109 protein-coding genes (1 of these 109 running past the window's edge) are annotated in these 112589 nt (G+C 72.6%); 41 read left to right on the top strand and 68 right to left on the bottom strand.

Annotation, left to right across the window (positions count from 1 at the left end):
• Positions 1 to 1098 precede the first annotated feature (1098 nt).
• Positions 1099 to 4278: an isoleucine--tRNA ligase gene (gene ileS / locus EFL26_RS07355; protein ID WP_123222222.1), complete on the top strand. Its 3180-nt coding sequence runs from the start codon at positions 1099 to 1101 to the stop codon at positions 4276 to 4278.
• Between the two features lie 58 nt (positions 4279 to 4336).
• Here ileS and EFL26_RS07350 read toward each other — a convergent pair whose 3' ends face one another.
• The 20 genes from EFL26_RS07350 to mraZ all read right to left on the bottom strand — a co-directional run bounded on the left by EFL26_RS07350 (position 4337) and on the right by mraZ (position 23493).
• Entirely contained in the window at positions 4337 to 5086 is a 750-nt protein-coding gene (locus tag EFL26_RS07350; protein ID WP_123222445.1) for a DivIVA domain-containing protein, read from the bottom strand.
• Positions 5087 to 5233: 147 nt separating this feature from the next.
• The gene (locus EFL26_RS07345; RefSeq protein ID WP_123222221.1) at positions 5234 to 5524 is read right to left on the bottom strand and encodes a YggT family protein; all 291 of its coding nucleotides are present in this window, start codon (positions 5522 to 5524) and stop codon (positions 5234 to 5236) included.
• A gap of 6 nt (positions 5525 to 5530) precedes the next feature.
• Positions 5531 to 6034 carry a cell division protein SepF gene (locus EFL26_RS07340; RefSeq protein WP_123222220.1) on the bottom strand — a complete coding sequence of 168 codons (504 nt, stop codon included), beginning with the start codon at positions 6032 to 6034 and terminating at the stop codon, positions 5531 to 5533.
• 61 nt (positions 6035 to 6095) lie between these two features.
• The gene (locus tag EFL26_RS07335; protein WP_123222219.1) at positions 6096 to 6806 is read right to left on the bottom strand and encodes a YggS family pyridoxal phosphate-dependent enzyme; all 711 of its coding nucleotides are present in this window, start codon (positions 6804 to 6806) and stop codon (positions 6096 to 6098) included.
• Positions 6799 to 7542, bottom strand: coding sequence for a purine nucleoside phosphorylase YfiH/LACC1 family protein (locus EFL26_RS07330; RefSeq protein WP_246000068.1), 744 nt, complete (start codon positions 7540 to 7542; stop codon positions 6799 to 6801). The genes EFL26_RS07335 and EFL26_RS07330 overlap by 8 nt, the downstream gene beginning before the upstream one ends.
• 13 nt (positions 7543 to 7555) lie before the next feature.
• Entirely contained in the window at positions 7556 to 8731 is a 1176-nt protein-coding gene (gene ftsZ, locus EFL26_RS07325) for a cell division protein FtsZ (RefSeq protein WP_123222218.1), read from the bottom strand.
• A 210-nt stretch (positions 8732 to 8941) separates the two neighbouring features.
• Positions 8942 to 9679, bottom strand: a complete 738-nt coding sequence (locus tag EFL26_RS07320; RefSeq protein WP_123222217.1) for a cell division protein FtsQ/DivIB — start codon at positions 9677 to 9679, stop codon at positions 8942 to 8944.
• The gene (murC, locus tag EFL26_RS07315; protein ID WP_123222216.1) at positions 9666 to 11198 is read right to left on the bottom strand and encodes a UDP-N-acetylmuramate--L-alanine ligase; all 1533 of its coding nucleotides are present in this window, start codon (positions 11196 to 11198) and stop codon (positions 9666 to 9668) included. The genes EFL26_RS07320 and murC overlap by 14 nt, the downstream gene beginning before the upstream one ends.
• Complete coding sequence (murG, locus tag EFL26_RS07310) at positions 11195 to 12292, bottom strand: undecaprenyldiphospho-muramoylpentapeptide beta-N-acetylglucosaminyltransferase (protein WP_123222215.1); 1098 nt, start codon at positions 12290 to 12292, stop codon at positions 11195 to 11197. Before murG ends, murC begins: the two co-directional genes overlap by 4 nt.
• A 13-nt stretch (positions 12293 to 12305) precedes the next feature.
• Positions 12306 to 13610 (bottom strand): putative lipid II flippase FtsW, encoded by a 1305-nt coding sequence (gene ftsW / locus EFL26_RS07305; RefSeq protein ID WP_246000067.1) that lies wholly within the window; start codon positions 13608 to 13610, stop codon positions 12306 to 12308.
• Between the two features lie 66 nt (positions 13611 to 13676).
• A complete protein-coding gene (locus EFL26_RS24880; RefSeq protein ID WP_281273698.1) occupies positions 13677 to 13811 on the bottom strand; it encodes a hypothetical protein in 135 nt (44 codons plus the stop codon).
• Positions 13808 to 15265, bottom strand: coding sequence for a UDP-N-acetylmuramoyl-L-alanine--D-glutamate ligase (gene murD / locus EFL26_RS07300; RefSeq protein ID WP_123222214.1), 1458 nt, complete (start codon positions 15263 to 15265; stop codon positions 13808 to 13810). Before murD ends, EFL26_RS24880 begins: the two co-directional genes overlap by 4 nt.
• A gap of 13 nt (positions 15266 to 15278) precedes the next feature.
• Positions 15279 to 16355 carry a phospho-N-acetylmuramoyl-pentapeptide-transferase gene (gene mraY / locus EFL26_RS07295; protein ID WP_123222213.1) on the bottom strand — a complete coding sequence of 359 codons (1077 nt, stop codon included), beginning with the start codon at positions 16353 to 16355 and terminating at the stop codon, positions 15279 to 15281.
• On the bottom strand, positions 16352 to 17764 hold the full coding sequence (locus EFL26_RS07290) for a UDP-N-acetylmuramoyl-tripeptide--D-alanyl-D-alanine ligase (RefSeq protein WP_123222212.1): 1413 nt from the start codon (positions 17762 to 17764) through the stop codon (positions 16352 to 16354). Before EFL26_RS07290 ends, mraY begins: the two co-directional genes overlap by 4 nt.
• Positions 17761 to 19287, bottom strand: a complete 1527-nt coding sequence (locus EFL26_RS07285; protein WP_123222211.1) for a UDP-N-acetylmuramoyl-L-alanyl-D-glutamate--2,6-diaminopimelate ligase — start codon at positions 19285 to 19287, stop codon at positions 17761 to 17763. Before EFL26_RS07285 ends, EFL26_RS07290 begins: the two co-directional genes overlap by 4 nt.
• Before the next feature lie 17 nt (positions 19288 to 19304).
• Positions 19305 to 21098 carry a peptidoglycan D,D-transpeptidase FtsI family protein gene (locus EFL26_RS07280; RefSeq protein ID WP_246000066.1) on the bottom strand — a complete coding sequence of 598 codons (1794 nt, stop codon included), beginning with the start codon at positions 21096 to 21098 and terminating at the stop codon, positions 19305 to 19307.
• Complete coding sequence (gene ftsL, locus EFL26_RS07275; protein WP_123222210.1) at positions 21095 to 21718, bottom strand: cell division protein FtsL; 624 nt, start codon at positions 21716 to 21718, stop codon at positions 21095 to 21097. Before ftsL ends, EFL26_RS07280 begins: the two co-directional genes overlap by 4 nt.
• The gene (gene rsmH, locus EFL26_RS07270; protein ID WP_123222209.1) at positions 21715 to 22674 is read right to left on the bottom strand and encodes a 16S rRNA (cytosine(1402)-N(4))-methyltransferase RsmH; all 960 of its coding nucleotides are present in this window, start codon (positions 22672 to 22674) and stop codon (positions 21715 to 21717) included. The genes ftsL and rsmH overlap by 4 nt, the downstream gene beginning before the upstream one ends.
• Positions 22675 to 22685: 11 nt before the next feature.
• Positions 22686 to 22853 (bottom strand): hypothetical protein, encoded by a 168-nt coding sequence (locus EFL26_RS24125; protein ID WP_183408075.1) that lies wholly within the window; start codon positions 22851 to 22853, stop codon positions 22686 to 22688.
• Positions 22854 to 23064: 211 nt separating this feature from the next.
• Entirely contained in the window at positions 23065 to 23493 is a 429-nt protein-coding gene (gene mraZ, locus EFL26_RS07265) for a division/cell wall cluster transcriptional repressor MraZ (protein ID WP_123222208.1), read from the bottom strand.
• A 184-nt stretch (positions 23494 to 23677) separates the two neighbouring features.
• Between mraZ and EFL26_RS07260 the strand changes: the two genes are divergently transcribed.
• The 3 genes from EFL26_RS07260 to EFL26_RS07250 are packed head-to-tail and all read left to right on the top strand — an operon-like array spanning position 23678 to position 28366.
• Complete coding sequence (locus EFL26_RS07260; RefSeq protein WP_123222207.1) at positions 23678 to 24727, top strand: AAA family ATPase; 1050 nt, start codon at positions 23678 to 23680, stop codon at positions 24725 to 24727.
• A gap of 4 nt (positions 24728 to 24731) precedes the next feature.
• Positions 24732 to 26033 carry a DUF58 domain-containing protein gene (locus tag EFL26_RS07255; RefSeq protein WP_246000065.1) on the top strand — a complete coding sequence of 434 codons (1302 nt, stop codon included), beginning with the start codon at positions 24732 to 24734 and terminating at the stop codon, positions 26031 to 26033.
• Positions 26030 to 28366 (top strand): transglutaminase TgpA family protein, encoded by a 2337-nt coding sequence (locus EFL26_RS07250; protein WP_123222206.1) that lies wholly within the window; start codon positions 26030 to 26032, stop codon positions 28364 to 28366. Before EFL26_RS07255 ends, EFL26_RS07250 begins: the two co-directional genes overlap by 4 nt.
• 138 nt (positions 28367 to 28504) lie before the next feature.
• On the opposite strand, the gene EFL26_RS07245 is transcribed toward EFL26_RS07250, so the two are convergent.
• From EFL26_RS07245 to EFL26_RS07225, 5 genes are all read right to left on the bottom strand, one after another.
• Positions 28505 to 28987, bottom strand: a complete 483-nt coding sequence (locus tag EFL26_RS07245) for a DUF3040 domain-containing protein (protein WP_123222205.1) — start codon at positions 28985 to 28987, stop codon at positions 28505 to 28507.
• A gap of 147 nt (positions 28988 to 29134) precedes the next feature.
• Positions 29135 to 30346 carry a DNA polymerase IV gene (gene dinB, locus EFL26_RS07240; protein ID WP_123222204.1) on the bottom strand — a complete coding sequence of 404 codons (1212 nt, stop codon included), beginning with the start codon at positions 30344 to 30346 and terminating at the stop codon, positions 29135 to 29137.
• Between the two features lie 48 nt (positions 30347 to 30394).
• Positions 30395 to 31120 carry a methyltransferase domain-containing protein gene (locus tag EFL26_RS07235; protein WP_123222203.1) on the bottom strand — a complete coding sequence of 242 codons (726 nt, stop codon included), beginning with the start codon at positions 31118 to 31120 and terminating at the stop codon, positions 30395 to 30397.
• 38 nt (positions 31121 to 31158) lie between these two features.
• Positions 31159 to 31566, bottom strand: a complete 408-nt coding sequence (locus EFL26_RS07230; RefSeq protein WP_123222202.1) for an SAV_6107 family HEPN domain-containing protein — start codon at positions 31564 to 31566, stop codon at positions 31159 to 31161.
• Positions 31567 to 31577: 11 nt separating this feature from the next.
• The gene (locus EFL26_RS07225) at positions 31578 to 31913 is read right to left on the bottom strand and encodes a DUF6504 family protein (protein WP_123222440.1); all 336 of its coding nucleotides are present in this window, start codon (positions 31911 to 31913) and stop codon (positions 31578 to 31580) included.
• Positions 31914 to 32128: 215 nt separating this feature from the next.
• Between EFL26_RS07225 and EFL26_RS07220 the strand changes: the two genes are divergently transcribed.
• Positions 32129 to 32614 (top strand): YbaK/EbsC family protein, encoded by a 486-nt coding sequence (locus EFL26_RS07220; RefSeq protein WP_123222201.1) that lies wholly within the window; start codon positions 32129 to 32131, stop codon positions 32612 to 32614.
• On the top strand, positions 32614 to 32991 hold the full coding sequence (locus EFL26_RS07215) for an ArsC/Spx/MgsR family protein (RefSeq protein WP_246000064.1): 378 nt from the start codon (positions 32614 to 32616) through the stop codon (positions 32989 to 32991). Before EFL26_RS07220 ends, EFL26_RS07215 begins: the two co-directional genes overlap by 1 nt.
• Here EFL26_RS07215 and EFL26_RS07210 read toward each other — a convergent pair.
• A complete protein-coding gene (locus EFL26_RS07210) occupies positions 32988 to 33626 on the bottom strand; it encodes a pyridoxamine 5'-phosphate oxidase family protein (RefSeq protein ID WP_123222200.1) in 639 nt (212 codons plus the stop codon). The genes EFL26_RS07215 and EFL26_RS07210 overlap by 4 nt on opposite strands.
• A 53-nt stretch (positions 33627 to 33679) precedes the next feature.
• On the opposite strand from EFL26_RS07210, the gene EFL26_RS07205 reads away from it, so the two are divergent.
• The gene (locus EFL26_RS07205) at positions 33680 to 34261 is read left to right on the top strand and encodes a DUF4126 domain-containing protein (RefSeq protein WP_123222199.1); all 582 of its coding nucleotides are present in this window, start codon (positions 33680 to 33682) and stop codon (positions 34259 to 34261) included.
• A gap of 34 nt (positions 34262 to 34295) precedes the next feature.
• Positions 34296 to 35600, top strand: a complete 1305-nt coding sequence (locus tag EFL26_RS07200; RefSeq protein WP_123222198.1) for a phytoene desaturase family protein — start codon at positions 34296 to 34298, stop codon at positions 35598 to 35600.
• A 153-nt stretch (positions 35601 to 35753) separates the two neighbouring features.
• Here the strand turns inward: EFL26_RS07200 and metF are convergent, their stop codons facing one another.
• Positions 35754 to 36644 carry a methylenetetrahydrofolate reductase [NAD(P)H] gene (gene metF, locus EFL26_RS07195; RefSeq protein WP_123222197.1) on the bottom strand — a complete coding sequence of 297 codons (891 nt, stop codon included), beginning with the start codon at positions 36642 to 36644 and terminating at the stop codon, positions 35754 to 35756.
• Between the two features lie 32 nt (positions 36645 to 36676).
• On the opposite strand from metF, the gene EFL26_RS07190 reads away from it, so the two are divergent.
• The gene (locus EFL26_RS07190) at positions 36677 to 37777 is read left to right on the top strand and encodes a polyprenyl synthetase family protein (RefSeq protein WP_123222196.1); all 1101 of its coding nucleotides are present in this window, start codon (positions 36677 to 36679) and stop codon (positions 37775 to 37777) included.
• 7 nt (positions 37778 to 37784) lie between these two features.
• Positions 37785 to 38090, top strand: a complete 306-nt coding sequence (locus EFL26_RS07185) for a hypothetical protein (RefSeq protein WP_183408074.1) — start codon at positions 37785 to 37787, stop codon at positions 38088 to 38090.
• Positions 38091 to 38094: 4 nt separating this feature from the next.
• Here the strand turns inward: EFL26_RS07185 and EFL26_RS07180 are convergent, their stop codons facing one another.
• Both EFL26_RS07180 and EFL26_RS07175 read right to left on the bottom strand, forming a co-directional pair.
• A complete protein-coding gene (locus EFL26_RS07180) occupies positions 38095 to 38514 on the bottom strand; it encodes a barstar family protein (protein WP_183408073.1) in 420 nt (139 codons plus the stop codon).
• 87 nt (positions 38515 to 38601) lie between these two features.
• Positions 38602 to 38991 carry an Rv2175c family DNA-binding protein gene (locus EFL26_RS07175; RefSeq protein ID WP_123222194.1) on the bottom strand — a complete coding sequence of 130 codons (390 nt, stop codon included), beginning with the start codon at positions 38989 to 38991 and terminating at the stop codon, positions 38602 to 38604.
• A gap of 108 nt (positions 38992 to 39099) precedes the next feature.
• Between EFL26_RS07175 and pknB the strand changes: the two genes are divergently transcribed.
• Positions 39100 to 41166 (top strand): Stk1 family PASTA domain-containing Ser/Thr kinase, encoded by a 2067-nt coding sequence (pknB, locus tag EFL26_RS07170; protein WP_246000063.1) that lies wholly within the window; start codon positions 39100 to 39102, stop codon positions 41164 to 41166.
• Positions 41167 to 41206: 40 nt separating this feature from the next.
• Positions 41207 to 41998 (top strand): transglycosylase SLT domain-containing protein, encoded by a 792-nt coding sequence (locus EFL26_RS07165; protein ID WP_123222192.1) that lies wholly within the window; start codon positions 41207 to 41209, stop codon positions 41996 to 41998.
• On the opposite strand, the gene EFL26_RS07160 is transcribed toward EFL26_RS07165, so the two are convergent.
• Positions 41995 to 43476, bottom strand: coding sequence for an MFS transporter (locus EFL26_RS07160; RefSeq protein ID WP_246000062.1), 1482 nt, complete (start codon positions 43474 to 43476; stop codon positions 41995 to 41997). The genes EFL26_RS07165 and EFL26_RS07160 overlap by 4 nt on opposite strands.
• A 125-nt stretch (positions 43477 to 43601) precedes the next feature.
• Between EFL26_RS07160 and EFL26_RS07155 the strand changes: the two genes are divergently transcribed.
• The 4 genes from EFL26_RS07155 (at position 43602) to EFL26_RS07140 (ending at position 46519) form a co-directional block, all read left to right on the top strand.
• Positions 43602 to 44192, top strand: a complete 591-nt coding sequence (locus EFL26_RS07155) for a TetR/AcrR family transcriptional regulator (protein WP_123222191.1) — start codon at positions 43602 to 43604, stop codon at positions 44190 to 44192.
• A gap of 83 nt (positions 44193 to 44275) precedes the next feature.
• Complete coding sequence (locus EFL26_RS07150) at positions 44276 to 45145, top strand: deoxyribonuclease IV (RefSeq protein ID WP_123222190.1); 870 nt, start codon at positions 44276 to 44278, stop codon at positions 45143 to 45145.
• Complete coding sequence (locus tag EFL26_RS07145) at positions 45142 to 46050, top strand: DMT family transporter (protein WP_246000061.1); 909 nt, start codon at positions 45142 to 45144, stop codon at positions 46048 to 46050. The genes EFL26_RS07150 and EFL26_RS07145 overlap by 4 nt, the downstream gene beginning before the upstream one ends.
• A 145-nt stretch (positions 46051 to 46195) precedes the next feature.
• Positions 46196 to 46519 (top strand): DUF4190 domain-containing protein, encoded by a 324-nt coding sequence (locus tag EFL26_RS07140; RefSeq protein ID WP_123222189.1) that lies wholly within the window; start codon positions 46196 to 46198, stop codon positions 46517 to 46519.
• Here the strand turns inward: EFL26_RS07140 and EFL26_RS07135 are convergent, their stop codons facing one another.
• Both EFL26_RS07135 and EFL26_RS07130 read right to left on the bottom strand, forming a co-directional pair.
• A complete protein-coding gene (locus tag EFL26_RS07135) occupies positions 46520 to 47587 on the bottom strand; it encodes an S-adenosylmethionine:tRNA ribosyltransferase-isomerase (protein ID WP_246000060.1) in 1068 nt (355 codons plus the stop codon).
• Positions 47580 to 48278 (bottom strand): SDR family NAD(P)-dependent oxidoreductase, encoded by a 699-nt coding sequence (locus EFL26_RS07130; RefSeq protein ID WP_123222188.1) that lies wholly within the window; start codon positions 48276 to 48278, stop codon positions 47580 to 47582. The genes EFL26_RS07135 and EFL26_RS07130 overlap by 8 nt, the downstream gene beginning before the upstream one ends.
• Before the next feature lie 89 nt (positions 48279 to 48367).
• Between EFL26_RS07130 and soxR the strand changes: the two genes are divergently transcribed.
• From soxR to EFL26_RS07110, 4 genes are all read left to right on the top strand, one after another.
• Complete coding sequence (soxR, locus tag EFL26_RS07125; protein WP_123222187.1) at positions 48368 to 48841, top strand: redox-sensitive transcriptional activator SoxR; 474 nt, start codon at positions 48368 to 48370, stop codon at positions 48839 to 48841.
• Positions 48842 to 48896: 55 nt separating this feature from the next.
• Complete coding sequence (locus tag EFL26_RS07120; protein WP_123222186.1) at positions 48897 to 49295, top strand: DUF4190 domain-containing protein; 399 nt, start codon at positions 48897 to 48899, stop codon at positions 49293 to 49295.
• A gap of 59 nt (positions 49296 to 49354) precedes the next feature.
• Positions 49355 to 50401: a 3-deoxy-7-phosphoheptulonate synthase gene (gene aroF / locus EFL26_RS07115; RefSeq protein WP_123222185.1), complete on the top strand. Its 1047-nt coding sequence runs from the start codon at positions 49355 to 49357 to the stop codon at positions 50399 to 50401.
• Between the two features lie 174 nt (positions 50402 to 50575).
• Positions 50576 to 53074 carry a hypothetical protein gene (locus tag EFL26_RS07110; RefSeq protein ID WP_123222184.1) on the top strand — a complete coding sequence of 833 codons (2499 nt, stop codon included), beginning with the start codon at positions 50576 to 50578 and terminating at the stop codon, positions 53072 to 53074.
• A 15-nt stretch (positions 53075 to 53089) separates the two neighbouring features.
• On the opposite strand, the gene EFL26_RS07105 is transcribed toward EFL26_RS07110, so the two are convergent.
• The 4 genes from EFL26_RS07105 to EFL26_RS07090 are packed head-to-tail and all read right to left on the bottom strand — an operon-like array spanning position 53090 to position 56752.
• Positions 53090 to 54088: a threonine aldolase family protein gene (locus tag EFL26_RS07105; RefSeq protein WP_123222183.1), complete on the bottom strand. Its 999-nt coding sequence runs from the start codon at positions 54086 to 54088 to the stop codon at positions 53090 to 53092.
• Positions 54089 to 54104: 16 nt separating this feature from the next.
• A complete protein-coding gene (locus tag EFL26_RS07100; protein WP_148046655.1) occupies positions 54105 to 54704 on the bottom strand; it encodes a cupredoxin domain-containing protein in 600 nt (199 codons plus the stop codon).
• Positions 54705 to 54749: 45 nt separating this feature from the next.
• Positions 54750 to 56117, bottom strand: a complete 1368-nt coding sequence (locus tag EFL26_RS07095; RefSeq protein ID WP_123222181.1) for a class II 3-deoxy-7-phosphoheptulonate synthase — start codon at positions 56115 to 56117, stop codon at positions 54750 to 54752.
• 35 nt (positions 56118 to 56152) lie between these two features.
• Positions 56153 to 56752 carry a nucleotidyltransferase family protein gene (locus EFL26_RS07090; protein WP_123222180.1) on the bottom strand — a complete coding sequence of 200 codons (600 nt, stop codon included), beginning with the start codon at positions 56750 to 56752 and terminating at the stop codon, positions 56153 to 56155.
• Between the two features lie 95 nt (positions 56753 to 56847).
• Between EFL26_RS07090 and EFL26_RS07085 the strand changes: the two genes are divergently transcribed.
• Entirely contained in the window at positions 56848 to 57630 is a 783-nt protein-coding gene (locus tag EFL26_RS07085; RefSeq protein ID WP_123222179.1) for an endonuclease/exonuclease/phosphatase family protein, read from the top strand.
• Here EFL26_RS07085 and EFL26_RS07080 read toward each other — a convergent pair whose 3' ends face one another.
• Complete coding sequence (locus tag EFL26_RS07080; RefSeq protein WP_123222178.1) at positions 57631 to 58659, bottom strand: 6-phosphofructokinase; 1029 nt, start codon at positions 58657 to 58659, stop codon at positions 57631 to 57633.
• A gap of 69 nt (positions 58660 to 58728) precedes the next feature.
• On the opposite strand from EFL26_RS07080, the gene EFL26_RS07075 reads away from it, so the two are divergent.
• The 3 genes from EFL26_RS07075 (at position 58729) to glpK (ending at position 61822) form a co-directional block, all read left to right on the top strand.
• On the top strand, positions 58729 to 59571 hold the full coding sequence (locus EFL26_RS07075; protein WP_123222177.1) for a DUF1028 domain-containing protein: 843 nt from the start codon (positions 58729 to 58731) through the stop codon (positions 59569 to 59571).
• Positions 59572 to 59644: 73 nt separating this feature from the next.
• Entirely contained in the window at positions 59645 to 60292 is a 648-nt protein-coding gene (locus EFL26_RS07070; RefSeq protein ID WP_123222176.1) for a hypothetical protein, read from the top strand.
• 36 nt (positions 60293 to 60328) lie between these two features.
• A complete protein-coding gene (glpK, locus tag EFL26_RS07065; RefSeq protein ID WP_123222175.1) occupies positions 60329 to 61822 on the top strand; it encodes a glycerol kinase GlpK in 1494 nt (497 codons plus the stop codon).
• A gap of 75 nt (positions 61823 to 61897) precedes the next feature.
• On the opposite strand, the gene EFL26_RS07060 is transcribed toward glpK, so the two are convergent.
• Both EFL26_RS07060 and EFL26_RS07055 read right to left on the bottom strand, forming a co-directional pair.
• Positions 61898 to 62788: a hypothetical protein gene (locus EFL26_RS07060; RefSeq protein WP_123222174.1), complete on the bottom strand. Its 891-nt coding sequence runs from the start codon at positions 62786 to 62788 to the stop codon at positions 61898 to 61900.
• A gap of 13 nt (positions 62789 to 62801) precedes the next feature.
• Positions 62802 to 63275: a CinA family protein gene (locus EFL26_RS07055; RefSeq protein WP_246000059.1), complete on the bottom strand. Its 474-nt coding sequence runs from the start codon at positions 63273 to 63275 to the stop codon at positions 62802 to 62804.
• A 25-nt stretch (positions 63276 to 63300) separates the two neighbouring features.
• Between EFL26_RS07055 and EFL26_RS07050 the strand changes: the two genes are divergently transcribed.
• Positions 63301 to 65106 carry a glycoside hydrolase family 15 protein gene (locus EFL26_RS07050; RefSeq protein ID WP_123222172.1) on the top strand — a complete coding sequence of 602 codons (1806 nt, stop codon included), beginning with the start codon at positions 63301 to 63303 and terminating at the stop codon, positions 65104 to 65106.
• Positions 65107 to 65282: 176 nt separating this feature from the next.
• Positions 65283 to 65999 (top strand): hypothetical protein, encoded by a 717-nt coding sequence (locus tag EFL26_RS07045; RefSeq protein ID WP_123222171.1) that lies wholly within the window; start codon positions 65283 to 65285, stop codon positions 65997 to 65999.
• Here the strand turns inward: EFL26_RS07045 and pgsA are convergent.
• The 5 genes from pgsA to EFL26_RS07020 all read right to left on the bottom strand — a co-directional run bounded on the left by pgsA (position 65989) and on the right by EFL26_RS07020 (position 70999).
• Positions 65989 to 66642, bottom strand: a complete 654-nt coding sequence (pgsA, locus tag EFL26_RS07040) for a CDP-diacylglycerol--glycerol-3-phosphate 3-phosphatidyltransferase (RefSeq protein WP_123222435.1) — start codon at positions 66640 to 66642, stop codon at positions 65989 to 65991. The two genes, EFL26_RS07045 and pgsA, sit on opposite strands and share 11 nt — an antisense overlap.
• Before the next feature lie 13 nt (positions 66643 to 66655).
• A complete protein-coding gene (rimO, locus tag EFL26_RS07035) occupies positions 66656 to 68134 on the bottom strand; it encodes a 30S ribosomal protein S12 methylthiotransferase RimO (RefSeq protein ID WP_123222170.1) in 1479 nt (492 codons plus the stop codon).
• A 67-nt stretch (positions 68135 to 68201) separates the two neighbouring features.
• Complete coding sequence (locus EFL26_RS07030) at positions 68202 to 69248, bottom strand: ABC transporter substrate-binding protein (protein WP_123222169.1); 1047 nt, start codon at positions 69246 to 69248, stop codon at positions 68202 to 68204.
• A gap of 46 nt (positions 69249 to 69294) precedes the next feature.
• Positions 69295 to 70191, bottom strand: coding sequence for an ABC transporter permease (locus EFL26_RS07025; RefSeq protein WP_221176863.1), 897 nt, complete (start codon positions 70189 to 70191; stop codon positions 69295 to 69297).
• A complete protein-coding gene (locus tag EFL26_RS07020) occupies positions 70181 to 70999 on the bottom strand; it encodes an ABC transporter ATP-binding protein (RefSeq protein WP_123222168.1) in 819 nt (272 codons plus the stop codon). Before EFL26_RS07020 ends, EFL26_RS07025 begins: the two co-directional genes overlap by 11 nt.
• Before the next feature lie 133 nt (positions 71000 to 71132).
• Here EFL26_RS07020 and EFL26_RS07015 point away from each other — a divergent pair, with 133 nt between their 5' ends.
• The 4 genes from EFL26_RS07015 to EFL26_RS07000 all read left to right on the top strand — a co-directional run bounded on the left by EFL26_RS07015 (position 71133) and on the right by EFL26_RS07000 (position 77098).
• Positions 71133 to 72773, top strand: a complete 1641-nt coding sequence (locus EFL26_RS07015; RefSeq protein WP_123222167.1) for a sensor histidine kinase — start codon at positions 71133 to 71135, stop codon at positions 72771 to 72773.
• Positions 72770 to 73438, top strand: coding sequence for a response regulator (locus tag EFL26_RS07010; protein ID WP_221176862.1), 669 nt, complete (start codon positions 72770 to 72772; stop codon positions 73436 to 73438). Before EFL26_RS07015 ends, EFL26_RS07010 begins: the two co-directional genes overlap by 4 nt.
• Before the next feature lie 88 nt (positions 73439 to 73526).
• Positions 73527 to 76061 carry a hybrid sensor histidine kinase/response regulator gene (locus tag EFL26_RS07005; RefSeq protein WP_123222166.1) on the top strand — a complete coding sequence of 845 codons (2535 nt, stop codon included), beginning with the start codon at positions 73527 to 73529 and terminating at the stop codon, positions 76059 to 76061.
• Entirely contained in the window at positions 76043 to 77098 is a 1056-nt protein-coding gene (locus EFL26_RS07000) for a DNA polymerase IV (protein ID WP_183408072.1), read from the top strand. Before EFL26_RS07005 ends, EFL26_RS07000 begins: the two co-directional genes overlap by 19 nt.
• A 16-nt stretch (positions 77099 to 77114) precedes the next feature.
• Here EFL26_RS07000 and EFL26_RS06995 read toward each other — a convergent pair whose 3' ends face one another.
• The 4 genes from EFL26_RS06995 to EFL26_RS06980 all read right to left on the bottom strand — a co-directional run bounded on the left by EFL26_RS06995 (position 77115) and on the right by EFL26_RS06980 (position 82809).
• A complete protein-coding gene (locus tag EFL26_RS06995) occupies positions 77115 to 78818 on the bottom strand; it encodes a helix-turn-helix domain-containing protein (RefSeq protein ID WP_123222165.1) in 1704 nt (567 codons plus the stop codon).
• On the bottom strand, positions 78815 to 81337 hold the full coding sequence (locus tag EFL26_RS06990) for an FtsK/SpoIIIE family DNA translocase (protein WP_183408071.1): 2523 nt from the start codon (positions 81335 to 81337) through the stop codon (positions 78815 to 78817). The genes EFL26_RS06995 and EFL26_RS06990 overlap by 4 nt, the downstream gene beginning before the upstream one ends.
• Positions 81338 to 81544: 207 nt before the next feature.
• A complete protein-coding gene (locus EFL26_RS06985) occupies positions 81545 to 82414 on the bottom strand; it encodes a M56 family metallopeptidase (protein WP_123222161.1) in 870 nt (289 codons plus the stop codon).
• On the bottom strand, positions 82411 to 82809 hold the full coding sequence (locus EFL26_RS06980) for a BlaI/MecI/CopY family transcriptional regulator (protein ID WP_123222160.1): 399 nt from the start codon (positions 82807 to 82809) through the stop codon (positions 82411 to 82413). Before EFL26_RS06980 ends, EFL26_RS06985 begins: the two co-directional genes overlap by 4 nt.
• A gap of 84 nt (positions 82810 to 82893) precedes the next feature.
• Between EFL26_RS06980 and EFL26_RS24120 the strand changes: the two genes are divergently transcribed.
• Positions 82894 to 83052, top strand: a complete 159-nt coding sequence (locus EFL26_RS24120) for a hypothetical protein (protein ID WP_183408070.1) — start codon at positions 82894 to 82896, stop codon at positions 83050 to 83052.
• Between the two features lie 12 nt (positions 83053 to 83064).
• On the opposite strand, the gene EFL26_RS06975 is transcribed toward EFL26_RS24120, so the two are convergent.
• A complete protein-coding gene (locus EFL26_RS06975) occupies positions 83065 to 83532 on the bottom strand; it encodes a PPOX class F420-dependent oxidoreductase (RefSeq protein ID WP_123222159.1) in 468 nt (155 codons plus the stop codon).
• Between the two features lie 132 nt (positions 83533 to 83664).
• Here EFL26_RS06975 and EFL26_RS06970 point away from each other — a divergent pair, with 132 nt between their 5' ends.
• Both EFL26_RS06970 and EFL26_RS06965 read left to right on the top strand, forming a co-directional pair.
• Entirely contained in the window at positions 83665 to 83883 is a 219-nt protein-coding gene (locus EFL26_RS06970; RefSeq protein ID WP_123222158.1) for a hypothetical protein, read from the top strand.
• 189 nt (positions 83884 to 84072) lie between these two features.
• A complete protein-coding gene (locus EFL26_RS06965) occupies positions 84073 to 85011 on the top strand; it encodes an alkaline phosphatase family protein (RefSeq protein ID WP_246000058.1) in 939 nt (312 codons plus the stop codon).
• 4 nt (positions 85012 to 85015) lie between these two features.
• On the opposite strand, the gene EFL26_RS06960 is transcribed toward EFL26_RS06965, so the two are convergent.
• Positions 85016 to 85525, bottom strand: coding sequence for a mycothiol transferase (locus EFL26_RS06960; protein WP_123222157.1), 510 nt, complete (start codon positions 85523 to 85525; stop codon positions 85016 to 85018).
• Between the two features lie 114 nt (positions 85526 to 85639).
• Between EFL26_RS06960 and EFL26_RS06955 the strand changes: the two genes are divergently transcribed.
• From EFL26_RS06955 to cydD, 3 genes are read left to right on the top strand one after another with little or no spacing between them, the layout of a single operon-like run.
• A complete protein-coding gene (locus EFL26_RS06955) occupies positions 85640 to 87088 on the top strand; it encodes a cytochrome ubiquinol oxidase subunit I (protein ID WP_123222156.1) in 1449 nt (482 codons plus the stop codon).
• A gap of 16 nt (positions 87089 to 87104) precedes the next feature.
• Complete coding sequence (gene cydB / locus EFL26_RS06950) at positions 87105 to 88136, top strand: cytochrome d ubiquinol oxidase subunit II (protein ID WP_123222155.1); 1032 nt, start codon at positions 87105 to 87107, stop codon at positions 88134 to 88136.
• A gap of 25 nt (positions 88137 to 88161) precedes the next feature.
• Positions 88162 to 91599, top strand: a complete 3438-nt coding sequence (gene cydD / locus EFL26_RS06945; protein ID WP_123222154.1) for a thiol reductant ABC exporter subunit CydD — start codon at positions 88162 to 88164, stop codon at positions 91597 to 91599.
• Here the strand turns inward: cydD and EFL26_RS06940 are convergent.
• The 4 genes from EFL26_RS06940 to dapA all read right to left on the bottom strand — a co-directional run bounded on the left by EFL26_RS06940 (position 91549) and on the right by dapA (position 96733).
• Positions 91549 to 93342 (bottom strand): sensor histidine kinase, encoded by a 1794-nt coding sequence (locus EFL26_RS06940; protein WP_123222153.1) that lies wholly within the window; start codon positions 93340 to 93342, stop codon positions 91549 to 91551. The two genes, cydD and EFL26_RS06940, sit on opposite strands and share 51 nt — an antisense overlap.
• A gap of 142 nt (positions 93343 to 93484) precedes the next feature.
• The gene (locus EFL26_RS06935; RefSeq protein WP_123222152.1) at positions 93485 to 94147 is read right to left on the bottom strand and encodes a hypothetical protein; all 663 of its coding nucleotides are present in this window, start codon (positions 94145 to 94147) and stop codon (positions 93485 to 93487) included.
• A 1-nt stretch (position 94148) separates the two neighbouring features.
• A complete protein-coding gene (locus EFL26_RS06930; RefSeq protein ID WP_123222151.1) occupies positions 94149 to 95840 on the bottom strand; it encodes a ribonuclease J in 1692 nt (563 codons plus the stop codon).
• Positions 95837 to 96733, bottom strand: a complete 897-nt coding sequence (dapA, locus tag EFL26_RS06925) for a 4-hydroxy-tetrahydrodipicolinate synthase (protein WP_123222150.1) — start codon at positions 96731 to 96733, stop codon at positions 95837 to 95839. Before dapA ends, EFL26_RS06930 begins: the two co-directional genes overlap by 4 nt.
• Before the next feature lie 67 nt (positions 96734 to 96800).
• Here dapA and EFL26_RS06920 point away from each other — a divergent pair, with 67 nt between their 5' ends.
• The gene (locus EFL26_RS06920; protein ID WP_148046654.1) at positions 96801 to 97508 is read left to right on the top strand and encodes a hypothetical protein; all 708 of its coding nucleotides are present in this window, start codon (positions 96801 to 96803) and stop codon (positions 97506 to 97508) included.
• Here EFL26_RS06920 and EFL26_RS06915 read toward each other — a convergent pair.
• Positions 97478 to 97978 (bottom strand): dihydrofolate reductase, encoded by a 501-nt coding sequence (locus tag EFL26_RS06915; RefSeq protein ID WP_123222148.1) that lies wholly within the window; start codon positions 97976 to 97978, stop codon positions 97478 to 97480. The genes EFL26_RS06920 and EFL26_RS06915 overlap by 31 nt on opposite strands.
• Entirely contained in the window at positions 97975 to 98784 is an 810-nt protein-coding gene (locus EFL26_RS06910; protein ID WP_123222147.1) for a thymidylate synthase, read from the bottom strand. The genes EFL26_RS06915 and EFL26_RS06910 overlap by 4 nt, the downstream gene beginning before the upstream one ends.
• A gap of 50 nt (positions 98785 to 98834) precedes the next feature.
• On the opposite strand from EFL26_RS06910, the gene EFL26_RS06905 reads away from it, so the two are divergent.
• On the top strand, positions 98835 to 99638 hold the full coding sequence (locus EFL26_RS06905; RefSeq protein ID WP_123222146.1) for a hypothetical protein: 804 nt from the start codon (positions 98835 to 98837) through the stop codon (positions 99636 to 99638).
• Between the two features lie 3 nt (positions 99639 to 99641).
• Here the strand turns inward: EFL26_RS06905 and EFL26_RS06900 are convergent, their stop codons facing one another.
• The 6 genes from EFL26_RS06900 to paaA are packed head-to-tail and all read right to left on the bottom strand — an operon-like array spanning position 99642 to position 103611.
• Positions 99642 to 100001 carry a hypothetical protein gene (locus EFL26_RS06900; RefSeq protein WP_123222145.1) on the bottom strand — a complete coding sequence of 120 codons (360 nt, stop codon included), beginning with the start codon at positions 99999 to 100001 and terminating at the stop codon, positions 99642 to 99644.
• A 49-nt stretch (positions 100002 to 100050) separates the two neighbouring features.
• Positions 100051 to 101094, bottom strand: coding sequence for a 2Fe-2S iron-sulfur cluster-binding protein (locus EFL26_RS06895; protein WP_123222144.1), 1044 nt, complete (start codon positions 101092 to 101094; stop codon positions 100051 to 100053).
• Positions 101095 to 101110: 16 nt separating this feature from the next.
• Positions 101111 to 101638, bottom strand: a complete 528-nt coding sequence (gene paaD / locus EFL26_RS24495; protein WP_246000057.1) for a 1,2-phenylacetyl-CoA epoxidase subunit PaaD — start codon at positions 101636 to 101638, stop codon at positions 101111 to 101113.
• Positions 101635 to 102405 carry a 1,2-phenylacetyl-CoA epoxidase subunit PaaC gene (gene paaC, locus EFL26_RS24490; protein ID WP_221176861.1) on the bottom strand — a complete coding sequence of 257 codons (771 nt, stop codon included), beginning with the start codon at positions 102403 to 102405 and terminating at the stop codon, positions 101635 to 101637. The genes paaD and paaC overlap by 4 nt, the downstream gene beginning before the upstream one ends.
• Complete coding sequence (paaB, locus tag EFL26_RS06885) at positions 102389 to 102685, bottom strand: 1,2-phenylacetyl-CoA epoxidase subunit PaaB (RefSeq protein ID WP_123222143.1); 297 nt, start codon at positions 102683 to 102685, stop codon at positions 102389 to 102391. The genes paaC and paaB overlap by 17 nt, the downstream gene beginning before the upstream one ends.
• Positions 102685 to 103611, bottom strand: coding sequence for a 1,2-phenylacetyl-CoA epoxidase subunit PaaA (gene paaA, locus EFL26_RS06880; protein ID WP_123222142.1), 927 nt, complete (start codon positions 103609 to 103611; stop codon positions 102685 to 102687). Before paaA ends, paaB begins: the two co-directional genes overlap by 1 nt.
• Before the next feature lie 109 nt (positions 103612 to 103720).
• Between paaA and EFL26_RS06875 the strand changes: the two genes are divergently transcribed.
• A complete protein-coding gene (locus EFL26_RS06875; protein ID WP_246000056.1) occupies positions 103721 to 104347 on the top strand; it encodes a nucleoside/nucleotide kinase family protein in 627 nt (208 codons plus the stop codon).
• Complete coding sequence (locus EFL26_RS06870) at positions 104344 to 104895, top strand: GNAT family N-acetyltransferase (protein ID WP_123222140.1); 552 nt, start codon at positions 104344 to 104346, stop codon at positions 104893 to 104895. Before EFL26_RS06875 ends, EFL26_RS06870 begins: the two co-directional genes overlap by 4 nt.
• Positions 104896 to 104961: 66 nt before the next feature.
• Here the strand turns inward: EFL26_RS06870 and EFL26_RS06865 are convergent, their stop codons facing one another.
• Both EFL26_RS06865 and dapB read right to left on the bottom strand, forming a co-directional pair.
• Entirely contained in the window at positions 104962 to 106575 is a 1614-nt protein-coding gene (locus tag EFL26_RS06865) for a M4 family metallopeptidase (RefSeq protein ID WP_123222139.1), read from the bottom strand.
• A 155-nt stretch (positions 106576 to 106730) separates the two neighbouring features.
• Complete coding sequence (dapB, locus tag EFL26_RS06860) at positions 106731 to 107483, bottom strand: 4-hydroxy-tetrahydrodipicolinate reductase (RefSeq protein WP_123222429.1); 753 nt, start codon at positions 107481 to 107483, stop codon at positions 106731 to 106733.
• 93 nt (positions 107484 to 107576) lie between these two features.
• On the opposite strand from dapB, the gene EFL26_RS06855 reads away from it, so the two are divergent.
• Entirely contained in the window at positions 107577 to 107804 is a 228-nt protein-coding gene (locus EFL26_RS06855; RefSeq protein WP_148046653.1) for a hypothetical protein, read from the top strand.
• A 99-nt stretch (positions 107805 to 107903) separates the two neighbouring features.
• On the opposite strand, the gene EFL26_RS06850 is transcribed toward EFL26_RS06855, so the two are convergent.
• From EFL26_RS06850 to EFL26_RS06835, 4 genes are all read right to left on the bottom strand, one after another.
• Positions 107904 to 109112, bottom strand: a complete 1209-nt coding sequence (locus EFL26_RS06850) for a M16 family metallopeptidase (RefSeq protein ID WP_246000055.1) — start codon at positions 109110 to 109112, stop codon at positions 107904 to 107906.
• 86 nt (positions 109113 to 109198) lie between these two features.
• Positions 109199 to 111451: a polyribonucleotide nucleotidyltransferase gene (locus tag EFL26_RS06845; RefSeq protein ID WP_123222136.1), complete on the bottom strand. Its 2253-nt coding sequence runs from the start codon at positions 111449 to 111451 to the stop codon at positions 109199 to 109201.
• Positions 111452 to 111672: 221 nt separating this feature from the next.
• Positions 111673 to 111948: a 30S ribosomal protein S15 gene (rpsO, locus tag EFL26_RS06840; protein ID WP_123222428.1), complete on the bottom strand. Its 276-nt coding sequence runs from the start codon at positions 111946 to 111948 to the stop codon at positions 111673 to 111675.
• A 128-nt stretch (positions 111949 to 112076) separates the two neighbouring features.
• Positions 112077 to 112589 carry the 3' end of an HAAS signaling domain-containing protein gene (locus tag EFL26_RS06835; protein WP_123222135.1) on the bottom strand. It continues 615 nt past the right edge of the window, so the window shows 513 of its 1128 coding nt (coding positions 616–1128); the start codon falls outside the window, past its right edge; the stop codon is at positions 112077 to 112079.

The raw sequence follows: 112589 nt of genomic DNA, 5'->3' as shown, positions 1-112589 counted from the left end.
TGGATGCGGCCTTCGTGGCCGGTGCCGTCTTCTTGGCGGGTGCCGTCTTCTTGGCGGGTGCCGTCTTCTTCGCGGGCGCCGCCTTGGCGGGTGCCGCCTTCTTCGCCGGTGCCGTCTTCTTGGCGGGTGCCGCCTTCTTGGCCGGTGCCGCCTTCTTCGCCGGAGCCGCCTTCTTGGCCGGTGCCGCCTTCTTCGCGGGCGCCTTCTTGGCCGGAGCCGCCTTTNTTCTTGGCGGGTGCCGTCTTCTTGGCGGGTGCCGTCTTCTTCGCGGGCGCCGCCTTGGCGGGTGCCGCCTTCTTCGCCGGTGCCGTCTTCTTGGCGGGTGCCGCCTTCTTGGCCGGTGCCGCCTTCTTCGCCGGAGCCGCCTTCTTGGCCGGTGCCGCCTTCTTCGCGGGCGCCTTCTTGGCCGGAGCCGCCTTTTTGGCCGGAGCCGCCTTCTTGGCCGGAGCCGCCTTCTTGGCCGCAGCGGCCTTCTTCGCGGGCGCCGCCTTCTTGAGCGCGACGGTCGTGCCGGACGACCGCGGCTTCGCCGCCGAGGAGGAGCGACCCACCACCTTGCGCGCCGCGGCGCCTGCTCTGCTCACCAGAGATCGCTTGCCGGTCGTTGCCATGATGTGGTGCGCCCCCGATCGGGCTGAGAGTTCGTGATGCCCGGCGGGCCGGGCTCATCACCGTGGGCGCGAGGATATGTGCAAGTCCCTGCCCCTTCAAGGCGCCGTTCCGGGGCGTTCGCCAATTCATTCCCGCCGGGAATGCCCCGAGATCGGTCCGTCCCCGGTCGGCGGCACGTGTGCACTCTGGCACACTTGTGCTGCTGCACGACATCGATGGGACCAGTAGCCCGTCGTACGGCCAGGAGCGACCCGGGGGCGGTGCGAGCCCGGGGGCACGACGACGACGCGAACATCAGCCCTGAGTCGCCGGAAGAAACACGGTCGCACGCCAGCGTCCGCGGACTAGACCCGGCAGCGGCGACCGATGAAGAGGGCCGGCCCGGCAGCGCCGTCCGGCCAAGGAGGGTGGTACCGCGGGAGCCGCACGGCTCTCGTCCCTTCGTGTGGTGACGAACTCCTCGCTGTCGGACACGAAGGATCCCTGGTGACCCAGTACAACCCCGTCCCTCCCCAGGTCGACCTGCCTGCGCTCGAGCGTGACGTGCTCGCGCTCTGGGAGCGCCAGACGACCTTCGCGCGCTCGGTGGAGCTGACCCGCGACGGCGAGCCGTGGACGTTCTACGAGGGTCCGCCCACCGCCAACGGCATGCCGGGCACGCACCACGTCGAGGCCCGCGTCTTCAAGGACGTCTTCCCCCGGTTCCAGACCATGCGCGGCCGGTACGTCGCCCGCAAGGGCGGGTGGGACTGCCACGGCCTCCCCGTCGAGCTGGCGGTCGAGAAGGAGCTCGGGTTCTCCGGCAAGGCCGACATCGAGGCCTTCGGGGTCGCGGAGTTCAACGAGCGCTGCCGCGAGTCGGTGCTGCGGCACGTCGACGCCTTCGAGCAGATGACCGAGCGGATGGGCTACTGGGTCGACACCGACGACCCCTACCGCACCATGGACCCGTCCTACGTCGAGTCGGTGTGGTGGGCGCTGCAGCAGATCCACCGCAAGGGCCTGCTCGTCGAGGACTACCGCGTGGCGCCGTACTGCCCGCGCTGCGGCACCGGGCTCTCCGACCACGAGCTCGCGCAAGGCTACGAGACCGTGACCGACCCGTCGGTCTACGTCCGCTTCCCCCTCACCAGCGGTCCGTACGCCGGCGCCACGCTGCTGATCTGGACCACGACTCCCTGGACCCTGGTCTCCAACGCCCTCGTCGCGGTGCACCCGGACTTCACCTACGTGACCGTGACCGACGGCAGCGAGACGCTGGTGGTCGCCGAGAGCCTGGTCGACAGCGTGCTGGGCGAGGGCTGGACGGTCGAGGACCGGTTCCAGGGGGCCGACATGGTCGGCTGGACCTACCAGCGACCCTTCGACCTCGTCGACTGGCCTGACCACAGCGAGGCAACGCAACCACGCACCACACCCAGCCATCGAGCCCAGCCACACTCAGTCGTCACCGAGGAGTACGTCACGGCGGAGGACGGCACGGGTCTGGTGCACCAGGCGCCGGCCTTCGGCGAGGACGACTTCCTCTCCTGCCGGCGCAACGGCGTCGCGATGGTGAACCCGATCGACGGCACCGGGCACTTCGAGGCCGAAGTACCCCTGGTCGGCGGGCAGTTCTTCCGTCACGCCAACACCGACCTGGTGGCCGACCTGCAGGCCCGCGGGCTGCTCTTCCGGCACCAGGCCTACGAGCACAGCTACCCGCACTGCTGGCGTTGCCACACCGCCCTGCTCTACTACGCGCAGCCGTCGTGGTACGTCCGCACCACCGCGGTCAAGGACGCGCTGCTGCGGGAGAACGAGCAGACCAACTGGTTCCCCGAGACGATCAAGTGGGGCCGCTACGGCGACTGGCTGAACAACAACATCGACTGGGCGCTGTCCCGCAGCCGGTACTGGGGCACACCCCTGCCGATCTGGCGCTGCCCCGAGGGCCACCAGACCTGCGTCGGCTCTCTTGCCGAGCTGAGCGACCTGACCGGCACCGACCAGTCGGGCCTCGACCCGCACCGGCCCTTCGTGGACGCGGTCACCTTCGCCTGCCCCGAGGAGGGCTGCGGCGCGACGTCGACGCGGGTGCCCGAGGTGATCGACGCCTGGTTCGACTCCGGCTCGATGCCGTTCGCCCAGTGGGGCTACCCGCACGTCGAGGGCTCGAAGGAGCGGTTCGAGACGGCGTACCCGGCCGACTTCATCTGCGAGGCGATCGACCAGACCCGCGGCTGGTTCTACACGCTGATGGCGATCGGCACGCTGGTCTTCGACCGGTCGTCGTACGCCAACGTGCTCTGCCTGGGCCACATCCTGGCCGAGGACGGCCGCAAGATGAGCAAGCACCTCGGCAACATCCTCGAGCCGATCCCGCTGATGGACGAGCACGGTGCCGACGCGGTGCGCTGGTTCATGGCCTGCTCCGGCTCGCCCTGGGTCGCGCGGCGCGTCGGGCACGCGAGCATCCAGGAGACCGTCCGGAAGGTCCTGCTGACCTATTGGAACTCCGTGGCCTTCCAGGTGCTCTACGCCCGCGCCGCGGGCTGGGCGCCGGGCCGGGCCGACGCGCCGCCGGTCACCGAGCGACCGGTGCTCGACCGGTGGCTGCACGCCGAGACCGCACGGCTGGTGGTCGAGGTGACCGAGGCCTACGAGCGCTTCGACACCCAGCGGATCGGCACCCTGCTGGGCCAGTTCGTCGACGACCTCTCGAACTGGTACGTACGCCGGTCGCGCCGGCGGTTCTGGGACGGCGACCCCGCCGCCCTGCAGACCCTCCACGACGCGCTGGTCGCACTGACCCAGCTGATGGCGCCGATGGTGCCGTTCATCACCGAGAGGGTCTGGCAGGACCTGGTCGTGCCGGTCACCGACGGCGCTCCGGAGTCGGTGCACCTCTCGGCGTGGCCGGTGGCCGACGAGAGCGCCGTGGACACCGATCTCTCGGCGTCCGTCGCGATCGCCCGCAGGCTGGTCGAGCTCGGCCGGGCCGCGCGCGCCGAGGCGAAGGTGAAGATCCGGCAGCCGCTGCGGCGCGCGCTGGTCGGCACCGCGGCGTACGGACGGCTCAGTGACGAGCTGCGGGCCGAGGTGGCTGACGAGCTGAACCTCGGCGAGCTCGAGCCGCTCAGTGCCGCCGGCGCCGACCTGGTCGACCACACCGCGAAGGGCAACTTCCGCGCGCTCGGCAAGAGGTTCGCGCAGGAGACGCCGAAGGTGGCCGCCGCGATCGCCGCCGCCGACGCGACCGCGCTCTCCGCGGCACTGGCCGAGACCGGCACCGCGACGGTGACCGTCGACGGGAACGAGGTCGAGGTGCTCGCGGACGAGGTGATCGTCTCCGAACGGCCGCGCGAGGGCTGGGCGGTGGTCAACGAGCAGGGCGAGACGGTGGCCCTCGACCTCGAGGTGACCCCGGAGCTGCGCCGGGCCGGTCTCGCCCGCGAGGTGATCCGGCTGATCCAGGAGACCCGGAAGAACAGCGGCTTCGACGTGTCCGACCGGATCGCCCTGACCTGGGCCGCCGAGGGTGAGCTGGCGGAGGCCGTCGCGGAGCACCGCGAGCTGATCGCGCGCGAGGTGCTGGCGACCACGATGGCAGAAGCCGAGTCCGTCGACACCTTGACGGTGCGCGATGACGAACTCGGCTTCAGCTTCACGCTGTTCCGTGGGTGACGCCGTCCGGGAGTGAGGTCCGAGAGCCCCCGGGGCGGCGTGGCCTGACGGCCCGGTCTCAGTTGTCCCCGGGCTCCTCGCCCAGGATCGAGCGCAGCCGCTTGGGCGCGTGCTCGGCCTGGGCCGGCAGCGTCGCGACGCTCGAGGCGTTGCCGTCGAGAGCCTCCAGCTGCTGGGTGAAGTAGCTCTTCAGCCGGCTGCGGTACTCCCGCTCGAAGGCACGCAGGCCTTCGATCTCGGTGTTGAGCTGGTCCTTCTCCTTCTCGAGGTTGCCGAAGATCTCCTTGCGGCGGGCCTCGGTCTCGGAGTCGAGCATGGCGGCACGCGTGCGTGCGTCGGACTCGAGCCGGTCGCTCTTGGCCTTGACCTCGGCCTCGAGCCGCTCCGCCTTCGCGCGGGCGGCGCCGACGATGCGGTCGGCCTCGTCCTTGGCCTCGGAGACCAGCTCGTCGGCGTTGCGCGTGGCGATCTCGAGCAGCTTCGCCGCCGCGCTGGACGCGTCGGCGACGGTGGTCACCTTGATCTCCTGCGCCGGCGCGGCGGCCGGGACGGGAGCCGGGGTCGGGGCGGGGGCCGGCTCGGGGGCCTTCTCCACCACCTGGGGCGCCGGGGCCGGTGGGGCCTCGCCGCCACCGCCGCGCTGGGCCGCCGCGAGCTTCTGCCGGAGGTCGTCGTTCTCCTTGTTGAGGCGCTCCAGCTCGGCTTCCACCTCGTCGAGGAACTGGTCGACCTCACCCATGTCGTAGCCCTCACGGAGCCGGACCGGAGTAAAGCGCTTGTTGCTCACGTCCTCAGGCGTCAGCGGCATGACCTCACCCATTCTTCGTTAGTCGGACTTCAACGTGGTCGGATTGAACAATAGCCCGTGCGCCTCCGGGCGGCATGCGCGCCTCTGAGTCGGCCGCGAGTCGGCCCCCGAGTCGAGCCCCGAGTCGGCCCGTGGATCTGCCCGTGGTCAGAGGAACAGGGCCCGGTTGATCGCCAGCAGCAGGTAGCAGATCAGCAGCACCGCCAGGAAGCTGAGGTCCAGCGACACGCTGCCGATCCGGACCGGCCGGAAGACCCGGCGGAACGCCTTGATCGGCGGGTCGGTGACCGAGTAGACGGCCTCGAGCAGGACCAGCACCGGACCGCGCGGCGTCCACGAGCGGGCGAACACCTGGATCCAGTCGACCACGAAGCGCACCAGCATCAGGAAGATGAAGGTCCAGATGACCAGCTCGATGATCTGGCCGACAGCGTTCACGTGCGCTCAGCTCTGGTTGAAGAATCCACCCTCGGCGATGCGCTGCTTGTCCTCCGCAGCCACGTCGACGTTGGGCGGCGAGAGCAGGAAGACCTTGTTGGTGACGCGCTCGATCGAGCCGTGCACCGAGAAGACCAGGCCGGCAGCGAAGTCGACGAGCCGCTTGGCGTCACCGTCGGCCATCTCGGAGAGATTCATGATCACCGGGATGCCGTCGCGGAAGTTCTCACCGATCACCCTCGCCTCGTTGTAGGTGCGCGGGTGCAGCGTGGTGATCCGGGACAGCGGGGCGGACGCGCGCGGCACGACGCCGGTCATCGCGTGCTCGGCCGGCGCGGCCGGGCCGCGGCGGCGCTCGGAGATGCTGGACACGGGGCGGGCGGCGGGCTCGGCACCGCGGGGCTCGTGGCGGGCCGGCTCGTCGTAGCCGTGGTCGAGCTCGGCGTACTCGCCCTCGGCGTCCTCGAGCAGCCCGAGGTAGACGCCCATCTTCCGCATCGCGCCGGCCATGTGTCCTCTTCCTCTGCGCTCGTGCCGCGACGAACCTGCGGCCTTGATCGTGTTTCGGACATTACTTGATCGGTGGCCGCGGACCGAGGACCGCGGAGCCGACACGCACGTGTGTCGCACCGCACCGGATCGCCTCCTCGAGGTCGCCGCTCATCCCTGCGGAGACCACGGTCGCGTCGGGGTGTTCGAGCCGGAGCCGGGCGGCCACCTCGGCGAGCCGCTCGAAGGCCGGCAGTGGTGGCTCGCCGAGCGGCGCCACCGCCATCACGCCGCGCAGGCGCAGGGCGCTCGCGCCGGCGACGGCCTCGGCGACCGCAGCGACGTCCCCGGCCGCCGCTCCCCCGCGAGCGGACGCCGTCGGCGGGTCCAGGCTGACCTGGACGAGGCAGTCGACGGTGCGGCCGTGCTCACGGGCGCCGCGGTCGAGGGCGTTCACGAGCTTGACCCGGTCGACGGACTCGACCACGTCGGCGTACGCCGCGATCGCGGCTGCCTTGTTGCTCTGGATCGACCCGATGAAGTGCCAGGAGAGCCCGAGGTCGGCGCACGCCGCCGCCTTGGCGGAGGCCTCCTGGTGGCGGTTCTCGCCGACGTCGGTCACGCCGAGACCGGCGAGCAGGCGGACGTCGGACTCGGGGAAGAACTTCGTGACCACCACGAGGCCGACCTCCTGCGGATCACGTCCGGCGACCCGGCAGGCGTCGGCGATCCGGCCGTGGACGGTGTCGAGGTTCGCCGCCAGCAGGGCTCGGCGCGCGTCGTCGTCAGCCATCGGAGCGCCTGACGACCAGACCGGCGAACCGGCCGGCACGGGTGCCGTCGCGGCGGTAGGAGTACAGGTCCGCGGACTCGCGCGTGCAGGTGCCCACGTCGACCGCCTCGACGCCCAGGGCGGCGAGCTGCGCGCGCACCCCGGCGCCGATGTCGAGCGAGGGGGTGCCCCACGACGTCGTGGCGACCGCCTCGGGCACGATCGCGCCGACCTCGACCTGGAGCGCTGCCGGGACCTCGTAGCAGGCACCGCACACCCGGGGGCCCAGCCAGGCCGCCACGGCGCCGGCCCCGAGCGCGCGCATCCGCTCGACCGCCGCCGGGACCACGCCCGCCGCCAGGCCCGGACGCCCCGCGTGCACGGCGCCGACCATGCCCGTGTCGGGGTCGGCCAGCAGTACCGGGACGCAGTCCGCCACGCGGACCACGAGCAGGTGGTCCGGCAGGGTGGTCACCAGGGCGTCGGCCTCGGGGCGATCGGCGCCTGCGGAACCGGCGCCGTCCACGACGACCACCGTGCGGCCGTGGACCTGCCGCATGTCGTCGACCACCGCACCCGGCGCGAAGTCGGTCGCCACCAGGTGCAGGTTCGCGGCGCGCACCGCCGGGTCGCCCTCACCCTCCAGGGCGAGGTCGAGCTCGTCGGAGGGCGCGGCACCGGCCCCGCCGTGCCGGTCGGTGAAGGCCAGGTCGACGGGGCCGCGTGCTGAGCTCAGCGAGGTGCGCCAGTGGTACACGGGTGGTGCGGACCTACTTCAGGAAGTCGGGGACGTCCAGGTCGTCGTCGAAGCTGGTCGCCTTGCGCTGCGGTGCCGGCGTCGCAGCCCCGACGGTGACGGGCTCCTTGCGCGCACCCTGGTCGGGGTGCTGGCGCTGCTCGGCGAGCGCCTTGGCGGCAGCCCGGGTCTCCTCCTGGGTCTGGGCCGGCTTCGGCGGCGCGGGGCGGCGCAGGCTGGGCGCCTCCTCGCGGCGCTTCGGGCGACCGCCCTCGAACCCGGCGGCGATCACCGTGACCCGGACCTCGTCGCCGAGCGCGTCGTCGATGGTCGCGCCGAAGATGATGTTGGCGTCGTCGTGGACCGCGTCGGAGACCATGGCCGCGGCCTCGTTGATCTCGAAGAGGCCCAGGTCGGAGCCACCGGCGATCGAGAGCAGCACGCCCTGGGCGCCGTCGATCGACTCCTCGAGCAGCGGGCTGGAGACGGCGAGCTCGGCGGCCTCGACGGCGCGGTTCTCGCCGCGCGCCGACCCGATGCCCATCAGCGCCGAGCCGGCGTTGGACATCACGGACTTCACGTCCGCGAAGTCGAGGTTGATCAGGCCCGGCGTCGTGATCAGGTCGGTGATGCCCGAGACGCCCTGGAGCAGCACCTGGTCGGCCTGCCTGAACGCGTCGAGCATGCTCACGTTGCGGTCGGAGATCGAGAGCAGCTTGTCGTTGGGGATCACGATCAGCGTGTCGACCTCCTCGCGGAGGTTGGCGATGCCGTCCTCCGCGGACTGCGCACGGCGCCGTCCCTCGAACGCGAACGGGCGGGTCACGACGCCGATGGTCAGCGCCCCCAGGGACCGCGCGATCTTGGCGACGACCGGTGCGCCGCCGGTTCCGGTGCCGCCGCCCTCGCCGGCGGTGACGAAGACCATGTCGGCGCCCTTGAGCACCTCCTCGATCTCGTCGGCGTGGTCCTCGGCCGCCTCCATGCCCACGTCGGGGTTGGCGCCGGCGCCGAGACCGCGCGTCTTCTCGCGGCCGATGTCGAGCTTGACATCGGCGTCACTCATCAGCAGTGCCTGCGCATCGGTGTTGATCGCAATGAACTCGACGCCCCTCAGCCCGACCTCGATCATCCGGTTGACGGCGTTGACTCCACCTCCACCGATACCCACGACCTTGATCACGGCCAGGTAGTTCTGTGGTGCTGCCACGGCGGGTGCCTCTCGCTCTGTTGTCGCCCTGCCCGACTGCACGGGCGACTCCGGGTCATCTGGGGAAGCACCTCCGGTCGGTAACTCTAACCCTCCAGTAGAAGGTTAATGTTATGTCAACCTGAGGTCGTGGAACCAAGGTAGGCAGGCGACCCGCAGGATCCGCGGCAACACGCCCGCCGCGTCGCGGAATCGTGGAAAAGTCGTGCGTCAGCGGGTGGTCGGACGACCCGGCACGCTGACGTCGATCTCCTGCGCGGGCTGCTTGAGCAGGACCGCCAGCACCGCCGCCTTGTCGTCGGACTGCTCGGCGCTCCCCCACATCACGGTGCGGCCCCCGGAGAGGTGCAGCCGGATCCGGTCGACGGTCTCGACCTCCACGCGGTCGACCAGGGCGCGGATGTCGGGCCGCAGGGCACTGACGACGTGGGCCGCCTCGGCGAGAGCCTCCGACTTCACGTCGGGGGCCGTCTGCAGGAGCGGGAGCTCCGCGGGCTGGCGTGGGTAGCTGCCGAAGAGCACGCCGTCCTCGTCGACCGCCTGCAGCCCGTTGCCCCGGTCGACGACCGCCACCGGGGTGCGCTCGGTGATCGAGATCGCGACGGTGTGCGGCCAGGACCGCGAGACCGACACCGACTTCACCGCGGGGAGCGTCTCGACGCGGGCGCGGATCGCGCCCAGGTCGACACGGGCGAGCTGGCGACCCAGCGGCGTCTTCGCCACGGCCCGGACACGGACGGAGCTCACCGTGCGGTTGCCCTGCACCGAGACGTCGCGGACGGTCACCACCGACGAGAAGAACACCAGCCAGGTGCCCCCGCCGACGATCAGCAGCACCAGGGCGGCGTACAGGAAGGGGCGGATGCGGCGCAGCCGTCGACCCCAGCGCCGGCGCGCGAGCTCACGGTCCACGACCGTGACGGTCTCCTCCTGGTCAGTCGCGGTCATCGTCGGCCCCCGGCGGGTTCGGTGCGGCGGACTCGGTCGTCCGCTGGGTCGGTACGTCGGGCGGTGCATCGGTCGGTGCGTGCGTGCGGTCGCCCTCGCGCCGCTCCGCCCGCGCCGCCAGCTGCGTGAGCACCTCCGGGCCGAGCAGGGTCACGTCACCGGCACCCAGCGTCAGCACGACGTCGCCCGGGCGGGCCCGCGCGACGAGGTGCCCGGCGGTCGCGGACCACGACGGCTCGAACACCACGTGCTCGGCCGGCAGCGGCACGGCCTCGGCCACCAGGGCGCCGGTGATGCCGGGCTCGGGGTCCTCGCGGGCGACGTACACGTCCATCACGACGACGTCGTCGGCAGCCCCGAGGGCCCGGCCCATCTCGGCGCCGAAGATGCGGGTGCGCGAGACCATGTGGGGCTGGAACGCGACGACCACGCGGCCGGCCCCGGCGAGCGACCGGGCCGCGACCAGGTCGCCGGCGATCTCCTTCGGGTGGTGGGCGTAGCTGTCGAAGACGCGGATGCCGCCGGCCTCGCCCTTGAGCTCCATCCGCCGCCGGGTGCCGCTGTAGGCACCGAGCCCGCGCGCCAGGTCGGCGAACGAGTAGCCGAGGCGCAGCCCGCTGGCGAGGGCGGCGAGCGCGTCCAGCACATAGTGCCGCCCGGGGATCCGCAGCCGTACGTCGCCGAGCCGGCGACCGCGGTCGACCACCGTGAAGGTGGACGTCGACCCGACCAGCTCGACGTTCTCGGCCCGCACGTCCGCCGCCGCCGACTCCCCGACCCCGACCACCGTCAGCCCGCGACCGCGGGCGACCTCGGCGAGCTCGGCGCCCCCGGGGTCGTCGACGCAGGCCACCAGGAAGCCGGCCGGGTCGATCCGGTCGAGGAACTCGACGAACGCCGCGTGGTAGGCCTCGGTCGTGCCGTAGTTGTCGAGGTGGTCGGCCTCCACGTTGGTGACCAGCGCGACGTGGGGTGAGTAGACCAGGAAGGCGCCGTCGCTCTCGTCGGCCTCGGCGACGAACAGGTCGCCGGTGCCGTCGTGGGCGTTGGAGCCCGACTCGTTCAGCTCCCCGCCGATCGCGAACGACGGGTCGGCGCCGCAGTGCTGCAGCGCGACCGTCAGCATCGAGGTCGTCGTGGTCTTGCCGTGAGTGCCGGCGACCGCGATCACCCGCCGGCCCTGCATGACCGACTCGAGGGCGGCGGAGCGCGGGAGCAGCCGCAGGCCGAGCCGTCGGGCCTCCACGACCTCGGGGTTGTCCTCACGCACGGCGGTCGACACCACCACGGTGTCGGCGCCCTGCACCTGCTCGGCACGGTGGCCCACGAAGCAGCGTGCCCCCAGGGCCCGCAGCGCCTCGAGGGTGGCCGAGGACTTCGCGTCGCTGCCCGACACCTCGACACCGCGAGCCAGCATGATGCGGGCGATGCCGGACAGACCGGCACCGCCGATGCCGACGAAGTGCACCCGACCGAGGCGGTCGGCGGGTAGGAGCACGTCGGGGACGGGGACCCTCATCGTCGACCACCTCCGGCCGCCGCTGCCGACTCGACGAGGTCGGCGAGGCGCTCGTCACCGTCGAGGCGCATGATCCCCGCGGCGGCACGCGACATCGCCGCGAGCCGGGTCTCGTCGCGCAGCAGCGCCGGCAGCTGCGCGCGCGCCCACTCGGGGGTGAAGGCGGCATCGGAGACCAGCAGCGCTCCCCCGGCCTCGACGACCGGCCGCGCGTTGAGGGCCTGCTCGCCGTTGCCGATCGGCAGCGGCACGAAGACCGCCGGGAGGCCGACGCCGGCGACCTCGGTCACGGTGTTGGAACCGGCCCGGCACACGATCGCGTCGGCGGCGGCGTAGGCGAGGTCCATCCGGTCGACGTACGGCTCCACGACGTACGGCGGCGAGCCCGGGACATGGTCCACCGCGACCTCGCCCTTCGGCCCCGCGACGTGCAGCACCTGCACCCCGGCGGCCGCGAGCTCGGGGGCGCAGGCGGAGACCGTGGCGTTGAGCCGGAGCGCGCCCTGCGAGCCGCCGGTCACCAGGAGCGTCGGGAGGTCGGGGTCGAGGCCGAAGGCGGCCCGGCCCTCTGCCCGCACGGCAGGGCGGTCGAGGGTCGCGATCATCCGGCGGATGGGCAGCCCGGTGAAGACCGCGTGGGGAAGGCGCGTGCCCGGGAAGCTCGTCGCGACGTGCCGGGTGAGCCGGGCCCCGAGCTTGTTCGCGACTCCGGCCAGCGCGTTGCCCTCGTGCACCACCAGCGGCAGCCGGCGCCGCCGCGCCGCCAGGTACGCCGGCACGGAGACGTAGCCGCCGAAGCCGACCACCACGTCGGGGCGCACCCGGTCGAGCACCGCGACGGCCTCGCGCACGGAGGTGCGCAACCGCCAGGGCGTGCGGAACAGGTCGGCGTCCACGGAGCGCGACAGCGGCACCGGCGAGACCAGCTCGAGGGGATAGCCGGCCGCCGGGATCAGCGTCGTCTCCAGGCCGCGGGCCGTGCCGAGGCAGGTGATCTCGAGGTCGGGATGACGACGGCGCAGCGCGTCCGCCGTGGCGAGCAGGGGCGAGGTGTGGCCGGCGGTGCCGCCTCCTGCGAGGAGCACGCGCCTCATGACGCCGCCGCCGTCATGACCGCGGTCGCGGCCGGGCCCCGGCGTTCACCGCGGACCGGGCCGCGGGACGGCCGGGCTCGCCGCGGCGCGCCTGCCGGCGCTGGCGCAGGGCGGCCGCGGCCGACGGCTCGAGCCGGGCGAAGCCGATCACCAGGCCGAGCGCGACCAGCTCGGGCACCAGGGACGACCCGCCGTAGGAGACCAGCGGCAACGGGATGCCGATGACGGGCAGCAGCGCCAGCACCATGCCGATGTTGATGATCACGTGCGCCATCAGCCAGATCACGATGCCCGCGGTGGCGTAGCGGATGAAGAGGTCCTCGCTCTGCATGGCGACCCGGATGCCGGCGTACGCGATGGTCAGGAAGAGGGCGAGCACCAGCAGGGTGCCGACGAGGCCGAGCTCCTCGCCGAGCACGGCGAAGATGAAGTCGGTGTGGGCCTCGGGCAGGTTGCCCCACTTCTGCTGGCTGGCGCCGATGCCCTTGCCGAGGATGCCGCCGCTGGCCATGCCGAGGATGCCGTGGCCGGCCTGCCACCCGGAGTTCTGGAAGTCCTTGAACGGGTTCACGAACGAGGTGATCCGGTTGAGCCGCTCGGGACTGCTGGCGGCCAGGTAGAGCGCGGCGACGGAGACCACGCTGACCGCGGCGACGAAGATCCGCGCGGGCACCCCGACCACCCAGAACAGGCCGAGGGTGATCGCGAAGAGCACCAGGGCGGTGCCCAGGTCACCGCCGGCCAGGACCAGCACCGTGAGCAGCCCGGTGACGGGGACGACCGGGATGAAGAGGTGGCGCCAGGACCCCAGCAGGGCGTCCTTGCGCGCGTACACGTCGGCGCACCACAGCACCATCGAGAACTTCGCGATCTCCGACGGCTGGATCTGCAGGGGCCCCAGGCCCAGCCAGTTCTGGTTGCCGTTGACGGAGACGCCGAGCGAGGTCTGGGTGAGCACCAGGAGGACCAGCGAGACCGCCACCATCGGCCAGGAGACGAAGCGCAGCAGCCGCAGCGGGAGGCGGGTCGCGATCCACGCGCACGGCAGCGCGACGACCACCCACATCAGCTGCTTCGTGGCCCAGTAGTAGCTGTTGTCGTGGTGGGTGAAGGAGTCCACGCTCGAGGCGCTGAGCACCATGATCATGCCGATCGCGAGCAGCAGGCCGGTCGCGCCGAGGAGCAGGTAGTACGGCGTGAGCGGACGTTCCAGCGATGCGCGCGTCGACGCCAGCCAGCCGGACAGGCCACCCCCCGGCCCGACCGACGCGGCGTCCCGGGAGGGGGCGCGGCTGCCGGCGTCGGTGGTCACGCTCACCCGTCCTCCTCGCTCACTGGATCCTCACTGCCCGGCCCGCACCGGTCGTTCGCCGCTGATGGATGGTCACTGCCCGTGGGCGTGCCTCAGCCGGTGGACCGCCTCGGCGAACGCGTCGCCGCGGGCGCCGTAGTTGGCGAACAGGTCGACAGCGCCGTCATGGATGCGCAGCCCGGCGGTGACCCCGACCTCGTCCGTCATCGTTCTCTGGTTCCCCTCAGCCGGTGGACCGCCTCGGCGAACGCGTCGCCGCGGGCGCCGTAGTTGGCGAACATGTCCATCGATGCACAGCCGGGAGCCAGCAGCACGGTGTCGCCCGGACGCGCCAGTGCTGATGCCTCGGCCACCACGCGGTCCATGGGAGCAGTCTCCCCGGCGGGCAGGTGGAAGACGGGCACATCCGGTGCGTGTCGGGAAAGCGCCGCGGCGATCACCGGGGCGTCGGTGCCGAGCAGCACCACGGCGCGCAGCCGGTCGCGGACCTGCTGGACCAGGTCGTCGAAGGAGGCACCCTTGGCCAGGCCACCGGCGATCCACACCACCGGCTCGTAGGCCTGCAGGGAGGCGAGGGCGGCCGGGGGGTTCGTCGCCTTCGAGTCGTCGATCCACGTGACGCCGTCGAAGCTGGCGACCTCCGCGATCCGGTGCCCGGCGGGCGTGAACCGGCGGAGCGCGTCGCGGACCGCGGTGGTCGGCACGCCGTGGGAGCGGGCGAGCGCGGCGGCGGCGAGCGCGTCGGCGACGAAGTGCGGCGCCGGGCTGGCCAGGTCGGCGATCGTGCACAGCTCGGCCGCGGCCGACTGCCGCTCGGCCAGGAACGCGCGGTCGGCGAGGACGTCGTCGACGACCCCCACCATGCCGACGTCGGGGATGCCGAGCGTGAAGCCGATCGCCCGAGCGCCCTCCGCCACGTCGGCCTCGCGGACGAGCTGCTCGGTGACCGGGTCGGCGACGTTGTAGACGCAGGCCCGCTCGACGCCCTCGTAGATCCGGGCCTTGTCCGCGACGTAGTCCTGGAACGAGGGGTACCAGTCGAGGTGGTCCTCGGCGACGTTGAGCACGGCCGCCGACTGCGCGCGCATCGAGGACGTGTAGTGCAGCTGGAAGCTGGAGAGCTCGACCGCCAGCACGTCGTACGGCGTCGGGTCCATCACGGCCTCGACGATCGGCAGGCCGACGTTGCCGCAGGCGACCGTGCGCAGGCCCGCCTCGCGGAGGATCGCCTCGAGCATCTGGACCGTCGTGGTCTTGCCGTTGGTGCCGGTGACCGCCAGCCACGGGGTCGCGTGATCGGGGTCGCGCAGCCGCCAGGCGAGCTCGACCTCGCCCCACACGGGTACGCCGCGAGCGGCCGCCTGCGCGAGCAGCGGGGCGTCGGGACGCCAGCCGGGCGACGTGATCAGGACGTCGACGTCCTCGGGCAGCCGGGCGGTGCTGCCCTCACCCAGCCGCACCGTGGCGCCGAGCACCTCGAGCAGCTCGGCCTTCTCCGGTCGGTCGTCCGCGTCGGACTCGTCCAGGGCGGTGACCGACGCGCCGAGGTGGGTCAGGTTGTCGGCCGCGGCGAACCCGGACACGCCGAACCCGGCCACGACCGCGCGGACGCCCTCCCACGAGTCGTGCCGGCCGAGCTGGTGGACACGCTCTTCCGTCACTGGATGCCCGCCACTACGTGCCCGCCACCCACTCGGCGTAGAAGATGCCGAGCCCGGCGGCGACGAACCCGGCAGCGATCAGCCAGAACCGCACCACCACGGTGATCTCCTCCCAGCCCAGCAGCTCGAAGTGGTGGTGGAGCGGGGCCATGCGGAACAGCCGTTTGCCCTTCGAGAGCTTGAAGTAGCCGACCTGCAGGATCACCGACGCCGTCTGCAGCACGAACAGGCCGCCGACCAGCAGCATCAGCAGCTCGGTGCGGGTCAGCACGGCCATCCCGGCCACGGCGCCGCCCAGCGCGAGCGAGCCGGTGTCGCCCATGAAGATCTGCGCCGGCGAGGCGTTGTACCAGAGGAAGCCGAAGCACGCGCCGGTGATCGCTGCCGCCACCACCGCGAGGTCGAGGGGGTCGCGGACGTCGTAGCAGGCAGGGCCGGGGTGGAACTGGCAGGACTGGTTGTTCTGCCAGATGTTCACCAGCATGTAGGCGCCGAACACCATGCCGGAGGTGCCGGCGGCCAGGCCGTCCAGGCCGTCGGTGAGGTTGACCGCGTTGGAGAAGCCGGCGATCAGCAGCACGATGAAGACGATCAGCAGGAGGGTGGGGATCGCGAACGTCGGGAGGTTGCGCGTGAACGAGATCCCGTGCTCGGCCGGGGTCTCGCCCTCGGAGTTCGCGAAGGGGTGGACCCGCCAGAGCGCGAGCCAGCCGAACACCACGGCCACGGCGGTCTGGCCGATGAACTTGGCCTTGCTGCGCAGGCCCAGGTTGCGCTGCTTGTAGATCTTGATGAAGTCGTCGAGGAAGCCGACGGTGCCGAGGCCGACGTACAGGAAGAGCAGCAGCAGGGCGGAGACGGTGACGTCGGAGCCGGTGATCAGCTTCGCCAGGAAGTAGGCCAGGAGCGTGGAGACCACGATCACCAGCCCGCCCATGGTGGGCGTGCCCCGCTTCGTGTGGTGGGTCGTGGGGCCGTCGTCGCGGATCAGCTGGCCGTAGCCCTTCGCGGCGAAGATGCGGATCGCGACGCGGGTGCCGAAGATCGTGAACAGCAGGGACAGACCGCCGGCGAGCAGGATCGCTCTCACGCGTCGCCCTCCTCGCTGTTGTCTCCGCTGTCGGTCAGCAGCCCCTGCGCCACCTGCTCGAGGCCGGCGGCCCGCGACGCCTTCACGAGGACGACCTCGGAGCCCCGCACATTCTTCCTCACGGCTGCCAGCGCCTCGGGCACCGACCCGTGGAACTGGGCGGATTCGTTGCCGGAGGTGATCTCACGAGCGCCCTCGCCGACCACGACCAGCCGGTCGATCTCGAGGTCGCGGACCAGCCGGCCCAGTGCCCGGTGCTCCTCGGCGCTCGCGGCGCCCAGCTCCCGCATCTCCCCCAGCACCGCGACCGTACGCCGGCCGGTGCGCCGGCCGATGCCGGACAGGGTCTCGAGCGCCGCCCGCATCGAGTGCGGGTTGGCGTTGTACGCGTCGTTGATCACGACCAGCCCGTCGGCGCGCTCGCGGAGCTCCATGCGCCACGGCGAGAGCACCTCGATCCGCTCCAGGGAGGCGCCGATCGCGTCCAGGGACAGCCCGAGGGCGAGCGCGACCGCGGCCGCCGCGGCGGCGTTGACGGCCTGGTGCTCGCCCAGCAGCCGCAGCCGCACGTGCACCTGCGCGTCGTCGGCGTGCAGGTCGAAGGTCGGGCGGCCCAGGTCGTCGACGTCCACCGCGGTCAGGCGGACGCTCGCACCGGGGCCGCGGCCGAAGCTGGTCACCCGCCCCCGGGTGCGCGGTGCCATCGCGGCGACCAGCGGGTCGTCGTGGTTCAGGACCGCCACGCCGTCGGGACCGAGCGCCTCGATGATCTCGCCCTTCGCCCGCGCGATCGCCGCCTGCGAGCCGAACTCCCCCACGTGCGCCAGGCCCACGTTGAGCACGGCGGAGACGTCCGGCGGCGCGGTCCGGCAGAGGTCGGCGATGTGCCCGACGCCGCGCGCGCCCATCTCCAGCACGAGGTACGTGGTCTCGGGCGTGGCGCGCAGCACCGTCAGCGGGAGCCCGAGCTCATTGTTGAAGGACTGGTACGTCGCGACGGTCGGCGCCGCGTCGGACAGGATTGCCGCGAGCATGTCCTTGACGCTGGTCTTGCCCTGCGAGCCGGTGACGGCCGCGACCCGCAGGTCCGGGTTCGCCTGCCGGAGCCGCACCAGCGCCTCGGCAGCGAGCCGGTGGAGGGCCGCCTGGACGTCGGGGACGACCACCGTGGGGACGCCGGTCGGCCGCGAGCCGAGCACGGCGGCCGCGCCGCCGTCGACCGCGGCCGCGGCGTACTCGTGACCGTCGACCCGCTCGCCGTCGACCGCGACGAAGAGGCCGGCCGGTTCCGGAGTCCGGCTGTCGAGGAAGGCCGGGCCGATCACCAGGGTCGTGCGCCCTCCGTCGACGGCGCCGTCGACGGCGCCGCCGACGATCGCGGCGATCTCGGCCAGGGACAGAGGGATCACAGGCGCGCCCCGATCGCGGTCCAGACCTCGTCGCGGTCGTCGAAGGGGTGCACGACGCCGGCCACCTCCTGGCCGGTCTCGTGACCCTTGCCCGCGACGAGCACGGTGTCCCCGCTCTCGGCGAGCGTGACGGCGTACCGGATCGCCTCGCCCCGCGACCCGATCTCGTGCACCTCGGCCCGCTGGTCGGCCGGCACCTCGGTCGTGCCGTCCAGGATCGCCGCGCGGATCGCGGCGGGGTCCTCGCTGCGGGGGTTGTCGTCGGTGACCACGAGCACGTCGGCGAGGCGGGCGCCGATCTCCCCCATCACGGGGCGCTTGCCGGTGTCGCGGTCGCCGCCCGCACCGAGGACCAGCACGAGCCGGCCAGAGGTGAGCGGGCGCAGCGCGTCGAGCGTCGCCTGCAGGGCGTCGGGCTTGTGGGCGTAGTCGACGATCGCCAGGAAGTCCTGCCCGCGGTCGATCCGCTCGAGGCGGCCCGGCACACCCGCGGCGGCGGCGATCGCCGTGGCCACGGGCGCGGGATCGAATCCTGCCTCGGCCGCGAGCGCGATCGCGCACAGGGCGTTGGCGACGTTGAACGCACCGGCGAGCGGGACGCCCGCCTCGACCCGCTGGCCGTCCGGACCGACCACGGCGAATCGCGAGCCGTCGGGACGCAGCACCACGTCGACGGCCCGCCAGTCCGCGTCCGCCCCCGCCGCCGAGAAGGTGCGCATCGGGATGCTCGCGCGGTCGCGGAGGCGACGCCCGTACTCGTCGTCGACGTTGGTCAGGCCGAGCCGGGCGCGCGCGGGGGTGAACAACGAGGCCTTGGCCGAGAAGTAGTCCTCGATGTCGGCGTGGAAGTCGAGGTGGTCGCGGCCGAGGTTGCAGAACGCGGCCACGTCGAAGACCACGCCGTCCACCCGCCCCATGACCAGGGCGTGGCTGGAGACCTCCATGGCGCAGGCCTCGACCTCCTGCTCGCGCATGACCGCGAAGAGGGCGTGCAGGTCCGGCGCCTCCGGCGTGGTGAGCGCGGTCTTCACCTCGCGCCCGTCGATGCGCGTGCCGACGGTGCCGACGACGGCGGCCCGCACACCCGAGCCCTGGAGGCCCGCCTCCAGCAGCCGGGTCGTGGTGGTCTTCCCCTGCGTGCCGGTCACGGCCATGAGCGTCAGGGCGGTGGCCGGGTCGCCGTACAGGCGGGCGGCGAGCGAGCCGAGCAGCGCACGCGGAGCGTCGACCACGAGCACGGGAACGCCCGCGGCCGCGGCGGCCTCGGCTCCTTCGGCGTCGGTCAGCACCGCAACGGCGCCGGCGGCGACCGCGTCGGACGAGTACGCCGCTCCGTGGGCCTTCGACCCGGCGACCGCGGCGTACAGGTCACCGCGCTGGACGCGCTGGGAGCTGAGTGTCAGGCCGGTGACGACGACGCCGCCCGGGTCGCCCACCACGCGGGCGCCGAGGTCGGCCGCGAGCGCCGCGAGCCCCGTGCTCACGGGTCGTTCGGGGCGCGTCAGCAGGCGTTCGGGGACCACCGGGCGAACCTACCGGTTCACCACTCCACCGGGAGGCGGGCGGGTGGGGTGTTCGTCGGCGGGACGGCGTACTTCTGCAGCAGGTAGGCGAGGATCTTGCGGAACACCGGGCCCGCCGTGCCACCGCCGCTGGCGGAGCCCTGCGGCTTCTGGATCACCACGTAGACGGTGAACCGGGGGTTGTCGGCCGGCGCGAAGCCGGCGAACGACACCGCGAGCGAGCCGTCGTAGCACTTGCACGTGCCGCCGACCTGCTGGGCCGTGCCGGTCTTGCCGGCGACCCGGTAGCCCGCGATCCCGGCTCCCGGCGCGGTGCCGGCTCCCTCGGTGGTGACCATCTCCATCATCCGGGAGACCTTCTCGGCGGCCTGCTGGCTGATCACCCTGCGTCGGCTGGCGGTGTCGGTGCCGACGACGTTGCCGGTCGAGGTCACCGCCCGGCCCTGGATCAGGCTGGGCGTGATCAGCTCGCCGCCGTTGGCGATGGCGTTGACGGCGGTCGCCATCTGCAGCGCGTTGACCGAGACGCCCTGGCCGAACGACGCCGTGGCCTGGGTGAGCTGGGTCCACGTGCTCGGGTCGGGCAGCAGGCCGCGGGTCTCACCGGGCAGGCCGATGTCGGTGCGGTGGCCGAGCCCGAAGAGGTCGAGGTACTTCCACAGCTGGCCCGGGGCGTACTGGCGCGCGGCGAGCACGGTGCCGATGTTGGAGGACTTCGCGATGACCCCGGCCAGGGTGAGCCGGATCGTGTCGTGGGGGAAGTAGTCGTGGATCACACGGTCGGCGACGGGAAGCGCCTTCGGGACGCGCACCTTGGTCCGGGGCGTGACCTTGCCGGCGTCGAGGAGGCCGCCCATCGTCAGGACCTTCTCGACGGACCCCGGCTCGTAGACGTTGCTGAGCGCCCGGCTGCCCAGGTCGTCCTCGGGAGACTGCCCGGGCTGGTTGGCGTCGAACGTCGGGTAGTCTGCGAGCGCGAGGATGTCGCCCGTGCGCGAGTCGAGCGCGATCGCCGCGCCGGACTCGGCCTTCGCACCCTGGACCGCGGTGCGCAGCACGCGCTGGGCGTACCACTGCACGTCACGGTCGATGGTCAGGGTGAGGTTCTTGCCGTTGACGGGCTTGACCTCGGTGTTCTCCCCGAGCGGGATCCGGTTGCCGCCGCCGACCTCGTAGGTCTCCCGGCCGTCCTTGCCGGCGAGCATCGCGTCGAAGGAGCGCTCGAGACCACCGCCGGTGTCGGCCTGGCCGTCGGCCTTCATGTAGCCGATCAGGTTCGCCGCGACGTCACCGCCGGGGTAGTCCCGCACCGGGTCCAGCCGGGTGTCGACGCCCTTGAAGCCGGCCTTCTCGATCGCTGCCACCGCGGAGCGCGCCGTCGTCGCGGGCACGCGCCGGGCCACGTAGGCGAACCGCGCCCCCGGCTTGTTCGGGTCCTCGCGCAGCCGTCCGAGCACGTCGAAGTAGTCCAGGTGCAGACGGGTCGCGAGGATGCGGGCGATGTCTTCGGCGTGGGCGTTGGTCCGCTTCGGGTCGGCCACGATCATCAGCCCGCTGACCGACTCCGCCAGCGGCGCCCCGTTGCGGTCCAGGATCGAGCCGCGCGTCGCGGAGAGCGGCACGCTGACCAGGCCCTCGGCGTTCGCCTTCGCGGCGTACGCTTTCGGGTCGAGGCCCTGCAGCTGCACGAGGCGTACGCCGAACACCGACATCACCATCGCGAGGACGATCAGCCCGACGCGCAGCCGGACCTCCGGCGATCCACGCCACCGCGAGCGCGACCCGGCGACGGGGCGTCGCGACCGCGTCACCGACCGGCTCCGGCCCGGGTGCCGTGGCGCGTCGTGCCGTGAGCCTTGGTGCCCTGGACGGGCGGTGCCTGGGTCGTGCCCTGGGTCGTGGTGCCCTGGACGGGCGTCGCCTGCGTCGCGGTCTGGGCGGTCACGGGAGCGGGCACCCGCACGATGATCGGGTCGGGGCGCAGCGGCGGCGGCAGCTCGGCCGGCAGGGGGTTGATCCGCACCGCATCCTCCGGACTGGCGGGGGTCGGGGTGCCGACGATAGTTCCGTCACCCAGCTTGACGAAGGCAGGCACGCCGGGGGCCACCATGCCCAGCTGCTTGCCGGCTTCGGCGAGGCGCTGGGGCGCGCGCAGCCGCTCGAGCTCCATGTCGAGCTTCTGCTGCTTCGCGGTGAGGTCGTCCGCGCGGGCCTGCAGCCGGGTCGCGTAGAACGAGGCCTGCTGCATGTGGGTGTTGAACATCAGGAGGCCGACCACGCCGGCGCCGAGGATGGCGAACACGAGCACGGCGAACGGTGCGCGCGGCGCTGCCGTGCGGCGCGTGGGCACCAGGGTGAGCCGGGCCTTCTCGACCGCGGTCTCGGCCAGCCGAGGGGCCCGGGCGCGGGCCTGCGAGACCAGGCTGCTCATGCCGCGACACCTCCTCGCACGCGCTCGGCGGCGCGCAGCCGGACCGAGGCGGCTCGCGGGTTGACGGCGATCTCCTCGGGCGAGGCCTTCTCCGCCCCGCGGGTGAGCAGGCGCAGCTCGGGCCGGTACTCCTCCGGGACCACTGGCAGGTCGTCGGGCACCGTCGTGCGCGACCGGGCGGCGAACTCCTGCTTGACCATCCGGTCCTCCAGCGACTGGTAGCTCATCACCACGACACGACCGCCCACGGCCAGGGCGTCGATGGCTGCGGGAACGGCCCGGCGGAGCACGCCGAGCTCGTCGTTGACCTCGATCCGCAGGGCCTGGAACGTGCGCTTCGCCGGGTGCCCTCCGGTACGCCGTGCCGGCGCCGGGATCACCTCGCGGAGCAGGTCGACGAGCCGGGCCGAGCGGTCGAACGGCGCCTTCTCGCGCTCCCGCACGATGGCCCGGGCGATCTGCCGGGAGAACTTCTCCTCGCCGTACGACCGGAGGATCCGGGCGAGGTCGGCGGCGGGGTAGGTGTTCAGCACGTCGGCGGCGGTGAGGCCCTCGGTGTCGTCCATCCGCATGTCGAGCGGGGCGTCCTCGGCGTACGCGAACCCGCGCTCGCGGACGTCGAGCTGCATCGAGGACACGCCGAGGTCGAAGAGGACGCCCTGCACGGCAGCGATGCCGAGGTCGGCGAGGACGTCCGGGATCTCGTCGTAGACGGCGTGCACGAGGGTGGTGCGGCCGGCGTACGGCGCGAGCCGCTCGCCGGCGGCCTCGAGGGCGTGCACGTCACGGTCGACACCGACGACGTGCGCCTCGGGGCACCGGGCGAGCACGGCCTCGGTGTGGCCGCCCAGGCCGAGCGTGGCGTCGACCAGGACCGCGCCGGGCTCCTGGAGCGGGGGTGCCACCAGGGCGACGACCCGGTCGAGGAGGACCGGGACGTGGGAGGGGCTGCTCATCCGCCGACGCCTTACTTCCCGAGTCCGGCGAGCAGGGTCAGGGCCATCGCGAGGCCGACGCTCGTGGCTGCGGAGAACGCCATCACGGCCAGCCCGTCGCGCACCGCGTGGCGGACCCGTCGTGCCGGCGGCGCCGGCGCCGTGACGGCGCCGGGGACCGGTCGTGCGACTCCGCTCATGGTTTCGACCCCTGTGGCTGGCTGTGTGCAGTGGAAGGCTGCTGCTGGGTGGTGATCGCCGGGCCAGGTTCCCGTCCGCTCTCTCCTCCGAAGGCCTTCTGGAGCCGGGGAAGGTGCCCCAGACGACTTCCGTGGGGAGGAGGAGCGGACGCGAGCCTCGTCCTGCGATCACCGATGTGGAGTTGTGGCCGGTCGTGCCGGCCGGCGGGTCCTAGAACCCGGGGAAGATCTCTTCCTGGATGTCGGCGAAGGCGCTCTCCTGCTCCGCCGTGTATGCCGACCACCGCTGCGGGTCCCAGATCTCGATCCGGTCGTAGATGCCGATGACCACGCAGTCGCGGTCGAGGGCGGCGTACTCCCTCAGCTCCGGCGTCACCGTGATCCGGCCCTGCTTGTCCGGGACCTGCTCGGAGGCGAGGGCGAACAGCATGCGGCCGTAGGCCCGCAGTCGTGCGTCGGTCTGCGAGGCGTTCTTGAACTTCTCGGTGAACACCTCGAAGTCGGCACTGGTGCGCACGTCGATCGAGCGCTCCTGTCCCCGGGTGATCACCAGTCCGTCCCCCATTGCCTCTCGGAATTTCGCCGGGAGGAAGAGGCGCCCCTTGTCGTCGAGCTTCGGACGGAAGGTGCCGGAGAACATCGCGCCACCCCGCTCCGCCGATCCACTAGGAGTGCTCTTCCTCCACTTTCCCCCACGATACTCCACAACCCCCCACCGTCAACCACATTCGCACCATTTCCCTCCCCCTTTGCTCCCGGGCCTCCGGGAACCGCCGTTCCCGCGACCCGTACCGGCCCTTCGGTCGATGGGGTTCACTAGGGGCATGCACGAAGCACCTGCCGGCGCGTCGGCCCCGATCGGGACGACGGCCACCGGGACCGATCCCGGGAGAACCACGGACCTGGACACCCTGCGCTCGGTCACCGATCGCGTACGCCGCAACGTCGAGCGGGTCATCGAGGGCAAGCCCGAGGTGGCGCGCGCCGCCGTCGTGGTGCTCCTCGCCGAGGGGCACCTGCTGATCGAGGACGTCCCGGGTGTCGGCAAGACCATGCTGAGCAAGGCCCTGGCCCGGTCGATCGACCTGACCGTGCGCCGGATCCAGTTCACGCCCGACCTGCTGCCGTCCGACGTCACCGGCGTGTCGGTCTTCAACCAGGACACCCGCGAGTTCGAGTTCCGCCCCGGCGGGGTCTTCGCCAACATCGTGATCGGCGACGAGATCAACCGGGCCTCGCCCAAGACCCAGTCCGCGATGCTCGAGTGCATGGAGGAGCGCCAGGTCACGGTCGACAACCAGACCTTCCACCTCGAGCAGCCCTTCATGGTGATCGCGACCCAGAACCCGCTGGAGATGGAGGGCACCTACGCCCTGCCGGAGGCCCAGCGCGACCGGTTCATGGCACGGGTGTCGATGGGCTACCCGGTCGAGGCGGCCGAGATCGCGATGCTCTCCGCGCGCGAGACCAGCAGCCCGCTCGACGACCTCGAGCCCGTGACCGACGCCGCGGAGATCCTCAAGCTGATCTCCGTCGTGGCCGGTGTCCACGTCTCCCCCGCCGTGCAGCGGTACGCCGTCGCGCTCTCGACCGCGACCCGGCGCTCGCCCGAGCTGCGGCTCGGGGCGTCCCCCCGGGCCACGCTCCACCTGGTGCGGGCGGCCAAGGCCTGGGCGGCGATGTCGGGCCGCGACTACGTGATCCCGGACGACGTCCGCGAGCTGGCGCCCACGATCCTCGCCCACCGGCTGCTGCCGACGGTCGAGGCGGCGATGAACGGCCGGGGCCCCGCGGACATCCTGGCCACGGCGCTGGACGCCGTGCCGATCACGGAGGTCGCGGCATCGTCGCGGCCGGGCACCGGCACCCACTAGCGCGATGTCACGCCTCGCGGCCCTCGACGCCGAGCCCGGTCGCGTCGCCCCGGGTCCGGCCATCCGGGAAGCGCTGCACGGGTTCACCCTGCGGGGACGCAGCTTCGTGGCCGCCGGTCTCACCGCCGTGCTCTGCGGCATCGTCCTGGGCGAGCACGACCTGGTCCGCATCGGGGCGCTGGTCGCCCTCCTGCCGGTCTTCGCCGCGCTCTGGGTGGCGCGCTCGGGCAACCGGCTCGGGCTCGCCCGCACGCTCGGCGCCTCCCAGGTCGAGGTGGGGCAGCGCGCGGTCGTGCACCTCGAGCTGACCAACGTCGGCCCGACGACCGGTGTGCTCCTGATCGAGGAGCAGATCCCCTGGGCACTGGGGTCGCGACCCCGGTTCGTGATCGACGGCATGCGTCCCGGCTGGACCCGCAGCATCCACTACCAGGTCCAGGCCGAGGTGCGCGGCAAGTACGACATCGGGCCACTGCGCGTGCGAGCCAGCGACCCCTTCGGGCTGCTCGAGCTGCAACGCACCTTCACCAAAACCGCCGGCCTGGTGGTGATCCCGGCGACCGAGCCGTTGCCGCCGATCCCCCTGCTCGGGGCCTGGACCGGCACCGGCGACAACCGCCCCCGACCGTTCGCGAGCGGCGGTGCGGCCGACGTCACGGTGCGCGACTACCGGGTCGGCGACGACCTGCGCCGGGTGCACTGGCGCAGCACCGCGAAGGTCGGCAGCCTGATGGTGCGCCGCGAGGAGCAGCCGTGGCAGTCGCGGTGCACGGTGTTCATCGACAACCGCGCCCGGGTGCACCGCGGGCAGGGCCCGCACTCCTCGATCGAGCGAGCGGTGACCGCGGCCGCCTCGCTCGCCGTGCACCTCTCCGCCCAGGGCTTCCAGGTGCGGCTGGTCAGCGCGCTCGGCGAGGAGATCGAGCACGGCTGGCACGACGGCGACGTCGCGGCGAGCCCGCGACCGCTGCTCGAGCGGCTGGCCGTGCTGCCGACGGTGCCCAACCACGACCTCTACACCGGGTGGGTCGACGAGAGCGTGACCGCCGGCATGTGCGTCGCGGTCCTCGGTGACGTCGACGACCACGACCGCGACTTCCTGGCCCGGCTGCACCATCGCGGGAGCGCGTCGTACGCCCTGGTGCTCGACGTGGACACGTGGGCGGCACGGACGCTCCAGCCGGACTTCGTCCGCCGCCCGGGCCGTCTCCCGACGGCGGCGTGGCTGCGGCAGCACGGCTGGAAGGCGGCCGACCTCGGCCGCGACGGGTCGCTGCAGACCGCCTGGCAGGAGCTCGGCCGGTGACCGCCCGCCTGCTGTCCCGCGTCGGGGTCGCCACGCTGGCGGCGACGATGGCCTGGGTCGCACTCTGGTCGTGGGGCGGCCTGGTGGAGAAGCCCGGCCGCTTCCTCGGCGCGGCGCTCTTCGGTGCGCTGCTGGTGGTCGTGGTCGGCGCGCTCGCCCGCACCGCGCGCTGGCCGTGGTACGCCGTGCTCCCGGCCCAGGTGGTCGTGGTGCTCACCTGGCTCGACCACCGGTACGCCGCCGCGGACGCCTGGGCCGGCTGGGTGCCGACCCTGTCCAGCGTCCAGGCGGTCGCCGGACGGATCCGCGACGGCGCGGACGCGGTGAACGCCTACGCCTCTCCGGTCAGCGCGGAGCACCCGGAGACCTACGCCTACCTGCTGGCCGCCTCGATGCTGGTGCTGCTCGCCACCGACCTCTTCGCGTGCGGTCTCCGGCGCGTCCCGTGGGCCGGCCTGCCGGTGATCGTGACCCTCACCGTCCCGATCAGCGTCCTGGAGAGCAACCTGTCCTGGGTGGTGTTCGTCGGCACCGCGATGCTCTTCATGATGCTGCTCGCGACCGAGGAGACCCAGCGCGTGCTCGGCTGGGGCCGTTCGGTCGCCGGCCGCGGCGAGCGGATCGACTCCCTCGACCAGGTCGTCAACGGCGCGAGCGTCCGCGGCTCCGCGCTGCGGATCGGGGCCCTCGCGACGGCGGGTGCGCTCGCCGTGCCGGTGTTCGTCCCGGTGAGCCACGGGCTGTTCAAGGGCGGCAACGGTCCCGGCAACGGCAACGGGGCGAACAACAGCGTGACGTTGCGCAACCCGATCGTCGACCTGCGGCGCGACCTCATCACCAAGGACCACATCCCGCTGGTCGAGGTGCGTACGACGGCCGACCCGACGTACCTGCGGCTCACGGTGCTCGACCAGTTCAACGGCGTGGAGTGGCAGCCCTCGGCTCGCCGGCTCGCCGAGAGCAACAAGGCCGCCGGCGACCTCCCCACGGCACCGGGCCTGGTCCGGACCGCGCCCGGCTCCGAGGCGGACTGGACCCTGCAGCTCGACCCCGGGTTCGACAGCACCTGGCTCCCGACCCCGTACCCGACCCGGCGGATCAGCGTCCCCCGCGGCGACTGGCGCTACGACCTGCGCACGATGGACATCGCGACCGTCGACAAGGCTCCCACCGCGGGCCTTGCCTACCAGCTGACCAGCTTCACCCCGCGGCTCTCCCCGACGACGCTGCGCACCGCGCTCCGGGCACCCGAGGACGTCCTCAAGCCGATGACGTCCGTGCCGGGCAACCGCCCCTCGGTGGTCACCCGGATCGCCCAGGAGGTCACCGCCGGCGCGACCTCCGACTACGACCGGATGGTCATGCTGCAGAACTGGTTCCGCAACACTGGAGGCTTCAGCTACTCGCTCGCCCCGGCTGCCGGCAGCGGCATCCCGCAGCTGGTCCGCTTCCTCACCACCGACAAGGTCGGCTACTGCGAGCAGTTCGCCGCCGCGATGGCCGTGATGGCCCGCACGCTCGGCATCCCGGCCCGCGTCGCGGTCGGCTTCCTCGCGCCGCACCCGCAGCCCGACGGCAGCTACCGCTACACCAGCGACGACCTGCACGCCTGGCCGGAGATCTACTTCAGCGGAAGCGGCTGGGTGCGCTTCGAGCCGACCCCGGCGAGCCGGACGGGCGAGCCGCCCTCGTGGACGATCGGCGGCGGCCAGACCGGACCCGCCGCGGCACCGAGCGTGACCGCGGCGCCGCGCGACCAGACCAACACGCAGGCGCGGAAGAACCAGCACCGGGACACGGCGTCGTCGGCCTCGTCGAGAGCCTCGAACCGCCTGGCCTGGATCGTCGCCCTGCTGGGGCTCGCGATCGTGCTCGGACTGCCTCGCCTGATCCGGTCGAGGCAGCGACGCCTGCGCCTCGACGACCACCGGAGCGGTCCGCGGTCGGACGACGCCCACGCGCTGGCCGAGGGCGCGTGGCAGGAGCTCCTGGCCACCGCACGCGACCTCGGCATCGGGCTGCCGGTGCAGCGCTCGGTCCGTGACGTGGCCGTGGCGCTGCGCCGGAGGGCGATGCCCGGCTCAGAGGCGCTGCGCCGGCTCGACGAGCTGGTCCTCTTCGTCGAACGGGCGCGCTACGGCCGTCCGTTCGCGCTCGACCCCGCCACCCGTCAGCGCGTGGTCGAGGCGGTCGAGGTCTGGACCGAGGTGCTGGCGGCGTCCGTGCCCGCCGCGCGCGTCCGACTGGCCTCGGTGTTCCCGCGCTCGGTGCTGGACCGGGGGGACGCTGCGCCGTTGATGGACCGGTCCGTGGAGATGGCCGGAGCAGGCTGAGCCGGCAGGGGTGCCTGCTCGTGCCTCGCAGGGTGTCGGCTCAGGTTTCGAGCCGCCGTCGCGGGTTCGCGAGCTCACCCGCGGGCTCCCTCAACCTCTTCGCGTCGACACCCTGCTCGTTCCTCGCAGGGTGTCGGCTCAGAACCCGCCCTGCTCGCGGCGGTGCTGCCAGCGCTGCTCGAGGCGCTGCATGAAGGTGCCGGAGCGACGCGCCCGGGGCTGCCGGGGCTGGCGGCGCGGCCGCTTGGCCTTGCTCGCCCGGCCTCCGTCGAGCACCTCGAAGCGGTGCGGCGGGTGGTCGTCGAAGTCGAAACGCGCATCGCGGCCGGGCGCCGGCCGCTCCTCCTGCACGCGATGGCCACGCCAGGCCGCGAGCCCGATCGTGGCGGAGCCCAGCATCACGAGGAACCCGACGATCCCGAGCCACGTCATCTGGGCCATGGCGCCGCCCATGAGAAGGGCGACGCCGCCGACGAACACGACGGCGGCGGCGATCGTCCGCATCCGGGCGACACGGCGGAGCGTGCGGCCCTGGAGCGCCGAGACGAACTTCGGGTCCTCTGCGGCGAGGGCGCGTTCCATCTGCTCGAGCAGACGGAGCTCCTCTTCCGACAGCGGCACGACTTCCTCCCAAGGAATCCGGAGCGACGAGAATCGGCGTCGCTGGCTCAAGTCTAGGCAGGCTGCGTGAAAGTCGGTACCCGAGATCGGGAAATTCACACCGCGGCGTGCGCTTCGCCGGGAGGCCGGATCGGGCTTCCCTTGAAGTCAGGGACGGTCGCCGGTCAGGAGGGCTGCCGGGCGCACCACTCCTCGGCCGAACCGCTGGTGCACCCGGTCGACGGCCCGGTCGGCATCGGGCCAGCCGTGCTCGCGCTCGCCGATCGACAGCTGCCGGTGTGCCCGCTCGAGCGGGAGGAGCCCCTCGACCCGCACCCCGACCAGACGGATCCGCAGCCGCCGCGGCCCGAGGGCGTCGAAGAGCCGCAGCGCCTCGGCGTGCACCTCGGCGGTCACGTCGGTGGGGTCGGGCAGCGTGTGGGACCGGGTGATCGTGGTGAAGTCGGTGTACCGCACGCGCAGCGCCACGGTGCGCCCGGCGACCCTCGCCCGCCGCATCCGCGCGGTGACCCTGCCCGCCAGCCGGAGCAGCTCGCGGCTGATCACCTCACGGTCGGCGACGTCGCGCCCGAAGGTCTCGTCCGAACCCATGCTCCGGTCAGGGTCGTGGTCGCTGCGCCGCGGCGTGACGGTGGTGCGGTCCGCGCCCGAGGCCAGCTGGTGCAGCTGCGCGCCGAGGGCCCGGCCGACCAGGAGCTGCAAGGTGGCGCGCGGCGTGCGGGCGACGTCGCCGACCGTGGTCAACCCGAGCCGGTGCAGCCGGGCCCGGGTCTTCGGGCCGATCCCGAACAGCTCACCGACATCGAGCGGGTGGAGGTAGGCGACCATCTCGTCGGGCGGCACGACGAGCACGCCGTCGGGCTTGGCCCGTCGGCTGGCGAGCTTGGCCACCGAGACGGTGGCGGCGACCCCCACCGAGCAGTCGATGCGCTGCTCGTCGTGCACGCGGGCCCGGATGTGCTCGGCGATCTGGGCCGGCGACCCGAGCCGGCGTACGGCACCGGAGACGTCGAGGAACGCCTCGTCCAGGGAGTAGGCCTCCACCAGCGGCGTGACCTCGCGGAAGATCTCCATGACCGACCGCGACACCCGCTCGAACTCACCGAACTCCGCGGACACGCGCACCGCTTGCGGGCACAGGTCGTGGGCCTGCCGCCCGGACATGCCGGAGCGGATGCCGTAGGCCCGCGCGGGGTAGTTGGCCGAGAGCACGACGCCACGGTGCCCGCCGCCGACGATGACCGGAACCGACTGCAGCTCGGGCCGGTCGCGGATCGCCACCGAGGCGTAGAAGGCGTCCATGTCGACGTGCAGGATCGGGCAGGCGAGCGAGCGGTCGGGGCTGCCCGCCGGGGTCATCGCACCCCCCGCTCGCGGGGCGAGCCGACCGGGCGTGGAGCGGGGTCGTCAGTGGGTGGCGACGGCGTGGACCTGGGCGGCCAGGGTGAGGTACTCGGGGCGGTCGGCGACGGCGCGCTCGAGCTCGAGCAGGCCCTCGACCGCTCCCGGCTCCAGGTCCAGGAGCGCGGAGGGCACCAGGTCGGTGAAGACCCGGACCGCGTGGATCTCCGCCAGCGTGAAGCCGGCGTCGGCGAGCAGGGAGCGGACCTCGTCGGCGGTGAACCGGTGCTCCTGCTCGCCGGGGTGAGCGCCACCGTCGAGGAGCTCGCGGGCGAGGGCGAAGTGTCCTGCCATCGCGCGGCCCACGACCGCGGCGTGGCGCTGCGGGACGAGCAGGCTGAGCGCGCCACCCGGCCGGAGCAGGCGCCCGATGACCGCCAGGGCGTCGAGCGGGTCGTCGACCAGGTCGAGCACGTCGTGGCAGAGCACGAGGTCGGCACCACCCGCGGGCAGCAGGTCGATGACCCCGGCGAGGTCACCCTGCAGGCCGCTGACGAGGTCGGCGACGCCTCGCTCGCGCGCGCGACGGTCGAGCGCCGCCAGGGCGTCGGGGCTCGGGTCGACGACCGTGACCCGGTGACCGAGCTCGGCGACGCGCACCGCGAAGCCACCGGTGCCGCCGCCGATGTCGAGCACGGTCTGGGCCTCGCTCCCCGTTTCGAGGAGGCGCCGACACGCCTCCCAGACCACCGCGGTGCGGGTCGCGGCACGTCGCTCGAGGGGGCGCTCCATGCGCTGAACACTAGTGGTCGCACCTCCTCGGCGCGGGGTCAGGCGACCTGGAACGGCGCGTGCCCGGCGAGCCCGAGCGAGGTCTCGACCAGGGCGAGGAACCGGTCGGCGTCGCGGACGAGGTCGTCGGCCTCGCGCTCGGTGACCGCCCGACGGGAACCCGCCTCCGCTGCGGCGCGCTTGGCGGCACCGGCGGAGAAGAACGTCGCCCACTCGGTGAACTCCGGGGCGACCTCGGTCAGCAGCACCCAGGCGTTCTTCTGCCGGCGGCGCTGGACCGGCATCGGGTGGGCGCGCGCGGCCAGCAGCGCGGCGGTCGCCCGCAGGGCGGCGACGTGCGCGAGTGCGTAGCGCTGCGGCACGTCGCTGCAGGTGATCGCCTCGCGCAACGACTCCGCGGAGCGCTCGAGGTAGGAGTGCGTGGCGGCCGGCAGGTGGAGGTTCACGAGGAGTCCCTTCAGTCCAGGGACCCGGCGAGGCGCCAGACGCCCTCGGTCCAGTCGAAGGCCAGGTCGAACACACCGAACCCCGGGTCGTCCACGGCGGAGACGGCCCGTCCCCGCGCAGCCGCGACGCGCCACACCTCCCGGTGATCGACGAGCGCCGAGCGCCCGGGCGCTTCCTCGGGTCGGCGCACCCACCACGCGCCGGGCTCCACCCAGTGGGCGATCACCTCGCGCACCTGCCACAGCCGGCCGCGCCACAGGAACTGGTCAGGGCCTTCCTCACCCTCGCCGGCGAGGCCGTCCGTGGGCCCCTTGCGCACATCCACCGGGTCGTCGTACGTCCGCACCGCCTGCTCCTTCGCGCTCTGACCTGCCTGCTCGTGGCCGTCCGTCCGCCTGTCGGCGGCCCGGTGGAGGATGGGGTCGAAGCATCCGCCACCGGGCCGTGAATCGAACAGGTGTTCGAACGCCTTCACGCTACACCCGCCCCCGGACAGGACGTCAAGCGAATCGCGGGTCGGGCTCCGGACGGCGCCGCACGGCGCTGCGCTACCTTCCCGGCATGAGCGAGCACCCCTCGATCGCACGGTTCCGCAGCGACCTCGAGGCGCGCGGTGGGCAGGGCGTGATCGTGGTCCTCCCCGACTCCGTGCACACCGCGGCGCTGGCCGCCGAGGCGCTGGGCTGCGAGGTCGGCGCCATCGCCAACAGCCTGCTCTTCGCGGGCACCACGGACGACGGCGAGACCGTGCCCGTGCTGATCCTGACGTCGGGCGCCCACCGGGTCGACACCGCGAAGGCCGCCGCGGCGGTCGGCGTGCGGGCGCTGAAGCGGGCCACCCCGGACTTCGTCCGCGAGCACACCGGCCAGGTGATCGGCGGGGTCTCCCCGATCGCGCACCCTCGGCCGATCCGGACCTTCCTGGACCCGACGCTGCGCCGCTTCGACGTCGTGTGGGCGGCGGCCGGTCACCCCGCCGCGGTGTTCTCGACGACCTACGACGAGCTGCTGGCCATGACCGGCGCCGAGGAGATCGAGGTCAACTGATGACGTCCGGTGGACCGCTGGAGATCTGGATCAACCCGGCCTGCTCGAAGTGCCGCACGGCGAAGGCGGAGCTCGACGCCGCCGGCATCGAGTACGTCGAGCGCCGCTACCTCGACGAGCCGCCGACCGCGGCGGAGCTCGCCGACGTGCTGACCCGGCTCCGCCTCGATCCGTGGGACATCGCCCGTGCCGCCGAGACCCGCGAGGCCGGCATCGACCTGCCGCGGGACGCCGCACACCGCGACGACTGGATCGCCGCGATGGTCGCGCACCCGCGCACCATCCAGCGGCCGATCATCACCGCGACCGACGGCACCACGGTGGTCGCGCGTGACGCCGAGACGTTGCGGACGGTCGTGGAGCACGAGCGCGGCTAGCCGCGGTACAACCCCTCCAGGTACGCCGGCCCGTAGTACTCGTCGAGCTCCTCGACGGTCTTGCCGCTCGGCTCGAGCTCGTGGGCGATCACGGCTCGCCGCGGCACCCGGCCGTCGGGGTCCCACGACTCGGGCTCCCAGAGCCGCGAGCGCAGGAACGCCTTCTGGCAGTGGTGGAACACCTCGTCGATCTCGACGACGATCGCCAGCACGGGCCGGTGGCCCTTCACCCTCATCGCGTCGAGGAACGGCGCCTCGGCGACCAGCCGCGCCCGGCCGTTGATCCGCAGGGTGTCACCGCGCCCCGGGATCACGAACAGCAGGCCGACGTGCGGGTCGGCCAGGATGTTGCGGTAGCCGTCGGCGCGCCGGTTGCCGGGCCGCTCGGCGATCGCGATCGTGCGGTCGTCGAGCACGTGCACCAGGTCGCCGGCGGGGTCGCCCTTGGGCGAGGCGTCGCAGCCGCCGTCCGGCGACGAGGTCGCGAGCACGCAGAACGGGGACGCGGCCAGCCAGTCGCGGTCGAGGTCGGTGAGCGCGCGGCGCACCTTGCCCCGGGCCCGGTCGTTCGGCTCACCGAGGAGCGCGACGAGCCCGTCGACGTCGGTGATCTCGGTCCACTGCGCGTCGTCCACGCGACGAAACTACGGGAGGCCCCCGCGGAGCGCAGCCCGTTTATGCTGCCGGGGTGGACCTCCTGCCGTTGGTGTTCTCCAGCGGCTGGGCGAGCGGCGTCAACGCCTACCTGGTCGTCCTCCTCCTCGGCATCGCCGACCGGATCGGCGACGTGGCGTCGATCCCCGACACCCTCGGACGCACCGACGTCCTCGTCGCCGCAGCGGTGCTGTACGCGCTCGAGTTCGTCGCCGACAAGATCCCGTACGTCGACTCGACGTGGGACGCGATCTCCACGGTGATCCGACCGACCATCGGCACGGCGATCGCCCTGCTCGTCTCCGGTGACGCCGGATCGGTGCAGCAGGCGGCGTACGGTGCGCTCGGTGGCGGCACCGCGCTGGCGAGCCACCTGGTCAAGGCGGGCGGCCGACTCGCCATCAACGCCTCGCCCGAGCCCCTGTCCAACATCCTGGCCAGCCTCGGCGAGGACGCGGCCGTCGTGACCGTGGTGCTGCTCGCGATCCAGCACCCCTGGCTCGCGGGGTCGCTCGCCGCGGTGCTGCTGCTGACCGGCGGCTACGTCGTGTTCCACCTGCTCCGGCTGGTGCGTCGCGGATGGCGGCGCTGGAAGGGTCGACCGGCGCCGGCCTGACGCACCCCGGGGTGCGCGCCCCTAGGGTGTGCGCATGGCGCGCGTGGTGGTGGTCGGTGGCGGCTTCGGAGGGCTCGCCTCGGCGGCCCGGCTGGCCAAGCTCGGGCACGACGTCACGCTGCTGGAGGCGTCGGAGCGGCTCGGCGGCGCGATCGGGTACGTCGAGGCGGAAGGCTTCCGCTGGGACAGCGGCCCGACGACCACCCTGCTCCCCGCCGTGATCCGTGACCTCTTCCGCAAGTCCGGGCGCGCCGCCGAGAAGGAGATCGACCTCGTGCCGGTCGAGCCGGCCCAGCGGCACCGGTTCCCCGACGGTTCGGTGCTCGACCTGCCGGGCGCGAGCCGGGCCGCACAGCTCGAAGCCGTCGGGTCCGCGCTCGGCGAGGAGGCCGGCCGGCGCTGGATCGGCTACGTCGACGACTTCGCCGAGGTGTGGGAGGCCCTGCGCAAGGACTGGTTCGAGCGCCCGTGGTCGGAGGAGCACGCCGGCAAGGACGCCCGCTCCCTGCTCTCGAGCCGGCTCACCCTGCAGAAGCTGGTCCAGCGCGAGCTGCGCGACGAGCGCCTCCGGCTCCTGGCCACCCACCGCGCGGTCTTCGACGGCCACGACCCGCGCAACGTCCCGGCGTGGGACGGCGTCTGGTGCTACGTCGAGCAGAACTTCGGCGTCTGGACCCTCCCCGGTGGGATGGGGCAGCTCGCCGACGTGCTCGCTGCCCGTCTCGAGACCCGCGGGGTCACGGTCCTGACCGGCACGCCCGCGGTCGACCTCGTGGTCGAGTCGGGGCGGGTGGTGGGCGTCCGCACCCCGAGCGGCAGCGTCGACGCCGACCACGTGGTGTGCGCGATCGACCCGCGCAGGCTGCCCGCCCTCGCGTCGTACGTCGCCCGCACGATGCCGGCCATCCCGCCGTCGATCACGCACATCGGCGTCGTCGGCGAGGTCCCCGACCTGCCCGCCGAGGTCGTGCTCCACGGCGACCCGACCCTGGTCCTGCGCACCACCGGCACGGCCCCCGACGGCGCGCACGCCTGGACCGTCCTCGGCCGCGGCCGGCTCGCCGAGGACATCGTGGTCGCCCTCCACCGCGCCGGCATCAACGTGCGCGACCAGGTCGAGGTGCGCGTCGACCGCTCGCCCCGAGAGCTGGTCGAGGAGTGGGGCGGCTCGCCCCTCGGCGTGCTCTGGCAGGGCCGCCGCACCCTCACCCACCGGCTCGGCACCCGCACCCCGGTCGACGGCGTCTACATGGCCGGCGCTCACACCACCCCGGGGGCGGGCCTCCCCAGCGTCGGGCTCTCGGCCTCCCTCGTGGCGCAGATCATCGGGGCGGCGTGACTCTGGGCTCTCGCCGGTGAGTCACCGGGGGCGCCAGTCCCGAGGCCGCCCCGAACCTGCTTCCGCTGCTCAGGGGTGTGTAGAAGGGCGTGATGTCGCGCCGAGCACGTCCGACGACGAGTACCACGTACTCGCGGGCCGAAACGCCAACCGTCAAGCGTGGCAGGCCAAGGACGTGTAGATCTCCCGCGTGGCCTTCGAACGGTTCAGCGTGTAGAAGTGCAGGCCCGGCGCGCCGCCGGCGAGCAGCTCGTCGCACAGCTCGGTGGCGATCCGGATGCCCTCGGCGCGGACCGCCTCGGGGTCGTCGGCCAGCGGCTCGATCCGGCGCAGCACCTCGGCGGGCATCTCCCGGCCGGAGAGCTCGACCATCTTGCGCATGGAGTTGAGGTTCAGGATCGGCATGATGCCGGGGATGATCGGGATGTCGATGCCCGCGGCGCGGGAGCGCTCGACGAGCGCGAGGTAGTCCGACGCGCGCAGCACCATCTCGGTGATCGCGAACTCCGCACCGGCGTCGTACTTCGCCCGCATCACGCGCACGTCCTGCTCGAGGTCGGCGCAGTCGCGGTGCCCCTCGGGGAAGACGGCCACGCCCACGGCGAACTGCTCGCGCCTCCGGACCAGGGCCACCAGGTCGGCCGCGTAGTCCACGCCACCCGGAGTCGGCACCCACGGCGTGCCCGGCCCACCGACCGGGTCGCCGCGCAGGGCCAGCACGTTGCGCACGCCGGCGGCGGCGAGCGAGTCGAGGATCTGGTCGATCTCCTCGACGGTGTGGCCCACGCAGGTGAGGTGGGCCATCGGGGTCATCGACGTCTCCCGGGCGATCCGCCCCGTGATCTCGATGGTCCGGTCGCGCGTCGAGCCGCCGGCGCCGTACGTCACGGAGACGAACGTGGGCCGCAGCTCCTCGAGCTCGCTGATCGAGCGCCAGAGGATCTCCTCCCCGGCGGCGTCCTTCGGAGGGAAGAACTCGAAGGAGAAGGAGCGCTCACCCCGCGCCAGCAGGGCAGCAATGCTCGACGTCGATCCCGTACCCATGGCGCCGAGAATACGGGGGCTACGCTCGCCCGGTGAGCGAGTCTCAGGAAGACACGACGGGCACGAACGAGGCGCCGTCGTGGGATCCGGCGGAGTTCCGCACGGGCATCGAGCAGACCCTGCGCGAGTTCGTCGACCAGCAGTCCGCCTGGCTCGCCGAGCTCGGTGAGGACGCCGCCCGCCTCGTCGAGCACGCCCGCACCAGCGTGAGCGGAGGCAAGCGCTTCCGGGCGTCGTTCTGCTGGTGGGGGCACCTCGCCGTCGCCGAGCCGGACGACCGGGTCGGCCTGCTCAAGGCCTGCGCCTCGCTGGAATTGCTGCACGCGAGCGCGCTAGTGCACGACGACGTGATGGACGCCTCCGACGTACGCCGGGGGCGGCCGGCCACCCACCGCGCCTTCGAGGCGCTCCACCGGGAGCGGCGCTGGTCGGCGAGCGCCGAGCAGTACGGCGCGGCCGCGGCGATCCTGCTCGGCGACCTCCTCCTCTCCTGGTCCGACGAGCTGCTCCGCACGAGCGGCCTGGCGGCACCACGGGTCCTCGAGGCGCTCGGCTACTTCGACCTCACGCGCAGCGAGGTGGTGACCGGTCAGTTCCTCGACGTGTCGGCGCAGGCGCGCGGCACCAGCGACGTCGACACCGCGATGAACGTCGTCCGCTACAAGTCGGCGAAGTACTCCATCGAGCGGCCGCTGCACATCGGCGCAGCCCTGGCCGGCGCTGACGGCCGGACCATCGCCGAGCTCAGCCGGTTCGGCCTGCCATTGGGCGAGGCCTTCCAGCTGCGAGACGACCTCCTCGGGGTCTTCGGCGACCCCGAGGTGACCGGCAAGCCGGCCGGTGACGACCTGAGCGAGGGGAAGCGGACCGTGCTGATCGCGCTCGCCCTCGACGGCCTCTCGCCGTCGGACCGCGAGCACCTGGACACCAGCCTGGGCAAGCCGTTGACGCCCGAGGAGGTCGGTGACCTGCGCCGGCTGATCGACGCCAGCGGCGCCCACGACCAGCTGGAGCAGGTGATCGTCGCGCTGACCGAGCGGGCGCTGGCCGCGCTCGATGCGGCAGCCATCCGCGAGGAGGCCCGCACCGCCCTGCGCCAGCTGGCCGCCGCGGCCACGCAGCGCACCGTGTGAGCGCGCCGTGGACGCACCACTCGACCCCGGCGCCGCCCGGGGCATCGTCTTCGACGAGCAGGCCGCCCTCGCGATCGAGCGGCGCCTGCGCGCGGACGGCTACACGGTGACGATCACCCGGGAGCGGTTCGCGGGCGAGGACGACGACGAGGACCAGCCCTGGGCGATCGCGACCGACGCCCCGGTGGTCGCGCTCGAGCTGCTGCTCGACGCGCACGACGGCTGGCTCGACGACGCGCCGACGCGCGCGCCGGTCACGCCGGTCGAGCTGCCGGCGGCGCCGAGGCGACGCCACCGCGAGTCGGACGCGTAGGCGGTCAGCCGTCCAGCGACGGTACGTCGATCTCGGGACCCTCTCCACGCAGCAGCACGGTCACCGGGCCGTTCGAGGCGCGGGCGGCCAGGAGGTCGGCCGCGACGTCGAAGGACGCCCGGTCGGAGCGGGCCAACGGCCCCCAGCCGTCCCAGAGCAGCACGAGCTGGTCGGCGTCGACCGTGCGCAGGCACGCGGACAGGGCCTCGTCGAAGTCGCTCCCGGTGGCGCCGGGCACGCCCAGCGCCTCGGCGAAGGCCTCGACCAGCTCGTCCTTCTCCTGGTGGGTCCAGCCGTCGACGTAGGCGAACCGCGCGCCCGCATGCTCGACGGTCCGGCGCACGTCATCCGGGCTGAACGCCGCGTGCCACTGGTAGACGCCGGCCGGGTGGTGCCCGGCGAGCAGTCCGGCAAGTCCGCTCACAGATCTCTCCTCGCTGACGGGTACCTCGTTCCTAGCCCGCGAGCGGCCGGGTGGCAAGACCCGAAGGTCACCAAGCGGGCGAGCCGGTCAGAGCGCCATCGCCTGGGCGCGGCGCTTGACCTCCGATCCGCGGTTCTCCCGGAGCGCGTCGATCGGGCGGCCGGGCAGCGAGTCGTCCGGCGTGAACAGCCACGCCAGGATCTCGCGGTCGTCGTACATGCCGTCGTGCAGCAGCGTGAGCAGGCCGGGGACCCCCTTGACGATCTGGCCGTCCATGATCAGCTCCGCCGGGACCTGCTGGCCGGCGCCCTCGCGGGGCACCGCGGCGGCGAGGTGGTGCTCGCGGATCAGCTGGCGGACCTTGTTCACCGAGACGCCGAGAGCAACGGCGGTGGCCTTCCAGTCCAGCCACTCGGGGATCAGGTCGCCCAGATCCGTGGGGTCGGCGGACGCGTCGCGGCGGGTGTTCTCGGTCACGCACCCATGCTGCCAGCCGCGTCACGGTCCCGCGATTCGGGCCCTCTCCCCTCTAGACTCGGACCCCAGATCGGGACCTTCCCCCCCGATCCGGCCTTGGAGGACGTTGTGGAGCGCACTGACACGGGTCGTGCCGACGACCCGCTCATCGGCCGCATCCTCGACGGCAGGTATCGCGTCGGCCCGCGGATCGCGCGCGGCGGCATGGCCACCGTCTACCAGGCCACCGACCTCCGGCTCGACCGCACCGTGGCGGTCAAGATCATGCACGCCGGCCTCGGCGACGACCCCGAGTTCGTCGCCCGCTTCGAGCGCGAGGCCCGCTCGGCGGCCCGCCTCTCTCACCACAACGTCGTCGCCGTGTTCGACACCGGCGACGACGCCGGCACGCTCTTCCTGGTCATGGAGTACGTCCCGGGCCTGACCCTGCGCGACCTCATCCGCAAGGAAGCGCCGATGGACCCCGGCAAGGCGCTGGGGCTGCTCGAGCCGGTGCTCGCCGCCCTCGCCGCCGCGCACGGCGCCGGCATGATCCATCGCGACGTCAAGCCCGAGAACGTGCTGCTGGCCGACGACGGTCGGGTGAAGGTCGCCGACTTCGGGCTCGCGCGCGCGATCAACGCCGAGACCCAGCACACCGCGACCGGCGGCGTGCTGATCGGCACGGTCTCCTACCTGTCCCCCGAGCTGGTCGTGGACGGCAAGGCCGACGCGCGCTCCGACGTGTACGCCACCGGCGTGCTCCTCTACGAGATGCTCACCGGCCAGAAGCCGCACCAGGCCGACAGCCCGATCCAGGTCGCCTACAAGCACGTGCACGAGGACATCCCGGCTCCGTCGCTGCGCGTCCCCGGCCTGCCGGCGTACGTCGACGCGCTGGTCGCGCGCGCCACCGCACGCGACAAGGACCTGCGCCCCACGGACGCCCGGGTGCTGCTGCACCAGGTCCGCCGCGTGCGACAGGCCCTCGACCACGGGGTCCGCGACGACCCCGACCTGACCGCCGACCTGCGCCCCGGCCCGGGCAGCGACGCCCGGCTGCACGACCTGGACGACACGGGCACCGGCGAGCTCTTCATCCCCCGCGACACCCACCAGGCGTCGGCACCTCGCCCGGCACCGGTGCGATCGGCCCCGGTCGAGGTCTTCGACCCCGACTTCGAGGTCACCACGCCGGTCAGCCGGATGCCCGTCGTGCCCGCGACCCGCACCGCGGCCACACCACCGCAGCCGCCGGCGAGCCCGCCGCCCGTGGTGACCGGGCCGGACCGTCCCCGACCCGCTCCCCGGCGCTCGCGCCGCGGGCCGATCCTGCTGGTCAGCGTGCTCGCCCTGGCGCTGCTCGTCGGCCTCGGCGGCTGGTACCTCGGCGTCGCCCGCTACACGCACACGCCGGCGGTGATCAACATGTCGGCGGCCGACGCCAAGGCCAAGGTCGAGAAGGCCGGGCTCACGTTCCGCACCGGCAAGGAGGACTACTCCGAGATCGTCGCCAAGGGGTCGGTGATCAGCACCGATCCCGGCGCCGGCGACCGGATCCGCAAGCAGGGGACCGTGACCGCAGTGATCTCGCTCGGACCGGAGCGCCACGACGTGCCCGACGTGCGCGGCAAGACGCTCGACGAGGCCCAGGCCCTCCTCCAGACCGCCTCGCTCGGGTTCGGGCAGGCGATCGAGAAGTTCAGCGACAAGGTGCCGCAGGGCCAGGTGATCAACACCGACCCGGCGCCGGGCACGCCGCTGCGGCGCGACGCCGCGGTCAACGTGATCGTGAGCAAGGGCCAGAAGCCGATCAAGATCCCGGACTGGACGGGCCGCAACGGCGACAAGGCGGTCACGGCCCTGTCCGCCCTCGGCTTCCAGGTCCAGCGCGACGACCAGAACAACGACACGGTCCCGGCCGGACGCGTGATCTCGCAGAGCCCCAGCTCCGGCACCGGCTTCAAGAACGACGTGATCCGGCTGGTCGTGTCCAAGGGACCGGCGCTCGTGGCGGTGCCCCACGTCAACGGCATGAAGGTCGACGACGCGAAGCAGGCCCTCGAGGACCTCGGCTTCCAGGTCGCGGTGACGCAGAACCCGCTCTACGTCGGCGCGAACTACGTCGTGGGGTCCGACCCGTCCGAGGGTTCGATGGCCCCTCAGGGCAGCACGGTGACGCTCAGCATCGTGTGACCCCTGTTTGCACATCCGTCACACGGGTAACGGACGTCGCATGGCTCTCCGTGCGCGCCCTCCCCGCCTCGCGGCGCTGACCGCGCTGGCCGCCCTCGCCGCCGGTCCCGTCGCCGTGCTGGCCGACGTGGCGCCGGCCGACGCACGCGGGCGGCCGTGGCCCGGCCACCCCGACCGGCTGCTGGTCGGCCACGTGGTGCGGCCCGGCGACACCGCCACCGGGCTCGCCACCCGCTACCACGCCTGGACCCGGGAGCTGGTCGCGCTGAACCACCTCGACCGGGCCGGCACCCTGCGCGTCGGGGAGAGGGTGCGGATCCCGGTCGTGGTCTCGGCGCTCCCGAAGGCGAAGGCACCCGCCGCGCAGGCGGCACCGGTTGCGCCCCCGGCGGCGGACCCGGCCACGCAGGGCTGGCGGCACTGGCGGATGAGCCGCGACCAGGTGCGGGAGGCGGTCCGGCGCGAGGCTCAGCGCCGCGGCGTACCGGTCGCGCTGGCGCAGGCCGTGGCCTGGCAGGAGTCGGGCTGGCACCAGCCGGTGACCTCGGCGGCCGGCGCGCTCGGGGTGATGCAGGTGCTGCCGGCGACCGGCCTGTGGATGTCCCTGTACGCCGGGAGGCCGCTCGACCTTCGCGAGACCCACGACAACATCAGGGCCGGGGTGACGCTGCTGCGGGTGCTCCTCGACGAGACGAGGAGCACCCGCAGGGCGGTCGCGGCGTACTACCAGGGCCTGGGCGCCGTCCGCCGGCACGGCATCGCCCCGGGCAGCCGGCCCTACGTCGCCAATGTGCTGGCGATCCGGGACCGGCTGGCCGCCGAGCGCGGCTAGCCGCGGTCCACGGTCACCTCGGCCGGCACCTGCTCGCGCCGGATCACGAAGGTGACCAGGACCAGCGTGACGACCAGCATCACGGTGGCCGCCTGGAAGGCCGCATGCGCTCCGGACAGGAACGTCTCATGCGCCCGGGCGACCGCGCCGAGACCGGGCGCCAGGTCGACCGACCGGCTGGCGTGCCCCGAGACGGTCACCAGGCCGGCCAGCCCGAGGGCCGAGCCCAGCTGCTGGGCGACGTTCACGAGCCCCGACGCCGCCCCGGCCTCGTGCGGCTGGACGCCGTGCAGGGCCGAGGAGGTCAGGGGGACGAACGCCAACCCGTTGCCCAGGCCGAGCACGACCAGCGACAGCAGCACGTCGGTGTACCCGCTGCCGGCGTCGAGCCGGGTCAGCCAGAGCAGCGACAGCGTGGTCAGCGAGGCACCGACGACCAGCACGATCCGCTCACCGAACCGCTCGACCAGCACGCGCGACGCGGCCTGCGAGGCGACGAAGAGCATCGCGGTCAGCGGCAGGAACGCCAGGCCGGCCCGGACCGGGCTCAGGTCGAGCACGTCCTGGAGGTACTGGGTGAGGAAGAAGAACGCACCCATCGCCCCGGCGATCAGGAACATCCTGGCCAGCAGCGCGCCGCTGCGGATCCGGCTGGCGAACAGCGACAGCGGCGTGATCGGCTCCTCGGCACTGCGCTCGATCGTGATGAACGCGGCCAGCAGGGCCACGCCGAGCGCGATCGAGACCAGGGTGACCGAGTCGCCCCAGCCGTCGCTGGCCGCGTGCACGAACCCGTAGACCAGGCCGGAGACGCCCAGGGTCGAGGTGATCGCACCGGCGAGGTCGAAGCGTCCATGGCGGCGCGGCGTGTGCGGGACGGCGAGCCAGGCGGTGGTCGCGACGACCAGCCCGATCGGGACGTTCACCCACATCACCCAGCGCCAGCTGGCGATCTCGGTGAGGATGCCGCCGACGACCATGCCGAACGACGCGCCGCCGATCGACACGGCGGTGTAGAGGCCGAGGGCACGGGTGCGCTCGCGGCCCTCGGGGAACATCGTGGTGAGCAGCGACAGGGTCGCGGGAGCGGCGAACGCCGCGCCGAGACCCTGGATCACCCGCGCGGCCACGAGCGCCGCGCCGGTCGTCGCGAACCCGCCGGCGAGCGAGGCGAGGGTGAACAGCGTGATCCCGGCCAGGAAGGTCGGCCGCCGGCCCAGGAGGTCGCCGCTGCGGGCACCGAGGAGGAGGAGCCCGCCGAAGGCGAGGCTGTAGGCGTTGAGCACCCAGGACAGCCCGGTGGGCGTGAAGTCCAGGGCACGCTGCATCTGCGGGAGGGCCACGTTCACGATGCTCATGTCGAGCACCACCATCAGCTGGGCGGTGAGGATCGTGGCCAGCACCAGGCGGGGCCGCTCGGGACGCCGCCTGGGTCGCAGGGGTCGCAGGGAGCGGACCGGGATGGAGGCTTCAGCCACGGGGGCCTCGGCGATAAGTTGGTCGGACACGAGATGTCTTCCGTTCCACGAGAAGGTATGATCTGGAGGGCGCCTCCACTTAATATACGGAGGCCCCCTCCGCTTATCAAGGGATTAATGCTCCGATGACCGAGACCGCTCGCCGCGACGCCGTCGCCGAGGCTCCGAAGCTCCGTGCCGACGCGGCCCGCAACCGTGCCCGCCTGGTCGAGGCGGCCCGCGAGGTGTTCCTCGCGGCCTCCCCCGACGCCGAGGTCTCGCTCGAGCAGATCGCCAAGGCGGCCGGCGTGGGCATCGGCACGCTGTACCGGCACTTCCCCACCCGGCTGGACCTGCTCGAGGCGGTCTACCGCGAGGAGGTCGACGGGCTGCAGAAGGCGACCGAGCGGCTGGTCCCCGGCCACACCCCGGTCGAGGCGCTCGAGCTGTGGCTCGAGGTCTTCGCCGACTACGCGGCGACGAAGAAGCACATCTTCCACGAGCTCATCGAGGCGACAGGTCGCGACTCCGAGCTGATGACGCACTCGCGCGCGGTGCTCACCGGAGCCGCCGAGACCATGGTCGGCCGGGCCCAGGAGGCCGGACAGGTCCGCAGCGACGTCAGCGCCCCGGACGTCATCCGGCTGGTCGGCGGCTGCACGATGATGCCGAACTTCGACCGCGAGCAGCAGCGCCGCATCCTCAAGGTCGTCATGGACGGCCTGCGCACCTCCTGACCGGTACCTGCTGACCTGGCACCTGCTGACGTGATCGCCGCCCGCCGCGCGGGCGGCCCGCGTCGGGCTCGTAGGCTGGCTCGGTGCCCAGCGCGATCACCCGGCCGGTCGGGTCCCACGTCTTCGTCGGAAAGGGACTCGTCGCCGGGGCGCTGCGCACCGCGGAGGAGATCGGCGCAGAGGCGGTGCAGGTCTTCGTCGGCAACCCCCGCGGCTGGGCGCTGAGCGAGGGCGATCCGGCCGTCGACGAGGAGTTCGCGCGCACGTGCGCCGACCGCGGCGTGCGCGCGTTCGTGCACACGCCGTACCTGGTGAACCTCGGCTCGCCGACGCCGGCGACGTACGAGCGCTCGGTCGCGTCGATCGCGCACAACCTGGCACGAGCCGCCCGCCTGGGCGCCGAGGGCGTGGTCGTGCACACCGGGTCGTGCGTCGAGGACGGCGCCGTCGACGCGGCGCTCCGGCAGGTGCGCGAGGGCCTGCTCCCGGTCCTCGACCGACTCCCCGACGACGGCCCCTGGCTGCTGCTCGAGCCGACCGCCGGCCAGGGCCGGTCGTTGTGCGGGGGCGTCGAGGACCTCGGACCGTATCTGGACGTGCTCGACCGCCACCCGAGGGTCGGCATCTGCCTGGACACCTGCCACGTCTTCGCGGCAGGGGCCCCGTTGGACGAGCCGGGCGGTGCGACGCGCACGCTCGACCGGCTGGTCGAGATCGCCGGCGCCGACCGGCTCCGGCTGGTCCACGCCAACGACTCCAAGGACCCCCGCGGCTCCCTGCGCGACCGGCACGAGCGGATCGGTGAGGGCCGGATCGGCGAGGACGCGTTCGTCGAGCTGCTCGCCCACGCCGCGACCGAGGGCGTGCCGTTCGTCGCGGAGACGCCCGGCTCCGGTGACGGCGGCGTCCCGGGCACCTGCGTGCCGCTGCTGAAGAAGCTGCGCGACCGGTGACGTCGACGACTGCGGCGCGCGAGGGCCGGCTCGCGCTGCTGGCGACCTTCACCCTGCTCGCGATGACGGCCTGCTGGGGCTCCACGTTCTTCCTCATCCACGACTTGCTGGACCGGGTGCCCGCGGTCGACTTCCTCGCGGTCCGGTTCGCGATCGCGAGCCTCGCGATGCTCGCCCTCGCACCCCGGGCGGTCAGCCGGCTGTCCCCCGAGCTGCGCCGGCACGCGATCGTGCTCGGCCTGCTCTACGGCATCGCCCAGATCCTCCAGACCGTCGGGCTCGCCCACACGCCGGCGAGCGTGTCCGGGTTCATCACCGGCATGTACGTCGTCTGCACGCCCCTGCTCGCCGCCGCGATCCTGCACACCCGCATCAACGCGCTGACCTGGGGTGCCGTCCTGCTCGCGGTGGCCGGGCTGGCCGTGCTCACGCTCGACGGGTTCAGCGTGGGCTACGGCGAGGCCCTGACCCTGGTCGCCGCGATCCTCTACGCCCTGCACATCGTCGGCCTCGGCGCCTGGTCACGGCCGGCCGACGCGATCGGCATGTCGATCGTGCAGTGCCTGGTGATCACCGTGATCTGCCTGGCCGCAGCGGCGCCCGGTGGGATCGTCCTCCCCCACCGGGTCGGCGACTGGCTCGCCGTGGCCTACATGGCACTGTTCGCCGGAGCCGCGGCCCTGCTCGGCCAGACCTGGGCGCAGGCCCACCTGCCGCCGACCCGGTCGGCGATCATCATGAGCATGGAGCCGGTGTTCGCAGCCTTCTTCGCGGTGCTCCTCGGCGGAGAGTCGGTCACCGCGCGAATGCTCCTGGGCGGTGCGATGGTGCTGACCGCGATGCTGGTCGTCGAGCTCCTGCCCCGCCGGCGGATCGAGGCGGAGGTCACCCACATCGCGGTCTGACGTCCGAGCCGAGGCGGCGCGACGGACGAGCGCCGGCTCGACGCGAGGAGGTCGATTTCGGCAAGCTCGATCCGAGGAGCGGCCCGCGGGTGAGCTCGCGAACCCGCGACGCCGGGTCGAGACCCGAACCCGCTACTGTGCGCGGGTGACCGACTTCCCGCCTCCCCCGCCGCCCCCGGCCGCGCCGTACGGCGGCGCGCCGACGAGCTCCGGAAAGGCCGTCGCCGCGCTCGTGCTCGGCATCCTCGGCATCGTCTCGTGCGGCCCGCTCGCGGCGATCCCGGCGATCATCGTCGGCCGGTCGGCGCAGCGCGAGATCGACGCGTCCGGCGGCATGATCACGGGTCGCGGGCTCGCCTCCGCCGGCGTCGTGCTCGGCTGGATCGAGGTCGGGCTGATGGTCCTCGGCGCGCTGGTCGTGGCCCTGGTCTTCGCCTTCGGCGGGACGTTCCACCTCAGCTCGGCCTGATCAGGGCAGCAGCAGGGCGGCGTCGCCGAACTCGTGCCAGAGGTACTCCTGCGCGACGGCCGCCTCGTACGCCCGCTGGGCGAGCTCACGCCCGGCGACCGCCTCGACCAGGAGCAGGTGCGAGGCCATCGGGTCGTGCCAGCCGGTGACCAGGCCGGCGACCACCCGGGGCGGGTCCGCGGGCGTCACCACGCGGTCCGTCCAGCCGCGGCGGGCCACGACCGTCCCGTCCTCGGCCACCGCCGACTCCAGCGCTCGCGTCACCGTCGTACCGACGGCGACGACGCGTCCGCCACCGGCACGGACGGCGTTGACCAGCCGCGCGGTCGCGGCCGGCACGGCGAACCGCTCCGGCTGCGGAGCCTCCCCTGCCTCCTGCGAGGACACGCCCGTGTGCAGGGTGATCGGCGCGATCGCGACGCCCTTGGAGACCAGCCTCGTGACCAGGCCGTGGGTGAACGGACGTCCGGCGGACGGCATCTCGGCGCTGCCGGGCCGGGTCGCGAACACCGTCTGGTAGGCGCTGAGCGGGTGACGCCGCGAGAGGTACCCGTAGGCGATCGGCCGGCCGTGCCGGTCGAGGTGACTCTCGAGCGGGCCGTCGACCTGCGCCCGCCACAGCCGGTTGCCGCGGCCCGTCGGCGACGAGCCGGTGCGCGGATAGGGCTCGACCAGGGTCACGGTGACCGGACCGGCGTCGAACCGGTCGCCGGGCTCGGCGTCGAGGATCGCGCGAGCCGCGTCACCGGGCGTGCGCACCTCGCTCACCCAGGTTCCGTCGTCGAGCGGTGTGGCCAGGTGCAGGACGACCGGACCGCGTGTGGCACTCTCGGCGTCGACCTCACCGGGGATCGTCGCGGAGTCGTTGACCACGACGAGGTCGCCGGCACGGAGGTGGTCGGGCAGGTCGCGGAACCGGCCGTGCACGAGACCCTCCGGTGAGGCGACGAGCAACCGCACGTCCTCGCGCGACAGCCCGCGGGCCTCGGCCGGGGCCGGGGCCACGGCGTCCGGGGCCGGCTCGAAGTGGATCGTGGAGCGTTCCTCGAGGATGCGCACGTCAGGCACCCACCGTCTCGAGCGCCGGTACGTCGACGTCGGCGGCGCGGTAGCGGCCCGAGGGCGGTCGTGCCGCGATCAGGGCACGCAGGCGCGGGACCACCGACTCCGGCAGGGGCCGGTCGGAGATGTCCTCGCCGGGGAAGGCGTCCTGGTGCATCTGCGTGCGCATGTCGCCGGGGTCGACGGCGTAGGCGGCGAGGTCGGGGTTCTCCTCACCGAAGGTGAGCGTGAGGTGGTCGAGTGCCGCCTTCGAGGCGCCGTACAGGCCCCACGTCGGGTAGTGCTCGACGGCCGCGTCGGAGGAGACCGACACGAGCACGCCGCGCGCGGCGACGAGCGCCGGGAGGAGGTCGCTCGTGAGGGCGTGCGGGGCGGCGAGGTTGGTGCGCCACACGTCGAGCAGGTCCTCGGTCGCCGCCTGGTCGAGACGACCCAGCGGCGTCGGACCGAGCGTGCTGGCGTTGTGCACCAGCAGGTCGAGCCGTCCCTCGCGGTCGACGGCGGCGCACAGCGCTCCGCGGTGCCACTCGTCGACCAGGTCACCACGGACGGCGACGACGTTCGGGTGGTCGGCGACGGAGGCCAGCCGCTGCGGGTCGCGGCCGTCGACGACCACCCGCCACCCGTCCTCCGCCAGGGATCGGGTCAACGCGCGTCCGAGTCCGGCCGACCCTCCGGTGACAAGTGCTACTGGCATGACTTCTCCTTGATCGGTTGCGTTCTGTCTGCCAGTCTTCAAGTTCAAGTGAACTTGAAGTCAAGGATCAGAGAAGGACCCGGCCGCCGATGGACACCCACGACCTGCTCAGCGTCACCGAGGTCGCGCGTCGCAGCGGCTTCGCCGCGTCCGCGTTGCGCTACTACGAGGACCAGGGCCTGATCGACGCGACCCGCAGTGAGGGCGGCCGGCGCCGCTACCAGCGCGGGGTGCTCCGCCGGCTCGCGTTCATCCGGGCGGCCAGCAACATCGGCCTCTCGCTGAGCGAGATCCGCGAGGAGCTGGGCCGCCTTCCCAGCGGGCGGACCCCGACCAAGTCGGACTGGCACCGGATCTCGACCCATTGGCGCCGCCGGCTCGACGAGCAGATCGCGGCTCTCGAACGGTTGCGTGACGGCTTCGACAGCTGCATCGGCTGCGGGTGCCTGTCGCTCAGGCACTGCGCGCTGGCCAACGCCCAGGACAGCGCTGCGGCCAGCACGGCCGCACCCGGAGCGGCGTACCTGCCGGCGGTGCTGCGTCGGCCGCCGTCCGCGCGCTAGCCCCCTCGGGCCCACTGCCGCTGTCATACTCCCGGGAGCCGATCCGGGAGGAACCATGTCCGAGCTGCCGCCGAACCCGCCGCCCCCTCCCCCGTCGTCCCCGTACGCCGGCGGTCCGGCGACGCCCGGCCCGCCGGCCAGCTCCGGCAACGCGGTCACGGCGCTCGTCCTGGGCATCCTCGGGGTGGTGATGTGCGGACCCTTCACCGCGGTGCCGGCGATCGTCGTCGGCCGGAAGGCGATGCGGGAGATCGACGACGCACAGGGCCGGCTCGGCGGCCGCGGCATGGCCCAGGCCGGTTTCGTGCTCGGCATCGTGGGCACGGTGCTGGGAGCCCTGGCGCTGCTGCTCTTCCTCGGCCTCTTCGCGCTCGGAGCGGTGGTGTCGAACGGCTTCTCGCAGTCCTGCGACACCGTGCAGAGCGACACCTCGACGTTCCAGTCCTGCGACTGAGCGGTCTCGACCCGCGAAACAGCCGTCCGCAACGTGGACGCTGGATCTAGGGTCCGCTCATGGTTGTGGTGATGGCGCCCGACGCCACCGACGAGCAGATCGCGCACGTCGCCGAGCGCGTCGAGAGCGTCGGCGGGCAGGCGTTCGTGAGCCGCGGCGTGGTGCGCACCATCATCGGGCTGGTCGGTGACATCGAGTCGTTCCACGGCCTCAACCTGCGCACCATGCCGGGCGTGGCGGACGTGCACCGGATCTCCGACCCGTTCAAGCTGGTCAGCCGTCAGCACCACCCGGACCGCTCCACCGTCTGGGTCGGGCCGAAGGGGCACCAGGTGCCGATCGGTCCCGACACGTTCACCTTCATCGCCGGTCCGTGCGCCGTCGAGACGCCCACGCAGACGCTCGAGGCCGCCGAGATGGCTCGCGCGGCCGGCGCGACCCTGCTGCGCGGCGGTGCGTTCAAGCCGCGCACCTCGCCGTACGCGTTCCAGGGCCTGGGCGTCCGCGGCCTCGAGATCCTCGCCGACGTGCGCGAGACCACCGGGCTCCCGGTCGTGACCGAGGTCGTCGACGCGCGCGACGTCGCCGTCGTGGCCGAGTACGCCGACATGCTCCAGATCGGCACCCGGAACATGGCCAACTTCGGCCTGCTCCAGGCCGCCGGCGAGGCCGGCAAGCCGGTGCTGCTCAAGCGCGGGATGACCGCGACCATCGAGGAGTGGCTGATGGCCGCCGAGTACGTCGCCCAGCGCGGCAACCTCGACGTGGTCCTGTGCGAGCGCGGCATCCGCACCTTCGAGCCCCGCACGCGCAACACCCTCGACATCTCCGCTGTCCCGATCGTGCAGTCGACCAGCCACCTGCCGGTGATCGTCGACCCCTCCCACGCCGGGGGCCGGCGCGACCTGGTGCTCCCCCTCTCGCGGGCGGCGATGGGTGCGGGCGCCGACGGCGTCATCGTCGACGTCCACCCCGACCCCGAGCACGCCCTGTGCGACGGTCCGCAGGCCCTCTTCGGGGCCGACCTGCGCGCGCTCGCCCAGGCCGTCCGCCAGCTGCCGCCGGTGCTCGGCCGGGTCGACGCGCGGGAGCGCATCCGCGGCTGACCGGCGCGCGGTCTAGCCCGCAGAGACCGCCCGCGCCCCACCGTCACGCTCGTCGGGGCACCGCCACGCGGCGTGCGGGCGTCCAGGGTTGCCGACCGCCCCGCCCTGCTCCCAGACTCGGATCCAGCCGCAGGTCGTGCCGTCGACCGTGGCCCCGGGGATGGGGGACGTGGCATGCACAAGCGAATCGTTCTGGCTCTCGTCGGTCTGGTGGTGCTCGCCGGTCTGTCCGCTCCCGGGGCAGGTGCCGCGGCGGCCGGAGACCCGTCGAGTGGCCCCTCCTCCACGTTGCAGCCGGCGAGCAACCTGCGACCGACCCACGGTGGCGGGGCATCGATGGGCCACGGCTACCTCCCGCTCCACGCGCGGGCGTTCGCCCAGGCGAAGGCCGCCGCGAACCGACGAGCCGGTGTCGGAGGTGGCTCGGCCCAGGCGGCATCGACCGCGCCGGTGGTCACGACGTACCCGAACGTGTCGCCGAGCTTCGCCGGCACCTACCAGTCCGGCCTGACGCCGCCGGACACCACCGGAGCCATCGGGCCGGACCGCTACATCGAGACGGTCAACACCAGCTACGCGATCTACAACCGGTCCGGGTCGGTGCTGAACAGCGGCTCGCTCAGCGCGCTCACGGCCGTCCCCGGCGGACTCTTCGGCTACTCGCTCAGCGACCCGCAGATGATGTGGGACGCGACGACCCAGCGGTTCTACTACGTGGCCCTCTACTACGACTCGCTCTCCATGACCGACAACGGGCTGGCGGTCGGGTGGAGCAAGACGGCCACGCCGGCGAGCTCCGCCGACTTCTGCCAGTACACGCTGAGCTTCGGCACCGACTTCCCGGACTACCCCAAGCTCGGCGACTCGAAGGACTTCCTGATCTTCGGCTACAACGACTTCACGTCGGCAGGCAGCACCTACACCGGATCCTGGTTCGCGAGCCTCAACAAGCCTCCGGCCGGCACGACCTGCGCGTCGGCCGGCCTCTTCGCCGTGCACTACTCGGGCGTGCTGCACAACGCCGACGGGAGCCTGGCCGCCACGCCGGTGCCCGCGAACCTCGTCGACAACGCCGCAGGCACCGGGTACGTCGTCGCGAACGCTGACCTGACCGTCGCCCCGTCGGCTGACTACGTGACCACGTACACGGTCACCACGAACGGCACGGACGCCAACGGCATCCCGGTCCCCGCGTTCGGGGCACCCAGGTCGGTGGCCGTGCCGACGTACCGGATCCCGGCCAACGCCTCCCAGCAGGGCAGCTCCTACCTGCTCGACACGCTCGACGGGCGCTTCGAGGCCGCGGTGGCGGCGGTCGACCCCGACCACGGCAACGCAGTCGCGCTCTGGACCGCCCATGCCGTGTACGGCGGCGCCGGCGCCGAGGAGCGGTGGTACGAGGTCGATCCGGCAGCAGGGTCGCTGCTCCAGTCCGGCGTCGCCGGGAGCGCGTCGCTGTTCGCCTGGAACGGCGCGATCTCGCCGGACCGCGCGGACGACGGCAGCACGGGGTCCCACGGCAACAGCATGGCGATGAGCGTCAGCACCTCGTCGGCGAGCACCTTCCCGGCCATCCAGTTCGTCTCCAAGTCGGGCAGCGGTGCGCAGTCGGCGCTCAGCAACCTCGTCCAGGCCGGTGGCGCGAACGTCGACTTCAGCTGCAGCAGCACCGCCCCCTGCCGGTGGGGCGACTACTCCGCGGCCAGCCCCGACCCGGCAGCCGGCGGCGGCAGCGTCGGGCGGGTCTGGCTGGGGAACCAGTACGACCTCGCCGGCGGCAGCACGTCGACGACGTCCTGGCGCACGTGGCTGTTCGCGGTCACCCCCTCCGCACCGGCGACAGCGGCGCTCTCCTTCGCCACCGCTCCCCAGACGCTCGTCGCCGGCGCGTCGTCGGCCCCGATGCGGATCGGCGTCTCCGCGGCACAGCCCGGGCCCGTCCAGGTCACGCTGGGCTCGAGCTCCTCCGGTGGACAGTTCGCGCCCGTCGGCGGCGCGTGGACCAGCACGCTGGTCCTCACGATCCCCGCCGGCGCGACGGTGACCCCGGACTTCTCCTACCGCGACACCCGGGCCGGGACGCCCACCCTGTCGGCGTCGGCCGTGGGGCTCACCGGAGCCACCCAGGCCGAGACCGTGACCGCGGCGCCGCTCAGCACCCTCACGGTCTCGCCCTCCGGTGCGACCCTGGCCCTCGGCGGCAGCCAGCTCTTCACCGCCAGTGGCAGCGACCAGTTCGGGAACCCGGTCGGCGTCTCGAGCGCAACTTGGACCACGACCGCCCCCGGAACGCTCTCCCCGTCCACCGGGGCGAGCACGACGTTCACCGCATCCAGCTCGACCACGGGGTCGGGCAGCGTGACCGCGACGCTGGGCTCCGTCCACGGCGCCGCGACGGTCACCGTGACGGCGACCGCGCCACCTGCACCGACCAACCTGGTGGCGGCAGCGCGGGGCAAGCGGGTCACGCTCTCCTGGAGCGGCAGCGGTGCCACCTACAACATCTACCGGGGCTCGACGAGCGGAGGCGAGACGCTCTACCGGTCAGGCGTCTCCGGCACGACCACGACCGACTCGAGCGTCACCTCGGGCACCTGGTACTACCGGGTGACCGCGGTCGGTCCCGGGGGCGAGAGCGCACCGTCGAACGAGGCCTCCGTCAGGGTGAAGTAGCCACGTCCTCGTGCCTCAGCCGAGCAGCGAGGCCAGCACCTTCGCGGCCTGCTCGGCGTCGGCGCGGCTGACGTCGAGGTGGGTGAGCAGCCGCACGCGCTGCGGCCCGACCGCGCCGATCCGCACGCCCTGCGTGGCAGCCGCGGCCACGACGTCCGGGGCGGACGGCACGTCGACCACCACGATGTTGGTCGGCACGGTCGCCGGGTCCACGCCGCACGCCTCGGCGATGAGGCGGGCGTGCTCGTGGTCCTCGGCCATCCGGTCGAGGTGGTGGTCCAGCGCGTGCAGCCCGGCCGCAGCGAGGACGCCGACCTGGCGCATACCGCCGCCCATCCGCTTGCGCCGCACCCGCGCCTCCTCGACCAGCTCGGCCGGGCCCGCGACGAGGGAGCCGATCGGCGCGCCGAGACCCTTGGACAGGCAGACCGACAGGGTGTCGGCGACGGCGCCGTACTCCGCCAGGGGCGTGCCGGTCGCGACGTGCGCGTTCCAGATGCGGGCCCCGTCGAGGTGCACGGCGCAGCCCACCGAGGTCGCCCAGGCGCGGAGGGCGCGCAGGTCCTCGATCGGGAGCACCGCCCCGCCGGCGAAGTTGTGGGTGTTCTCGACCGAGACGGCGGTGGTGCGCACGAAGTACATGCCCATGTCGGGGGCGTACATCTCGCGGATCGCGTCGAGGTCGACCTGGCCGTCCGGGTGCGACCAGGTGCGCGTGGTGATCCCGGTCAGGGCCCCGTGGGCGCCGAGCTCGGCCCGCACGATGTGCGCGCGCGACTCGCACAGCACCTCCTGGCCGGGTCGCACCAGGGCCGCGACCGCGAGCACGTTGGCCATCGACCCGGTCGGGGTGAACAGCGCGGCCTCCATGCCGAACATCGCCGCGACCCGCTCCTGGAGCTCGGTCACGGTCGGGTCCTCGCCGTACACGTCGTCGCCGACCTCCGCCCGGGCCATCGCAGCACGCATGGCCTCGGTCGGGCGGGTGACGGTGTCGGAGCGGAGGTCGATCACCGCTCGAGCGTAGCGATCACGCGATCGGGACCGTGAGCGGCGGCGACCAGCCCGAGATGCCCGCGCCGACGTTGCGGGTGCGGGCACGGACGAGGTAGCTGCCGCGGCGGCTGGGATCGAACAGCGCCGCCCGTCGTGCGGTCGCCCGGCGCAGCCAGGTCCACGTCGTCGAGCCTGCCCGCCGCACCTGTACGTCGAACCGCCGGTCGGCCGGCGTGCTGGTCCGGGCGGTCCAGCGCAGCCGCCAGCCGGTCGCGGCGGTCCCGGTGGCCCGCACCGGCACGCGCACCCGACCGGTCATCGACGGGTGCATCGAGCAGTGGTAGCCGAAGCTCCCGGCGTCGGGGAAGGTGACGACGTAGTCCCCGGACGCGCGCGCACCGGAGTCCCAGAACCCCTGGTTCGACGTGGTCGTGTGCAGCGCACGGAACGCCCAGGTCACGGTCTCGGACTGACCGACGGTCACCGTGGCCGGCGTGAACGAGAAGTCCTGCACCGAGACCACGGCGCTGGTCGCCGCGGCCGGGGTCCCCACGACCGCGACGACCAGGCCGAGGAACGGGCCGAGGAGCGGGACCATGGCAGCGGCGAGGCGCGGAGCACGGGGTGGCTTCATGCCCGACCCTACGGAGGTCCGGGCCCGAAGGTTCAGCGAGGCGACTCAGGCCTTGCGCAACATCTCCGCGACCAGGAAGGCCAGCTCGAGGGACTGCACCCGGTTGAGCCGGGGGTCGCACACCGACTCGTAGCGCTCGGAGAGGTCGATCTCGGCCAGCTCCTCGCCGCCGCCGACGCACTCGGTCACGTCGTCGCCGGTCAGCTCCATGTGCACGCCGCCGGGCCACGTGCCCAGGGACCGGTGCACGTCGAAGAAGCCCTGCACCTCGGTGATCACGTCGTCGAAGCGGCGGGTCTTGTAGCCCGAGGACGCCTCGTAGGTGTTGCCGTGCATCGGGTCGCAGACCCACGCGACCTGGACCCCGGCCGCCTTGACCTTCTCCACCAGCGGCGGCAGCAGGTCGTGGATCTTCTGCGCGCCCATGCGCGTGATGAAGGTGAGGCGCCCGGGCTCGTTGTCGGGGCTCAGCTTGGCGGCAAGGGCGATCGCGTCGTCGGCGGTCGTGGTCGGGCCGAGCTTGACGCCGATCGGGTTGCGGACGCGGCTGAGCAGCTCGACGTGCGCGCCGTCGAGCTGGCGGGTGCGCTCACCGATCCAGAGGAAGTGGCTGGACACGTCGTACGGCAGCTGGGTGCGGGAGTCGATGCGGGTCATCGCGTGCTCGTACTCGAGCACCAGGGCCTCGTGGCTGGAGTGCATCTCGACCCGGTGGAACTCGTCGGGGTCGGCGCCGATCGCCTGCATGAAGGTGAGCGCCCGGTCGATCTCGTTCGCGACCGCCTCGTAGCGCCGGCCGACCGCCGAGCTGAGCACGAAGTCTGTGTTCCAGGCGTGCACCTGGCGCAGGTCGGCGTAGCCGCCGGTCGTGAAGGCGCGCACGAGGTTCAGCGTCGCCGCCGAGGCGTGGTAGACCTCGACCAGCCGCTGCGGGTCGGGGATGCGCGACTCCGGGGTGAACTCGTAGCCGTTGACCGCGTCGCCCCGGTACGCCGGGAGCGTGACCTCCCCCTGACCCGGCAGAGTGCGGGTCTCGAGGTCGGAGGACCGCGGCTTGGCGTACTGTCCGGCGAACCGGCCGAGCTTGACCACCGGCACGGACGCGGCGTAGGTGAGCACCACCGCCATCTGCAGCAGCACCCGCAGCTTGTTGCGGATGTTGTCGGCGGTCACGCCCGCGAACGTCTCGGCACAGTCGCCACCCTGCAGCAGGAACGCCTCACCCCGGCTGACCGCGGCCAGTTTCTCCTTGAGCTCGTCGCACTCCCCCGCGAAGACCAGCGGCGGGAACGAGCGCAGCCGCGTCACCGCAGCGTCGACCGCCGCCTGGTCGGGGTAGCTCGGCTGCTGGGCAGCGCCGAGCGCATGCAGGTCGGCCAGGGCGGGGACGGACGTCGGGGTGGGGTCGTGCACCGGGCAATCCTACGTCCCCGGGCGCGGCGCCCCGGTCACGTTCCACCGTCGGGCGACCCGTCGGGCGGCCCCTCGCCCGACCCGCCGGTGCCGATGATGTGCAGCCGCTCGAGCAGGTCCAGCGCCACCTCGGCGTACGGGTTGCCGGCCACGGTGTCGCGCACGAGGTCCCACTCGACCTGCTCGCGCAGCGCCCGGGCCGTCGGCAGGACGGCCGCCAGGTCGCAGTAGCGCTCACCGAGCACCGCGAACTTCTGCGCCACGACGTCGGTCGCCGAGAGCACCGGCATCCACACCGACAGCACCTCGACGTCCGTGGCGCGCTCCAGCGCGGGGCCGACGGCCGGGGAGCCGGCCGCCCGGAAGAGCACGTCGACCATCGCTCCGTCGGTGAAGACCTTGAACAGCCAGTCCTCCGGGGGATGGACGATCCGCAGGTCCTTCTCCGCGAGCAGCCCGGCCACCTTGTCGGCGTCGTCCGGGTCGACCAGGAAGTCCACGTCATGGTCGGGCTCCGGCCCGCCCCGGGCCCACGCTGCATAGCCGCCCGCGAGCGCGAACGGCAGCCCGGTCTCCTTCAGCGCGGTCGCGACGCGCTTCAGCGCCTCGCGCAGGCACTCCTGGTCGTCTCCCATGGCGGCCCGTTACCCAATCCCTGCCCGAACTCTCCGCCGGGCCGTCAGCACCGGCGGCGTGCATGCCCGCGGGTCGTCGGGGAACGGCGAACGCGATGCGTGTGGCCACGTTCAACATCCTCCACGGGCGCTGTCCGGACGACGACGAGGTGCATGTCGACCGGTTCGCCCGCGCTGTCGCGGCGCTCGACGCCGACGTGCTCGCGCTGCAGGAGGTCGACCGCAACCAGGCCCGGTCCCGCAACGCCGACCTCACCAGCATCGCGGCGGACGCCATGGGAGCGCCCCACCACCGGTTCGTCGCGGCCCTCTCGGGCAGCCCCGGCTCGACCTGGCTGGCCGCGACCGGCGACGAGCAGCCCGACGACGCGGCGTACGGCGTCGCGCTGCTCAGCCGGCACCCGCTCTCGGCCTGGCAGGTGGTCCGGCTGCCGCCCGTGCCGACACCGGTGCCGATGCGCTTCGGCGGGCGGCTGCTGCCGACCTGGGTCCGCGACGAGCCCCGGGTCGCGGTCGCGGCCGACGTCGCGACGTCGGCCGGACCGGTCACCGCGGTCACCACGCACCTGTCGTTCGTGCCGTGGTGGAACCGGCGTCAGCTGAGGCTGCTGGTGCGGGCCCTGGCCCACCGGCGGCGGCCCCTGCTGCTCACCGGGGACCTCAACATGGACGCCGGCGCGGCAGCCTCGGTGAGCGGCCTGCGGCCGCTGGCCGACCACCCGACGTTCCCGGCCGACCGGCCGCGCGAGCAGCTGGACCACGTGCTGGTCGACGGCAGCCTGGACGTCCGGTCCTCGCACGCCGTGCGGCTGCCGGTCTCCGACCACCGCGCGCTGTACGTCGACCTGGCGGTCGAGCCTGCCGTCGACCCCGCCTGATCAGCCGAAGAAGACCTCGGCCTCGGCGTACTGCTCGGGCTGGACCAGCTTGAGCTCACCCGTGCCCTCGATCAGCGGCACCCGGACGATGTCGGTGCCCCGGAGCGCCATCATCGTGCCGAAGTCGCCGTCGCGGACCGCGGCGATCGCGTGCAGCCCGAAGCGGGTCGCCAGCCACCGGTCGAACGCGGTCGGAGTGCCGCCGCGCTGGATGTGGCCGAGGACGACCGCGCGGGCCTCCTTGCCGGTGCGGGCCTCGATCTCGGTGGCCAGCCGCTCGCCGATGCCGCCGAGGCGGACGTGCCCGAAGGCGTCCTTCTCGCCGGAGACCAGGGTCATGTCGCCGCCCTCGACCGGGATGGCTCCCTCGGAGACGACCATGATCACGGCGTACTTGCTCTCGAAGCGCTGCATGACGTGCTTGCAGACCTGCTCGATGTCGAACGGGCGCTCGGGGATCAGCACCACGTTGGCGCCACCGGCGATGCCGGAGTGCAGGGCGATCCAGCCGGCGTGCCGGCCCATCACCTCGACGACCAGCACGCGGTGGTGGGACTCCGCGGTGGTGTGCAGCCGGTCGATCGCCTCCATCGCGATGTTCACCGCGGTGTCGAAGCCGAAGGTGAAGTCGGTGCCGGAGAGGTCGTTGTCGATGGTCTTCGGCACGCCGACCACGTTGACGCCGAGGTCGTGCAGCTTCGTCGCGACGCCCAGGGTGTCCTCGCCGCCGATCGCGATCAGCGCGTCGACGCCGGCCTCGGCGAGGTTGGTCTTGATCTGCTCGACCCCGCCCTCGAGCTTGAAGGGGTTGGTGCGCGACGAGCCGAGGATCGTCCCGCCGCGGGGCAGGATGCCGCGGACCTCGGGAATGCCGAGCGGCATGGTGAGCCCCTCCAGCGGCCCCTTCCAGCCGTCGCGGAACCCGACGAACTCGTAGCCGAACTCCTGGACGCCTCGGCGGACGACCGCCCGGATGACGGCGTTCAGGCCTGGGCAGTCTCCCCCGCCGGTGAGCACTCCGACACGCATCTGCGCACTCCTCAATTGGATCGTTAAAGTGACCGAGCCCACCCTAGTCACGGTCGGTACCCTCGCGCCATGACCTTCTCGATCGTCGGGCACGGACACGACGCGCGCGGCGAGGCCGCGTGGGGTGTCGCCGTCGCCTCGAAGTTCCTCGCCGTGGGCAACGCGGTGCCGGCCGCGGTCGCCGGCGTCGGCGCCCTCGCGACCCAGGCCGACGCCAACGTCGCCTGGAAGGGCATCGGCCTCTCGCTCCTCGACGAGGGCGCGACCGCCTCCGTGGCGGTCCAGCGGATGATCGAGGAGGACGACAAGCGCGACCACCGCCAGCTCGGGATGGTCGACGGCGAGGGCGGCGCCGCGACGTACACCGGCACGGCCTGCCTGGACTGGGCCGGCGGCCTCGCCGAGGACGGTCCCGAGGGCGGCGGCGGGGTGGCGATCCAGGGCAACGTCCTCGCCGGCCCCGAGGTGGTCGATGAGATGAAGCGCGCGTGGGACGCCGCCGCGGGCGAGCCGCTCGGGCGCCGCCTGCTCGCCGCGCTGGCGGCCGGTGACGCCGCCGGTGGCGATCGGCGCGGCCGGCAGTCGGCCGCCCTGCTGGTGGTGTCCGACGGCGCCGGGTACGCCGGTCTCGACGACGTCGCGGTCGACCTCCGCGTGGACGACCACCCCGACCCGGTGAGCGAGCTGGGCCGGCTGCTGGACCTCAACGACTTCTACCTGACCGCCTCGACCGAGGACGAGAAGGTCCCGGTCACCGCCGAGCTGGCGGCCGAGCTCGACGAGCGGGCGCGCGCGGCCGGTCACCGCGACCTCGCGGCATGGGTGGGCACCGAGAACTACGAGATGCGCGTCGCCGAGGACGGCAGCTGGATCGACCGCAAGGTGCTGGACCTCCTCCGCGGCCAACACTGAAAACGCCAGCGGGCGCGGCGCCGGCGGCCCTAGGGTCCGGGAGCAAATCCCCTCCCAGGATGGACCCGCACCCATGTTGATCTCCCGCACCGCCAGCTTCGGCATCGGCGCCGTGACGGCGCTCGTCATCGGCTCCGGCACGGCGTACGCCGCGACCGGCGGCACCTTCGTCCTCGGCAAGTCCAACGTCGCCGGCAAGACCACGACCCTGACCACCAAGAAGGGCTCCGCCCTCGCCCTGAACGCCCCCGTCGGCGCACCGCCGCTGCGGGTGAACCGCAGCATCAAGGTGCCCGACCTGAACGCCGACCTGCTCGACGGCATGGACCAGAGCGACTTCGCGCTGGCGTCGGGCAGCGTGCGGGCGTACGACGTCCCGGGTGTCGCCTACGACTTCAACGGCAACACCAAGCCGGACGCGATCATCGCCGCCGCGAGCTGCCCGCGGGGCACCCAGCGCACCGGCGGGGGCGTGACCGACAAGACCAGCACCGGCATCTTCGTGTCGAGCGCGCCCGATCCGAAGGTCGCCAACTCCTGGGCCGCCGCCGTGCTGATCGACGAGGCCACGACGGAGAACCCGGCGAGCCTCACCGTCACGATCGTCTGCTACAGCCCGCGGGGCAACCCGATCGCCGGGTACCGCACCGGCGACCTGTCGGTCGCACCGTCAGCCGACCTGAAGGCGGTGCTCGCGGCGAAGGTCGCCGCGCGGCGCTAGTGACCGGGCTCGGGGGCCCCTGACAGGATGCCGGGCATGAGCGCCCGCAGCATCCTCGCCATCGACGCCGGCACCACCGGGGTGACGACCGTCGTCGTCACCCCGGACGGTGCCATCGCCGCACGGGGGTACCAGGAGTTCGCCCAGCACTTCCCCGAGCCCGGCTGGGTCGAGCACTCCCCCGAGGAGATCTGGCAGGCCACGCTCGAGTCGGCGCGTGACTGCCTCAAGGCGTGGTCAGGCGACGCGGCCGACCTGGCGGGGATCGGCATCACCAACCAGCGCGAGACCGTGCTGCTCTGGGACCGCGAGACCCTCGGCTCCCCTCGCCGCGCGATCGTCTGGCAGGACCGGCGCACCGCGGAGATCTGCGACCGGCTCAAGGGCGCCGGCCACGAGCCACGCGTCGCTGAGCTGACCGGGCTGCGCCTCGACCCGTACTTCTCCGGCACCAAGCTGGCCTGGCTGGCCGAGCACGAGCCGCACACCTGGGCGCTCGTCGAGTCCGGTCGGTACGCCGTCGGCACGGTCGACTCCTACCTGGTCGCCCGGATGTCGCGCGGCACCTGGCACGTCACCGACGTCTCCAACGCGTCGCGCACGTTGCTGTTCGACCTCGAGCAGGGGGGCTGGTCCGACGAGCTGTGCGACCTGTTCGGGGTGCCTCGCGACGCGCTGCCCGAGGTGGTCGACAACTGGGGCGAGCTGGCCCGCACCGACCCGCGCAGCTTCCTCGACCTCGACCTGCCGGTGGCAGGCATCGCGGGCGACCAGCAGTCCGCTCTGTTCGGCCAGACCTGCTTCGACGAGGGCGACTCCAAGTGCACCTACGGCACGGGGTCGTTCATCCTCACCAACACCGGCGCGCAGGTGGTGCGCTCCGACGCAGGGCTGCTGTCGACGGCGGCGTGGCGGGACCCGTCCGGGACGCTCACCTACGCCCTCGAGGGCGCGATCTTCGTGACCGGCGCCGCGGTCCAGTGGCTGCGCGACGGGCTGCAGATCGTCGGGACCGCCGCCGAGACCGCCGCGATCGCGGCGACCGTCGAGTCGACCGACGGGGTGGTGTTCGTGCCGGCGCTCACCGGCCTCGGGGCGCCGCACTGGGACCCGCACGCCCGCGGCACGATCCTCGGCCTCACCCGCGGCACGACCCGCGCCCACCTCGTCCGGGCGACGCTCGAGGCGATCGCCTTCGAGGTGCGCGACGTGATCGAGACGGTCACGCCGCAGACCGCGCTGGCGACGATGAAGGTCGACGGAGGCGCGGCGGCCAATGACCTCCTCTGCCAGCTCCAGGCCGACCTGCTCGGCGTACCGGTCGAGCGGCCGCGGATCGTCGAGACCACCGCCCTGGGCGCCGCGTTCATGGCCGGCCTGGGCACGGGTGTGTGGGACTCCACCGACGACCTGCGCTCCTCGTGGCAGCTCGACCGCAGCTTCACCCCGGACCCGTCCGCCGCCGACCGGATGGCCGCCGCCTACGCGCTGTGGCAGAAGGGCGTCGAGCGAGCCAAGGGCTGGGCGTAGGTTTCGGCAGGCTCAACCCCCCGAGCGCCCAACCCCCCGGGCGCCCAACCCCCCGGGCGCCCAACCCCTGGTCGCTCAGCCACCGGGCAGGTCGGCGAGCGCCTGGCGGGCGGACGCCAGCTCGGCCTCGGCCTCGTGCAGCGCGGCCGCTGCCTCCTCCTGGGCCGCCTCGGCGTCCTCGAGATCCTCGTCGACCGCGTCCACGTCCTCCTCCAGGCCGGCGAGCCGGCGGCGCAGCTCGTCGATCTCGCCCTGGAGCTGGAGCCGGCGGGCGTGCAGGTTCTTGACGTTCGACTCGACGTGGGCGAGCTCTTCGCGGGCCTCCTCCACCCCTCGGGTCGCCTCCTCGACCGCGTCCTGCGCGGCTTCGCGCCGGACCCGGTCGTCCTCGGGCACGAGGCGCAGCGAGGGGGCCTCCCGCTCGGTGGCCCGTGCCCGGTGCGCGACGTCGGGACCAAGGGCCTCGGGCACCGCGCACACCACCTCGACGTCGATCTCGGAGATCCCGGTGGGGGTGAACGCCGTCAGCAGCAGGCCGCTGCGCACCACCTGGGCGGCCACGGGGTCGAGCATCGCCGCGGTCAGGACGCCCTCGACCTGGTCGAGGACCGCCGTGGTCAGCCGCACGTCGTGCTCGCGTGCCAGCTCGCGGGTCGTCTCGGCGAGCGCGTTCGTGAGCTGGCGACGCTGGCGGGTGAGCGTGCGCAGCTCGTCGCCCGCCATCGACTCCGCGGCGGCGCGCAGCGACGCGCCCAGGGTGAGCACCTGGTCGATCTGCGCCGACTCCCTCCGGACCAGAAGGTTGACCGCCCAGGCCGCGACCGAGGGCTTCTTCAGCGCCTTGACCCGGGCCGCGAGCTCCTTGTCTCCGGCCGCCTTCGCGGCGGCGTCCCGGGCGCCGGTGAAGGCTCCGAGCGGCTCGGCGTAGAGCCCGTCGGCGACCTCGAGCAGCTCCTCGGTGGTCATCGCCGCGGCCCGCTCACGGCACCCGCTCCGGCGCCAGCTCGTCCAGCAGCGCCTGCACGGCCTGGCGGCACGCCTCCGCCCGGATCTCCGCGCGGTCACCGTGCAGCGACAGCCGGTGGACCTGGACGCCGCGCGGGCCGGCGACGCCGACGTACACCGTGCCGACCGGCTTGTCGTCCTGCCGCTCCGGCCCGGCGACCCCGGTCGTGGAGACCGCCCAGTCGCTGCGCAGCAGCGTGCGGACCCCACCGGCCAGCTGGGACGCACAGTCGGCGGAGACGACCTGGGCCGCGGTCACGCCGAGGAGGTCACGCTTGACCCGGGTGGCGTAGCTGACCACACCGCCCACGTACGTCGCCGACGCGCCCGGCGTGCCGCTGAGCAGGTCGGACAGGCCGCCGCCCGTGATCGACTCGGCACACGCCACCGTCTCGCCGCGAGCCAGCAGCTCCTGGTGGAGGCGGCCGGCGAGCTCACGAGTGTCCACAGACCAGAGGTTAGTGTCTGCCGACATGGCGCCGACTCGCGAGCACACGCCGATCGAGGACTACGCCACGATCGGCGACGGCCACACCGTGGCCCTGGTGGGACGCGACGGATCGATCGACTGGATGTGCCTGCCGCGGTTCGACTCCCCCTCCTGCTTCACGCGGATCCTGGGCGACCCGGACTCCAGCCACTGGCTCCTCGGCGTGCGCAGCGAGGACGTCGAGGGCGAGCTCACCGTCGAGCGCCGGTACGTCGAGGACACCAACGTGCTGCAGACGACGTACTCGACGGACGCGGGCGAGGTCCGGGTCACCGACTTCATGCCCACCGGCGACCACCGGCACGACGTGGTCCGGCGGGTCGAGGGCCTGCGCGGACGGCTGCCGGTCCGCCACGAGCTCGTGATCCGCTTCGACTACGGGGCGATCCGACCCTGGGTCCACCGGGAGCAGGTGGACGGGCTCGAGGCGATCATCGCGGTGGCCGGTCCCGACAAGCTCGTGCTCACCGGTGCCCGGCTCCCGCGGGCCGGGGACGGCCGCCACGAGGACGACCTCGAGGTCGGCGAGGGCGACTGCCTGGACTTCACGCTCACCTGGGTGCGCTCGCACCGGCCCGCACCCGCGCCCGGCGACGTCGACGCGCTGCTCCGGCGGACCCTCGAGGGCCAGCGACGCTGGGCCGAGCAGTGCGAGTACGCCGGACCGTTCCGTGCCGAGGTCGTGCGCAGCCTGCTCGTCCTCCACGGGCTCACCCACGAGGACACCGGTGGGATCGTCGCCGCACCGACGACCTCGCTGCCCGAGGACTTCGGCGGCGAGCGCAACTGGGACTACCGCTACTCCTGGCTGCGGGACGCCGCGCTCACGGTCGAGGCGGTGATCGGGACCAAGAACGCCAGCGTGGCCGAGCCGTGGCGGGCCTGGCTGCTGCGCTCGATCGCGGGCGACCCGGAGGACCTCCAGGTCGTCTACCGCGTCGACGGCGCGCGGCACCTGGCCGAGCAGGAGCTCGACGGCCTCGCGGGGTACGCCGGCTCGCGACCCGTGCGGATCGGCAACGGCGCGGTCGACCAGCGCCAGACCGACGTGGTCGGCGAGGTGCTGTGCGCGCTCGCCGCCGCCCGCGACGCAGGCCTGCCGGAGACGCCCGACAGCTGGAGCCTGCAGTCCACCTTGACCGAGAACCTGGCCGCGACCTGGCAGCGCGCCGACCGCGGCATCTGGGAGATCCGCGGCCCGCTCCAGCACTTCACGCACAGCCGGGTGATGGTCTGGGCCGCGTTCGACCGGATGGTCCGGGCCGTCGAGACCCACGGCCTCGAGGGACCGGTGGACCGGTGGCGCGACCTCCGCACCCAGGTGCGCGACGAGATCCTGGCGCACGGCGTGGACGACCGCCGCGGGTGCTTCACCCAGCACTACGACACCACCGAGGTCGACGCCGCCCTGCTGCTGCTCCCGGCCGTCGGCTTCGTCGCGGGCGACGACCCACGGATGCTCGCCACGATCGAGGCGGTCGAGCAGGACCTGCTGCGCGACGGCCTGGTGCTGCGCTACCGCACGACCAGCGGCGTCGACGGGCTCTCCGGCGAGGAGAACCCCTTCCTGGCCTGCTCGTTCTGGCTGGTCTCGGCGTACGCGTGGGCCGGACGGCACGACGACGCGACCGCGCTGATGGAGCGGCTGGTGGGCCTGGCCAACGACGTCGGCCTGCTCAGCGAGGAGTACGACGCCCGGCGCAGCCGGATGGCCGGCAACTTCCCGCAGGCGTTCTCGCACCTCGCCCTGGTCCACGCGGCGAGGACGCTGGCGGACACGAGGCCGTGAGCGGCGCCGGCGGGCCGTGACCCGGAGCCGTGCTGAGGCGTTTTCCCGGGGGACGAGCCGGTCGCGCTGACTTCCGCCGACCAGCGGTCCAGTCGGGACGCCCAGCGGTCCAGTCCACCAATTCGTCACAAGGCCGACAATGTGAATGCAGAAACTCCGCACATTTGGGAGGAACCATGGACGAGACGGACACCGGCACCACGACCGGACCCGAAGCCCTCTCGGCGGAGGCGGCCCGACGTCAGGCCGAGCTGCGACGGGCGCAGGCGCGAGCACAGTTCGACACGCCGTCCTGGCTCGGCCCGGCGCGCGACCTCGACAGCGCGCCGCAGATCCCGGCCCAGCCGGGGCCGCTCGACGCGCTCGACGACGACGACTTCGAGGACGAGGTCGCGATCGCCGTACCGACGCCCTCGACGCACCCCATCCCGGACGTCGCCCACTGGTCGGAGAAGGCTGCCCCACGATTCCTCGCGGGCACGGTCCTGCTGCTCTCGCTGGCGGGCGTCCTCGGCTTCCTGGTCGCCACGATCCTCACCCAGTCGGTGGTGTCGATCGCCGGCCTGGCGGCGTGCGCGTTCGTCGCCGTGGTCTTCCGCGGTGCGCTGATGAGCGCCGGCGTGACCACGGTCGACCTCAAGGGATCGATCATGCGGGTCCGCAAGGGCGGTGTGCTGGACGTCGTGAACCTCGCCGACCCCGTGCACCTCGTGGAGCTGCTCGGCACGCCCGACCAGCCCTCCTGGCGGCTGCACCTCGAAGCGATCGACGGCCGCACCATCGAGATCGGGCCGTCGGAGGTCGATGCCGCCGAGGTGCACCGGATCGTGCAGTACTACCGCGCGATCGCCGAGCGCGACCGGCGCGACCGCGAGCGCAGGTTCAACCGCTGACGGGGCCGTCGCCCGCCAGGGCGGCGCGCCGCTGACGCACGGCGTCGCGGGCGAACTCCAGGCCCGAGGTGACCGTGAGCACCAGGGCGACAGCCATCAGCAGCGCGGCGGCCCACCAGACGACGTCACCGGGCGCGTCCCAGGAGCCGGTGAGGTCCTTGAACGGCGCCACGAAGCCGCCCAGGGCGAGCGCCTGGGCCAGGGTCTTGATCTTGCCGCTCCGACTCGCCGCCATCACCACCTGGCGGGCGATGGACAGGCGCGCGATCGTGACCGACCACTCCCGGACGAGCACGACGATCGTGACCCACCACCACAGCGCGCCGATCAGCGAGAGCCCGATGAACGCCATCCCCGTGATCGCCTTGTCGGCGATCGGGTCGGCGATCTTGCCGAAGTTCGTGATCAGGTTGTGCTTGCGCGCGATGTCGCCGTCGATCTTGTCGGTGATCATGGCCACGACGAACAGGCCGTAGGCCAGCCAGCGCCACCCCTGGCTGTCGCCGCCGTCGTGCAGCAGCGCCCAGCCGAAGACGGGCACCATCGCGATCCGCAGGGCGGTGAGGGCGTTCGGGACGTTCCAGATGCTGGCCGAGGAAGCAGCACCCGCCGTGGACTCGGCGCTCTCCTGCTGATCGCTCATCGGGTCCTCTCGGTCAGTGCCGGGCCGGCGGCTCGTCGGCGGACCCGGTCGGCGCAGCCACGGGGCTCGCGACCAGGTCGACACCCTCGGTGGCGACCACGACGGCCTCGATCATGTCACCCACCCGGGCACCGTCCGGCACCGCGGTCAGGGTGGTGCAGCCGTCGACCTCGGGGCCCTGACAGGCCGCCCGGCCCTCCATCGCCCCGTCGTCCAGCGTCTCGAGCAGCACCTCGACCCGCTCCCCGATCCGCTCCTCCGCGCGCTGGGCGGTGAGCTGCTCCACGAGACCGCTGAGGTGCTCGACCCGCTCCTCGATCTCGTCGGCGCTCAGCTTGTCGGCGTACGACGCGGCCTCGGTGCCGTCCTCGTCGGAGTAGCCGAAGACGCCGACGGCGTCGAGCCGGGCCTCGGAGACGAACGCGCACAGGGTCTCGAAGTCGGACTCGGTCTCGCCCGGGAAGCCGACGATGAAGTTGGACCGCACGCCCGCGGCCGGCGCCTGCCGTCGGACGTCGGCGAGCAGACCCAGGAACGACTCGGGGTCGCCGAACCGGCGCATCCGGCGCAGCACCGTGGCGGAGGCGTGCTGGAAGGACAGGTCGAAGTAGTCCGCGACGCCGGGGGTGGACGCGATCGCCGTGACCAGGCCCGGACGCGTCTCGGCGGGCTGCAGGTAGGAGACCCGCACGCGGCTCACCCCCTCGATCGCCGCCAGCTCGGGGAGCAAGGTCTCCAGCAGCCGGATGTCGCCGAGGTCCTTGCCGTAGGACGTGGAGTTCTCCGACACGAGGAACAGCTCGCGGACGCCCTCGGACGCCAGCCAGCGAGCCTCGGCGAGCACGTCGGACGGGCGCCGCGAGACGAACGACCCGCGGAAGCTCGGGATCGCGCAGAACGCGCAGCGACGGTCGCACCCGGAGGCCAGCTTGAGCGGGGCCATCGGGCCGCCGTCGAGCCGGCGGCGCACAGTCCGGGGACCCGTCGCCGGCGCGCCCGCGCCGATGGACTCCAGACCGTGGCCCGGGACGACGACGTCCGAGGCCCGGCGGTCGACCGGCGTGATCGGCAGCAGCGTGCGGCGGTCGGTCGGGGTGTGGGCGGCGTGCCGCTCCCCCGCGAGGATGCCGCGGAGGCGCTCGGCGATGTCGGGGTAGTCGTCGAAGCCGAGCACGGCGTCGGCCTCGGGCATCGAGGTGGCCAGGTCGGCGCCGTACCGCTCGGCGAGGCAACCGACGGCGACGACCGACCGGGTGACGCCGTCGTCCTTGAGGTCGGCGGCGGCCAGCAAGGTGTCGACCGAGTCCTTCTTGGCGGCCTCGACGAAGCCGCAGGTGTTCACCACGACCGTCTCTGCGTCGGCGGGGTCGTCGACCAGCAGGAAGCCGCCGGCCTCGAGCTGACCGGCGAGCTCCTCGGAGTCCACCTCGTTGCGGGCGCAGCCGAGCGTCACCATCGCGACGGTGTGGCGGGGGGAGGCGGCGGTAGTCATGACCCAGCGAGTATGACGGTCGGGCCCGTACGCCGCGAAATGCGGCGTACGGGCCCGACCGGGTGAGTCAGCTCGCGGCCTTGGCGAACTTGGTCGTGTAGGTCTTCGACAGGTCGATGTCGTCCTTCTTGGCCTTCACCGTCTCGCTGAAGGTTCCGAGCACGTCGAGCACCGTCTCCGGGCCGCCGTCGGGCATCACGCCGTCGGTGGTGAACATCGGCGAGGAGTCCTTGATCGACTGCGTGTAGAGGTCAGGGTTGCCGGCGGCGTAGTCCTTCGGCATCTTCGCCGCGATCTGGCTCGCGTCGTGGGTGGAGATCCAGCCGAGGGTCTTCACGAACGCGTCGACCACCTTCTGGACGGTCTCCGGGTTCTTCTGCACGTAGCCGCAGTCCATGTACATGGAGGCCGCGGGGTACAGCCCACCGAGGGCCGCCTTGGTGCCCTCCTCGGTGCGCATGTCGATCATCACCTTGCCGAGCCCCTGCGACGTCACCGTGGCGATCGTCGGGTCGGTCGTCATGCCGGCGTCGATGCCACCGTTCTGCAGCGCCGCGGTGAAGGTCGAGCCGGCGCCTGCCGCGACGGTCGTGTAGTCGGCCGTCTCGACGCCGTTCTTCTTGGCCAGGTACTGGGTCAGGTAGTCGGTCGAGGAGCCCGGCGAGGTGACCCCCAGCTTCCGGCCCTTGAAGTCCGCTGCCGAGGTGAGCTTCGAAGCAGCCTTGGTGGAGACCACCTCGGCCTCGCCCGGCACCTTGGCGAGCTGGACGACGCTCTCGACGCACTTGCCCTGCGCCTGCAGCGTGATCGAGTGGTCGTAGAACCCGACCACGCCTTCCACCTGGCCGGCCAGCAGGACGTTCTCGGCCGACGCGCCCGACGGCTCGGTGAGCAGCTTGACGTTCACGCCCGCGTCCTTGAAGTAGCCGAGCTGCTGGGTGAGCATCGCCGGCAGGTAGATCACCTTGTCGATCCCGCCGACCATGATCCGCACGGTCGGGGTCTTCGAGGCGTCGCCGGCGCTGTCGCTGTTGCTGCTCCGGCAACCGGCGAGGCCGGCCGCCGCAACGACGCTGAGGACGGCCGCTGCGGTGCGGAGGCTGTTCTTCTTCATGGGTGTTCTCTTCCTTCGGGGTGAGGGCGGTGCGGGTGGGTAGGGGTCAGATGCCGGCGGCGGCCGAGCTGCTCTGCTGCGGACGCCATCGGGTGAGCCGGGTCTCGAGCTTGGTGATCAGCCACTCGGCGACCAGCGCGACGGCGGTGATGATCAACATCCCGGCGTAGATGCCAGCGGCGTCGAAGTTGCCCTGGGACCGCGAGATCAGCAGCCCCATGCCCCGGTCGGCGCCGACGACCTCCCCGACGACCGCACCGATCAGCGCGAAGCCGAAGGCCACGTGCATGCTGGCGAGGATCCAGGAGGTGGCGCTGGGCAGGATGATGGTCCGCATCAGGTCCCACCGCGAGGCACCCAGGATCCGGGCGTTGTCGACCAGCACGCGGTCGACCTCGCGGGCGCCCTGGAAGGCGTTGAAGAAGACCGCGAAGAACACCAGGACGAAGGCAGTCGCCACCTTGCTGGTCATGCCGAGGCCGAACCAGATCACGAAGAGGGACGCGAGCACGATCCGCGGGATCGCGTTGGTGCCCTTGATGAAGGGAGCCAGCACCTCAGCCAGGAACCGGCTGCGGCCCAGCACCACGCCGAGCACGACGCCGGCGAGCGTGCCGATCGCGAACCCGAGCACGGCCTCCTCGAGCGTGACCTCGATGTTGGCCCAGATGCTGCCCTGCGAGGTGCCGTTCGTGAACCAGTCGACCAGGCGCTCCCAGATCCGGCTGGGCATCGAGTAGTAGAACGGGTCGATCACGGTGCGGGCGGACAGCTCCCAGGAGCCGAGCCAGACGACGACCAGGACGAGTCGGACGGCGTTGACCAGCCAGGCGGAGCTGCCGCTGCGCCCGCGCAGGAACCGGTACGCCGAGCGGCGGGCGGTGACGTTCTCGGACGTGGCGTCGACCTGGGTCGACGCGACGTTGGCGACATCAAGCGACACGGGAGGCTCCTCGGGCTCGGGTGATCTCGACCTCTTCGCGGAGGCTGTTCCAGACGTTGCGGTAGATCTCGGTGAACTCCGGGGTCAGCCGGATCTCCTCGACCTTGCGGGGACGGGGAAGGTCGATCGGGACGGTCTCCTTGACGGTGCCGGGACCGGCGGTCATCACCACGACGCGGTCGGCCAGGCTGATCGCCTCGGTGAGGTCGTGGGTGATGAACACGACCGCGGCGCCGGTGCCGGACCACAGGTCGAGCAGCTCGTCCTGCATGTGCTCCCGGGTCTGCACGTCGAGGGCGCCGAACGGCTCGTCGAGCAGCAGGATCGACGGCTCGCCGATCAGCGACTGCGCCATCGCGACGCGCTTGCGCATGCCGCCGGACAGCTGGTGCGGGTAGCGGTCCTCGAAGCCGGCGAGACCGACCCGCTGGATCCAGTCACGCGCCCGGGCGTGGGCCTCCTGCTTGGCCACCTTGTGGTAGCGGAGCCCGAGGGCGACGTTGTCCAGCACGCTCTTCCACGGCAGCACCGCGTCGGTCTGGAACATGTAGCCGATGCCGTCGGGGATCGCGGTGACCGGTCGACCGTGGACCTCGACGGTGCCGGCCGACGCCGGCTCCAGGCCGGACACCAGGGAGAGCGTCGTCGACTTGCCGCACCCGGTGGGCCCGACGATCGTGACGAACTCCCCGGGGGCGACGTCGAGGGTGACGTCGGTGATGGCGGTGAACGGCGCGCCGCTGCGGGTCGCGAACCTCTTGGTCGCGCCGCGCAGCGAGATCGCCGGAACGGGGGTGAGTGGGGTCATGGGCGGCGACGCTAGGTGCCTATGACGTGCGTCACTACCCTTGCGCGCATTGCGCCGCCAGTGCTCACAAGTTGCGTTCTGCGCATTCTGCTCAGGGCGGCTCCCGGCCCTGTTTCCGGCCTAGGGTGGGCGGGTGTCCGCGCCTGCTCACCCCGACCCGCCGCGCCGGCCGCGGCTGCGGCTGGGGTCGCGGATCGCGGTGCTGACCGCCCTGCTGCTGAGCCTGGTCGTGCTGCTCGTGACCGTCGCCGCGGTCGCCGTGCTCCGCCGCGACCTGACCGAGCAGTACGAGCAGCGGGCCCTCGCCGTCGCCCGGTCCGTGGCGCAGCTGCCGGGCCTGGCGACGGCGGTCACCACCACCAAGCCGACTCCCTCCGGTCCGGTCGAGCGCCAGGCGGAGGCGGTACGCCGCGCCACCGGCGCGCTCTACGTCGTGGTCACCGACGACCAGGGCATCCGGTTCAGCCACCCGACCCGGTCGCGCATCGGGGAGCGGGTCTCGACCAGCCCCGAGGAGGCGCTCTCCGGCCGCGAGGTCGTGGCGGTCGAGCGCGGCACCCTCGGCCGCTCCGCACGCGGCAAGGTCCCCTTGCGCGACGCGGCCGGCACCGTCGTCGGCGAGGTGAGTGTCGGGATCGACATCGCGGCGATCGACGAGAAGACACGCGCCCTCGCCCTCACCCTCGGGCTGATCGCGCTGGTGCCGCTCGCGCTCGGCATCCTCGGGGCGATCAGCATGGGCCGCCGGCTGCGCCGCTCCACCCTCGGCCTCGAGCCCGAGCAGATGGCCGACCTGGTCCGCGAGCACGAGGCGGTGCTCCACGGCGTGACCGACGGCATCCTGGCGGTGGACAACGCCGGGCGGGTCACGGTCACGAACCCGCAGGCGGTGCGGCTCCTCGGGTCCGTGCCGCGCCGCGGCGAGGTCCTCGGCGAGGCGACCACCGACCCGGCCGTGGTGGAGCTCATGACGCAGGAGCCGGCGCCGCGCGGAGAGCTGCGCATCGTCGCGGACCGGGCCGTGCTCGCCACCCGGCTGCCCGTGCAGCGCGACGGCCGCGACCTGGGCGAGGTGCTCATCCTCCGCGACCGGAGCGACCTCGACAGCCTCGCCCGCGAGCTCGAGGCGACCCGGGCCCTCACCGACGCGCTGCGCGCCCAGGCGCACGAGCACACCAACCGGCTGCACGCCCTCGCCGGCCTGCTGCACCGCGGTCACGTGCCCGAGGCGCTCGCCTACCTCGAGGAGCTCTCCGGCTCGACCACCTGGGTCTCCGGCGTCGACGACCCGTACCTGGCCGGCGTCCTCGCCGCGAAGGCCGCCGCCGCGTCGGAGTCGGCCGTGACCCTCGAGGTGGCCCCCGAGACCTTCGTCGACGGCCGCCTGCGTCGCCCGCTCGACACCGTCACCGTCGTGGCGAACCTGCTCGACAACGCCGTGCGGGCCGCGGCGACCGGGTCGCGCCATCCGGCCCGCGTGGAGGTGACGCTCGTGTCCGACGGTGCGGACCTCGTCGTGCACGTGCGCGACACGGGCGACGGCGTGCCGCCCGGGGCGGTGGGCGCGGTCTTCGACCACGGCTGGACGAGCAAGGAGGAGGAGTCCGACGGCCACGGTCTCGGCCTCGCGCTCGCCCGGCACACGGCGCGCGCCACAGGCGGCGACATCGTGCTCGTCGACCAGGGCGGTCCGCCGCCCGCCGCGCACGGAGCGGTGTTCGAGGCCCGCCTGCGCGGGGCTGTCGAGGCGGTCGCACGGGAGGCGGCGCGGTGAGCCGGGCGATCCGCGTGCTCGTCGTCGAGGACGACTTCAGGGTCGCGCGACTGCACTCCGAGCTGGCGGCGACCGTCGAGGGCGTCGAGGTGGTCGGCGTCGCGCACACGGCCGCCGAGGCACTCGCGCTCGCCGGATCCGAGCATCCCGACCTGGTGCTGCTGGACGAGTACCTCCCCGACGAGCGCGGCACCTCCCTGATCCGCCGGCTCGACGCCGCGGTGATGCTGATCAGCGCCGAGAACGACGGCGCGGTGATCCGGCGAGCCGTGGCCGCAGGTGCCGTCAACGTGATCCTCAAGCCGTTCGCCCCACCGGTGCTCACGCAGCGGCTCGCGGCGTTCCGCCGGTTCTGGCACTCCTTGGAGGCCGGTCAAGCCGACCAGCGGGCCGTCGACCGGGCACTCGCCGTGCTCCGCGAGGGCGACTCCCCCGCCGGCGCCATGCCGAAGGGCCGCTCCGCGGTGACGGCCGACGCCGTGCGCGACGTCCTGCTGGGGGCCGCCGACGCGCTCACCGCCCAGGAGGTCGCAGACGCGACCGGCGTCTCCCGCGCGACCGCGCAGCGCTACCTGGCCGACCTCGTCTCCGCGGGCCGGGTCGAGCTGGGCCTGCGCTACGGGTCGACCGGTCGACCCGAGCACCGCTACACCTGGCGCGGATAGCGCGACCGACGGCCGGAAAACACGCCGGAACGCACTCCCCGGAGCCCTCCGTTCCCTTACCCTGACTTCCGAAGGAACGGTGAGGGAGATGGCCGTGCGAGCCCAGCGACCCGCGGTCGTCCTGTGGAGCCTGACCGCTCTGCTCGTGCTCGTGCACGTCATCTGGCCGTCCGGTCTCGTCGGCAACACGACGTACCTCTCGGTCATCATCGCCGGCCCGCTGGTCGCCGCTCTCGGCACCCGCGCGGCGCCGCCGGGCCGGAGACGGGTGCCGCTGCTGATCACGGTCGGCCTGGCGTCGTCGGCGGCCGGCGACGTGACCTGGACGACGTACTCCCTCACCGGGCACGAGCCGGACGCGTCGTGGGCCGACGTCGGCTACTACGGTGCCTACGTCTTCCTGGTGGCGGCGCTCCTGACGATCGTGCTGGCCCGGCGGCAGGACGCCCGCAGGATCAACATCGACGCCGCGGTCGACCTGGTGACCGTCGTCGTGGTCAGCGTGCTGCTCCTCTGGAGCGTCGCCGTGCGCTCCATCGTGATCGACACCTCGGTCCCGGTGAACACGCGGCTGGTCCTGGGCGGCTACCCGCTGCTGGACGCGGTCCTGCTCGCCCTGGTGCTCCGGATGCTGTCGGTGCGTGAGCACCGCGAGGCCCTGGGCGTGCGCTTCGCCGTCGGCATCGGCTGCTGGCTGGCGTCCGACTTCGGGTACATGCTGCCGTGGACGTCGACGCTGTTCTCGGCCGTCCTCGACTCCGGCTGGATGGTCGGCGGCATGCTGATGGCGACCTCCACCTGGCGACGGCCCGGCCCCACCTCGGCCTCCGCGACGGCCGTGCCCGCCGGCGCGACCCGCACCCAGCTCGGCCAGCTCGGTCTCGCGGTGCTCCCGCTGCTGGTGCCCCCGGTGCTGCTGGTCGCCGCCGACGTGCAGGGCCGGCAGGTCGACGCGAGCGAGGGCGTGGTCGCGATGCTCGTCGTCGTCGCGATCACGGTCCTGCGGGTGTGGCGGCTGCTGGTCGCCGAGACCCACATGCGTCGCGACCTGGCCGTGGCGCGCGACGCCGCGCTCGCCGCCTCGCGTGCCAAGTCGGAGTTCCTGGCCACGATGAGCCACGAGATCCGCACCCCGATGAACGGCGTGATCGGCCTCAACGAGCTGCTGCTGACCACGACCCTGGACGAGCGCCAGCGGCGGTACGCCGAAGGCGTCCGGACCGCAGGACAGGGGCTCCTCGCGGTGATCAACGAGATCCTGGACTTCTCCAAGATCGAGTCGGGACACCTCGAGCTCGAGGAGATCGACTTCGACGTCGTCGACCTGGTCGAGAGCGTCGCCGAGATCGTCGCCGAGCCTGCTCTCGCCAAGGGCCTCGAGCTGCTCGCGTTCTGCTCGCCCGAGGTCCCCAGCGGTCTTCGCGGCGACCCGTCCCGGATCCGGCAGGTGCTGCTGAACCTCGCCGGCAACGCCGTGAAGTTCACGGCGACCGGTGAGGTGGTGCTCCGGGTGACCCTCGACGACCGGACCGGCGACCGCTGCGTGGTGCGCTTCGAGGTCAGCGACACCGGGATCGGACTCGCCCCCGACGACGTCGGGAGGCTCTTCGAGCCGTTCACGCAGGCCGACTCCTCGACCACCCGCAAGTACGGCGGCACGGGGCTCGGGCTGTCGATCAGCCGGCGCCTGGTCGACGCGATGGGCGGTCAGCTCGGGGTGCAGAGCTCCGCCGGCGCGGGAAGCACCTTCTGGTGCACCCTCCCCCTCGAGGTCGGCCGGGAGCCGAAGGTCACGGTCGCGCGCCCCACGTCCTCCTCGCTCGACGGCCTGCGCGTCCTCGTCGTCGACGACAACGCCACCAACCGGACGATCCTGCACGACCAGCTCCAGCACTGGGGGATGTCCGTGGACGTCGTCGACGGGGCCGAGGGGGCCCTGGAGGCGCTGGAAGGGGCTGCCCGCGCCGGACAGCCCTACGACCTCGGCGTGCTCGACCTGTGCATGCCCGGCATGGACGGACTCGAGCTGGCACGACGGATCAGCGCCGAGCCGTCACTGGCGGGCCTGCCGGTCGTGCTGATGACCTCGGGTCCGACCGTCACCGAGGCCGAGACGCGTGCGGCCTCGATCTCCGCCGCCCTGACCAAGCCGGTCCTGATGTCGCGGATGCGGCTCACCCTGGAGGGTGTCGTCGGCGAACAGGCTCCGGACGAGCCGGCGGTCGTGCCGGAGCCCGTGAGCGGCGGGTCGCGCGGGGTCGTGCTCGTGGTCGACGACAGCGACGTGAACCAGCTCGTCGCCGCGGGCCTGCTGGCCCACCTCGGCTACACCGCCGAGGTGGTCGACGACGGGCGACAGGCGGTCGAGATCGCCGGCCGGCAGGCCTTCGACCTGATCCTGATGGACGTGCAGATGCCGGAGATGGACGGCTACGAGGCGACGCGCGAGATCCGCCGCAACGAGAAGGCGGGACAGCGCACGCCGATCGTCGCCATGACCGCGACGGTGACCGACGGCGAGCGGGAGCGCTGCGTGGCGGCCGGGATGGACGACTACCTCGCCAAGCCGATGCAGAAGGCGGACGTGCTCGCCGTGCTGGAGCGATGGGTTCCCACCGGCTGAGGTCCTGGGTGCTGCACGTCGACCTCGACGAGTTCCTCGCGGCCGTCGAGGTGCTGCGGCGTCCCGAGCTGGCCGGCCTGCCGGTGGTCGTCGGCGGGCGGGGCGACCCCACCGAGCGCGGGGTGGTCTCGACGGCGTCGTACGCCGCCCGCACGTTCGGGATCCGGTCGGGGATGCCGCTGCGGACGGCCGCGCGCCGGTGCCCGGACGCGGTCTTCCTGCCCGTGGACCGGCCGGTCTACGAGGCCGCGTCCGAGCAGGTGATGGCGACGCTCCGGGCCGTTCCGGGAGCGACCGTGGAGGTCCTCGGCTGGGACGAGGCGTTCGTCGGCCTCGAGACCGACGACCCGGAGGCGGCCGCCCGACGGATCCAGGCCGACGTGCTCGCGGCGACCGGGCTGCACTGCTCGGTCGGGATCGGCGACACCACCACCCGGGCGAAGATCGCGACCGACCTCGGCAAGCCCCGCGGCGTCGCGACGCTGACCCGCGACACCTGGCTCGCCGTGATGGGCGACCGGCCGACGACCGCGGTCTGGGGCATCGGCTCCCGGGTCGCGGCGCGCCTGGCGGCGCTGGGCATCCACACGGTCCGCGAGCTCGCTGCCGTCGACCCGCAGGCGCTCGTCGGCGAGTTCGGTCCGGCCATGGGCCCGCACTACGCGCGGCTCGGCCGCGGCGGCGGGCGGGCGACCGTCGACGACACCCCGTGGGTGGCGCGGGCGCACGGTCGCGAGACGACGTACCAGGCCGACCTGACCTCACCCGAGGAGGTCGAGACCGCCGTCCGCGAGCTCGCCGCCCAGGTCGTCGCGGACATCGACCGGGAGGGACGTGCGTGCGCGCGGGTGCACCTGAAGGTGCGGTTCGCGCCGTTCTTCACCGTGCACCGCAGCCGCAAGCTCGACGCGCCGACCTCCGACGTCGACGAGATCGCCGGAGCCGCCCTGGCGCTGCTCCACCGGCTCGAGGACGACCGTCCGATCAGGCTCCTGGGCGTGCGTGCGGAGATGGTGCCGCCCGACGGGGGCTACTGAGCGAACGGCGGAGCGCTCAGCCGAACCGCTTCGAGGTCGCCTTGCCGGCGACGCCGAGCGTGCCCATCGCGTGACCGGCGATCGTCACCTCGATCGCTCCCCCGTTGTCCGACTCCACCGTGAAGGGCGCCAGCCCGACCACGCGCCGGTGGTGGGTCATCCGCAGGTCGCCGGACCACAGCACGCGGCCGGTGCGGTCCTTGACGACCACGTGGGCACCGGCGTGGGCGGCGGTCACGGTCATCGTCGTGGTCTTCATCAGGGGCGAGGTGATCGGCTGCCGGTTGGCCGCCAGCCCGGCGGAGTCGCTGCTGCTCGACGGCGGCGTCGCGACCTGCTCGGGAGCACCGGAGAGCAGCCGGGCGACGCCCCAGACCATGGTCAGGCAGAGCACGGCACCGATCAGCAGCGTCCACCTCGGTCCGCCGCGGGTGGCGCGCATGCCGCTGCTGAGACCGGTCGCGAGCTCGGCCTCGAAGACGCGACGGGCGTTGATCGGGCCGCCGGCGTACCGGTCGTCGTACTCCTTCATCAACGGCTCGAGGGTCAGGCCGAGCACGCGCGCGATCGCGGTGAGGTGCCCGCGCGCGTAGAAGTCGCCCCCGCACGGCCCGAAGTCGTCCACCTCGATCGCCTCGATCACGTGCGGCCGGATCCGGGTGCGCTGGCTGAGCTCGTCGATGCTCATGTCGAGCATCTCGCGCGCGTGCGCGATCTTCGGGCCGATCACGGGCTCGGCCGGGACCCGCTCGTCGGGGCCGACCACCGTGAGGTCTTCGGTCTCCAGCTCTACGGGCAGCTCCTCCCAGGTCTCGGCGTGGACCAGGTCCGGGACCGGCTCGGGGGGAGGCCCGAGCTCGTCGGGGCGGCGCTGCACCGGTACGACGCCGGCCAGCGGGTCCGCCGCGGCCGGGTCCTCGTCGTCCTGGCGGCGGATCGCCGGCGCGTCGAGGCGCACCTCGACCCGGGCCGGCCGGTGGAGGTCGCGCAGCGGCGCCACCGGCTCGGGCAGCTCCACTGCGGCCACGGCCTCGTCGTCCATGGCCTCGTCGGCCGCGGCCTCGTCGTCGATGGCCTCGTCGTCGATGGCCTCGTCCTCCAGGGGTGCGAGAGCGGCGTGGTCGAAGGGCTCGTCCTCCTCGTCGCCGGGCTCGAGCGGAGGCGCGACCACGTCGTCGAGCTGGGCCAGCTGGCGCCCGCGCAGGTGCACCACGTCGGTCCGGCCGTCGGCGAGGTCGGTGAGCGCGCCGCCGAGGTCGCGAGTGTCGGTGAGGGTCGTGATGCCGAGCGGCACGCTGAGCGCGGCGCCGTACCAGAGCTCGTTCCAGCGCAGGTGCAGCCGCTCGCGCACTCCCAGGTAGTCCAGGGCCGACTCCGGGTCACGCGGGACCACCACGAGCCGTCCCTCGCGCAGCGGGCTGTCGGCGTGCTCCACCACCACCTGGCGCACCGATCCCCAGGGCAGCCCGCGCCAGGACATCCCGACCCGCAGCCGGATGCCGTGCTCGTCGGCGACGAGCACCGGGGTGCGCGCAGAGGCGAGGCCGGCGCCGTGCAGCGCCGCGACCAGCAGCAGCGCGGCTCCGACCAGGGTGTCGAGCACCCCGCCGCTGCGCAGCAGGTAGCCCAGGCCGATCAGCGCGGCGAGGCCGGCGACGACGCCGCTGAGCCAGACGTTGCGCCGGATCGCCACCAGTTCGTGGGTCTTGACTTCGCTCACTGCTCCCCCTGCAGGGTGGCGATGACCGCGTCGAGGTCATCGGGCTTGACCAGCACGTCGCGGGCCTTCGAACCTTCGCTGGGGCCCACCACGCCCCGGCTCTCGAGGATGTCCATGAGCCGCCCGGCCTTGGCGAAGCCGACCCGCAGCTTGCGCTGCAGCATCGAGGTGGAGCCGAACTGGGTGGACACGACGAGCTCGACGGCCTGGATCACCAGGTCGAGGTCGTCACCGATGTCGTCGTCGAGGTCGCGCTTGGAGCTCTGCGGTGCGGTGACGTCCTCGCGGTACGACGGCTCGAGCTGCGCCTTGCACCGGTTGACCACCTGGTGGATCTCGGCCTCGGTGACCCAGCTGCCCTGGATGCGGGCCGCCTTCGAGGCACCCATCGGCAGGAACAGGCCGTCACCCTGGCCGACCAGCTTCTCGGCGCCCGGCTGGTCGAGGATGACGCGACTGTCGGCGAGGCTGGAGGTGGCGAAGGCGAGCCGGGAGGGCACGTTCGCCTTGATCAGGCCGGTGACCACGTCCACGGACGGGCGCTGGGTCGCGAGCACCAGGTGGATGCCCGCCGCGCGGGCGAGCTGGGTGATCCGGACGATGGAGTCCTCGACGTCGCGCGGGGCCACCATCATCAGGTCGGCGAGCTCGTCGACGACCACCAGCAGGTAGGGGTAGGGCGCCAGCTGCCGCTCGCTGCCCGGCGGCACCTTCACCTTGCCGGCCCGCACCGCCTTGTTGAAGTCGTCGATGTGCCGGAAGCCGAAGTTCGCGAGGTCGTCGTAGCGCATGTCCATCTCGCGCACGACCCACTGCAGCGCCTCCGCGGCCTTTTTCGGGTTCGTGATGATCGGCGTGATCAGGTGCGGGATGCCCTCGTAGGCGTTCAGCTCCACCCGCTTCGGGTCGACCAGGATCATCCGCACCTCGTCGGGCGTGGACCGCATCAGCACCGAGGTGATCATCGAGTTGATGAAGCTGGACTTGCCGGAGCCGGTGGCACCGGCGACCAGCAGGTGCGGCATCTTGGCGAGATTGGCGACCACGAAGCCGCCCTCGACGTCCTTGCCGAGCCCGGCCACCATCGGGTGGTGGTCGTTGCGCGCGGTGTTGGAGCGCAGCACGTCGCCCAGCGACACGATCTCCTTGTCGATGTTCGGGATCTCGATGCCGACCGCGGACTTGCCGGGGATCGGCGAGAGGATCCGCACGTCGGCAGAAGCCACCGCGTAGGAGATGTTCTTCGCGATGTTCGTGATCTTCTCGACCTTCACCGCCGGGCCGAGCTCGACGACGTAGCGGGTCACCGTGGGGCCGCGCGTGTAGCCGGTGACCCGGGCGTCGATCTCGAACTCCTCGAAGACCTGCATGAGTCGCCCGACGATGTCGTCCGACGCCTTCGTGCGCGGCTTGTGCGCGCTGCCGGGCTTGAGGATGTCGCTCTCGGGCAGCGAGTAGGTGATGTCGCCGGAGAGGCTGAGCTGCTCGACCCGGGCCGGCAGCGGCGTGTGCGGCGGCGGCTCTAGGTCGTGCTTGGCCTCGTCCTCGGGGATCTCCGGCTCGGGCGCGGCCTTGCCCCGCTTGGAGAACTCGCGCCCCTCGAGCACCGGGGAGTCGTACGCCGGGTCGCCCATGTCCGGGTCGATCTCCGGGTCGTCGACGCCCTTGCGCCGGCGGCGCTTCGTGGCCACGGTCGCCTCGACGTCGTCCGCCTCGGTCTCGTCCGCGACGTGCCGGCCGAGGAGCCGGTCGCGTGCGTGCCGGAGCCGCGCCGGGACCTGGTAGACGGGCGTGGCCGTGACGACGAGCAGCCCGAAGAAGGCGAGCAGCACGAGCAGCGGCACGACGACGTACCCGGTGTGGAGCAGGTCGGTGAGCAGCTTGGCGACCACGAAGCCCAGCGCGCCGCCTGCCTGCTGCAGCTGCCCGGTGTCGCCGAGCTCGGGCTTGGGCGAGCCGTTCGCGATGTGGATGATGCCGAGCACTCCGAACAGCAGGGCGCCCCAGCCGACGACCTGGCGCCCGGCCGGGCCGTTGGCCTCGGGGTCGCGCAGGTTGCGCCAGGCCACGTAGCAGAGCATCAGCGGCACGAACCACGCGACCAGGCCCACCGAGCCGGCGACGACCGCACGCGTGCCGGCGAACACCGATCCGGGCAGCTGCCACCAGACCGAGGCGGCCACGACGACGGCGAGGGCGATCAGGAAGAGCCCGGCGCCGTCCCGCCGGTGCTCCGGCTCGAGGTCACGCGCGCCCTGCCCGATCTTCCGCGCTCCGGCGCCCACGCCTCCGGCGATCCCGAGCCACACCCCCGCGGCTCCGTGGCCCAGCGCTCCGAACACCCGCGAAACGGGTCCGGGGCCGCTGCGCACGGCGCGCGGCGCCGGCCGCCGCGACCTGCTCGGGGCCGGCTTGCGCTTGCTGGAGGTTCCCGACGACCGGGACCGCGAGCCGGAACCGCCCTTCTTGGGCGTGCTCCTGCTGCGCGACGCCGGCGGGGAAGACGTACGGGTCGCCATGATCCGCAATGTACGGGATGGCCACACCAGTCCCACGTGTCACACGCCGCGGTGCGCCGACCGTGTCGTGCCCGCGTGAGGACGCCGTGCCAGGACGTGAAGGAGCCCCGACCGGCTCTCGGGTACCGATCGGGGCTCTACCTCCAGTCTAGGTGAGCGGCCCTGACGACGGGAGCAGTTCTCACAATTTCCGTCCAGCGATTTTTCTCAGCCGGCAAGCCCCTGGAGCCAGGGCAGCACGACGAGCAGGGTGGGCAGCACCAGCACCCCGGCGGCGAGCAGCAGCAGGACGCCTGCCTGCACCCGGTGGCGGTGGTCGTCGAGCAGCAGCCCGATCCGCACCTGCAGGTCGCTGCCCGTGGCCGCCACGGCACCTTCGGGTGCCTGGACCAGGCCTCCGTCCAGCAGCGCCGAGAACGCCGAGACCAGGGCGTGCGCGCCCTGCCGCCGTCGGGCTGCGCGGTCGGCGAGCACCTCCACGAGCAGCTGGACCTCGGCGAGCGCCTGCTTCGAGGTGACCACCCTCGGGAACGCCTCCTGGAGCACGGTGAACCCCTCGAGAACCAGGTCGTGCCGGGCCCGCACGTGAGCCTGCTCGTGGCTCAGCACGGCGGCGAGCTGCCGGTCGGTGAGCGAGGAGACCGTGCCACTGCTGACCACCACGCGGGAACGCAGGCCCGGCACGCAGTACGCCGTCGGCGCCTCGTGCTCGAGCACGTGCACCCCGTCGTGGTCCTCGGCGAGCAGATCGACGAGGTGGCGGTGCCGTCGACGCAGCTGACGCAGACCGGTGCCGACCCGGTGGCCGGAGAGCAGCAGCCGCGCGAGGACCAGGCCGGTCAGCGACAGCGGGATCGCCGACAGTGCGTACGAGCGGACCGACTGCTCCCCCACCAGCTGCACGGTGACCAGGGACAGCCCCGCGCCCAGGGCGGAGAGCACCCCGGCCAGCGCCACCGCCTGCCAGAGCACCATCGCCGCCCGCGGCGTGCGCCGGAACCCGTGGAGCCGGGTCATCAGCCAGGGAACCGGGCCGGCGAGCAGCACCGCCAGGGCCGCCAGCACCAGGGTGGTCATGCCCGGCTGCGACGCTCCAGCGCGGCGAGGGCGTCTCGCAGCGCCTGCCGGTCGGCGTCGGTGGCCTCGCCGACGAAGGCCACCAGGGCGGCCGCCCGGTCGCGCGCGTTGGCCTCCTCGGCGAACTCACCGAGGGCCTGGCGCATCACCTCCGCGGTCATCGCGCCACGGCTCTGCGAGGGCCGGTACCTCCAGGCGCGCCCTTCACGCTCACGCTCGACGAGGTCCTTGCGCGCCATCCGGTCGAGCACCGTCATCACGGTCGTGTAGGCGATGTCGCGGTCGCGAGCGAGGACGTCGTGCACCTCGCGCACGGTGCGCCACGCGTCGCCGGCGTCCCACAGCGACTCCATGACGCTGCGCTCGAGGTCTCCGAGGCGGGACTGGCGGGGCACGACGCAGATACTACCCGACGTAGTAACAGAGCGCCGAGTGCGTACGCCGCGACTGCGCAGCGGGGAGCCGGGTACCGCCCGGCGATGACCACCACGCCGAACGAGCCCGTCGAGGACCCCCAGGTCGTCCCGTCCGGGGACCCGGCCGTGCAGCCGAGCGAACAGCCGGGCGGGGAGCCCGACCCCGGTCCGGACGCGATGCCCGAGTGGGAGCCCGACCAGGCGCCGCCGGACGGGCGCTGACCCGCCGCGGCCTCACCCCTCCGCGAGCCGCGGGGGGAACCCACCTCTCGCGACCGGCCCCCACCGGGTCGGGGTGATCCGCAGCAGCGACTTGCCCTGGTCGATCATCGCCCGCCGGTACTCGTCCCAGTCGGGGTGCTCACCGGAGATGTTCCGGAAGTACTCCACGAGCGGCTCGACCGCCTCGGGCACGTCCAGGACCTCGCAGGTGCCGTCGACCTGCACCCAGGGACCGTCGAAGTCGTCGGACAGCACCAGCACCGAGACCTCCGGCCTGCGCCGGGCGTTGGCGGTCTTCGCCCGCTCCGGATACGTCGCGATCACGATCCGGCCGCTGTCGTCGACCCCGCCGGTCACCGGCGAGAGCTGGGGCGAGCCGTCGGAGCGCCGGGTCACGAGCACCAGGTGGTGCCGCGACCGGACGAACTCGAGCAGCCCGTCGAGGTCCACGGTCGTGTTGGTCGCAATGGTCCGAGGCATGCCCACATTGTGGCGCGAGCCCCCAGATCCGCCCGATCGCGCGCCCGCGCGGCCACCCCCTGCGACGACGGTCACACGCCAGGATCCGGCATCAGTTCGGCGTACGGGCGGCGAAGGAGGATACTGGCAGTGATGAGTACCTCAGCACGGCCGCGTCGACACTTGGCCAGCAGCCCGTTCCAGCCAGAGCCCGAGCCGGTGATCGAGGAGTTCGAGGTGGACGACCTGGTCTCCCACGACTCCTACGGCATGGGTCGGGTCGTGAACGTGGAGGCGGCGGCAGTGACCGTCGACTTCCGCTCGCAGAAGGTCCGGGTGCCCAGCCCGTTCCGCAAGATGTCCCGGCTCTAGACGCGCCTTCGACCCTCCTGGCTCCGGGTCGACCCGGCGGCTCGGACCGGCATGCCTCCAGGCAGCCAGGGCGCACAGGTCCGTGGAGCGGACCGCGCGACCCCGTCGAGCTCCCGGCTCCCGCCACTTCCCGAACCTCCCCCGTTGTGACCGCCCGGCATGATGTGCTGTGGGCCCCGAGGAGGAATCGTGATCAATCGCCCTGACCTGCGCACCCGCAGGCACCTGTCCGCAGTGGCCCTGGTGGCCGCCCTGGCCGTGCTGGCCGCGCTCACCTCCGCCGGCGGCGGGGCTGCGGCGGCGCCACGCGCCACGCGCCCCGGGAGCACGGCGCCGCCGAATCCGGCGATCACCAAGGTGCTGGTGTTCATGGTCGAGAACCACTCGCTCGACCAGATGACGTCCTCGATGCCGTTCGTCCACGGTCTCGCCCAGCAGTACGCCTACGCGACCAACTACACCGCGATCACGCACCCCTCGCTCCCGAACTACCTCGCGATCCTCGGCGGCTCGACGTTCGGCGTGACCGACGACAGGCCGCCGGCGGCGCACCGGCTGCGGGGCGCATCGGTGCTGTCCCAGGCCCGCCGCGCCGGCCGCACCGTGAAGGTGTACGCCGAGTCCCAGCCGCGGCGCTGCGCGCTCGCCAACGCCGGTGAGTACGCCGTCCGGCACAACCCGTGGACCTACTTCGTCTCCGACCGCACCGCCTGCCGCCGGTACGACGTGATGGCTGGTGCGCTCGGCAGGAACGCCGACGCCGGCACGCTCCCCAACGTCGGCATGGTGATCCCGAACCTGGTCCACGACGCCCACGACGCGTCCCTGGCCACCTCGGACGCGTGGCTCAGCAAGAAGATCACGCGGATCCAGGCCGGGCCCGACTGGCAGTCGGGACGGCTGGCCGTCGTGATCACCGCGGACGAGGACGACCACCACCAGGGCAACACGGTGCTGACCGTGGTCGCGTCGCGCTACCAGCAGCACAAGGTCGTCGGCACGCCGCTGACCCACTACTCGCTGACCCGGCTCCTCGAGGACGTCGCCGGCGTGCCCTACCTCCGCAACGCGGCGACGGCAGCCTCGATGACCACGGCGTTCGGCATCAGCACGCTGCCGCGCCCCTGAGCCGCTAGCGCCGCCGCTCGATCAGCCCGCGCAGGTACGCCGCCTGCCCCACGTGCTGGTTGACCTCGCACACGACACTGACCAGGCGCACGCCGAGGGTGACCGGGGGGTCCCAGCGTTCGTCGACCACCCGGTCCAGGTCGTCCGGGGTGAGCGTCTCGACGTACTCGATCGCGCGCTCGGCGGTCGCGGCGTGGTAGCCGGTCAGCAGCTCCGCGGTGACCCGCACCTGAGCCACCTCGTCCTCGCTCTGGCCCCAGCCGTGGACCTGCGGTGGGAAGGGCAGCGCGAACCGGTCGTACCAGCCCGACGCCGTCCACACCTGCTCGGTGCCGGCCACCTCGGCGACGTGGTCGTCCTCGATGCGGGTGAGGTGCCAGACCAGCCAGGCCAGGGAGTTCGCGCCCTCGTCGGGACGCCAGGCGAGCTGGTCGACGTCGAGTCCGCGGACCACCTCCGGGACCTGGTCGCGGACGCGTCCGAGCGAGTCTGACAACAAGGCACCGATGTCCATGGGACCACTGTCCCGCACCCCGGGGACCTTGTCCCCTCCGCGGCCCGGCGGCGGTGTCGTACCATCTACTACGTTGTGTAGGAGATCGTTCGCTCTGGATGGGAGCACGCACCCATGGATGTCACCGACATCGCACGTTGGCAGTTCGGCATCACGACCGTCTACCACTTCCTGTTCGTCCCCGTCACCATCGGCCTCAGCGCCATGGTGGCGGGTTTTCAGACTGCCTGGGTCCGCAGCGGACGCGAGGAGTACCTCCGACTCACGAAGTTCTTCGGCAAGCTCTTCCTGATCAACTTCGCGATCGGTGTCGTCACCGGCATCGTGCAGGAGTTCCAGTTCGGCATGAACTGGTCGGACTACTCCCGCTTCGTCGGTGACATCTTCGGCGCGCCGCTGGCCATCGAGGGACTTCTGGCCTTCTTCCTGGAGTCCACCTTCCTCGGGCTGTGGATCTTCGGGTGGGGGAAGCTGCCACCGAAGCTGCACGCGGCGACGATCTGGCTGGTCCACATCGGCACGCTGTTCTCCGCCTACTTCATCCTCGCGGCGAACTCCTGGATGCAGCACCCGGTCGGCTACCAGTACAACCCGAAGACCGGGCGCGCCGAGCTCCACGACTTCTGGGCCGTGATGTTCAACAAGGTGCAGCTGGTGACGTTCCCGCACGTCGTGCTGTCGGCCTACATGACCGCCGGCGCCTTCGTGGTCGGCGTCGCGGCGTACCTCCACCTCAAGCAGCGCCGCGCGGTCGCGGCGCCCGAGGACGACGCCCCGCTGTACCTGCGGGCGGTCCGGATCGGTGCGGCGGTCACGCTGGTCGCCGGGCTGGGCGTGGCGATCAGCGGTGACGTCCAGGGCAAGATCATGACCGAGGTCCAGCCGATGAAGATGGCGGCTGCGGAGGGCCTCTACGAGACGGAGTCGGGCGCCTCCTTCTCCCTGTTGACCATCGGCACGCCCGACGGCACCCAGGAGAAGTTCGCGATCAAGGTGCCCAAGCTGCTCTCCTTCTTGGCCACGGGCTCGCCGAACAGCGAGGTCAAGGGCATCAACCAGCTCCGCGAGGAGTACCAGGCCAAGTACGGCCAGGACCCGGGCAACAAGTACTACAGCCCCGGTGACTACACCCCGATCATCCCGGTGACCTACTGGTCCTTCCGCTTCATGATCGGGCTCGGCGTGTTCGCCGCGGCCGGTGCCGCGCTGATCCTGCTGGTCACGCGCAACGGGGGCCGTCCGACGGGTGCCTGGTGGCCCCGCCTGGCCATCCTGCTGCCGATCGCGATGATCCTCGGCAACGCCTGGGGCTGGATGTTCACCGAGATGGGCCGGCAGCCGTGGGTGGTCTTCGGCCTGATGACCACGGCCCAGGGCGTCTCCCCCGGCGTCTCGGTCTTCGACGCCTGGGTCTCCGTCATCGTGCTGACCTCCCTGTACGCCGTGCTGGCGGTCGTCGAGTTCGGCCTGATGTGGCGCTACATCAAGCTCGGCGCCCCGGCGTACGAGGCGCCACCCGACCACACGTCCGACGAAGACCGCCCGCTGGCGTTCGCCTACTGAGAGAGGACGAAGAGACATGGAACTCACGACTGTCTGGTTCGCGCTCATCGCCGTCCTCTGGATCGGCTACTTCACCCTCGAGGGCTTCGACTTCGGCGTCGGCATGCTGCTGCCGGTCGTGCCCAGGAACGACACCGAGCGTCGCGTGCTCTACAACACCGTCGGCCCGCTCTGGGACGGCAACGAGGTGTGGGTGCTGGTCGCCGGTGGCGCCACGTTCGCGGCGTTCCCCGAGTGGTACGCCACGTTGTTCAGCGGGTTCTACCTGCCACTGCTGCTGATCCTCGTCGCCCTGATCGTGCGCAACCTCGCCTTCGAGTACCGCGCGAAGAAGGACGACGACGTCTGGCGGCGCAACTGGGACCTCAGCCTGGTCATCGGCTCCTTCGTCCCGGCGCTGCTGTGGGGCGTCGCGTTCGCCAACATCGTGGCGGGCGTCCCGATCAACGGCGACAAGGAGTTCACCGGCAACCTGTTCACGCTGCTGAACCCGTTCGGACTGCTCGGCGGCGTGGTCACCCTGCTGCTGTTCGCGACGCACGGCGCGATGTTCATCGCGCTCAAGACCGACGGCGAGATCCGGCACCGTGCCGGCGCGCTCTCGGTGCGGCTCGGGCTCGCGGCCGCGGTGGTGGCGGTGGTCTTCCTGGTCTGGGCCCAGGCCAAGACCGGGTCGGTGTCCTCCGGCGTCGCGTTCGTGCTCGCGGCACTCGCGCTCGTCGGTGCGATCGGCGCGGCGTGGAAGGGTCGGGAGGGCTGGGCGTTCATCGGCACCTTCGCGACCATCGCCCTTGCGGTGGCCGGGCTGTTCTTCGCGCTCTTCCCGGACGTGATGCCCTCGACCACCTCGGCGGCGTACTCCCTGACGACGACGAGCGCGTCGGCCACCGGCTACACCCTGACGGTGATGACCTGGGTCGCGGTGATCTTCACGCCGGTCGTCCTGGCCTACCAGGCCTGGACGTACTGGGTGTTCCGCAAGCGGCTCTCGACCCATCACATCCCGCCGGTGAGCCCGGCGGAGCCACTGCCCGCCGGCGCGGCGTGAGTCTCGGACCGGACGGCGCAGATCGATGAAGCCGGTGGACCCGCGGGTCCTGCCACTGCTCACCCCGGCCAGGTACTCCCTGGCCGGGGTGATCGGTAGTGGCGTGCTGTCGGGCGGGCTCGTCGCCGCCCAGGCGTTCTCGGTGGCCGCGCTGGTCACCGGCCTCCTCTCCTCACCCGCCGGCACCGGCTGGCACACCGCCGCCTGGTGGCTGCTGGGGATCAGCGCTGCCCGGGCGGTCGTCGGCGCGTGCGGCGACGTCGCAGCGGCCCATGCAGCGGGCCAGGTCACCCGCAGCCTGCGGATGCAGGTGCTCCGGGCGGCGACGGACCTGGGCACCGTCGGCCTGTCCCGGCGGCGCAGCGGCGAGCTCGGGCTGCTCGCCACCCGCGGCGTCGCGGCGGTGGAGCCCTACCTGACCCGCTTCCTGCCGACCCTCGTGGTGGCGACGGTCCTCCCGCCCCTGACCCTCGCGCTGATCCTCAGCCAGGACCTGTGGGCCGGCGTGATCGTGGTGTGCACGCTGCCGCTGGTGCCGGTGTTCGCGATCCTGATCGGCCTGGCCACCCGCGACCGGGCCGACCGGCAGTACCGCACGCTCTCCCGGCTCGCCGGGCACTTCGTCGACGTCGTCCGTGGGCTGCCCACACTGGTCACCTACAACCGGGCGCAGGTGCAGTCCCGTCGGATCCGGGCGGTCACCGACCGCTACCGGCAGGCCACGTTGGAGACCCTCAAGCTCGCCTTCGCGTCGAGCGGCGCGCTCGAGCTGATCGCCACCCTGTCGGTCGCCCTCGTCGCCGTCAGCGTCGGCCTCCGGCTCGCGACCGGCGGCCTCGACCTGCGCACCGCGCTCGTCGTGCTGCTGCTCGCGCCCGAGGCCTACTGGCCGTTGCGCCGCGTGGGCGCGGAGTTCCATTCCGCCGCCGAGGGCGTCGCCACGCTGGTCTCGGTGACCGCGCTGCTGGACGAGGCCGCCGCCGTGCGGTCCGCCGATGCCGACGCCGCGCAGCCCGAGGACCCCGACCGCGTCGACCCGGTGCCGCTGCACCTGCGTGACGTGGTCGTCTCCTACCCGGGCAGCACGCGACCCGCGCTCGTCGTACCGGAAGCGACGATCCCGGCACCGGGCCTGACCGCGATCGTCGGGCCCTCGGGGTGCGGCAAGTCCACGCTCGTGCAGGCGCTCCTCGGCGAGCGCCCGCTCGACAGCGGCTCGATCACGCTCGCCGGCGAGCCCGTCGACGTGCGCAGCTGGCGCCACCTGGTCGCCCAGGTGCCGCAGGTGCCGTGGCTGACCGCCGGCACCGTCGCCGACAACCTGCGGATCGGCCGTCCCGAGGCGACCGACCCCGAGCTCTGGCGCTCCCTGGCCGCCGTCGGGCTCGAGGAGGTCGTCGCGACGCTCCCGCTCGGGCTCGAGACGCCCCTCGGCGAGGACGGCGCCGGGCTCTCGGCCGGACAGCGCGCCCGGCTCGCGCTGGCCCGCGTGGTACTGGCGAACCGGCCCTACGTGATCCTCGACGAGCCGACGGCCCACCTCGACGCCGAGACCGAGCAGATCATGCTCGCCACCCTGACCCGGCTCGCCCGGCACGCCATCGTCGTCGTGGTCGCGCACCGCGCCGCCGTGATCGGCGCAGCCGACCACCTGGTCGTGCTCACGACGCCCGCCGGTGAGGCCGTGACGCCCCCCGCCGAGCACGACGTCGTCGTCCCCGCCGCGGCGGCCGTCGCGGGCACGGCCGACCCCGAGCCCGCGGAGACGCCGGTCCCCGCTCCCGTGCACGCCCGTCGCCGGCTGGCGCTCGCCACCGCCCTCGCCACCGCGGCGACGACCTCGGGCGTGGCCCTGACCGCGACGGCCGGCTGGCTGATCGCCAAGTCGGCGCAGCATCCCCCGGTGCTCTACCTGATGGTCGCGATCGTCTGCGTGCGCACGTTCGGCCTGGCCCGGCCCGCCCTCCGGTACGCCGAGCGGCTGGTGTCCCACGACGTCGCGCTCAGGATGCTCGCCGACACCCGGGCCCGGGTCTACGACGTACTGGTCCCGCTCTCCCCCGCCCGCCTCGGACGGCACCGCGGCGACCTGCTGACCGCTGTCGTCGACGACGTCGACGCCCAGCTCGACGAGCAGCTCCGGGTGCGCCAGCCCCTGCTCGCGGCGCTCGGGACCAGCCTGGTCGCGTGCCTGGTGGCGCTCCTGGTGCACCCCGTCTCCGTGGTGCCGGTGGCGCTCGTGGCCTTCGCGGGCGGCGGGACCGCCCTGCTCCTGGGCTGGCTCGGCTCCCGGCGCGCGGAGGCCGCGTTCGTCACCGAGCGGGCCGCCCTCTCCGCGGAGGTCGTCGCCGGCCTCCAGTCGGCGCGGCAATTGGTGCTGTGGGAGGCCGACGACGCCGCCGTCGAGCGGGTCGGCCGGATCGGCACCCGGCTGGCCGCGGCGAGCCGGGCCACGGCACGCGCGCTGGCCGCGGCTCGCGGCCTGCTGGTCGTGCTCTCCGGCGCGGCGGTGGTCGCGACCGCGTGGCTGACCGCGCCCGGCCTCGCGGCCCGGGAGGTGTCCGGGCCCATGACCGCGATGCTGCTGCTGCTGCCGCTCGCGCTCCACGACGTTCTGGTCACCGTGCCGGAGGCCGGGTCGATGGGCGTCCGCACCCGCGCCGCCCGCGAGCGGCTGGCCGCACTCGAGGCCCTGGCCCCGGCGGTCACCGAGCCGGCCACCCCGGCCACGCTCTCGGGTCCCTGCGACCTGCGCCTGGAGCACGCCTCACTGGCGTGGTCCGACCAGCCGGTGGTCACCGGGCTCGACCTGCACCTGGCGCCGGGCCAGGCGCTCGGTGTCGTCGGACCCTCCGGCTGCGGCAAGTCCACGCTGGCCGCCACGCTGGTGCGACACCTGGCGCCCCGGGACGGTGCGTACCTCCTGGCCGAGCAGGACGCGCAGCGGCTGGGGTCGGCCGAGGTGCGCCGGCACGTCGGCCTCGTCGACGACAACCCCTACGTGTTCGCCTCGTCCCTGCGGGAGAACCTGCGGCTGGCGTCGCCGGCCGCGGACGACCTCCGCGTGCTGGCGGCCCTGCGCGCGGCCGGCCTCGGCGCCTGGTACGCCGACCTGCCCGAGGGTCTCGACACGCTCCTCGGCGACGGCGCCACGGACGTCTCCGGCGGCGAGCGGGCCCGGATCGGGATCGCCCGCGCCCTGCTCGCCGACCCCGAGGTGCTCGTGCTCGACGAGCCGACCGCGCACCTGGACACCGCCACGGCCCGCGCCGTGACCGACACGGTGCTGGCCGCCCGCGGTGACGGCCCGGACGCACGCCGCAGCCTGGTGTGGATCACCCACGAGGAGGTCGGCCTGGCCGAGATGGACCGGGTGCTGACGCTCTCCGACCGGGGTCAGGTCGTCAGCGGCTCAGCGGTCCTCGAGCGCCCAGTCGCCGACGGGCCGGTCGCTGAGGGGTAGCCGCACGCGGAACGTGCTGCCCTCCCCGAGGGTGGACTCGACCAGGATGTCGCCACCGTGCAGCTCGGTGATCCGGCGGGAGATCGCCAGCCCGAGGCCGGTGCCCGGGATCGAGAGGGCCTCGGGGTTGCTGGAGCGGTGGAACGCCGAGAAGAGGTGGCTCTGGTCGACCACCGAGATGCCCAGGCCCGTGTCGGTGCACGCCACCTCGCCCCACGAGCCGTCGGCGCTGACGGCGACGTCGACCCGACCGCCGGCCGGGGTGTACTTCACCGCGTTGCTGAGGATGTTGTCGATCACGCGGGCGAGCTCCTCGGGGTCGCCGTACACGACGACCGGAGACGGCGGGGAGGCCAGCTTCACCTGCAGGCCGCCCTGCTCGGCCTGCACCGCGAGCAGGTCGAGGCTGTTCTCGCAGAGCACGGTCAGGTCGACCGCGCGGCGGGCGTGCTCGCGGCGGTCCTGGATGCGGGAGTAGTTCAGCAGGTTCTCGATCAGCCGGTTCAGCCGCTGGGCGTTGCGCGAGATCGCCTGGACCGAGTCGACCTCGGTGGAGAGCTCCTCGAGCAGCTCGGTGTGCCCGATGATCGAGGTGAGCGGGGTCTTCAGCTCGTGGGAGATGGTGGCGATCAGCTCGCCCTTGTAGCGGTCGATCTCCTGCAGCTCGGCGACCAGGCGGCGCTCGGTCTCGTAGAGGCGGGTGTTGAGCACCATCCGGCCGATCTCGCGGCTGATCTGCTCGATCGCGTCGAGCTCGGCCTCGGTGAGGTCGGCCGCGTCCTTGCTGCGCAGCAGGACCAGGTTGCCGAGCAGCTCGTGCCCGACGGCGATCGGCACAGCGGCCAGGCTGCCCGCGTCGTAGAGCGCCAGCACGTTCTGCACGCCCCACAGGCCCGGCTCCTCGGAGTCGCGGCCGACGACGATCGGACGACCCAGCTCGTGGGCCGCACGGGCCAGCTCGCGTCGCAGGCCCGCCTGGCGCTGCGTCGGCGCCCGGTCGGGGAAGCCGGCGGCGTACTCGCTCGCGCTCGCTTCGCCGTCCGGGAAGCAGTGCACCCAGACCTGGGCGGCGTCCAGGCCGGTCGCGATCGCCTCCGCCGCCTCGTGCAGGGTCAGGTCCAGGCCGAGGAGCCGCCCCGCGGCGGTGACCCGCTGGAGCGTCTCACCCAGACGCACCTGCTCCGCGAGCCGCTCGCGCTGCTGGGCGTTGAACATCGCGAGGCCCGCCTGGACCACGAACATCTCGAGCAGCTCGCGGTCGCGCCGGCCCGGGATGCGGTTGCCCGGGGGCAGGTCGACGGACATGTTGCCGAGCAGCTCGCCGGTCGCGCTGTAGAGGGGGGCGTAGAGGGCGTCGAGCGGGTGCCAGGCCTCGGGGTCGTCGCTCGGGTCGATCTCGGGGATCCACGCCGCGCTCATGATCTCGTCGGGCAGCCGGCCGTGGGGGACGTAGCGCAGCACGCCCCACTCGTCGGCCTGGGCGAACTCGTTCAGGATCGCCGAGACCGGCGTACGGCGTCCGATGATCTGCTCGCGGACGTCCTCGGGGCCGGCGACCGTGGTCATCACGAGGGTGTCGCCCTCGAGGCGGGCGATGGCGGCGATCCCGAAGCCGAGCACCTCGACGACGCCGCGAGCGATCTCCTCGAGCACCTCGGCCGGGTCGCTGGAGGAGTTCACGCGGCGCATCAGCTCATAGAGCTTCCTGACGCCGTCTGGGCGTGGTGCGTCCTTCGCAGTCATCGTGCCTCTCCCGGAGCGCAGGCCCCCGCGCTGGCAACAAGCGTAGGGCCCAAGGGCCCCCTCGGGGGCGGAACGTGGAAAGTGTCGAAACCGCGCGAACCGCCCAGCAGACGCTTCCCACGACCCCCACTGGCCACGAGAGTCACATCTCGAGGAAGGTGTCCTCGTTCTCCCGGATCTCCGTCTCGAGCGCCTCGTTGAGGTCCTCGGCGACCGTGTGCCGCGTGGCCTCGGGCGAGATGTGCGCCCACGCGCGGTCGATCGCGGCGGCCACGTCGATCAGCCGTGCCGCCTCGACGTGCGGCTTGGACACCTCGCGGGCGACGTACCGGGCCACGAAGCGGCGCAGCTCGCCCTCGACGTTGGCCACGCGCTGCATGATCGACGCGCGGATGCCCTCGGCCTGCACCCGGACCTGCACGTCGGAGCTGCGTGGCGGGGTCACGTCGATGAAGACGCGCACGCCCCGGACCGCTCGGGCACGCAGGGTCAGCGGCACCAGCAGCTCGGCGTGGAAGGTGTGCGTCTCGACCTGGAGGTTCAGCTCGAAGGTGAGCTCGACCGGCAGCTCGACCCGGTAGGTGATCTCCGGGCCCTCGACCCGCTCGGCGGTGGCCGCGCCGATCGCCCCGAACGCCCGCACCTTCGCGATCCGGCCCGGCCCGACGCCCATCGGTCCGAAGTCGATCGGCTGGCCGGCGAGGTTGTTCACCGCGCCGAGGATGCGCTCGCTGCTGACCGCCTCGGCGAAGAAGTCCGCGCCCCACTGCTCGTAGCTGACCAGCTCGAAGGCGTCGGCCTCCACCTCAGGCCTCCAGGACGACCGGGATGATCATCGGCCGACGACGGTGGGTGTTGCTCACCCAGCGGCCGACCACCCGGCGGATCGTCTGCTGCAGCTGGTGGGTGTCGTCGACGCCCTCGCTGAACGCCTTGGCCAGCGCGTCGATGATCGGCTGCCGGATCGCTTCGAACGCGGCGTCGTCCTCGGCGAAGCCGCGGGCGTGGATCTCCGGACCGCTGACCACCTTGCCGGTCTGGGAGTCGACCACCACGATCACCGACACGAAGCCCTCCTCGCCGAGGATCCGGCGGTCCTTGAGGCTGCTCTCGGTGATGTCGCCGACCGACTGGCCGTCGACGAAGACGTAGCCGCAGTCGACCTTGCCGACGATGTCGGCCTTGCCGTCGACCAGGTCGACGACGATGCCGTCCTCGGCGAGCACGACCCGGTCCTCGGAGACACCGGAGGCGATCGCGAGGTCGGCGTTGGCCTTCATGTGCCGGAACTCGCCGTGCACCGGCATCACGTTGCGCGGCTTGATGATGTTGTAGCAGTAGAGCAGCTCACCGGCGCTCGCGTGCCCGCTGACGTGCACGAGTGCGTTGCCCTTGTGCACGACCCGCGCGCCGCCACGGATCAGCCCGTTGATCACCCGGAAGACGGCGTTCTCGTTGCCCGGGATCAGGCTGCTCGCGAGGATGACGGTGTCGCCCTCCTCGAGGCTCACGAAGCTGTGGTTGCGCTGGGCGATCCGGCTCAGCGCCGACAGCGGCTCGCCCTGCGACCCGGTGGAGATCAGCACCACCTTGTCCGGCGGCATGTCGGCGAGCGCCTTCGCGTCGACCAGCAGCCCCGGCGGGACGTTGAGGTAGCCCAGGTCGCGCGCGATCCCCATGTTGCGGACCATCGAGCGGCCGACGTACGCGACCTTGCGGCCGTGCTCGGCGGCGGCGTCCATGATCTGCTGCACGCGGTGCACGTGGGAGGCGAAGCAGGCCACGATGATCCGCTGGCCGCTCTGGTGGAAGACCCGGTCGAGCACCGGGGCGATGTCCTTCTCCGACGTCGTGAAGCCCGGAACCTCGGCGTTGGTGGAGTCGGTCAGGAAGAGGTCGACCCCCTCCTCCCCCAGCCGCGCGAAGGCCCGCAGGTCGGTGATCCGGCCGTCCAGCGGCAGCTGGTCCATCTTGAAGTCGCCGGTGTGCAGCGCCAGCCCGGCGCCGGTGCGGATCGCGACCGCGAGCGCGTCGGGGATGGAGTGGTTGACCGCCACGAACTCGAGGTCGAACGGGCCGAACGTGATCCGGTCGCCCTCCGCGACGATGTGCTTCACGGTGTTCTTGAGCCGGTGCTCGCGCAGCTTGGAGTCGACCAGCGCCAGCGTGAGCTGGGAGCCGACCAGCGGGATGTCCTCGCGCTCGCGGAGCAGGTAGGGCACGGCTCCGATGTGGTCCTCGTGGCCGTGGGTCAGCACGACCGCGTCGACCGCGTCGAGCCGGTCACGGATCGCGTCGAAGTCCGGGAGGATCAGGTCGACGCCGGGGTGGTTCTCCTCCGGGAAGAGCACCCCGCAGTCGACGACGAGGATCCGGCCGTCGTACTCGAAGACGGTCATGTTGCGACCGACCTCGCCCAGGCCGCCGAGGGCGGTGACCCGCAGGCCCCCGCGCGGCAGCGGACCGGGCAGGCTCAGCTCGGGGTGCGCGTGGCTCATGAGAGGAGCCCTGCGGCAACCAGGCCCACGCGCAGGGCGGCGACCTCGTCGTCGTCGAGGGCGACCAGCGGACCCCGCACCCGGCGGTTGTCGAGGACCCCGGCCAGCTGGAGCGCGGCCTTCGCCGTGGTCGCGCCGTAGTTCGCGACGCCCATGACCGCGTCGAACGCCGGCAGCAGCTGCTTGTACGTCGCCAGCGCCCCGTCGTGGTCACCGGACAGGAACGCGTGGATCATCGCCGCAAGCTCGCGCCCGGCGACGTGACCCACGACGGACACGAGCCCGCTGCCGCCGTGGGCGAGGAAGCTCAGCGTTGCCGGGTCGTCGCCGGAGTAGACGGCGTAGCCCAGGTCGACCAGGCGGGTCGCCCGCGGCATGTCACCGAACGCGTCCTTGACCGCGATCACGTGGTCCAGCTCGCGCGCACGCTCGTAGGTCTCCAGCGCGATCGTCGTGCCGGTGCGCCCGGGCACGTCGTAGAGCATCGTGGGCAGCTCACCGGCCTCGACGACGCGACGGAAGTGCTCGAGCACCCCGGCCTGGGACGGCTTGTTGTAGTACGGCGTGACCAGCAGCATGCCGTCGACGCCCACCTTCGCCGCCTGCCGGGCGAGCTCGACGGAGTGCGCCGTGGAGTTCGTGCCGACCCCGGCGATGACCTTGGCCCGGTCACCGACGGCGTCCTTGACGGCCGCGAGGATCTGGCCGTCCTCCTCGGTGGTCGTGGTCGGGGACTCCCCGGTCGTGCCGGAGACCACGAGCCCGTCGTTGCCGTTGCGCACCAGGTGGTCGGCGACGCGCGCGACCCCGTCCAGGTCCACGGACTCGTCCTCGGCGAACGGAGTCACCATCGCGGTCAGCATGCGACCGAAGGGGGCGTCAGGCAAGGTCATGGGTCCTAGGTTAGTGCTCCGCGGGTCCGACCCCGTCAGCGCGACCGGGGACGGTACCTTCGACCCCATGAGCCTCACCCGTGTCGCGTCCGTGGCGGCCCTCGCCGGAGCGCTGTCGCTCGCGGCAGCCGGCTGCGGCGGGAGCCAGGTCGATCCCGACCAGGGTGCCCTCGGCTCCACCGTGAACCCGACGCCGACCTCGACGGCACCCGCTCCCACCCCGGCCCCGACGGCGGCCGTGACGAGCGCCATGCCGAAGCCGACCCCGACGAGGACGCCGAAGGCGACCGCGTCCGGCGGCGACGGCGACGCGCAGGACCAGAAGGCGCCCTCGACGGCCGGCGGCGGCGTCTGCAGCCACCTGGGCGCCGGTCAGGTCGGGGCGGTCCTCGGCGTGACCGTCACCGGGGCTGCCGTGCCCGGGCAGACCGGCTGCAAGTTCGACCAGGGCGGCAAGACCGGCATGTCGGTGACGGTCCTGGACAAGAGCACGTCCGAGGCCGGCGGCATGGCGGGCGCCAAGACCGAGGCGAACTCCGCCGTCGAGGGAGATCCCCAGGACGTGCCGGGCATCGGCTCCGCGGCGTTCGTCATCACCGGGTCCATGTTCGGCGGGCCCGACGTCAACGCCGCCGGCGCCGTCCAGGTGGGCACCCGGATCGTCAGCGTCTACCTGGTCCAGCGCTCCCGGCTCGACGAGGCCAAGGTGCGCACCCTCGAGGTGAACCTGCTGAAGCTCGTCGCTCAGGCCCGCGCGAGCCAGACGAAGTCGTAGCGCACCTCACCGTCGGCGTGCGACTCGCGCCGCGTCTCGACCCATTGCGCACGATCGAACTCCGGGTAGTGCGTGTCGCCCTCCGGGCTGAGGTGCACCTCCGTGAGCACCTGCGCGTGCGCACGGTCCAGCGCCGCGGCGTACACACCGGCGCCCCCCGCCACGAAGATCTCGCCGGGAAGGTCCGCCGCGAGCCGGAGCGCGTCGTCGAGGCTCCCGGCCACGAGCACGCCGTCGGCGGCGCGCCACTGCGGGTCGCGCGTGAGCACGATCGTCGTGCGGCCCGGGAGCGGCCGGCCGATGGAGTCGTACGTCGCCCGCCCCATCACCAGCACGTGCCCGAGCGTGAGTGCCTTGAAGTGCGCGAAGTCGGCCGGGATGCGCCAGGGGATGTCACCGTCGCGACCGATCACGCCGTTGTCGGCGACCGCGGCCACCAGGGTCACGCGCCGCTGGGCGGGAGCGGTCATACGGCGATGGGCGCCTTGATGCCCGGGTGCGGGTCGTAGCCCTCGATCGCGATGTGCTCCAGGTCGAAGGCGTCGAGCTCGGTCACCGACGGGTCGAGCACCAGGCGCGGCAGCGGGCGGGGCTCACGGGTGAGCTGGAGGCGGGCCTGCTCGAGGTGGTTGGTGTACAGGTGGGCGTCGCCGAGCGTGTGCACGAAGTCGCCGACACCGAGGCCCGTGACCTGCGCGACCATGTGCGTGAGCAGCGCGTACGACGCGATGTTGAACGGCACCCCGAGGAAGACGTCGGCCGAACGCTGGTAGAGCTGGCAGGACAGCTTGCCCGGGCCGTCGTCCTGGGGAGCCACGTAGAACTGGAACATCGTGTGGCACGGCGCCAGCGCCATCGACGGGATGTCCGCGACGTTCCAGGCCGACACGATGTGGCGCCGGGAGTCGGGGTCGCGGCGCAGGTTGTCGACGAGCTGGGCGATCTGGTCGACGTGCCGCCCGTCGGGGGTCGGCCACGACCGCCACTGGTAGCCGTAGACCGGACCGAGGTCGCCGTTCTCGTCGGCCCACTCGTCCCAGATGGTCACGCCCCGGTCCTGCAGCCACTTCACATTGGTGTCGCCGCGCAGGAACCACAGCAGCTCGGCGAAGACCGACCGCGTGTGGATCTTCTTGGTGGTGACGAGCGGGAACCCGTCCTCGAGGTCGAAGCGCATCTGGTGGCCGAACACGCTGAGGGTGCCGGTGCCGGTGCGATCGGACTTCTCCGCACCCTCGTCGAGGATCCTCCGAACCAGGTCGAGGTAGGTCTGCATGGGCAGAAACCTACCTCCGGCCGGCGACGGGACCGTGTCAGACTCACGCCGTGCTCCTCGGACTCGCAGCCGCGCTGCTCGCTGCGGCGCTCTTCGGCGTGGTGGCGGTCGTCCAGGCGGCGGTGATCCGGCGGCGCGGGCTGCTCTCGCCGATGATGCTGCTCGTCGTGGGGATCTACCTGGCCGGGTGGTTCCTGCACTACGTCGCGATCGCCCAGCTGCCGCTCTACCTCGCCCAGGTCGGCGTCGGCTCGTCGCTGGTCGTCACCGCGCTGGTGGCGTCGTCGGTGATGGGCGAGCCGCTGAGGCCGCAGCACTGGGTCGCGGTCGTGGCGATGGCTCTCGGGCTCGGCGTCCTCGCCGTGGCCGCCGGGTCCGTGGGCACCTCGGAGTTCAGCACCACCACGACGGTGGTGCTCTACGTCCTGCTGGCAGCGAACGCGCTCCTCGGCTGGCTCGCCTGGCGCTCCCGGAGCAACCTCGGGGCCGTCGCGCTCGGCGTGCTGGCCGGCACGGCGTACGGCGGCTCACCGGTCGCGACCCGGGCGCTCGTGCATCCCGCGCTCGACGCCCACACGATCGCGCCGGCCCTGACGATCGGGTTGTTCGGCGGCCTGGGGTTCCTGCTCTACTCCGCGGCGATGAAGCGGGGTGCGGTCACGGCCGCCACGGCTCCTGTCGTGCTGCTCTCGACCGTGATCCCCGCGGCCGTCGGCCTCGCCGCGTTCGGCGACGACGTCCGGGCCGGCTGGTGGCCCCCGGCCGTGGTGGCCTTCGCGGTCAGCGTGGCGGCGGGAGTGGTGCTCTGCGGCGTGGAGGCGCGGCTCGACCTGCTCGAGGAGCAGGACGCGTAGTCGTCAGAGCCCGGCGATCCGGCCGACGACCCCGAGGAGATTCATCAGCACGAAGACGGCGCCGACCACCGCCCCGACCAGCGCCGGCGTGCTCCCCTGCGGCTCACCGGCAGCGACGGCGCGCCGGCCGAGGAGCCAGGCGGCCACGCACGGGCCGGCGAAGACCAGGATGCCGGTTCCACCCGCCAGCGCGATCGCACCGGCCGGGGCGTCCTCGTCCCCGGAGTCGTACCCCTGCATCGCGAACAGACCCTCGCCGACCACCATCGAGAGGACGAAGCCGACCGGGATGCACCCGACCGCGACCCAGGCCCGGCGCGCGAGCCGGTGGGTCCCCGCAGGCTGCTGCACGTGCGTGCTCATGCTTCGACGCTAGGGCTGCCGGACCGGCGGTGGGCAGGGGCCTAGGTCCTCAGCCGTCGTAGTCGAGGGTCAGCCGCTCGCTCGTCGGCCGGGACTGGCAGGTCAGCACGTAGCCGCGCGCGACCTCGTCGGGCTCGAGCGCCCAGTTCGCGTCCATCGACACGCTGCCCTCCAGGAGGTGGGCCCGGCACGTGCCGCAGACCCCGCCCTTGCAGGCGTACGGCGCGTCGCCGCGCACGCGCAGGAACGCGTCGAGCACGTGCTCGCCGGGCTGCACCGTGAACGCGCTCTGCAGCCCGCCGAGGGTCGCGGTGACGTCGGTCCCTCCGGCCGGGGCCAGTGCTTCGTCCGACCGGGGCGGTGCCTCGGCGTGGAACAGCTCGGTGTGCACGGTGCCCGGGTCGACGCCGTCGGCGACGAGGGCCTCGTGCAGGGTGGTGACGAGGTCGAAGGGCCCGCACAGGAACCACCCGTCGGCCTCGCCGAGCAGCGCGTGGCGGATCTCGCGGAAGCGGTCCGCGTCGAGGCGACCCGAGAGCAACGGGCTCTCCTGGACCTCCCGGGTGAGCACGTGCACGAGCTGGAGGCGTGTGGGGTGCTCGTCCTTGAGGTCGGCGAGCTCGTCGAGGAACATCACGTCGCGCTGGGTGCGGTTGCAGTCCACGACGGTCACCTCCTCGACCGCCGGGTCCTCGAGAGCGACCGCTGCCATGGACAGCACCGGCGTGATGCCGGATCCCGCGGCAACGAACGCGGGGCGCCGCAGCCCGGCGAGAGCGGCACCGAACCGGCCCATCGGGGTCATCACCTCGAGCGTGTCGCCGAGGGCGAGCCCCTCGAGCACCTTCTGGCTGAACATCCCGCCCGGGAGTCGCTTGACGCCGATCCGCAGACCGCGCGAACCCGGTGGGACGCAGAGGGAGTAGGACCGCCGGATGTCGTCGCCGGGCACCCTGATCGCGACGTGCTGTCCGGCGGTGAACGCGTACGCCGGCTGCAGGTCCTCGGGCACCTCGAGGGTGAGGGCCACCGCGTCGTCGGTCAGCGGGTCGACCGCAATGACGCGCAGAGGGTGGAACTCGGGACGGGCCACGGCTCAGTGCTCCTCGTCAGTGGTTCTTGAAGCTGTCGAACGGCTCGCTGCAGGCCCGGCAGACCCAGAGCGCCTTGCAGGCGGTGGAGCCGAAACGGCTCAGCTCCCGCGTGTCCGGCGACCCGCACTGCGGGCAGCGGATGCTGAGCTCGAGCGCGACGGCAGCACGGCTGGTGGTCGAGGTGCCGGCGCCGGCGAGCCTCGAGACCCCCGGTGGCGCGATGCCCGCCTCGGCGAGCTTGGTGCGCCCGGCGTCGGTGAGGTCGTCGGTCGACCACGCCGGGGCGAGCACCGTGAGCACGTCCACCCCGTGGTCCGGCAGCGCGCGGTGGACGGCCTCCTCGATGTCGGCGCGGATCGCGTCCATCGCCGGGCAGCCGGCGTACGTCGGCGTGATCGTCACCTGGACCCGCCCGTCGTGGACCTGGACGTCGCGCAGGATGCCGAGGTCCTCGATCGTGATCATCGGCAGCTCGGGGTCGAGCACGGCGGCCACGCAGACGCGCGCCTCCGCGACCACGCGATCGGCGGTTGCGGCGGTCACCAGCTCGCTCCGGGGTGGGAGCGGGCGAGGTGCTGGAGCTCGGTGAGCAGGTGGCCGAGCGCTTCGGTGTGCCTGCCCTCGCGCCCCGCCGTGACGGCCGGGCGGGGGTCCGGCTCGGCCAGGGTGGCCTCGTCGAGGACCTCGCGGAGGAAGGCAAGCACGGGCTCCTCGAGGCTCGCCGGCGCGACCGCGACCCCGCGCTCGACGAGGGCGGGCGCGAGCCAGCCGCCGTCGAACAGCTCGGAGACCCAGGGCCACTCGGCCTCGAGCGCGGTCTGCGTCCGCCGGTGCGACTCGGGGGTGCCGTCGCCGAGCCGGAGCACCCACTGGCGCGCGTGGTCGCGGTGGTAGGCGACCTCCTTCACCGCCTTGGCGGCGATCGCGGCCAGCGTGGGGTCGACCGAGCGGGCGAGCCGGTCGTAGAGCTCGCGCTGGTACGCCGCCAGCACCAGCAGGCGCACCATCGTGACCGCGAAGTCGCCGTTCTCCCGCTCGACCAGGCAGACGTTGCGGAACGCCCGCTCGTCGCGGAAGTAGGCCAGGTCGTCCTCGGTGCGCGGGGGGTCGGTCAGCGACCCGGCGTACTGGTAGAGCAGGCGGGCCTGGCCGAGCAGGTCGAGCGCGATGTTCCCGATCGCGACGTCCTCCTCGATCTGCGGCGCGCGGGCCACCCACTCGACCAGCCGCTGCGACGCGACGAGCGCGTCGTCGGCGAGCGCCACGGCGTACTCGGCCTCCGTGGCCACGGCCTCACAGGTGGAGCGCATCGGGGACCTCGTAGAACGTCGGGTGCCGGTAGGCCTTGTCGGCCGCCGGGTCGAAGAAGCTGTCCTGCTCGTCCGGGCTGCTGGCCCGTACCTCGGCCGCCGGGACCACCCACAGCGACACGCCCTCCTGGCGCCGGGTGTAGACGTCGCGCGCGTTGCGCAGCGCCATCGCGGCGTCGGAGGCATGGATCGAGCCGACGTGCACGTGTGCCAGACCCCGCCGGGGCCGCACGAAGACCTCCCACAGCTCTCCCCCGGTGGTTGAGCTTGCCGAAACCATCACGCGACCGCCCTCCCCTTCTCCGCCTGCTTGCGCGCGTACGCCGCGGCCGCCTCACGCACCCAGGCGCCGTCCTCGTGCGCCTGCACGCGGTGGCCGAGCCGCTGGGCGTTGCACGGCCCATTGCCCTTGACCACCTCGAACAGCTCGGTGAAGTCGATCTCGCCGTGGCGCCAGGTCTCGGCCTCCTCGTCCCAGCGCAGGTCCGGGTCGGGCAGGGTCAGTCCGAGCGCCTCCGCCTGCGGCACGGTCATGTCGACGAACCGCTGGCGCAGGGTGTCGTTGGAGAACCGCTTGATCCCCCACTCCATCGACTGCGCGCTGTGCGTCGAGGCGTCGTCGGGTGGGCCGAACATCATCAGCGACGGCCACCACCACCGGTCGACGGCGTCCTGGGCCATCGCGTGCTGGGCCTCCGTGCCGTGGCTCAGCGTGTGCAGCAGCTCGAAGCCCTGCCGCTGGTGGAAGGACTCCTCCTTGCAGACCCGGACCATCGCCCGGGCGTAGGGCCCGTAGGAGCACCGGCACAGCGGGACCTGGTTGACGATCGCGGCACCGTCGACGAGCCAGCCGATCGCGCCGATGTCGGCCCAGCTGAGGGTCGGGTAGTTGAAGATCGAGGAGTACTTCTGCCGACCGGCGTGCAGGGCGTCGAGGAGCTCCTCGCGCGAGACGCCCAGGGTCTCCGCGGCGGCGTACAGGTAGAGGCCGTGGCCGGCCTCGTCCTGCACCTTGGCCAGCAGGATCGCCTTGCGGCGCAGGCTCGGCGCCCGGGTCAGCCAGTTGCCCTCCGGCTGCATGCCGATGATCTCGCTGTGCGCGTGCTGGGCGATCTGGCGGACCAGCGTCGCGCGGTAGGCATCGGGCATGTCGTCGCGCGGCTCGACCCGCTCGTTGGCGGCGATCAGCTCCTCGAACGTGCTCACGACGAGGAGCCTAACCCACGAGTGTTACAGATCACACGGTGCGCGACGGTGCAGGTGTAATGCCCGGGTGGTGGCCTCCGCTCGATCGGGCGGCTGGGAGACTGGCGCCGTGGAGGACCTGCTCGAGCGCGTACGCCGCCTCGGCCGCGACCGGCGCGTGCTGCTCGGGATCTGCGGCGCGCCGGGAGCCGGGAAGTCGACGTTCACCCACCGGCTCGCCGACGCCCTCGGTCCCGCAGCGATCGTGGTGCCCATGGACGGCTTCCACCTCCACGACGACGAGCTGCGCCGCCTCGGGCGCCTGGAGCGCAAGGGCGCCCCCGACACGTTCGACGTCGACGGCTACCTGGCCCTGCTGGCCCGGCTCCGCGCCGATGCCGGGGCGGTGTACGCGCCGGCGTTCGACCGCGACCGCGAGCTCTCCCTGGCCGGCGCCATCGCGGTGCTGCCCGAGCACCGCTGGGTGCTCACCGAGGGCAACTACGTCCTGCTGGACACCCCGGGATGGAGCGGCGTACGCGACCTGCTCGACGAGTGCTGGTTCCTCACCGGTGACGACCAGGAACGGCGGCGGCGCCTCGAGCTCCGGCACGTGCTCCACGGCCGCACGCCCGACGCCGCTCGGGCGTGGGTCGAGCGCACGGACGAGCCGAACGCTCGTCTGGTCGCCGGCACGGCGGCCCGGGCCGACCTCGTCGTCGACCTCGCGGACCTGCCTGCTTGGATGGCTCCGTGACCGGACCGGCGAGCGCGGACGTCTCCTGCAGGGTGGCGTGGGGCGACGACGCACCCGCGATCGCCGCCGTCCAGGTGCGGGCCTGGCGCGCGTCGTACGCCGGGATCCTGCCGCCCGACCTGCTCGACTCGATGTCGGTCGACGAGCTTGCCGAGCACTGGCGCACCTCCCTGACCCGGCCGCCGGACGCCCGCAACCGCGTGCTGGTGGCCCTCGAGCGCAACCTGGTCACCGGCTTCGCCCTCACCGGGCCGGCCGCCGACCCCGACTGCGACCCCCTGGCGGACGGCGAGGTCACCGACCTCACGGTCGACCCGCACAAGCGGGGCCAGGGCCACGGGTCGCGCCTGGTCCAGGCCGTCGTGGACACGCTCCGGGCCGACCGGTTCACGCGCGCGGTCACGTGGCTCGCCGCCCAGGACGACGCGGCCCGTTCCTTCCTCACCGAGGCGGGCTGGGCGCCCGACGGCGCGCACCGGACCCTCGACCTCACCGGTGACGGCACCGTGCAGGTCAAGCAGGTCCGCCTGCACACCGCACTCGGCTGAGGCTCCGGGACGACGACGAGGGCCCGCCCCTCCGGACGGACCCTCGTCTCCTGGCCTGGGGAGAGGTCAGGCCACGTTCACGGCGCTCCACGCCGCGGCACCCGCGTTGTACTGGGTGCTGCCCGCGCCGTACAGGTCCTTCGCGGCGTTGAGCGTCGCCGTGCGCGCACCCGAGTAATTCGTGCTCGACGTCATGTACACGGTCAGCGCGCGGTACCAGATCCGTGCCGCCGCGTCGCGACCGATCCCGGTGACCGACGAGCCGTTGCACGTCGGGCTGTTGTAGGACACACCGTTCAGCGTCTTCGCACCCGATCCCTCGGAGAGCAGGTAGAAGAAGTGGTTGCCCACGCCCGAGGAGTAGTGCACGTCGAGGTTCTTCGTCGTCGAGCTCCAGCAGTTCACCGAGCTGCCGTCGGAGGCGGGGTTGTCCATCCGCCGGAAGCCGAGGTGCTTCTTGAGGTCGAACTGCTCACCGATCAGGTAGTCGCCCGGGTCGCTGGGGTTGTTGGCGAAGAACTCGACCATCGTCCCGAAGATGTCCGAGGTGGCCTCGTTGAGGCCGCCGGACTCTCCGCTGTAGCTGAGCCCCGCGGTGTTCTCCGTGACGCCGTGGGACATCTCGTGGCCGGCCACGTCGAGCGAGGTGAGCGGTCCGTAGTTGGTGCCGTCACCGTCGCCGTAGGTCATCTTGGTGCCGTCCCAGAAGGCGTTGACGTAGTTCGAGCCGTAGTGCACCCGGTTGTAGGAGCCGGTGCCGTTGCCGAAGATGCCGTTGCGGCCGAACGTGGTCTTGTAGAAGTCCCAGGTCATGTTCGTGCCGTACTGCGCGTCGACCGCGGCGGACTCACGCGAGCTGGTCGAGCCGTTGCCGAAGCTGTTGTCCGGGCTGGTGAACAGCGTGCCCGCCTTGCAGCCCCAGCCGAGCAGCTGGCACAGCGAGCTGTCCGAGGCGTTGCCCATGTCGGTCGTGTAGGTGTTGCCGCGCGTCGGGTCCTTCAGCTGGTACGTCGTGCCCGACAGCGTGAGCTGCAGCGGCACCGTGCCGCTGTAGAGCGACTGGCCGGAGCCGTCGGCGGTCTCGATCTGCTGCTCGGCCCGGAGCACGGCGCCCGTGCGGGCGTCGACGTACGACGCCAGCCGGCTGGGCGTGCCGTCGGCCTGCGTCCCGTCGCTGATCACGCGCCAGGCCAGCCGGGGCTGCGCACCGGTCGCGTCGACGACCAGGGTCGCCGAACGCGCCTGCTCGCCGGAGATCCTGCTCGTGACTGCGCTCGGAGCGACCGCCGCTGCCTCGGCCGCGGCCCGGCTCACCGTCGGCACCGTGCTCAGCGCGATCCGCTGGCGGAGGGTCTGGCTCACGCCCTTCCAGGCCTGCCCGCGCGTCTGGTGCACGACGAGGTCTCCCCCGACGACCTGCAGCCCGCGATACGTGCGGTCCAGGCGGACGTGGGACGTGCCGTTGGCGTCGACGACGGTGCCCACGGCGCGCAGCTTCTGGTCCGCGCCGAACCGCGTCGCGGCGACGTGTGCACGCGCGGCTGCGAGCGCGGTGGCGACGATCGAGTCGTGGTCACCGGAGACCGATCCGGCCGCCGGTCCGGCGGGGGCCAGACCGGAGAGTGCGGTGACTGCGGCGGCCGTACCGGCCAGGGCAGCGAGACGAGCACGGGTGCGCATGCTGGTTCCTTCCGAGCGGTGAGCGAGACCTGGGAGGGGTCCTCGGGGACACCCTCGCGCCCTTCACCACCCGAGGGGAAGACGCAAAACGTGCGCTGCACGAAGGTGCAGAAACAGACGTTTCGCCCACCCGGGTCCCGTCGGGGAGCTCCGCGTCAGTCGAGGTCGAGGAACGGCTCGAGGCCGACGGTGAGCCCCGGGGTCTGCGCGATCCGGCGGAGACCGAGCAGCACGCCGGGAGTGAACGAGGCACGGTCGAGCGAGTCGTGCCGGATCGTGAGCGTCTCCCCGATGCCGCCGAGCACCACCTCCTGGTGGGCCACGAGCCCGCGGATCCGCAGGCCGTGGATGTGGATGCCCTCCACCTCCGCGCCGCGCGCCCCCTCGAGTCCGGTGCTGGTGGCGTCCGGCGGGGCGCCGAGGCCGGCCTCGCGTCGCGCCGCGGCGATCATCTCGGCCGTCCGCCGGGCTGTGCCCGAGGGGGCGTCCGCCTTGGTCGGGTGGTGCAGCTCGACGATCTCCACCGACTCGAAGAACCGGGCCGCCTCGGTGGCGAACCGCATCATCAGGATCGCGCCGATCGAGAAGTTCGGGGCGACCAGGACACCGGTCCGCGGGCTGTTGCCCAGCCAGGTGCGCAGCTGGTCGAGCCGTCCCTCGTCGAAGCCGGTGGTGCCGACGACCGCGTGGATGCCGTGGTCGATGCAGAACTCCAGGTTGTCCATCACCACGTCGGGGTGGGTGAAGTCGACGACCGCCTCGGCACCGCTCGTGACCAGGGCGTCGATGTCGTCGTCCTGGTCGACGGCAGCGACCAGGACCATGTCGTCCGCCGCGTCGACGGCCTCGCAGACGACCTGGCCGACCTTGCCCTTGGCGCCGAGGACGCCGACCTTGAGCTCACTCACGCCGTGCAGCGTAGTGCGTGCGGGTGCGGCGGGTGACGCCTGCTGGATCAGATCCCACCCGCTGAGGACGCCGTGGCCCACTACGATCCTCAGGTGCCGATCGACTCGAGCGAGGAACGCCGCCGCATCGAGAACAAGTACGCGCCCGCCGGACCGCGTGACCTCATCGTCATCGCTGTGGTCGCCGGAGCAGTCCTCCTCGCGAGCGTGTTCCGGGACGTCGACGGGTGGGTCTTCCTGGGGATGCTCACTGCGTTCGCCGGTTGGGAGATCACGAAGCTCCGGCTCAGGCGGAACGCCCGCGACTTCTCAAGGCGCTGACCGCCGCGGCTGCCGTGATCGCGTCGTGATGACCAGGCGGAGCACGCCGCTCGCGCCGCAGCCCAGGACGACTGCGCGCCCGGGTGGCGAGGATGTTGCCTAGCTGCCGTTCGGTCCGACGATCGCCAGCGTCTCGGGCCGGCTGAAGAGCTCGGCGGCGAGCTCGTTGACCTCGTCCAGGGTGATGCCGTCGAGCCGGGCCAGCACCTCGTCGAGCGAGAGCAGGCGCTCCTGGAAGAGCTCGACCTCGCCGAGCCGGGTCATCCGTGAGCCGGTGTCCTCGAGGCTGAGCACCAGGCCGCCGCGCATCTGGCCGCGGCCACGGTCGAGCTCCTCCTGCGTGAGCCCAGAGTCGACCACGCGGGCGAGCTCGCCGCGGATCACCTCGAGCACCTCGGTGGACTTGCTGGGCAGCGACCCGACGGAGACGCCGACCATGCCGGCGTCGGAGTAGCTGGTCGCGAAGGAGTAGACCGAGTACGCCAGGCCGCGGTGCTCGCGCACCTCCTGGAAGAGGCGTGAGGAGGAGCCGCCCCCGAACGCAGCGTTCAGCACCCCGAGGGCGTAGCGACGCTGGTCGGAGCGGGTCATGCCGCGCATGCCGAGCACCTGGCTGACCTGCTCGAACGCGCGGCCGGTGCGCACGTCGCCCGGCTTCGTCGCGCGCGGGCGGGCGGCCAGCCGCGGCGGCAGCGGGCGGGCGTCGACGTCGGCGAGGAAGTCGCGCCGGGAGAAAGCCTTCTTGACGAGGCGTACGACGGCCGCGTGGTCGACGTTGCCGGCGACGGCGACGGTCATGGCCGGGGCGACGTACCGCGAGCGGTAGTAGCGGTTGATCTGGCTGCGCGTGAGGGCCTGGATCGACTCGGTGGTGCCGGCGATCGGACGGGCGAGCGGCGTGCCGTGCCAGGCCTGGGCGGCGAAGAGGTTGTGCACGACGTCGTCCGGGTCGTCGTCGTGCATGGCGATCTCGTCGAGGATCACCTCGCGCTCGGCCTCGACGTCCTCCGGGGCGATCAGCGACGAGGTCGTCATGTCACCGAGGACATCGACCGCCATCGGCAGGTCCTCGTCGAGGACCCGCGCGTGGTAGCAGGTGTACTCCCGGGCCGTGTAGGCGTTGAACTCGCCACCCACGGAGTCCAGCGCCGAGGAGATGTCCATCGCCGAGCGGGTGTCGGTGCCCTTGAAGAGCAGGTGCTCGAGGAAGTGCGACGCCCCGTTGAGCGCCGGGCTCTCGTCGCGCGAGCCGACGCCCACGAACACGCCGATCGCCGCAGAGCGGACGCCCGGGACGTGCTCGGTCACGACCCGCAGCCCTCCCCGAAGGACCGTCCTGCGGACGCCTTCGATGAGGGTGCGGGTCGTGCCGGGCTTCTGCTCGGCGGCGAGCGTCACTCTGCGGACGACTCGGCTGGCTCGGCGGCGTCGTCCGCCGCGGTTTCGGGGGCCTCCGAGCCGGAGTCCTCGACGACGGGAACCAGCGACAGCTTGCCCCGGTCGTCGATCTCGCCGATCTGCACCTGGATCTTCTGGCCGACCGAGACGACGTCCTCGACGTTGTCGACCCGCTTGCCGCCGGCGAGCGCCCGCAGCTTGCTGATGTGCAGCAGGCCGTCCTTGCCCGGCATCAGGGAGACGAACGCACCGAAGTTGGTCGTCTTGACGACCGTGCCCAGGTAGCGCTCGCCGACCTCCGGCATCGTCGGGTTGGCGATCTGGTTGACCGCCTGGCGGGCCGCCTCGGCCGCCTCGCCGTTGGTCGCACCGATGTAGATCGTGCCGTCGTCCTCGATGGACAGCTTGGCGCCGGTGTCGTCCTGGATCTGGTTGATCACCTTGCCCTTGGGCCCGATCACCTCGCCGATCTTGTCGATCGGGATCTTCACGGTGATGATCCGCGGCGCGTGCAGCGACATCTCCTCGGGAGCGTCGATCGCCTCCGCCATCACGTCCAGGATCGCCAGGCGCGCGTCGCGAGCCTGGGTCAGGGCGCCGGCCAGCACGTCGGCGGGGATGCCGTCGAGCTTGGTGTCCAGCTGGAGCGCGGTGACGAACTCACGCGTGCCGGCGACCTTGAAGTCCATGTCGCCGAACGCGTCCTCGGCGCCGAGGATGTCGGTGAGTGCGACGTACCGGGTCTCGCCGTCGACCTGGTCGGAGACCAGGCCCATCGCGATGCCGGCGACGGGCGCACGCAGCGGCACGCCGGCCTGGAGCAGCGACAGCGTCGACGCGCAGACCGAGCCCATCGAGGTCGAGCCGTTGGACCCCATCGCCTCGGAGAGCTGGCGGATGGCGTACGGGAACTCCTCGCGGGTCGGGAGCACCGGCAGGAGCGCCCGGCGAGCGAGCGCGCCGTGACCGACCTCGCGCCGCTTCGGCGAGCCGACCCGACCGGTCTCACCGGTGGAGAACGGCGGGAAGACGTACTTGTGCATGTAGCGCCGCGACGTCTCCGGCGAGAGCGTGTCGAGCTTCTGCTCCATGGTGAGCATGTCCAGCGTGGTGACGCCCAGGATCTGGGTCTCGCCGCGCTCGAACAGCGCCGAGCCGTGCACCCGCGGGAGCACGCCGACCTCGGCCGACAGCGTGCGGATGTCGGTCAGGCCACGGCCGTCGATGCGGACCTTGTCGCGGAGCACCCGCTGGCGGACCAGCGCCTTGTTCAGCGAGCGGAACGCCGCGCCGATCTCCTTCTCGCGGCCCTCGAACTGGCCGCCGACCTTCTCCAGGAGACCGGCCTTGATCTCGTCGAGCCGGTCCTCGCGCTCGTGCTTGCCGGCGATGGTGAGCGCCTGAGCGGTCTCGTCCTTCACCGCGGCCTCGACGGCGGCGTACACGTCGTCCTCGTAGTCGAGGAAGATCGGGAACTCCTGGACCGGCTTCGCGGCCTGCTTGGCCAGCTCGACCTGCGCCTCGCAGAGCTGCTTGATGAACGGCTTCGCCGCCTCCAGGCCGCTCGCGACGACCTCTTCGGTCGGCGCCTGCTTGCCGGACTGCACGAGGTTCCAGGTCTGCTCGGTGGCCTCGGCCTCGACCATCATGATCGCGACGTCACCGGTCTCGGTGACCCGCCCGGCGACGACCATGTCGAACACGGCCTCCTCGAGCTGGCTGTGGCTGGGGAACGCCACCCACTGGCCGTCGATCAGCGCGACCCGCGTGCCGCCGACCGGGCCGCTGAACGGCAGGCCGGAGAGCTGGGTCGACGCCGACGCGGCGTTGATCGCGAGCACGTCGTACGGCGCGTCCGGGTTGAGCGCGAGGACGGTGATGACGACCTGGACCTCGTTGCGCAGGCCCTTCTTGAAGGTCGGGCGCAGCGGGCGGTCGATCAGCCGGCAGGTGAGGATCGCGTCCTCGCCCGGGCGACCCTCGCTGCGGAAGAACGAGCCGGGGATGCGGCCCGCGGCGTACATCCGCTCCTCGACGTCGATCGTGAGCGGGAAGAAGTCGAACTGGTCCTTGGGCTGCTTGCCGGCGGTGGTCGCCGAGAGCAGCATCGTGTCGTCGTCGAGGTAGGCGGTCACCGAACCGGCGGCCTGGCGGGCGAGGAGCCCGGTCTCGAACTTGACGGTGCGGGTGCCGAACTTGCCGTTGTCCAGAACGGTCTCGACGGCGGAAACGACGGGTCCCTCAGTCAAAGGGTTTCCCTTTCTCTTCGCGGAGCGAGCCGCGAGCCCGTGCTGGGCGCCTGCCCTGCTGGGGGCCGGTCTTCGATCGAGGCCCACGGTGCTCGTACGAGGTCCGGGGGCCACTACCAAAGGCCGGCATTCGCGGGCCGCTCCTGTGGGTGGTGGTTCTCTTCAGTTGTGCGGTGAACGTAGCGAGGCGGCCCACCCGGGGGCGAGCCGCCACGCAAGAGTCATCGACGCAGGCCGAGGCGCTGCACGATCGAGCGGTACCGCTCGATGTCGGTCTTCTCGAGGTAGTTGAGGAGCCGACGACGCTGGCCGACGAGGAGCAGCAGGCCACGACGGCTGTGGTGGTCGTGCTTGTGCTCCTTGAGGTGCTCGGTCAGGTGGGAGATGCGGTGCGACAGCAGCGCGATCTGCACCTCCGGGGAGCCGGTGTCGCCCTCGACGGTGGCGTACTCGGCGATGATCTTCTTCTTGGTCTCCGCGTCGGTACCGATGGACACGTGGACTCCCTTCTTCACTTCGCTGCGCGGCGCGCCGGGGCACATCCACCCGGGCACTCTTGATCCGCGGCCGATCGACGGCAACGCTCAAGGTTATCAGCGGGGATCGCTGAGCAGAAATCAGCCGATCAGCAGCCGATGTCCTTCGGCTGGACCAGCACACCAGGGTCGAACGACGCGGGCTCCGGCCTGGCCTTGCTCGGCTCGATGCCCGGCAGCGACACCGTGGGCACGCTCAGGAACGGGAACTGCCCGACGGTCGGCTTCAGGTCCTGCGCGAAGGCCGCCGGGTCACGCTCGCGAGACGCCTGCACGCGGCTCGGGACGGGGTAGACGTTGGTGACCTGGGTGGCGCCGTTGCTCCACGGGTAGTAGACCCGGCTCGTCTCCGTCGGCTGCCCGTCCGGTCCGTACACGCACTCCGGCTGGGAGACGACGTCGAGCGGCTTGCCGATCTGGTTGAACAGCTGGACACCGACCAGCGGGTGGCCCTGGGCGTCGTACGGGTAGATCTGGCTGACCCACTTGCCGTCGGCGTACAGGCCCTTCTTGGGGCTGGCGTACTGGGCCTGCGCGTCGGCATAGCCGTTCTGGTAGGCGCGGCCATAGGTACTCGCGTCGCTCGAGGCTGGGTGCGCGCG

This window comes from Nocardioides pocheonensis, from assembly GCF_003725535.1.
Taxonomy (GTDB): Bacteria; Actinomycetota; Actinomycetes; order Propionibacteriales; family Nocardioidaceae; genus Marmoricola; species Marmoricola pocheonensis.
The sequence above is the reverse complement of the archived record's forward strand: the minus strand, read 5'-3'. Positions and strand labels throughout refer to the sequence as shown.

Bases quoted from the DNA above. Each gene is read 5' to 3' on its own strand.
- EFL26_RS07070 (WP_123222176.1), top strand. From the start codon at position 59,645: ATGTTGATCTCCCGCACCGCCAGCTTCGGCATCGGCGCCGTGACGGCG.
- EFL26_RS24880 (WP_281273698.1), bottom strand. From the start codon at position 13,811: ATGACGGACGAGGTCGGGGTCACCGCCGGGCTGCGCATCCATGACGGC.
- EFL26_RS07050 (WP_123222172.1), top strand. From the start codon at position 63,301: ATGGCGCCGACTCGCGAGCACACGCCGATCGAGGACTACGCCACGATC.
- rsmH (WP_123222209.1), bottom strand. From the start codon at position 22,674: ATGAGCAGCCCCTCCCACGTCCCGGTCCTCCTCGACCGGGTCGTCGCC.
- EFL26_RS07075 (WP_123222177.1), top strand. From the start codon at position 58,729: ATGACCTTCTCGATCGTCGGGCACGGACACGACGCGCGCGGCGAGGCC.
- EFL26_RS06940 (WP_123222153.1), bottom strand. From the start codon at position 93,342: ATGACTGCGAAGGACGCACCACGCCCAGACGGCGTCAGGAAGCTCTAT.
- ftsL (WP_123222210.1), bottom strand. From the start codon at position 21,718: ATGAGCAGCCTGGTCTCGCAGGCCCGCGCCCGGGCCCCTCGGCTGGCC.
- EFL26_RS06970 (WP_123222158.1), top strand. From the start codon at position 83,665: ATGAGTACCTCAGCACGGCCGCGTCGACACTTGGCCAGCAGCCCGTTC.
- EFL26_RS06990 (WP_183408071.1), bottom strand. From the start codon at position 81,337: ATGGCGACCCGTACGTCTTCCCCGCCGGCGTCGCGCAGCAGGAGCACG.
- EFL26_RS06960 (WP_123222157.1), bottom strand. From the start codon at position 85,525: ATGGACATCGGTGCCTTGTTGTCAGACTCGCTCGGACGCGTCCGCGAC.
- EFL26_RS07320 (WP_123222217.1), bottom strand. From the start codon at position 9,679: ATGACCGCGACTGACCAGGAGGAGACCGTCACGGTCGTGGACCGTGAG.
- EFL26_RS24120 (WP_183408070.1), top strand. From the start codon at position 82,894: ATGACCACCACGCCGAACGAGCCCGTCGAGGACCCCCAGGTCGTCCCG.
- EFL26_RS07220 (WP_123222201.1), top strand. From the start codon at position 32,129: ATGAGCGAGCACCCCTCGATCGCACGGTTCCGCAGCGACCTCGAGGCG.
- EFL26_RS07260 (WP_123222207.1), top strand. From the start codon at position 23,678: ATGCACGAAGCACCTGCCGGCGCGTCGGCCCCGATCGGGACGACGGCC.
- cydD (WP_123222154.1), top strand. From the start codon at position 88,162: ATGAAGCCGGTGGACCCGCGGGTCCTGCCACTGCTCACCCCGGCCAGG.
- metF (WP_123222197.1), bottom strand. From the start codon at position 36,644: ATGGGTACGGGATCGACGTCGAGCATTGCTGCCCTGCTGGCGCGGGGT.
- EFL26_RS07340 (WP_123222220.1), bottom strand. From the start codon at position 6,034: ATGGCCGGCGCGATGCGGAAGATGGGCGTCTACCTCGGGCTGCTCGAG.
- EFL26_RS07080 (WP_123222178.1), bottom strand. From the start codon at position 58,659: ATGCGTGTCGGAGTGCTCACCGGCGGGGGAGACTGCCCAGGCCTGAAC.
- EFL26_RS06900 (WP_123222145.1), bottom strand. From the start codon at position 100,001: ATGAGCACGCACGTGCAGCAGCCTGCGGGGACCCACCGGCTCGCGCGC.
- EFL26_RS07215 (WP_246000064.1), top strand. From the start codon at position 32,614: ATGACGTCCGGTGGACCGCTGGAGATCTGGATCAACCCGGCCTGCTCG.
- EFL26_RS07030 (WP_123222169.1), bottom strand. From the start codon at position 69,248: ATGAAGAAGAACAGCCTCCGCACCGCAGCGGCCGTCCTCAGCGTCGTT.
- EFL26_RS07255 (WP_246000065.1), top strand. From the start codon at position 24,732: ATGTCACGCCTCGCGGCCCTCGACGCCGAGCCCGGTCGCGTCGCCCCG.
- EFL26_RS07020 (WP_123222168.1), bottom strand. From the start codon at position 70,999: ATGACCCCACTCACCCCCGTTCCGGCGATCTCGCTGCGCGGCGCGACC.
- glpK (WP_123222175.1), top strand. From the start codon at position 60,329: ATGAGCGCCCGCAGCATCCTCGCCATCGACGCCGGCACCACCGGGGTG.
- EFL26_RS07045 (WP_123222171.1), top strand. From the start codon at position 65,283: ATGGACGAGACGGACACCGGCACCACGACCGGACCCGAAGCCCTCTCG.
- EFL26_RS07100 (WP_148046655.1), bottom strand. From the start codon at position 54,704: ATGAAGCCACCCCGTGCTCCGCGCCTCGCCGCTGCCATGGTCCCGCTC.
- rimO (WP_123222170.1), bottom strand. From the start codon at position 68,134: ATGACTACCGCCGCCTCCCCCCGCCACACCGTCGCGATGGTGACGCTC.
- EFL26_RS24125 (WP_183408075.1), bottom strand. From the start codon at position 22,853: ATGAGCGGAGTCGCACGACCGGTCCCCGGCGCCGTCACGGCGCCGGCG.
- EFL26_RS06955 (WP_123222156.1), top strand. From the start codon at position 85,640: ATGGATGTCACCGACATCGCACGTTGGCAGTTCGGCATCACGACCGTC.
- murC (WP_123222216.1), bottom strand. From the start codon at position 11,198: ATGAGGGTCCCCGTCCCCGACGTGCTCCTACCCGCCGACCGCCTCGGT.
- EFL26_RS07090 (WP_123222180.1), bottom strand. From the start codon at position 56,752: ATGGGAGACGACCAGGAGTGCCTGCGCGAGGCGCTGAAGCGCGTCGCG.
- dapA (WP_123222150.1), bottom strand. From the start codon at position 96,733: ATGACCTTGCCTGACGCCCCCTTCGGTCGCATGCTGACCGCGATGGTG.
- aroF (WP_123222185.1), top strand. From the start codon at position 49,355: ATGGTTGTGGTGATGGCGCCCGACGCCACCGACGAGCAGATCGCGCAC.
- EFL26_RS07005 (WP_123222166.1), top strand. From the start codon at position 73,527: ATGGCCGTGCGAGCCCAGCGACCCGCGGTCGTCCTGTGGAGCCTGACC.
- EFL26_RS07235 (WP_123222203.1), bottom strand. From the start codon at position 31,120: ATGGAGCGCCCCCTCGAGCGACGTGCCGCGACCCGCACCGCGGTGGTC.
- EFL26_RS06915 (WP_123222148.1), bottom strand. From the start codon at position 97,978: ATGACCGCTCCCGCCCAGCGGCGCGTGACCCTGGTGGCCGCGGTCGCC.
- EFL26_RS07000 (WP_183408072.1), top strand. From the start codon at position 76,043: ATGGGTTCCCACCGGCTGAGGTCCTGGGTGCTGCACGTCGACCTCGAC.
- EFL26_RS06910 (WP_123222147.1), bottom strand. From the start codon at position 98,784: ATGCAGACCTACCTCGACCTGGTTCGGAGGATCCTCGACGAGGGTGCG.
- EFL26_RS06975 (WP_123222159.1), bottom strand. From the start codon at position 83,532: ATGCCTCGGACCATTGCGACCAACACGACCGTGGACCTCGACGGGCTG.
- EFL26_RS07085 (WP_123222179.1), top strand. From the start codon at position 56,848: ATGCGTGTGGCCACGTTCAACATCCTCCACGGGCGCTGTCCGGACGAC.
- EFL26_RS06985 (WP_123222161.1), bottom strand. From the start codon at position 82,414: ATGACCACCCTGGTGCTGGCGGCCCTGGCGGTGCTGCTCGCCGGCCCG.
- EFL26_RS07130 (WP_123222188.1), bottom strand. From the start codon at position 48,278: ATGCCAGTAGCACTTGTCACCGGAGGGTCGGCCGGACTCGGACGCGCG.
- soxR (WP_123222187.1), top strand. From the start codon at position 48,368: ATGGACACCCACGACCTGCTCAGCGTCACCGAGGTCGCGCGTCGCAGC.
- EFL26_RS06930 (WP_123222151.1), bottom strand. From the start codon at position 95,840: ATGAGCCACGCGCACCCCGAGCTGAGCCTGCCCGGTCCGCTGCCGCGC.
- murG (WP_123222215.1), bottom strand. From the start codon at position 12,292: ATGAGGCGCGTGCTCCTCGCAGGAGGCGGCACCGCCGGCCACACCTCG.
- paaC (WP_221176861.1), bottom strand. From the start codon at position 102,405: ATGCGCTCCACCTGTGAGGCCGTGGCCACGGAGGCCGAGTACGCCGTG.
- EFL26_RS07335 (WP_123222219.1), bottom strand. From the start codon at position 6,806: ATGGCTGACGACGACGCGCGCCGAGCCCTGCTGGCGGCGAACCTCGAC.
- EFL26_RS07165 (WP_123222192.1), top strand. From the start codon at position 41,207: ATGGCTCTCCGTGCGCGCCCTCCCCGCCTCGCGGCGCTGACCGCGCTG.
- EFL26_RS07155 (WP_123222191.1), top strand. From the start codon at position 43,602: ATGACCGAGACCGCTCGCCGCGACGCCGTCGCCGAGGCTCCGAAGCTC.
- cydB (WP_123222155.1), top strand. From the start codon at position 87,105: ATGGAACTCACGACTGTCTGGTTCGCGCTCATCGCCGTCCTCTGGATC.
- mraZ (WP_123222208.1), bottom strand. From the start codon at position 23,493: ATGTTCTCCGGCACCTTCCGTCCGAAGCTCGACGACAAGGGGCGCCTC.
- EFL26_RS07110 (WP_123222184.1), top strand. From the start codon at position 50,576: ATGCACAAGCGAATCGTTCTGGCTCTCGTCGGTCTGGTGGTGCTCGCC.
- paaB (WP_123222143.1), bottom strand. From the start codon at position 102,685: ATGGTTTCGGCAAGCTCAACCACCGGGGGAGAGCTGTGGGAGGTCTTC.
- EFL26_RS06920 (WP_148046654.1), top strand. From the start codon at position 96,801: ATGAGCCTCACCCGTGTCGCGTCCGTGGCGGCCCTCGCCGGAGCGCTG.
- dinB (WP_123222204.1), bottom strand. From the start codon at position 30,346: ATGACCCCGGCGGGCAGCCCCGACCGCTCGCTCGCCTGCCCGATCCTG.
- EFL26_RS06865 (WP_123222139.1), bottom strand. From the start codon at position 106,575: ATGCGCACCCGTGCTCGTCTCGCTGCCCTGGCCGGTACGGCCGCCGCA.
- EFL26_RS07200 (WP_123222198.1), top strand. From the start codon at position 34,296: ATGGCGCGCGTGGTGGTGGTCGGTGGCGGCTTCGGAGGGCTCGCCTCG.
- pgsA (WP_123222435.1), bottom strand. From the start codon at position 66,642: ATGAGCGATCAGCAGGAGAGCGCCGAGTCCACGGCGGGTGCTGCTTCC.
- EFL26_RS07060 (WP_123222174.1), bottom strand. From the start codon at position 62,788: ATGACCACCGAGGAGCTGCTCGAGGTCGCCGACGGGCTCTACGCCGAG.
- EFL26_RS07120 (WP_123222186.1), top strand. From the start codon at position 48,897: ATGTCCGAGCTGCCGCCGAACCCGCCGCCCCCTCCCCCGTCGTCCCCG.
- EFL26_RS07350 (WP_123222445.1), bottom strand. From the start codon at position 5,086: ATGCCGCTGACGCCTGAGGACGTGAGCAACAAGCGCTTTACTCCGGTC.